We start from the raw sequence: 114,778 nt of genomic DNA on the forward strand, positions 1-114,778 counted from the left end.
CCGCCGGGGTATACCGATGCGTCACAGCCGCTGCCGGTGCTGTATTTCTATCACGGTTTTGGCGATACCGGCCGCTCGGCGCTGGATCAGGGGCGCATTCCGCAAATCATGGATAACCTGCTGGCAGAGAAAAAAATCGTACCGATGCTGGTTGTCATTCCTGATACGGAAACCGACGCTAAAGGGGTCGTTCCGGAAGATTACGTCACCAAAGATCGCCGCAAAGAATTCTATCCGCGCAACGCAGCGGCGGCAGATAAAGAGCTCACCGGGGACATTATTCCGCTGATTTCAAAAAACTTCCGCGTGCGCGATGACGCGGCAGGGCGGGCGTTAGCCGGACTTTCGCAGGGCGGTTATCAGACGCTGGTCAGCGGCATGACACATCTTGATCAGTTCGGCTGGCTGGCAACATTCAGCGGGGTCAGCACGACGACCGTACCCAATGCAGATGTCGAAAAGCGTTTCGCCGAACCCGATAAAATCAACGCGCAGCTGAAAAACTTCACGGTCGTTGTCGGGGAAAAAGACGTGGTGACGGGCAAAGATATTGCGGGACTGAAATCTGAGCTTGAGCAACGCAAGATTAAGTTCGATTACCACGAATATCCGAATCTCGGTCATGAAATGGACGTCTGGCGCCCGGCGTACGCGGAGTTTGTGCAGAAGATATTTAAATAAGTTATAGCTGGAATGTGAATTGGTTTTAGCTCCTCCCCCTGGCAGGGGAGGAAGCCAAAAACATTAAGCCGTTTTCTTCGCCTGCTGGCTGTGACGTTCCAGCAACGGTTTCAGGAAACGTGCGGTATGCGATTCTTTGCATTCCGCGACGGTTTCCGGTGTACCGGCAACCAGAATCTGACCGCCGCCTGCGCCGCCTTCCGGCCCGAGATCGACAATCCAGTCCGCGGTTTTAATCACGTCCAGATTGTGTTCAATCACCACGATGGTGTTGCCCTGATCGCGCAGCTGGTGCAGCACTTCCAGCAGTTGCTGAATATCAGCAAAGTGCAAGCCGGTGGTCGGTTCGTCGAGAATATACAACGTCTGACCGGTGCCGCGTTTGGACAGCTCACGCGCCAGTTTAACGCGCTGTGCTTCACCGCCGGACAGCGTGGTCGCTGACTGGCCGAGGCTGATATACGTCAGACCGACGTCGATTAACGTCTGCAATTTACGCGCAAGGGCAGGGACAGCGTCGAAGAAATCACGGGCTTCTTCAATCGTCATTTCCAGCACTTCGTGAATGCTCTTGCCTTTGTATTTAATTTCCAGCGTTTCGCGGTTATAGCGTTTGCCTTTGCACTGATCGCACGGCACATAAATATCCGGCAGGAAGTGCATTTCGACTTTGATCACGCCGTCGCCCTGACAGGCTTCACAGCGCCCGCCTTTGACGTTGAAACTGAAACGCCCCGGCGTATAGCCGCGTGAACGTGATTCCGGCACACCGGCAAACAGTTCGCGAACCGGCGTGAAAATGCCGGTGTACGTCGCCGGGTTAGAGCGCGGCGTACGGCCAATCGGGCTCTGGTCGATGTCGATCACTTTATCGAAATGCCCCAGACCTTCGATTTCGCGATACGGTGCCGCTTCGGCAATCGTCGCGCCGTTCAGTTCGCGCTGTGCCAGCGGGAACAGCGTGTCGTTGATGAGCGTCGATTTACCCGAGCCGGACACGCCGGTGATGCAGGTAAACAGGCCTACCGGCAGCGTCAGCGTCACGTCTTTCAGATTGTTGCCTTTCGCGCCGGAAAGCTTCAGCACTTTGGTGACATCAGCAGGCACACGTTGCGACGGTACTGAGATTTCACGTTTACCGCTCAGGAACTGGCCGGTCAGCGACTCTTCGTTTGCCATGATGTCTTCTGCGGTGCCTTCAGCCACCACTTCGCCGCCATGCACGCCAGCGCCCGGGCCGATATCGATAATATGGTCGGCGGCGCGAATGGCGTCTTCGTCGTGTTCTACCACGATGACCGTATTGCCAAGATCACGCAGGTGGATCAGTGTTTCCAGCAGACGTTCGTTGTCACGCTGATGCAGGCCGATGGACGGTTCGTCCAGCACGTACATCACGCCCACCAGACCGGCACCAATCTGGCTCGCCAGACGGATACGCTGGGCTTCACCACCGGACAGCGTTTCCGCAGAACGGGACAGCGAGAGGTAGTTCAGGCCGACGTTCACCAGGAATTTCAGGCGATCGCCGATTTCTTTCAGCACTTTCTCAGCGATTTTTGCGCGCTGGCCGCTGAGTTTCATATTGCGGAAGAAATCCATCGCATGGCCGATGCTGAAATCAGAGATTTCCGGCAGGGTGGTTTCTTCGACAAACACGTTACGCGCTTCTTCGCGCAGACGCGTGCCTTTGCAGGACGTACAAGGGCGGTTGCTGATGTATTTCGACAACTCTTCGCGCACGGCGCTGGATTCCGTTTCTTTATAACGGCGTTCCATGTTGTGCAGCACACCTTCGAACGGATGGCGACGGATTGATGTGTCACCGCGATCGTTAATGTATTTGAATTCAATCGTGGTTTTGCCGGAACCGTGCAGGATTGCATGGCGCACGTCGCTGCTCAGTTCGTTAAACGGCGCTTCCACATCGAAATCGTAATGCTCGCCCAGTGAGCGCAGCATCTGGAAATAATAGAAGTTACGCCGATCCCAGCCGCGGATTGCGCCACCGGCCAGGGAAAGTTCAGGGTTTTGCACCACGCGTTCCGGATCGAAGAACTGCTGCACGCCCAAACCATCACAGGTCGGGCAGGCACCGGCCGGGTTGTTGAACGAGAACATCCGTGGTTCAAGTTCGCGCATGCTGTAGCCACACACCGGACAGGCGAAGTTGGCAGAGAACAGCATTTCGTCGGCTTTCGGGTCATCCATATCGGCGACCACCGCCGTACCGCCGGACAATTCCAGCGCGGTTTCGAAGGATTCTGCGAGGCGCTGCGCCAGATCATCACGCACTTTAAAGCGGTCAACGACCACTTCGATGGTGTGTTTTTTCTGCAATTCCAGCTTCGGCGGATCCGACAAATCACACACTTCGCCGTCGATACGCGCACGGATATAGCCTTGTGATGCCAGATTTTCCAGCGTTTTGGTGTGCTCGCCTTTACGGTCTTTCACGATTGTCGCGAGCAGCATCAGGCGCTGGCCTTCCGGCTGTGCGAGCACGTTATCTACCATCTGGCTGACGGTCTGCGCGGACAGCGGAATATTGTGGTCCGGGCAGCGCGGCTCGCCCACACGGGCAAACAGCAGACGCAAATAGTCGTGGATTTCGGTGATCGTCCCGACGGTGGAACGCGGGTTATGCGATGTAGATTTTTGCTCAATCGAAATCGCCGGAGACAGACCTTCAATATGGTCGACGTCCGGTTTTTCCATTAAGGATAAAAATTGGCGTGCATAGGCAGACAGCGACTCGACGTAGCGGCGCTGGCCTTCGGCGTACAGCGTATCGAACGCCAGAGAGGACTTGCCTGAACCGGATAAGCCGGTGACAACAATCAGTTTGTCGCGCGGGATAATCAGGTTGATATTCTTGAGATTATGGGTGCGTGCGCCCCGAACTTCGATCTTATCCATTCATCATTCCCGGATTAACTTGATAGCTCACCGTGCCGGTGACCGTCGGAAAGTGTGGCATCGCGCCGGTCAGCGAATCAGGCACAGAGAAGAACGTAACGCGCAATTATGACACAAATCACAGCCCATGCCACCCCAAAACCTGAATGTATATCCAGTACTCCATGTAACAGTGGAGTGTTTACTGAACATTCTGGAAAGAATGCCACAACGTTTTACATCCGTGGTACGGAGTAATCGTTTTGTGGTTATAATGTCGCGAAGTGAGTCCCCTCACATCTAACACTGTGGTTTCAACCACGACATACATCATCAGGAGAATCCACATGGCCAGCAGAGGCGTAAACAAAGTTATTCTCGTCGGTAATCTCGGACAAGATCCAGAAATCCGCTATATGCCAAACGGCGGCGCCGTTGCCAACATGACGCTGGCAACCTCCGAAAGCTGGCGTGACAAAGCCACCGGCGAGCAGAAAGAGAAAACAGAATGGCACCGCGTTGTGCTGTTCGGCAAATTAGCCGAAGTTGCCGGTGAATACCTGAAAAAGGGTTCACAGGTTTATATCGAAGGTGCACTGCAAACCCGTAAATGGACCGATCAGGCTGGCGTAGAAAAATACACCACCGAAGTCGTTGTTAACGTGGGCGGCACCATGCAGATGCTCGGCGGCCGTACCGGCGGCGGCGCACCAGCAGGTGGCGGTCAGGCATCAGCAGGTGGCGGCCAGCAAGGCGGTTGGGGTCAGCCTCAGCAGCCACAAGGCGGCAACCAGTTCAGCGGCGGCCAGCAGGCTCGTCCGGCTGCGCAAAACAACGCGCCAGCACAGAACAACGAACCCCCAATGGATTTCGACGACGATATCCCGTTCTGATTTTGTGCCTTCGGGCGTCAAAATCTGAAACTAAAAAGCCCCTCGCGGGGCTTTTTGCTTTTCTGCGCCAGACATTCTCTGACTCTTACACTTTCTCTACCGCACCAAACACCAGTCTTCCCTGATGGAATGTCGCTTTTACGTCGGACACCCGCGCGACTGCTTCGGCTGAACAGCTGGCGTCGACCAGAATCATCTCAGCGTTGTCGTTGAGTGCGGGCCACTGGCGTTTCCCGCTGTCGTTGAGCGGCAGGACGTTGCCGGTGGCGATAGCGAGGGAGCGCGTCAGGCCAAATTCGTCGGAATTGCCGTAGAGCTGGGCGTACAGGCTGGCTTTTTCCAGCATGCTGCCGGTGCCGAACGGGGACCAGTGGTCGATCACGCTGTCGGTGCCGGTCATGACGAATACGCCGTTCTGACTGAGCTGCGGCAGCGGCATGTTCAGTTTGCCGAGCGGAATGGTGGAGGCCACGGTGAACTGCTGTTCGGACAGCCCGTTGATGACTTCATCCAGCTCCGCGCCCTGCATCATTGCCAGCGCAAAACCGTGGTTGAGCGTCACTTTGCCTTTGAGCCGCGGGTTTTTCTCCACGGTCTGAATCATGTATTTCACCGCAGCGACCCCGGCAGGCGTCGTTTCATGCAGATGAATATCCACGCCTTTATTCGTGTCGAGCGCGATCTGGAACATCGCGTCCAGCGACTTTTCCATTGCGCCGTCAACGTTGGTTGGATCCAGCCCGCCGACGTACTGCACGCCCATTTGCATCGCTTCACGCATCAGGCCGTCCACTTTCGAATGCAGCAAACCGTGTTGAGGAAATGCCACAATCTCACAGCTGAAATCCTGCTGATGTTTTTCCAGCGCGATTTTCAGGTGCTCGAGACTTTTCAGGCCGCTGACCGGGTCGATATTGCAGTGGCTGCGCGCCACGGTGGTGCCTTTGGAATGCAGCAACCCGATGATCGCTTCGGCGTGTTCGACCGACGTCGGCAGCAGTTTCGGGATCAGCACCTGCTCGCGGGCAATCATATCCATGATGGTTTTGCCTTTACGCGGGCGCGGCGCTTCCCATTTGCCGCCGTAAAAGGTTTTGTCGAGGTGGATGTGCATGTCGCGCGTGGCGGGCAGAAGCAACAGCCCTTTAGCGTCAAAGGCCGGTAACGTGCTGGCCGGGGCGTCTTTTGCAGGCTGGATCGCCACAATTTTGCCGTTATTGATATCGAGATTGTACAGGCCGGTTTGCGTACCAGTCACCATGTCGCCTTCGCGCTCGAAACCTTCTTCCAACCGGACATTCCGCAGCTGGTAGTGCGTGGCCGAAATCGTTGTCGCCTGACGGGGATCGTCACAGGTTTCAATGTTCTGACCGGCGCGGACGGTAGAAGCCGAGGTCATGCCGGAGGCCAGCAGGGCACCGGTGGCCGTGACTTTTGCACTGTTTGAGAGAAAGTTTCTGCGGCTTTGTTGCTGAGGGTTTTGCACGTCGAATTCCTTATTCATGATACTCAGAGGATGCTGCTTTTCTCTTCACCCTAAAAGATCTCTCCGGTTCCGGCTGCGATTTTTCCCACTGCCTGTCAGTGGGAAACGCAATGCTCAGCTGAGCTGGCAAAACACGCGCAATTTTCCCGCCAGCGCGATTTGCGCCGCCGTGGCGTCCGGGCGGTAAAACAACGCCAGCTCGACGTTATCCACGGTGGGTAAGCCGCTATCTGCGCCGAGAATACGGTGTTCCGGCGTGACACAGCTGGCGGGCAGAAGCGTGATGCCCAGTCCGGCGGCGCTTGCGGCGACCAGCGCGGCGAGGCTGGCACTGCTGTAACTGATCCGCCAGCTGCGCCCGATGGCGTCCAGCGCCTGGCACAATTCTTCACGATACAAACCGTTGAGCGGGAACAGCACCAGCGGCACCGGGTCGCGCTCAAAAGCCGGAAACCCGGCGCTGTCGAGCCACAGCATCGGCTCGGGACGCGACGCATTGGCTTTCTCGCCGGTCAGCTGTTTCACCAGAATAATATCCAGCATGTCCTGCTGCCACGCGCGGCGCAGTTCATGGCTCAGGCCGCTGGTCACATCCAGCCGGATATGCGGATGTTCACGGCAAAACTGCGCCAGCAAAGACGTGGTGGCGGCGGCAAAATCTTCCGGCACGCCGAGACGCACAATGCCGTCCGGCCACTGATCGCTCAGCGCGTCGTGCGCCTCGCCGTTGAGCGCGATAATTCGCCGCGCATAGCCGAGCAGCCGCTCGCCTTCTTCGGTGAGCTGAACCTGATGCGACGTGCGCTCGAGCAAGGGTTTCCCCAGCGCTTCTTCGAGACGCCTGACCTGCTGGCTGACCGTCGATTGCGAAAGATAAACGCGGTCGGCGGCGCGGGTAAAGCTGCCGGTTTCGCAGACGGCCACAAAACTGAGCAGCTGTTGCGGGCTGAACATGGGATAGCGATTCATTTCATCACTACTTCTGGTTGTGGTATTTGAAATCCGAATAGCCAGAAGAGTATCAACCTTCGCGCTCACGCACCAGACTGGCTTGTTGCGCTCCGTTTGCGCTAAAAGAGTGCCTTGTTTTAGCGCATTCCAGCCTGGCTTCGGCGGGTATTTATTTGCCTTAAGATTGTATACAAGGCTTATTGCGCAAATCCGCTTTCTGGTACAGAAATTGCTTTTTCCTTTTGAGACCTCAAGGAGAAAAATATGAAAGCGATCGTGATTGGTGGCGGTATTGGCGGGGCATGTGCGGCGATTGCGCTCAAGCGTTTTGGCATCGAAACGGCGGTATACGAGGCGGTGAAAGAGATCAAACCGGTGGGTGCGGCGATTTCTATCTGGCCGAACGGCGTGAAATGTCTGAATTATCTCGGGATGAAAGAACCGTTGCGCAAGCTGGGTGGGCAGATGCGTTTTATGGCCTACAAAGATTATCAGCAGGGCCAGACGATGACGCGCTTCTCGATGGATCCGCTGATTCAGAGCGTCGGTGAGCAGCCGTATCCGGTGGCGCGCGCGGAACTTCAGTCGATGCTGCTCGACACCTATGGCCGCGACGAGGTGCAGTTTGGCAAACGCGTTACGCACGTAGAGGAATCCGCAGACAGCGTCACCGCCTGGTTTGACGATGGGTCATCAGCAACAGGCGATGTGCTGATTGCCGCCGATGGCACGCATTCTGTGATCCGTCAGCATGTTCTGGGCTACGCCACCGAGCGCCGTTATGCCGGTTACGTTAACTGGAACGGGCTGGTGGAAATCGATGAAAGTATCGCGCCTGCCGATCAGTGGACGACATTCGTCGGTGAAGGTAAGCGTGTTTCGCTGATGCCGGTAAGCGACAACCGTTTCTACTTTTTCTTTGACGTTCCGCTGCCCAAAGGCCTGCAGGAAGATCGCGCCACGGTGCGCGACGATTTACAGCGCTACTTTGCCGGCTGGGCAGAACCGGTGCAGAAACTGATTAGCCTGATTAATCCTGACACCACCAACCGGATTGAAATCCACGATATCGAACCGTTTATGCAACTGGTGAAAGGGCGGATTGCGCTGCTGGGTGACTCCGGCCACAGCACGACGCCGGATATCGGGCAGGGCGGCTGCGCGGCAATGGAAGACGCCGTGGTGCTGGCCAATGTGTTGCAAACCAATTCGTTAGGGATTGAAGATGCGCTGCTGCGTTATCAGGAAAAACGCGCGTATCGCGTGAAGGATCTGGTACTGAAAGCGCGTAAACGCTGCGATGTTACTCACGGAAAAGAAATGGCCGTGACCGAGCAATGGTACGAAGATTTAAAAACCGAAACTGGTGAACGCATTCTTTCCGGCATGTGCGAAACCATTCTGGGTGGCCCGCTGGAATGACCTAACGCCGGGCGTCGTTGTTCGTTTTTTCAGAAACAGACTTTTACATATCCTTAAAGTTTCCTGTGGTTTTGCCGAAAATAGCATCAGAAGGATCAGGGTATCCACTGGCGCTATGGCGCAAAACAAGGGAACTATCAGGATGACAATCATTTCTGCGACAGGCAATCAGTCAGCCACTACGCTGCTGGCCGCCACCAAAACCACGGCAACGGTGACCGCTGTCGCCAGCCAGCAAGCGGCGGCGACGCAATCGACTTCCGTGACGATCGGGCAGGCGACCAGCAGCACGCCGGTTTACGCCATCACCAAACCGGCGCTGGTGTGGGAAAATGCATCTGCCGATCTTATCTCGTCGAAGCTGGCGGGAAATTTCAGTTCTGCGGGCAATGCGGCGCGTTTTGCCGGGCTGGGTGCGGCGCTGCTGGAGCGCTTTACCACGGAGGCAGGCAGTTATTCGCAATCTGTCTTAAAGCAGACGGCGGGTCAGGCTTCCTCCGTCAACATTGCGCAATCGCAACTTCATACCAAAGCGGATAACCAGATCACCCTGAGCGTGAAAACGGCCAGCGGTGCGCGGGTGGATATCACGCTGGGCAGCGATGCCGACGGTCTGGGCGTGCAGGTGAACGTCACCAAAGGCACGCTCAGCGACGCCGATCGCACGGCGCTGGCCGGTCTGGCCGACGGTTTTCAGAAAGCCATCGACGGGCTGACCGCGCAACCGCCAAAGCTTGATCTGAGCGGATTAACAAAATTCGATACCTCAGTGCTGTCTTCCGTTGATTTGCATGCCACGCTGGGCACCAAAAACAACGTTCAGACGCTGGATTTCCACGCCGACGCCAGCACGCGTTCGGTGAAATCTACCGGCGAGCTGGGCACGGTGGATATCAGCGTCGACATGAGCAAACGCGCACTTCTCGGTACCGACTCACAGCAGAAACAGGCGCTGAATCAGTATCTGAAACAGTTCAGCAGTGCGGGAACGCGGGGCAATGCCGACTCTTCGCTGATGGACATGTTCAAAGACGCATTTACTGCGCTTAACAGCAATTACGGCGCGTCGGCGACAACGTACAAAAGCAGCGGACCAGAACCGGTTCACTTCTCGCTGACTAAAACCGACAAAAACATGATGTCCGGGCTGGCCGATTTCACGGCATCAGTGACGCAGACGCCAACGGATAAAACCAATCCGATGCGCCCTGACGAAGTGGATACTTTTTCTTATCAGGTTTCGCAGGCCAGCACGATCACCGGCGACAGCACGCAGAACCGCAATATTACGCAAAAGCAGCAGTCGCATCTGGTCGCGAGCTTCCACCAGTCATTAACACCGGGGCTTCAGCTGAATCTGACCAGTGACCGGGATTCGCAGAATTATCTTTACTATCAGATTGATGATAAAGCCGAAAGCACGACGTCGGTGCAGTACCACAAAGGGGCGCTGGTGAGTGCGTCTGTGGATCAGTCGGCCAGCACCTCAACGCATATTCAGAAGTATGTGAAAGGCTGGCTGGAATCAGACACGACGACGCCGGTGGAAACGTCAAAAACCACTGATTTGCTCGGCAAGCTGCAATCCGCGTGGCAAAACGATGCGCCGCGCATGTCGTTCCGGGATTATCTGGCGCATCAGTCGCTGCCGGATCTCAGCGGTCTGGTGTTGCTGGAATCGGACCCGGTGCAGCTGAAAAACACGTCGGCCTGAATCTGAGTCCCTCAAAGTAACAGCCTCGCAGGAGGCTGTTACTCTTTCTGCTTACATCTCAAATTTCGTTCCCTGCACGGTGATTTCTGCAAATTGCAGATGGTGCATGAACTCGCGCAAAATCAGCAATGTGGCCGCGAAATCATTGCCGTCCGGCAGCCCTTCAAAGTGCGCAGGACGCCCGTTAATCACCAGTGCCAGCCGGTCAAACGTCCGTTCGACGGCGTCGAGCGACAGCGTCATCACCTCGTTTTCTGCCACACCGGCAATGCGTGCCAGCGCGCGGATATCGTTGTCGGTGCTGAACAGCGCCGCGCCTGCGGGAATGTCGTGCCGGATACGAATAATTTCATCTTCCACCACCATAATGGCGGTTTCCATTTCGTCCGGCGTGGGCGGCGTGTGGCGGAAATAGCCCACAGACGTCAGCTGTGAGCCCAGCGTCAGCGGCAAAATCTTGTCTTCAGCTGCGGAATTTCTGACGACAATTTGCGTCTCTTCGTGGCCGATATGCAGTAATACAGCGGGTGTGGTCATCGGTTTCTCCCAATCGATAGATTTCTAACATACTCCCGGCCAGCAGGATCAGGCAATCCTCAGGCAGTATTGGTCTATCTTCCTTTCGCCCGCCGGTCTTAGCATGAAGACTCACAAACCGGAGGCATTCATGAAACAGATTAATCAAATCTATATTAACGGCGAGTTCGTCACCCCGCACGGCACCGAAGTGATGGACCTGATCAATCCGGTGACTGAACAGGTCGCGGCGCAGGTTCGTCTTGCCGATGAAACCGATACCCGCCAGGCGATCGCTTCAGCAAAAGCTGCTTACGTTTCTTTCTCACGGACCAGCAAAGCGCAGCGCATTCAGTATTTACAACAACTGCATGACGCAGTACTGGCGCGGGCAGACGCGCTGGAAGCAGTGATGAGCGCCGAATATGGCGGCTCGCTGGCGATGGTGCGCGGCACCGTAGCGCGGGCGTCCGGCGCATTTTTGCAGGCGATAAAGCTGCTCAGCGAGTATGAATTTGTCCGCCACATTGGCAGGGCGAAAGTGGTGATGGAACCGCTGGGCGTCGTCGGGCTGATCACGCCGTGGAACGCCAGCTACGGTTTCATCTGCAACAAAATGGCGACCGCGCTGGCAGCGGGCAGCACGGTGGTGATCAAGCCCAGCGAGCTGAGCGCGGGCCAGACGCAGTTGCTGACAGAGTGCCTGCACGCTGCAGGTTTACCGGCGGGCGTGTTTAACATTGTCACCGGACGCGGCGACGTGGTCGGGGCAGAAATTACCCGTCACCCTGATATCGCGAAAATCTCTTTTACCGGGTCGACGGCGGTGGGCAAAGCGATTGCCCGCGGCGCGGTAGATACCCTGAAACGCGTGACGCTGGAGCTCGGCGGCAAGTCGCCTAACATTCTTCTGCCAGATGTTAATCTCGAAAAAGCTATTCCGCTGGCGCTGGCGGTTGGCACGATGAATAACGGCCAGGCATGCATCGCCGGCACCCGTTTGCTGGTGCCGGAGGAACGGCTGGAAGAAGTGAAAGCGCATCTGGTGCGCGCGGTGGCGAACGTCAAAGTGGGCAACCCGCAGCAGACGGATACGCAAATCGGCCCGCTGGTGACGGCAAAACAGTACGACCGCGTGCAGAATTATATCCGTCTGGGCATTGAAGAAGGCGCGGAACTGCTGTACGGCGGCGAAGGGCGTCCGGAAGGTTTAAACAGCGGTTATTTCGTCAAACCGACGGTATTTGTGAACGTCACGCCCGATATGACTATCGCCCGCGAAGAGATTTTCGGGCCGGTGATTTCAGTGCTGACCTACCGCACTGTCGAAGAGGCGGTGCAGATGGCGAACGATACGGTGTACGGCTTGCAGGCGTATGTCAGCGGGGAAAATCGTCAGCAGGCGCGGGAAGTCGCGGCGCAGATTGTGGCTGGACGGGTATTCGTCAACGGCATGTATGACGCGCCTGATGCGCCGTTTGGCGGTTTCAAACAATCCGGTTTAGGGCGCGAATTTGGCACTTACGGGCTGGAAGCGTATCTTGAGCCGAAGACCCTGATCGACGATGAGTGAAGAGACTATGAACCCCCTGATGTCCCTGAGCGCGCGCGTTTTGCGCGCCTTTTCAGCCCTGCCGCCGGATGAAAATTCCTGTCCGACGGCGCTGCCGTGGCTGTCGTTTATCCGTTTCACGCATCCGACGGCGCTCAATAAAGGCATGCTTTCTCCGTCGATGTGCCTGATTTTACAGGGCCAGAAAAAGGTGCTGATCGGCGCGGAAGTGGTGGAATACGGCGCGGGCAGTTATCTGCTTTCGGCGATTGATATGCCGGTTTCCGGGCAGGTGACGCAGGCGACGGAAGAGACGCCGTATCTGGGGATCCGTATCGATTTGGATCTGAAAGAAATGGCCGATCTGATGATCGACATGCAGCTCGATCCGCTCCCGGCTGCGCGATCCGGCGGCGTCACGTACGTGGCAAAATCCGATGACTGTCTGGCAGATGCCTTTTTGCGGCTGGTTGTTATGCTGGATATTCCGCAGGATTTACAGGCGCTCGGGCAACTGGTGAAAAAAGAGATTTTCTACAGGCTGATCACCGCACCGGAAGGCGGCCATTTTTATCAGCATTTGCTGTCGTATTATCAGGGGAAAGGCGTGAGCGAGGCGATTGTGTGGATCAAAGCCAATTTCGCGCACCCGCTGCGGATGGATGAACTGGCAAAAATTGTCGGCATGAGCGTTTCGAATCTGCATCACCGTTTCAAGGCGCTGACGGTCATGAGCCCGCTGCAATACCAGAAACAGATCCGTTTACTGGAAGCGCGCCGTCTGCTGCTGAGCGGCAATATCGACGCGGCGACCGCGGCATTTCGTGTGGGCTACGAAAGCCCGTCGCAGTTTAACCGGGAATACCGCCGCTCGTTTGGCGCGCCGCCGTTGCAGGATATCGGCCAGCTCAGACAGCAGGGTGTAACGCTGTAGTGTGCGGCGGGCTGCGCCGCGCAAACTCCTTCACCATCCAGTCAATAAACACCCGCACGCGGGGCGAAAGCTGACGGTTACGCGGATAAAGCAGCGCTACAGGCAACGCGCCGACCGGGAAATCCGCCAGAATTTGCACCAGCGTGCCCTGCGCCAGATCGTCGGTTAACCCGTAATGCGGCACCTGCATAATGCCCATTCCGCGCCGCGCCGCTTCTTTCATGCTTTCCGCACCGTTGACCGACAAACTGGTTGGCAACATCACTTCCCGCGCTTTCCCGTTCTGATGAAAAATCAGCGGCAACAGGCCGCCGGTCGCGCTTGAGCGGTAACCAATCATCCGGTGATTAGCGAGATCGTCCGGCGTTTCCGGTATACCAAAACGCGCAAGATACGCCGGGCTGGCGCAGGTGATTTCCGACAGCGTTCCCAGCGGACGCGTCACCATATCGCTGTCTTTCAGTTCGCCCGCGCGGATCACGCAGTCGATACCTTCACGAACCAGATCGACGAAGCGGTCGCCTTCGCTCAGATAAAATTCGATCTCAGGATATTGCGCCAGAAAATCCGGCAGGCCGGGCAAAAGAAAATGCCGGGCCAGCGAACCGTGGACGTCCACCCGCAACAACCCTTTGGGCTGCGCACCGGCGAAATCCATCTCGGCATCTTCCACGTCGGCCAGAATGCGCAGACAGCGCTGATAATACGCCTCGCCGTCCAGCGTCGGGCTGACATGGCGGGTGGTGCGTTGCAACAACCGAGCCTTCAGCCGCACTTCGAGCTGCTTAATGGCGTCGGTCACCGTCGAGCGTTTCAGGTTCAGATCCTGCGCAGCCTGCGTAAAACTGCGCAGCTCTACCACGCGGGTAAACAACCGCATACTGTCGAGCTTATCCATGATGATTGTTCGCCTTTTCCGGATAGTGATAACGAATATCAGGTAATTATCCGGCACCGTCAATCGGCTACTCTTTCTTCATCGACAGCAGATCCTATTCACTTAACAAGGAAACACCTCATGACGACATCCAGACAGAAAGTCGCGCTGGTCACCGGCGCATCACGCGGTATTGGCGCAGCCATCGCAGAACGCCTGGCACGCGACGGGTTTACCGTGATAGTGAACTATTCCCGCGGCGCGGCAGAAGCCGACGCGGTGGTGAGTAAAATTGAACAGGCAGGTGGAAAGGCCATCACCGCGCAGGCCGATGTCAGTGATGGCACCGCGGTCAGCCGTATGTTTGCCAGCGCACAGCAAGCCTTTGGTGGTGTGGATGTGCTGGTGAATAACGCCGGGATCATGACGCTTTCCGCTGTCGCCGACACCGATGATGCGGCGTTCGACCGCCTGATCGACATCAACCTGAAAGGCACGTTTAACACCCTGCGTGAAGCGGCGAAACATTTGCACGACGGGGGGCGGATCATCAACTTCTCATCAACTGTCGTCGGGCTGTATCAGCCGAAGTACGGCGTGTATGCCGCGACCAAAGCGGCTGTCGAGGCGCTGAGCCGTGTGCTGACCAAAGAAATGCGTGGCCGTCAGATCACCGTCAACACCGTCGCACCCGGCCCGACGGCAACGGATTTATTCCTCAGCGGAAAATCGGATCAACTGGTGGAAACCATCGCTAAAACGTCACCGCTTGAGCGCCTCGGTCAGCCGGAAGATATCGCCTCCGTCGTTGCATTCCTCGCCGGTCCCGATGGCGCCTGGGTCAACGGCCAGACGCTGAAGGCCAATGGCGGGATTATTTAATCTGATGAGTTCACGCGTACTGCGCTTCGCCGTTGCCGAAGGACCAGTTTTCTTTCGGCACTTCGACCAGACTGATGAATACGTCTTCGAGGCGTAGTCCGGCTTTTTCGTGCAGACCGTACGCTACGGCGTGATAGAACGCCTTTTTCATCTCTGTCGTGCGGCCTGCGTTCAGGGTTATCTGGATAACGATGCAGTTCGGGCTGCGCTGTATATCCAGATAGTCCGGTGAAATCATCATTTCTGCCGGAGAGTGTTCGGAGATAACAATAAACTTGTCGTTTTCCGGCACACTGAGTGTGTTGCGCATGGCGTCGTACACCACATCGCCAACGGTTTTGCGGTAGGTTTCGGGTTTTCCTTCAACCATATCAATACGTACAAAAGGCATTTTATTCTCCTCATTATTTTCTGTAGGGCGCGCATCTCTCAGGATGCGGCCTTTCAGGTATGCAACACGAGGAGCCGGTCTGTCGAGCGATTTTTTGTACGCACCGGTAACCTGTTTTACGCCGTAGCCGCTTTGCGCCTGAACATCTCCAGCCAGGCCGGACGGCAGAACATCACCAGATTCCCCAGCAGAATAAGCGCCAGTCCGACAATGGCATTGATATGCCACTGATAGCCTTCGTAGAAGGTGGAAACGGTCAGCGCCACCAGCGGGAACAGCAGCGTGCTGTAAGCCGCCTGACTCGCGCCGATGCGTCCGACCAGCGTGAAATACATGCCAAAAGCCAGCACCGAGCCAAATACCGAAAGATAAACCAGCGAACCGAGGTATTGCGGCCTCAGGTCGATGGCGAAGGACGCGCCCTGAACCAGACTCAGTGCGCCCATCACCGCGGTGCCGTAAAACATCGCGTAAGTATTAGTGGAAAGGACATCCAGACCGTGGCGCTGATGGCGCGAGCTGATCATATTACCCAGTGAGAATCCGTAGGTACCGAGCAGGCTGAGGCCGATGCCTTTGAGTAATTCCGGTGCGATATGAGTCGCGCTCAGGTCGTGCCAGAACAGGGTCACAATGCCCGCCAGCCCGAGGAGGGAGGCGGGAATGACCGCCGGTGCCAGTTTCTGGCGAAAAAACAGCATGCCGTTGAAGGCGTTAAACAGCACGGCCATCGAAAATATTACCGATTCCAGCCCGCTGGTGATGTACGCGGCGGCGTGGTAGAAGCAGTAAAAGTTGAAGCAAAAAACACAGCACCCCTGCACCATGCAAAACAGATGATCTTTCAGCGCCAGACGGCGCAAACGGCGGGCGGCCAGCAGCGCCACCAGCATAATCACGGCAGAAAGCAGGAAGCGGTAAAAAATCGAAACTGTCACCGGTACAGCGCCCTGTTGCAGATAAATGGCAAACCAGGTAGTGCCCCAGATAATAATCACAGAGATATACAAAAACACATTCATGGACTTCTCTCACGCAAAGTATTGATTGAACGAGATTCTGCCGGAATATGGCGCGACGGGATTTCAGCGGCTTGCGGTGAGTTGCATATTCTTGCGCATTTTTTGCGGTTCAGTGGCAGCAAAATCTGGCTCAACCTGTGTCTGAAAACGTAAACTGGATCTCCTCTTTCCTCCACTCGGTGCTCATCATGGCGAAGGTTTATCAGGCTTTCGAAACGCTGCGTAAGCATAAAGCGGTTCTGCACGACAGTGTGGCGCTGGGCTCCGGCATTCAGCTGGCGGCCTGGTCGAACAAAAACGACATCGTGACGCAGGAAAGCCCGGACCATCACACGCTGAGTCTTTACGTCGCCGACGGTTATGAGTGTTATCACAAAACCCGCGGCGGCTGGCGTAACGGCGGCGGGCCAGATCGTTTTTGCCTGATGCCAAAACACAGCATGTCGAGCTGGGATGTGCGCGACGATTTGTCGTTTGTGCATCTGTATTGTTCTGACGATCATCTGCGGCATCTGGTGGAGCAAACGTGGGATCGCAGCCCGGCGTCGATTCAGGTGGAAGAGCGCACGTTTGAGGAGGATCCGCAGATTACGCTGCTGTATCGCCACTTTTTGCTCAGCAGCCAGTGGCAGGAAAACAGCAATCAGCTGATGCTGAGCAGTGCGGCAAATCTGCTGATGGCGCATCTGGTCAAAAATTACACCCATCTGCAATGGGCGCTGCCGGTAGTGCGCGGCGGGCTCGCGCCGTACATTCTCAACCGTGTAAAAGACTATATCCACGCGCACCTGGCGGAGCCGTTATTGCTGCCGGAACTGGCGCTGCTGGCGGAACTCAGCGAGTTTCATTTTGCCCGCATGTTTAAACTCAGCATGGGCATGGCACCGCACCAGTATGTGATGAATGCGCGGCTGATTCAGGCGGAAAATCTGTTAAAGAACAGTACACTGGACATCACTTCCATTGCGCTGGAATGCGGATTCAGCTCCGCCAGCCATTTCAGTAACCGCTTTAAATCGGTGCGCGGCTTGACGCCTTCGGCGCTGCGCAGCGGCATTATTGTCTGATTTCCTTTTCCGGCTAAAAACCCCTCTTTCCGACCGAACAATTCCAATGCTAAGTTAATGGTCATCGGAATAAATCAGAAAAACTCAAAGGAAAATTATGCTGACTCAGGCGCCTGTTCTTGAAACCGAACGTTTGATTTTGCGCGGGCATCGCGTGGAAGATTTCGACGATATCGCCGCACAGTGGGCCGATCCGGCCGTTGTGAAATATATCGGCGGCACGCCGTCCACCCGCGAGGCCAGCTGGAGCCGTTTGCTGCGTTATCCCGGCCACTGGCAGATGCTCGGTTTTGGCTACTGGATTGTGTTTGAAAAGCACAACGGTGCGGAAGGGGCGTTTGTCGGGGAAATTGGTCTGGCGGAGTATCAGCGCGATATCTCGCCTTCGCTGAACGGCATGGCGGAAATGGGCTGGGTGGTTTCGCCAAAATTTCACGGCAAAGGCTATGCTTCTGAGGCCGCACAGGCGGTGCTGAACTGGGCAGAAGCCAGCCTTGATCGCCAGCTGTGCTGCATTATCGAGCCGGAACATCACGCGTCAATCCGGCTGGCGGAGAAGTGCGGTTTTGTCGCGCAAACAGACACGACGTATCACGGTACAAAAACGCGGATTTTTATCCGCCGCTAATCGTTTCCACATTGAGGGGAATTCATGCTGAAAATTCTGGGTAAATCGCCGTCAATCAACGTGCGTAAAGTCTTGTGGACCTGCTTTGAGCTGGGACTGGAGTTCGAACAGGAGCAGTTTGGTTCGGGGTTTCAGTCCACGCAGACACCGGAATTTAAGGCGCTGAACCCGAATGCGATGGTGCCGGTGGTGCTCGACGGTGAGTTTGTGTTGTGGGAATCCAACGTGATTTGCCGTTATCTGGCCGCGCGGGAAGGGCGCGAGGATTTGCTGTCTTCCGACCCGAAACGCCGTGCTCTCACGGAACAGTGGATGGACTGGCAGGCGGGTGAGCTGAATAATTCGTGGCGTTATGCGTTTCCGGCGCTGGCGCGCAACAGCCCGCAGCATCAGGATCCGGCACTGATTGATGCCGGTGTCAGCGAATGGAACCGCCACATGCAAATGCTCGAAGAACAATTGCAGCGCAGCGGTGATTACGTGCTGGGAGATAATTTTACGCTGGCAGATATTCCGCTCGGGCTGGCGGTAAACCGCTGGTCGATGACGCCGATGTCGCGCCCGGCTTTGCCTGCGGTGGCCGCCTATTATGACCGGTTAAACCAGCGTGAAGGTTTCCGGCTTTATGGAAGAAACGGCCTGGTCTGAGCCGCTCACACCACGAAAAATACGACGCCGCAATGTCCTTCGCGGCGTCGTTGTATTCTAAACCGTTCCCTTTATCTTTCGGGCAGAGATAAAAGATAAAGGGCCGTTTGATGACTCAAACAGACGCATCGGTTTATTTAAAATCAACCCTCATCAGTTCAGATATTGTCTGACCGCGGGTGGAAGAAACACATTTATCAATATAACTTTTGAAGGCGGCGGGTTTAGGAATACCCATATTCAGCAAGCGCGAATTATCAAACTTCACATTTAATTGCGCAAAGCCGCCGTAAAGTTTAATTGCACGCAAAATTATCTTGTCATTACACGGCCCGAGCACGTCTTTAAACTGTTTACGGATACCGGTAAATTCCTGATAACTGATCTGCTGATATTCACTGATAATACGCGATGTATTATTGGCTTTTGCCACTGACGTATCTATTTCATGGAATGGCGTACACATTTCTTCACCGGAAGAAATATGATAGAAACTGTGGTTCAGTTCAGCCGCAAGGCACAATTTCACCAGCACCATGGCGCAATAATCAACCGGAACAACATCTACCTGATCGTCGAGCGTACAGGTAAATTTCTTCAGTTTAATCGCCATCATGAAGACCCAGAAAATGCTGCTCGACGGCTGGCAGCCATACTGTGTGTGACCCACAATGATTGACGGACGGGCGACCACAAACGGCAGGTTCGGGCATTCGGTACGAACCAGGTTTTCGATGGCGCGCTTGGAAGCGGTGTACTGCACCAGATCTTCGTTGTGTTCGTTGTCCGGCATGCCTTCATAGAAGACGCTGTCTTTGTCCGGCATGGATGCCATCGCGGTGCCGACGTGGACAAACCGTTGCAGGCCTTTGACCTGCGCCATGCGTTTGGCGAAAATCAGTGAACCTTCAACGTTGACACGCCACATCGCCGGATTATTACCAAATGACGCAATCGCGGCGCAGTTAATAACATGTGTGACATGATCTAAACGCGGATCCTGAATAAAGTTCTCCGGTTCAGAAAGGTCGCCGGTTAATATTGATTGCTCATTAATCGCGGCAAGTTGTTCATCCGACAATTCAAACTTTCTCAAATTGTCGATAATTCTGGCGAGTCCCGTCGCACTCTCGTCAGCCCTGACTAAAAGTAATAATTGGTTTTTAGAACTTAATTGTTGACGAAGAATATATTCAACAACCGCTCCGCCCACGAAACCTGTAGCGCCGGTAATTAAAATGGTGTTCATAACGATGACCTGCAACGGGAAATTAACGGCACAGTATCACCCCTATTCTAAACGGAACGTATACCAGATTTTGCCGCAAGTAAACGCAACCTCAACAGCACGAAAAGCTTAAAATATTAAAAAAGTTCCGTTGTCATGAAAATTAAATAATCGGGCATCATTACTTACAATGGGAAATAATTATCAGGTGTGAACAAAATAATTAAGTCAAATTAACGCGGGGTGTTTATGCGCTATCGGCGGGCGCCGGAGGGCATTTTCATCGCAGAATGAGAAGAACCTGTGCGCAGAAAGTATCCACTCCTGCGTCACTACGTTAAACTGTAGCCTTGAGTATAGTGAGAAAGAAGGATTAAGAAAGGATGACGCGAACGGCGTGTCTGGTGTGTAATGCAGGGAATATTGCGCAGGTCATTCCCTCATGCGCTGAAATAAGGTACAAGGCTGCATGAAAATCCCAAATAGAATCCAACCTCTGGTGGATGACGGCCTGATCGACGATGTGGTCCGTCGTTTGAAAAGTGGCAAAGAAGCCGACGTGTACACCGTTTTATGCGGTGAAGAGATTCGTTGTGCCAAAGTTTATAAAGAAGCCACCCAGCGTAGTTTCAAGCAGGCCGTGCAGTATCAGGAAGGCCGAAAAGTCCGGAACACCCGCAACGCGCGTGCGATGCAAAAAGGGTCAAAATTCGGGCGCAAGCAGCAGGAAGAATCCTGGCAAACGGCAGAAGTGGATGCGCTGTTCCGTCTGGCAAACGCCGGGGTACGCGTGCCGCAGCCTTACATTTGTCTTGATGGCGTGTTGCTAATGGAGCTGATCACTGACGCTGACGGCGTGGTTGCGCCGCGTCTGAGTGACGTTATCCTGACCGAAGAAGAAGCCGTGGCGGATTTCGAAACCATGATCCGCAATATCGTGCGCATGCTGTGCGCGGGTATCGTTCACGGGGATTTGTCAGAATTTAACGTGCTGATGGATGCCGACGGGCCGGTGATTATCGACCTGCCGCAGGCCGTGGACGCCGCCGCGAACAATCATGCCGAATCGATGTTTGAGCGCGATGTGAATAACATGACTGAATATTATGGTCAGTTCGCGCCGCAGCTGCTGGAAACGCGTTATGCGAAAGAAATCTGGGCGTTATATGAAGACGGCAAACTGACGCCGGAAACGCCTCTGACCGGTCAGTTCGCCGAAGATACGCATAAAGCGGATGTGGATTCCCTGCTCGATGAAATCATCGCCGCTGAAGATGAGTACTATGATCGTCAGCGCGCAATGAAAGAACGGGATTTATAATGCCCTTCATACTTCGAGCTGCAGATGCGTTGGCTGCACTCCGTAACCCGAATCACTTACTTGTTTAAGCTCATCGGGATTACATCGTTGGCCGCCTTCCTGCAACTCGAATTATTTGGGTATTTTTGATTATTCCTGCATCACCGAATGTTTTCCGCAAAAACCGGCATTCTGCAAAATGTGCTGGCCGGTTTCTGAAAGAATAAATTCTGCCAGCGGTTTGCCCTTTTCTGTACACGTCGCGAGTGCATAGCGCGCCCGCACGTTATAATCGGCCGGTACGTTGAACACTTCCAGCGCATCATTTTCCCGCAACAGCGTGGCATAACTGGTATAGCCGATAAACACATCGGCTTGTCCGCTGCAAATCAGCCATTCTGCCGCCAGTTTGCCTTCCGCAACTTTGGCCGATTTCGCGCCACCGACCAGCCGCAGCGCTTTATTACGCAAAGCCTCGCCCGCGCCCGGATGACGCCGCTCAATCAGCTCAAACATCTGCCAGGTGTAATCGCCGGAAGGATCGCTTTGCGGCGTGGAGGTCGCCAGACGAAAACGCGAGTCGAGCAACACATTCAGCCAGTTCAGTTTTTCCAGCTCCGGCCCTTTGCGCGCCGTCACGCACAGGCTGTTTCCGCAGAAAACGTCCACTTCCAGCGCCTTGCCATGTTGCTGCAACGCCAGCGGATGCGCGGTGTTGGCCGAGGCGAATAAATCGACTTTTTCGCCCTGTTCAATTCTTTCGCGCAGCAGCCCGGCGGGGCCGAATTCGGTCACCACTTTGCCGCCGGTTTTATCCTGAAAAGCCTCACACAGCGGTGCCCATGCGCGGCGCAGGCTACCTGCGGCCAGCACTTTGATCGAGTTTGTCATCAGAACTCCTTGTCACATTACCCCAAAAAAGTACGGCACCGGGATGAGGTTATTTCCCCGCGTGCGTCGCTTCTGCGGCAGGTTTGAAATCTGTCCGGTAGAAGCGCTGATAATAGGCGTCAGCCTGTTTTTGCATATCGATGTCGGCGAATTTTTGCGGATACAGTTTTTTCGCCATCCACAATTCACCAATCGCCAGCGCTTCAGGCATCGGGTAGCCCCAGGCTTTGGCGTATTCCGGCATCAGATAAACGCGGTGATTTTTGACCGCATCAATGCTCTGCCATTTCGGATCATGGTTGATCTGACCGACGACTTCCGGATACCTGTCCTGCACGAAGATCACCTGCGGATTCCAGGCGATCACCTGCTCAAGTGAAACCTGTTTGTAGCCTTTCACGGTCGCGGCGGCCACGTTGAGCGCGCCGGCATGGGACATCATCAGCCCGGTATATTTGCCGGAACCGTAGGTGGTCAGGTCAGGATTGGCCATATAAGTGCGAATGCGCTGGTCAGCCGGAACGTTTTTCAGGCGCGTGCTGGTTAACTGGCGCTGAGCAAAAGTATAGTCGATCAATGACTGCGCCTGTTTCTGGCGGTTGACCACTTCCCCGATCAGCTGGATCCCTTTCTTCAAACCTTCGGTATACTCCTGATCTTCATCCGGTAGCACCGGATTCATCTTATGTTCCTCACCTTTCGGATCATCACGTAAAGAAACGACGACGACTGCGATGCCGGTCTGGCTGATCTGGTCGATCATTTCCTGCGGCGCATAGTTGGTGACGAATACCACCTGCGGATGCAGGGCAACCACGCTTTCCAGATTCACGCTGGTTAAATCGCCCACCACCGGCGTTTTTGCCAGAGATGGCGCGAGACGCACATAACCACTGCCCAGCTGCTGTTGCCAGTTGTTGAGCACGCCGACGATATCTTTGGTCGCATCAAGCTGAACCAGAAGATTGAGCGTCTGGTGTTGCAGCACAACCACGCGGTCAACCTGATCGGGAAGGGTTACCTGACGCCCGAGCTGATCGGTGATCTGGCGTGAGGCCAGAGCGGATTGTGGCGAGAAGCTCAGGACAAGGCCGAGCAGCAAAGCGGATGGCAGTAATTTGGATGAAAATGCGCGCACGAAGGAATTCCTCTGTTTTCGTTGTGCAGAGGATTATATAGCGTTAATAAAGGACTGAATATGACCACAGACAAAGCCGCTTTCAGAAACGGCTTTATCTGTTTTATGGCGCTATTTACGTCCTTCGAGCAGCATACGCACCGCCAGTCCGCCCAGCACCGCGCCCATAAACCAGCGCTGAAGCACCATCCACAACGGGCGACCGGCCAGAAACAGGGCAATATATCCCGCTGAGAGTGCGATCAGGGCATTGAAGGTAAAGCTGACGATGATTTGCGTGATGCCCAGCACCAGAGATTGTGTGAGGACGTGGCCTTGCTCTGGAACGATAAATTGCGGCAATAAGGTCAGGTACAACACCGCGGCTTTCGGATTCAGTAAATTGGTCACCAGCCCCATGGTAAACAGCTTTCTGTTGCTGTCGCGCGGCAAATCTTTGACCTGAAACGGCGAGCGCCCGCCGGGTTTCACTGCCTGCCACGCCATATACAGCAAATACGCCGCACCGCCGATCCGCAGGGCGTCATAGGCAAACGGCACCGCCATGAGCAGCGCGGTAATGCCGAGTGCCGCAAACAGCATATAAAACAGAAAACCCAGCACCACGCCGCCAAGGGAAATCAGCCCGGCTTTCGGGCCCTGACACAGCGAGCGCGAAATCAGGTAAATCATGTTCGGGCCGGGCGTTAACACCAGGCCAACACAAATCAGTAAGAAGGGGATCCAATGGGCGGCGTCTGGCATGGTTTTCTCCGGCATCACGCTGAAAAGTTAAGCACACAGATATAGAAGGTTTTACGCTGTTTTGGCAAGCGGCAGGTTGTCATTTTTTATTCATCAATTCCGGTGCATTCTATGACCGTGTATTTTTTCTTCAGACTGAAAAATCAGGATTTATGATGACTCACACTACGATGTCCGCAAAACTGGCGTTAGCCAGCCAGATTACGGCTCAGGCGGCAGAACTGGCGCTGGGTTTTTTCAACCGCCGGGACAGTATCGAAGTCAGCAGTAAACGAACGCAGGATTTTGTTTCAGAAGCCGACGTGGCGGTAGAGCAGTTTATCCGCGCGCAGCTGGCGCAGCATTTTCCGCAGGACGCGATTATCGGCGAAGAGCTGGGCGGCGTGCTGACTGATGCGTCCTGCTGGGTGATTGATCCAATCGACGGTACGTCGAATTTCCTGCGCGGTTCGCCGCTGTGGGGCGTTTCGCTCGGGCTGGTCGAACGGAAAAAACCGGTGATCGGCGTGGTTGCGTTGCCGGTGCTGAACGAACTTTTTGCCGCAGGATCCGGACAGGGCATTTTCCATAACGGCAAACCTTTCCGCCGTGACGACCGTTTTGGCGATGTCCAGATCGTGTCGCTGGGCGACAGTTCGGATGACAAACTGGATGAGGCGTCATCGTTTTATCAGGGGCTGCGCGCGGCAGAATGGTCGGTGCATTGTTACCGCTGCACCACCGTCGGCATGGTGTTTGCCGCCAAAGGAATTATCGACGGGCATCTGCAACGCCGCACCACGCTGTGGGACATCGCCGGCGGCGCGGTGATATGTCAGGAAGCCGGGCTGGAAACTAGGGTGAATTTCACTCAGTTGCCGGACGGCACCGATAATTACCGCCACATGTCCGTGGCCGCCGGAACGGCAAACCTGCTGTCCGTGGTTCAGCCGTTATGGCCGGATTTCTCCCCGAAATAACCTTCTGGCGTTATTCTCCGCATAAATGAGCGTAACGCCAAAAATGCCTGCCACATCAAGTTTTCAGCCCCTGCGGGTAACACGAAAAATTCGTCCGGTAACCCGCGAATTACATTTTGAAAGTCAGTGTTTAACAAACTGAAATATAGTTTCATTTATCCTAAAGTTATCCCTTCGCTTGCCGTTATCAGAGTTTCAAGTCACTGAATTAACGAAGTGTCCGAATGAAAAAAATAACCAATCTCTCTGTCCTGACGCGTTTACTGGGTGCGTTCGCTCTCGTACTGGGTCTGATGCTGATCCTCGCGGCGATGTCCGCCTGGCTGCTCAACAGCAGCAATCAGCAAATTGAAAGTTACCGCGCCTACCGGCTTCCCGGCGTTCAGTATCCGCTGGTAATGCGCGGCACGCTGGCCGAACTGCGCCTGCAACAGGTGCAGTACATTGCCTCACCGCAAGGTGCGCCGCGCGACGGCCACCGGAGTGAAATCATGCAGGCCGTGGCGACGTTTAAAGAAGCCGAAAACGCCTATCAGAAGCTGGACAGCGGCGGCAGTAAATCTGCGCTGTTTACGCAAATCATGAATAACTTTGCGCAGTTCTCGCTGGCGAACGACGCCGTCATTGCTGCCGTTGAGCGCAACGATATTGCGCAGGCGACGCAAATCAGCGGCGATAACTCACGTAAATACCGCACGCAGCTGATGGCTGATCTGGCGACGCTGGTCAGCGACGAGCTGGCGAACAGCGAAAAGGCCGCCGCGCAGGCCCGCAACAGTTATCACAATGCCAGCATGATGTTCCTGGCGCTGGTGGGATTTGCTTTCCTGGTTTCGCTGGCGATGGCGTTACTGCTGGCGCGTAATCTGGTGAAACAACTGGGCGGCGAACCGGCGTATGCGGCGTCGATCATGCGTGAAATCGCCGCCGGAAATCTGGCGGCGAAAATTGAGTTGAAACCGGGCGATACCGGCAGCCTGCTGGCCTCGCTGGAAGGCATGAATCAGCAGCTCAATAAAACCATTAATCAGATTATGGAAGGCAGCGAATCCATCAGTCACGCGGCGAGTGAAATCGAGCAGGGCAATACTGATTTGTCGCAGCGCACGGAAGAACAGGCGGCGTCGCTGGTGCAGACCAGTTCAAACATGCAAAACCTGACGACGACCGTCAGCCAGAACGCCGAAAATGCCCGCGAAGCCAGCGCGCTGGCGCATGAAACCTCGAAAACGGCTTCTCAGGGCGGCGCGATTGTGACCGGCATGCAGGCGCATATGCGCGATGTTTCCGGCAGTTCCCGCGAGATTATCAACATTATCAGCGTGATTGAGGGCATCGCGTTTCAGACCAACTTGCTGGCGCTGAATGCTGCCGTTGAAGCCGCCCGTGCCGGAACGCAGGGGAAAGGGTTTGCCGTGGTCGCCAGCGAAGTGCGCGTGCTGGCGCAAAAAAGCGGGCAGGCGGCGAAAGAAATAAAAGACCTGATCCAGGGGACGGTCAGCAAAATCGCCGAGGGGTCGCAGCAGGCAGATCGCGCGAGTAAAGCGATGCAGGAAATTGTCAGCTCGGTGAATAAAGTTGCCGGTATCGTCAGTGAAATTTCGACCGCGAGTTCGGAGCAGCACACCGGCATTCATGAAGTGGGAATTGCGGTCGACCAAATGGATCAGGTCACGCAGCAGAATGCGGCGCTGGTTGAACAGGCCGCTGCCGCCGCGCAATCCCTGACGGAACAGAGCATCGAGTTGCGCAATGCCGTGCGTTATTTCCGCACGGCGGCGCTTCAGGGCTGAACGTCAGGGCAGAACACCATCAGACTTTATCGATGATGTTCAGCCGGGGTTCCCAGTCAGAATCGGGATGCTGGGCAATCTGTTGTGGTGTCATCGGACGCCCCAGCAGATAGCCCTGCAACGTGTCACAACCCAGTTGCGTCAGGAAATCCTGCTGCTGGGTGGTTTCCACGCCTTCGGCCACGACCTTAAGATTCAGCGTCTGGCCCAGCGCAATAATCGCCGAAACAATGCTGGCATCTTCACTTCCGGCAATCAGATCGTTAATAAACGCGCCGTCGATTTTCAGCTCGCTGGCGGGAAGACGTTTGAGATACAGCAAGCTGGAATAGCCGGTACCGAAATCATCAATCGACGCTTTGACGCCGTACTTCGTCAGGCGTTCGAGGATTTCTACGCTGACATCCGGGTTGCGCATCGCCGTCGTTTCGGTGACTTCCAGCGTCAGCATTTCCGGCGGGATCTGATGACGCTCAACGGTATCAATCACCATTTCCACCAGATTGGCCTGCTCAAACTGCAAAGTGGAGAGGTTTACGGCAACGGTCCAGTGGGTGTGTCCGGCAAGATGCCATTCACGCAGCTGGCGGCACGCTTCGTTAAGCACCCATTCGCCAATCGGAATGATCAGACCGGTTTTTTCCGCCAGTGGCAGGAAAACATCCGGGCTCAGCGTGGTGCCGTTGCGTTCCCAGCGCAGCAGTGCTTCAAACCCGCAAACCGGCCCGTAAGGCGCAATAAATTTCGGCTGATAATGTAAGCGCAGTTCGTGGTGTTCAATCGCCAGACGCAAATCATTGAGCATCTGTAACTGATTTTGCGCATTAGCGTTCATCGACGGCTGGAAGAAACTATGCCCGTTACGGCCTGAATTCTTGGTGTGGTACATCGCCGCATCGGCATTGAGCATCAGCTCGCGCTCGTTTTCGCCGTCGCCCGGATACACCGCAATACCGACACTGGCCGACACCAGCAATTCATAGCGGGAAACGTAAAACGGACGCGCAATCAGATGCACCAGCCGGTCGGCCAGCTGAGAAGCGTCACCCGGTTCGGTGATTTCCACCAGCAGGATAAATTCATCGCCACCCAGACGCGCCAGCGTATCCGTCGCGCGCAGCTGAGATTGCAGGCGTTCCGTCACCGAGATCAGCAACTGGTCGCCGATATGGTGGCCGAACGCGTCATTGACCGCTTTAAAACCGTCGAGATCGAGAAAAAGCACGGCAAACTGAGATTCACCGCGTGATGCTTTCTGAAATGCCTGGCTGAGACGGTCTTCCAGCAGCAAACGGTTTGGCAGCCGCGTGAGATTGTCGTGCAGCGCCAGCTGCGTCAGTTCGCGGTTTGCCTGTGCCAGCGACGACGCCAGAATGGAGGTGCGCGCCTGCATACGGCCGTCGAGAATCGAAATAATAAGCGTGATCGCCAGAATCGCCAGCGTTACCACGATCACCAGCAGCGCCAGCCAGTTGTTATCTACGCCACTGAACGCTGCCATACTGTGGCTGTCCATCGGAAATTGCGCCGCCGCCATGCCGATGTAATGCATGCCGACAATCGCCGTGCCCATGATCACCGCCGCGCTGATGCGCAACAGCCGGACATTCGGGGATTGCTGACGAAGATGAAACGCCATCCACAGCGCCGCGCCCGAGGCGACAATCGCCACAACCACGGACAGCGCAACCCACCAGTAATCGTAAACAATGGGTGGCATCATCAGCATCGCGGCCATCCCGGTGTAATGCATGGCGGAAATTCCGCCGCCCATCAGCAATGCCCCGGCCAGTAAACGCCCGGTCGGTAAATTCGGCAGGCAAACCAGCCACAGCGCAAAGACGGAAGAGATAATGGCGATGACCATGGAAAGCAGCGTAATAACCGGGTCGTAACCCATTGGCATGGCCGAATTAAAGGCCAGCATGCCGATAAAATGCATGGACCAGATACCGATGCCCATCGCAATGGCGCCCCCGCTCAACCAGAGACGGGAAGCCTTTCCCTCTGTCGTGGCAACCCGGCCCGCCATATCAAGCGCGGTATAAGAGGCAAGCATTGCAACAATGAACGAAAACATTACAAGCACATTGTTGTAATTACTGGAAAACATGTAAGGCTCCACACAGGCAGGGGGTCTATTTTAGATTCGGCGATAATGGCATTAAGATTTATTAAAGGCGAATGAAGTTACGATAATTTTTTTCGTGTAATTAAGATTAATCCGTAAGTGATTTTAATCAAATAAAAATAATTTCCGGCTTAATCTGCGGCTAATAAACCCGATAAACATCATGGTTTTTAAATGAATATGTTCCGGCTATTCAGGCCTTGTCTATAGTTAACAAATAATTAAATGAAACAGAGCGGAAGGTATTTATGATCACAGTGCATCATTTGGATAATTCACGTTCGCAGCGAATCTTATGGATGCTTGAGGAATTGAGTGTCCCGTATGAAATTCAGCATTATCAACGGGATAAAAAGTCGATGCTGGCGCCTGCTGCGCTGAAAAAAGTGCATCCTCTGGGCAAGTCACCGGTGCTGGAAGACAACGGGCTGATCCTTGCGGAGTCCGGCGCCATCATTGAATACTTGCAGGAAGTTTATGATGAAGGCAGCACGCTTAAACCGTCGGCCTTCGCTGAACGTCAGCAATACCGCTACTGGATGCATTATGCGGAAGGTTCCCTGATGCCGTTGCTGGTGATGAAACTGATTTTCAGCCGCTTAGGCAAACCGCCGATGCCGTGGCTTATCCGTCCGCTGGCGGGCGCAATCGGACAGGGTGTGCAGAAAAATTATCTGGATAAACAAATTTATACCCATATGGATTATCTGGAGAAACATCTCGCCACCCATCCTTATTTCGCCGGGTATCAGTTCAGCGCGGCGGATATTCAGATGAGTTTCCCGATAGAAGCTATAAATGCCCGCGCCGGACTCGGACAATACCCACACTTAAATGCATGGTTATCGAATGTGACCGCGCGTCCGGCTTATCAGAAGGCGCTGGAAAACGGCGGACCTTTCACGATATTGCGTTAAGTCCGGGGTATTTTGTTGCGCTCGTGCGTGCCGTGATTGTCGTCATGAGCGCAATATCATCAGCCCGTGAAATCATCCTGTTCTTGTCCGTTTTGCTTTTGCCGTTCATCGCGGAAAAAAATTGATGCGCAACCGATACCGCACAGCAAATCGCCAGCCGGCTGAATTTACATCACAACCGCGTTTTTATTGACCGAACAACGGTAAATTGTCGTCGATCGTAGTTGAAATGTGGGGTTTAAAGGCCGGATAATCGTTTGCTTAATTTTTCAGACCCGCCATACGCGATGTGAGTTAAACGTTTGCCTTGTAGATCTGACGCTGATTTCGGCGGTTTCAGGCTACGGGTAAGGAAGCGAACGTGCAGAAACGATTTCATAATGACCACGCCGGCTAATCAGTAAAGACATTCAGAGGATTTTCCATGTCGAGTCAACACCCTCAGACGGGCAGCGCTGTTGCGCCAAAAGGCCCGTTTGATGCATTTTTCAAAATCAGTGCGCGTGGCAGCAACGTCCGTCAGGAAGTGATCGCCGGTTTAACGACGTTTCTGGCGATGGTTTATTCGGTGATTGTAGTGCCGTCCATGCTGGGTAAAGCCGGATTTTCGCCGAGCGCGGTGTTTGTCGCGACCTGTCTGGTTGCCGGTTTTGGCTCGCTGCTGATGGGCTTGTGGGCGAATCTGCCGCTGGCGATTGGCTGTGCGATTTCACTGACGGCGTTCACGGCATTCAGCCTGGTGCTCGGCCAGCACATCAGTGTGCCCGTGGCGTTAGGCGCAGTATTCCTGATGGGCGTGCTGTTCACGATTATCTCGGTCACCGGGATCCGGTCGTGGATTTTGCGCAACCTGCCGACCGGCGTTGCGCATGGCACCGGCATCGGTATCGGCCTGTTCCTGTTGTTAATCGCTGCCAACGGCGTCGGCCTGGTGGTGAAAAACCCGCTGGACGGTTTACCGGTCGCGTTGGGCGCATTTACCTCTTTCCCGGTGGTGATGACCTTGCTCGGCCTGGCGGTGATTTTCGGCCTTGAGAAACTGCGCGTTCCCGGCGGCATTCTGCTGGTGATCATCGCGATTTCCGTGATTGGTTTGATTTTCGATCCTGCGGTGAAATATCAGGGCCTGTTCGCGATGCCTTCCCTGGCGGGCGCAGACGGCAAATCGGTCATTTTCGATCTCGATATCATGGGCGCGCTGAAAGCGGCCGTGCTGCCAAGCGTTCTGGCGCTGGTCATGACGGCGGTCTTTGATGCGACCGGCACCATCCGCGCCGTTGCCGGGCAGGCAAACCTGCTCGACGAAAACGGCCAGATCATCAGCGGCGGCAAAGCTCTGACGGCGGACTCCGTAAGCAGCATCTTTGCCTCTCTTGTCGGCGCATCACCGGCAGCGGTCTACATTGAATCGGCAGCGGGTACAGCGGCAGGCGGCAAAACCGGCCTGACCGCCACCGTCGTCGGAGTTCTTTTTCTGCTGATGTTGTTCCTGTCACCGTTATCTTATCTGGTTCCGGCTTACGCGACCGCGCCAGCGCTGATGTACGTCGGCCTGCTGATGCTCAGCAACGTGACCAAACTGGATTTCAACGACTTCGTTGATGCGATGTCCGGCCTGTTGTGCGCGGTATTCATCGTGCTGACCTGTAACATCGTCACCGGCATCATGCTGGGCTTCAGCGCGCTGGTGATTGGCCGTATCTTCTCCGGAGAATGGCGCAAGCTGAACGTCGGAACGGTGGTTATCGCTGTGGCGCTCGTGGTGTTTTATGCGGGCGGATGGGCGATCTGAATGCCAGGCCGGGCATTCGGGACGGCCATTTCTGACGGTGAAAGTTTCGGTTTTTCATGTGCGGTTATCACATGGCCTTTCGCGCTGAAACCGAGCAGAGAGGAAAGTGCTTTTCCTCTCTGCACTCTCCTCGCTTTTTTACTTCGCGCTGTCGCTCGATGGCTATGTTTCAGCAACCGCTGCGACAGGCTGGAAATCTTGCCGCTGCGCGGTTCCCTCTCTCGGTCCTGAAGCCCTGGGTCTTCAGGCCGCTCCGTTCGGCAAGATTTCTGAATCGCCCGCACAATCTTAAATTCAAAACCGATCTGCTTTTCAGAGAGTGAAATGGCGTGATTAAAAATTTTGCTGAACGGAGCGGCTTCGAGACCTGTGGCTCGAAGACCGAGAGAAGGAACCGCGCAGAGGCAATATTTTGCGCCACACACTAATGTACCGAGACATGTCCATCGACCCAGCGATAGCGCGCAGTTTAAAAACGCAGGATTCCAAAGGGTTTCGTTTAAAAGCCTTTGTGCCAGTTTGGGCGGCGAGCCCAAGGTTTTGACCTTGTCATAAACGTCAGTGCGTCGTAACCGCACGCATCGATTTAAAACATGTCCTCTTTTGATCTACTATTCCCTCTGTATGTGTCAGACCCCGTCTGATTGAAATCATAAAAACAAGAGTCTAAGGAAAGCATGGAAATCTTCTTTACCATTCTGATTTTGATTCTGGTGGTGTCGCTCTCCGGTGTCGTCACCAGAATGTTGCCGTTTCAGGTTCCTCTTCCATTAATGCAGATTGCTGTCGGTGCTTTGCTGGCCTGGCCGAATTTTGGTCTGCATGTGGATTTCGATCCGGAACTATTTCTCGTCCTCTTCATCCCGCCGTTGCTGTTCGCCGATGGCTGGAAAACTCCGACCCGTGAATTCCTCCACCACGGGCGCGAAATTCTCGGGCTGGCACTGGTGCTGGTGTTGCTCACCGTCGTCGGTATCGGTTATCTGATTTATATGATGGTGCCGGATATTCCACTGGTTGCGGCGTTTGCGCTGGCGGCGGTGCTGTCTCCGACCGATGCCGTGGCATTGGGCGGAATTGTGGGCAAGGGCCGCATTCCGAAGTCGATCATGGGCGTGCTGGAAGGTGAAGCGCTGATGAATGACGCGTCCGGCCTGGTGTCCCTCAAATTTGCGATTGCCGTGGCGATGGGCACCATGATTTTCACCGTCGGCGGCGCGACCGTTGAGTTCCTCAAAGTCGCCATCGGCGGCCTGATGGCGGGTGTCGCGGTGACGTGGCTGTACAGTAAATCGCTGCGCATCATGAGCCGCTGGAGCGGCGATGACCCGGCGACACAAATCGTTTTCCTGTTGCTGCTGCCGTTCGCGTCTTATCTGATTGCTGAACACATCGGCGTGTCGGGCATTCTGGCCGCCGTGGCTGCCGGTATGACCATCAGCCAGTCGGGCATTATCCGTAACGCGCCGCTGGCTATGCGCCTGCGCGCGAACAGTGTCTGGGCGATGCTGGAATTCGTATTCAACGGCATGGTGTTCATCATGCTGGGCCTGCAATTGCCGGGCATTCTGGAGAACTCGATTGATCAGGCCACGCATGACCCGTCAATCGTCACCTGGCACCTGTTTGCGGACGTCGGGATTATCTATTTTGCGCTGCTGATCCTGCGTTTTGTCTGGCTGTGGGTGATGAAGAATTTCAGCAACCGTTTCCTGAAAAAGAAACCGCTGCTGTTTGGCAGCTACAGCACGCGTGAGTTGTGGGTGGCGTCGTTTGCCGGTGTTCGCGGGGCGATTACGCTGGCCGGTGTGCTGTCAATCCCGTTATTCCTCGCGGACGGTTCGGCCTTCCCGTCGCGTTATCAGCTGGTGTTCCTGGCGACGGGCGTCATTTTGTTCTCCCTGATTGCCGGTGTGATTGCTTTGCCGTTCCTGCTCAAAGGCGTGGTCGTGGCCGACGGAACGACCTATCGTGAAGAAGAGCGCATGGCGAAATCCATCGCGGCAGAAGTGGCGATCGAAAGCCTGCATAAGATGGAAGAACGTCTGGCGGCGGATACCGAAGAAAACATTGATGAACAGACGCTGAAGGAAATCAGTTCCCGCGTGATAGGCACACTGCGACGGCGGACGGCGAATCGCGATGATATGGAAACCGCGCTGAAGCTCGAAAACTTAGAGCGTCGCTTCCGTCTTACCGCACTGCGGGCCGAACGCGGTGAGCTTTATCATCTGCGCGCAACCCAGAAAATCAGCAATGAAACGCTGCAAAAACTGCTGCACGACCTCGATTTGCTGGAAGCGTTGCTGGTCGAAAAAGAAGTCTGAAACAACGGTTTTCCGGCGTTAATCTGCCATAAAAGGCTTCCCGCGAACGTTGCGGGAAGCCTTTTTTAATAGAGATTATGCGGGGCGTAAGTGCCGTGGTGAGACGTTCTGAACACCGTGCGCTGCGGGCGTTCTGCCTCAGCGCGTAAACACGCCAGAAACTCCGTCGCCCACCAGTGGCAATCATAGCGATTTACCTTGTTCAGCAACTGGCTGTGCCGGCGCTTTCTTTCATGCAAAGGCATGGTGAGTGCGGAATGGAGGGCTTCGCTGGTCTCGTGAGCATCGTACGGATTGATCATTAACGCTTCCGTCAGCATCTCCGCCGCGCCGGTAAATTCCGACAGCAGCAAAACCCCCGGATCCTCCTTATTCTGCGCAAGAATAAACTCTTTTGCCCCCAGGCTCATGCCCTCAGAAAGCGGCGTAAACATCGCCACCCGCGCTTTGTTATAGAGCGCAAAAATCATCGCCCTCGAGCACTGGTTATTGTGGATGTAGTTGACCGGATACCACGATAAATCGCCATATTGCCCGTTAATTTCTCCGCATAGCCGCTCCAGACGCGAACTCATGTCGCCCGTTGACGCCGGATATTCGCCGGAAGGATCTGAAATCTGGAGCAAACTGACATCGCGAAGGTATTGCGGATAGAGCGCCAGAAACTTTTTCATGGCGTTCAGGCGGCAATCTACGCCGCTTATTTCATTTACGATGTCGTTGCTGATAATGATCTGCCGGTGATAATGACGAACATTCTGTATCTCCTGCTGATTTTGAAATTCGGTATTCTTATCGATACCGCACGGCAAAACGCAGACTTTAATAATCCGGCCATTCACTTTGATCGCGTCTTTCGAAATTTGTCCGGCGCGGTAATGACGTAATGCATAGGAAATAAAGTTATTAATATCGCCGGACGACTGAAATCCAATGCAGTCATAATGCAGCAATGACTGAAATAGCCAGTCGTGTTCCGGCACAGACCGCAATACATCTCCCGGCGGAAAGGGCTGATGCAAGAAGAAACCGATCTTATTCCGGTGGCTGTCTTCCTGGAGCATTTTAGCGACAGGGAGTAAGTGATAATCATGAACCCATATCACATCATCGTGCGTTATAAAGGGAGAAACCCTGTTTTTAACATCATTATTATAGTTTTTCCAGGTGATGAAATATTCTCTTTTATAGGCCGTTAGATCAGGTCTGTTATGGAAGACGGGCCACAGCACGTTGTGTATATAACCCTGATAAAAATTATCATATTCGTTAGGGGATAAATCCCATGACACTTTTCCGACGCCTTCACTTTTTATCTGACGATAAGGTTCTTTTCTTTTACGCGCAGAGACATTCCCGTTCCATCCAAACCACAGAGCAGCATGCTGTCGGGATATTTCAGAAAGGGTATGAAATAACATGTCATCCGAACTGCCGGTATAGGGTTCACAGCGATTAGATAAAATGATCAACCGGGACATAATCACCTCAGCGAAATAAATAACAGAGCGGTAGGGGCTTCATTAATTAGTCAATTGTTTAATAAAAAAAGGGTTTAATAAGAAAATACGCTTTCCTCCGGAGTGACGATACTTTCGAACCACGTCAGTTCAGAGAGTTTGGTTTGGATCCACTGTTGGGAAAATGCCTCGCCCAGCGCCGCGGTTAAATACGGACATTGCCGGAATTCATCAAGGGCGTGCTGCTGGAATAAAGGCAAAACGGGCGAGCAGGCCGTCAGATCGGCAACCGGGTCGTCCTCTATTTTTTCCAGCCCGTAAAGCATGCCCGTCAGTAGGGTGGCCATCGCCAGATAAGGGTTGGCATCCGACCCCGCCAGACGGTATTCAATGCGGCGATGCGCTTCGCCTGAACAGGGAATGCGTAATGCCGCAGAGCGCTGATTAAAGCCCCAGGAACTGAACAGCGGCTCATTGAGGTTTTTCCTCAGCCGTCTGAATGAATTGACGTTGGGAGCCAGAATCGCCATAGACGCGGGCATCAGGTTAAGCATGCCGGCGAGACACAGACGCATCATTTCATTCAGGTTTTTGTCGCCGGAGGCAAAAACATTATTGCCCTGTTCGTCGTTCAGGCTGATATGAAAATGCAGGCCGCTGCCCGACATCAGCGAATACGGTTTAGCCATAAAATTGGCGTTGAATCCAAACCTTTGGGCGACGGTGCTGGTTAAGCGGCGAAGCGCCAGCACGTTCTCGCAAATGTCGACGACCTGCCCGGAGTGTTGCAGGTTTAATTCAAACTGACCGGCTTCTGCCTCACATACAATGCCCGATAAAGGCAGGTTTTGCCGCGTCGCCATCGTCTCAAGTTCTTCAATAAACGCAGTATGTTCTGACGGAACCGCCAAATGAAAACACCCGGAATTCTGAATGTTACGGTTCTGGGCGTCTTCGAGATAAAACTCAATTTCGGGTGCAATCACCGGGTATAAACCATGCTCATGGAATTTACTCAGCACGTTTTCCAGGATAACGCGCGGCTCAAGCGAATAGGGATTTCCCTGATCGTTTTTCATCGTCAGTAATATTTGTGCATTTTCAGCCGGATGATGGCCGCACGGTCGCAGAGTACCTGCGACAGGAAAACATATTCTGTCCGGCTCATTCACAGCCAGATCATCATTCAGCGTACTCTGCACTTTGCCTTCTTTATCCATTGAGTAAACTGACTGAGGAAAATACGCGCCTTTTCCAGTGAAAGCAGCGCGGTGATATTCATCCTTTTCCCCCTGAACGAACCGTTGATATCATTAAGATAAATATCAATATGTTTCGTGTTCGGGTTGTTTGATAAATAACGTTCTGCTTCCTGACGGAAAATACTATTATTTCCCGACGTCGTATTTTCAAGCGTCAGCTGGCTTTCATTGGCCACTGATTTTGAAATTACCGGAGAGCTGAATAAAGCAGATGAGTGTTTTAATAATGAAGGCTTGAATGTCGGATTCATATTTTTCTTTCACGCATACCTTTCGGCGATAAATTGAGATTAATTTATGCGCAGAAAAAAGGATATATCGGCAACATAAAGATTAAAGTTGCCGCCGTAAAAAAAGTATAAATACCGCGTTCAGGGCTGCGGCCAGTAATCCCGGCACAGCGCAATCCACGCCTGTGCGCTGTGGGAAAGATAACTTCCCTGATGCCAGATGAGCCCCAGTTGCCACGGCATCAGCGGTTCAAGCGGCAGCCACAGCAACGTGTTTTTATCCAGCCGCTGACAGACAGGTTCCGGTAAAATCGCCACGCCCATGCCGGTTTGTACCATGGCGGCTAAAAAATCCCACTGGCCGCTGCGGGCGGCAATTTTGGGCGTAAAACCGTGTGCGGAAAAGGCGTCCATCAGCTGGCGGTATAGTGCGAAATCTTCGTTGTAAATCAGGATGCTTTCTTCTGCCAGTTCGCTGAGAGCGATGCGCGTCCGGTTCAGCCAGTGCGGCGTGCGCGGAACCACCACGCACAGCGGATGGCTGAAAAGTAGCAATGAAGCGATCGAAGGCACCGCGTCGGCGGGCAGTGCGGTCAGCGCCAGATCCAGCTCACCGGAGATGACCGCCTGCTGAACGGTCAGCCCGCCAAATTCGGAAATGATCAGCTCGATACCCGGATATTGCTGGCGGAAACTGCCGATCAGCGGCGCGATTTGAGTACCCACCATCGGCGGGATCCCCAGCCGCAAATGGCCGAGCTTAAGCGTATTAATGTCTTCCAGTTCGGCTTCGAGCTGGCGGAATTCTTCCAGGATATTCAGCCCGCGCTGGTAGAGCGCCTGTCCGCTGTCGGTGAGCCGCAAGCGCCGTCCTTCGCGGATGATCAGCGTGCATTCCAGCTCTTCTTCCAGATGGCGCAGCATCTTGCTGATGGTCGGCTGCGTGACGAATAATTTTTCCGCCGCGCGTGTGAAGCTCTGCTGGCGTACCACTTCGACAAAATAGCGTAATGTGCGAACGTCCATTCACTGACTTCCCCGCTGAGATCGGTAAGTAACGAAGTATTCCAGATTGGAATTATTTTTATGATTTTAATTCATTTCTTTACCGGTTTCCTGCGAGCGTATACTGAATCTTGTCCCTTTTTTGTCCTCTGAGGTCGTTCCCATGTTGCTGGCGTTGCGCACGAAAGCGCCGTCCCTGCTGACCCGCTGTCAGATCCCCGTTCAGGTGGTGCTGTATGCGGTGTTATTTGTTATCGCCGATCGTCTTGTCACTTTCCTGCATCTGCCTTTACCGGCCAATATCGTCGGTATGCTGATGCTTTTGCTGCTGATTATGTTCCGCGTTCTGCCGGTAAAATGGGTGAAAGCCGGTTCCCGCTGGTTACTGGCCGAAATGCTGCTGTTTTTCGTTCCGGCGGTGGTGGCCGTAGTGAATTACGCCCAGTTGCTGATGATCGAAGGCTGGAAAATCTTTCTGGTGATTGGTGTCAGTACGATTCTGACACTCGGCGCGACGGCGCTAGTTGTCGATAAAATGTACCGGCTGGAGCAGCGTCTGGCGGCGAGGAAGGCATCGCGTGACTGATCTTCTTATTAGCATTTTATGTTTCGTGATCACGCTCGGGCTGTATTACGCCAACAAAAAACTCTACCGCCAGCGCCGCACGTTGTTGCTGATGCCGCTGGTGTTTACGCCCATCGTGCTGGTGATGTTACTGGTTGTGACGCACACGTCGTATCAGGATTACATCGGCGAAACGCACTGGTTGCTGTGGCTGCTTGGCCCGTCGACTATCGCGTTTGCTGTGCCGGTCTATGAAAATATGGCAGTCATCCGCCGTCACTGGTTATCGCTAAGTGCGGGCGTGCTGACGGCCATTGTGGTGGCCGTCAGCAGTTCGGTCTGGCTGGCGAAAATACTGACGTTGCCGGAAGAAGTGCAGCGCAGCCTGGCGGTGCGGTCCATCACCACGCCGTTTGCGCTGGCGGCGGCGAAGCAAATGGGCGGGCAGCCGGATCTGGTGGCGCTGTTTGTGGTGATCACCGGCGTATTCGGTATGGCGGTCGGCGACATGTTATTCCTGCGGCTTTCGGTGAAAAGCGGTCTGGCGAAAGGCGCCGGGTTGGGTGCGGCGTCGCACGGCGCGGGGACGGCGCGCGCTTATGAATTAGGAGCCGAAGAAGGCGTGGTGGCGAGTCTGGTGATGATGCTGGCGGGGGTTGTGACGGTGGTGACGGCTCCGGTGATCGGGGTAGTGATGTGGTGATGATCTTTTGAAAAAGATCTGAAACTTTAAATTCAAATTCAAATTCAAATTCAAATTCAAGGTCGTGGGCGTCGGCCCACACCGACCAGAGACCCGGTAACGCGCGGGCCTCTGGACTCCGCGCTTTTTTAACTGCGCGCTTCGCTCGCTGGCCATGTTTCAGGTACCGCAGCGACAGCCGCAAAATCCCGCCGCTGCGCGGTGCCCTCCGTTCGGGTTACAACCCGCGCAAAAAGACGCGCGGTTTTCCACCTCTCCTCCGGCGATATTTTGGAACCGGCCTCAACGTTAACTTCACAACCTCACTGATTTTGAATCTAAGAACGTGCGGGCGTTTCAGAAAGCTTGCTGAATGAGAGGTTGCAGACCTGAGGCTGCCATCCCCAAATGAAGGAACCGCGCAGCGGCAAGATTTCCAGCCTGTCACTGTGGTGGCTGAAACATAGCCAGCGAGCAATAGCGCGTGTTGAAAAAGCGAGGGGAAATCCAAAAGGGGAAAAGCACTTTCCCCTTTTGGGCGGTTTCGGCGGCAGCCGCTAAGCGAACAGCGCTATCGAGAAACCGAAACCTTCACCATTCCGTTCAGATGCCAGTCAAGCTGCGGCCTCAGCTTAATGAATAACCTGCGATAAGAACTCCCTCGTCCTCGCTGACTTAGGATTGGCAAAGAATTCCAGCGGCGGCGCTTCTTCCACAATCTCTCCGCGATCCATAAAAATCACACGGTCGGCCACTGTTCTGGCAAAGCCCATTTCATGCGTAACGCACAACATGGTCATGCCTTCTTCGGCCAGCGTGATCATGGTGTCGAGCACCTCTTTCACCATTTCCGGATCGAGCGCAGACGTTGGCTCATCAAACAGCATGATTTTCGGTTTCATGCACAGCGAACGGGCGATCGCCACGCGCTGCTGTTGTCCGCCGGAAAGCTGGCCGGGGAATTTATTGGCATGTTCGGCAATACGTACACGTTTGAGATAATGCATCGCCAGTTCTTCGGCTTCTTTCTTCGGCATCTTGCGCACCCAGCAAGGGGCCAGTGTGCAGTTTTGCAGAACGGTCAGATGCGGGAACAGGTTGAAGTGCTGGAAGACCATGCCGACTTCGGTACGCACGCGTTCGATATTGCGCAAATCGTCATTCAGTTCGGTGCCGTCGACCACAATGCGCCCCTGCTGATGCTCTTCCAGATGGTTGATGCAACGAATGGTCGTTGATTTACCGGAGCCGGAAGGACCGCACAGGACAATACGTTCACGCGGTTTGACGCTCAGATTAATGTCTTTTAATACGTGGAACTGTCCGTACCACTTATTCACGTTTTCCAGCGTGATCATCATATTTTGTTTTTCAGTGACGTGATGGTCGCTCATGGTTTACCTCAGTGTGCGGAACGTCCGGTGTGAAAGCGTCTTTCCAGATGCTGGCTATAACGCGACATGCTAAAACAGAAAATCCAATAGACGGCGGCGGCGAAGACGTAGCCTTCGGTCGACATGCCGAGCCATTCAGGATCGACGGTGGCTTGCTGAACGCTGCTGAACAGGTCGAACAGGCCGATGATGATCACCAGACTGGTGTCTTTAAACAGCGCGATGATGGTGTTGACCAGACCCGGTATCACCATTTTCAGCGCCTGCGGCAGAATGACTAAACCCTGCGTTTTCCAGTAACCCAGTGCCAGTGATTCGGCGGCTTCGGTCTGGCCTTTCGGCAGCGCCTGCAAACCGCCGCGCACCACTTCCGCGACATATGCCGACTGGAACAGCACCACACCCACCAGTGCGCGCACCAGTTTGTCGATATTGGTTCCTTCGGTCATAAACAGCGGCAGCATCACCGAGGACATGAAGAGCACGGTAATCAGCGGCACGCCGCGCCAGAATTCGATGAAAATCACCGACAGAATGCGCACGATCGGCAGACGGGAACGGCGGGCCAGCGCCAGCATAATTCCCAGCGGTAAAGCTCCGGCGATGCCCACGGCAGCGATGATCAGTGTCAGTGTCAGGCCGCCCCACTGGCGGGTTTCGACGCGGCTCAGGCCAAAGAATCCGCCATAAAGCATGAACCAGGTGAAAATCGGGAACAACACCATCCAGCAGGCGATATAACGTCCCCGGCGTGGTGTGGCTTTAAAGAAGATTGGCGCAAGGGTCAGCAGACCGACAATCAGCGTGACGTTGATGCGCCAGCGTTGATCAAACGGATACAGCCCGTACATGAATTGCCCGAAACGTGCGTGGATAAATACCCAGCAGGCTCCGGCTTTGGTGCAGTCCGTTCTTGCGGTCCCGACCCAGTTGGCCTGGAAAATCACCCAGTTCAGCAGCGGAGGGATCACCAGCCACATCAGCCATAAACAAAACAGCGTCAGCAGGCTGTTAAACCAGCTGGAGAACAGGTTTTTACGCGCCCAGAGCACGGCGGTTCCCAGTGGCGTACCGGGCTTCACGGCTCTGACTCCGGGAGGAAGAGTTGTCATCGTCATGGGTTTCCCTTAACGCTCGACCAGCGCAATACGCCGGTTGTAAATATTCATCAGGAACGAAATCACCAGACTGATGATCAGGTAAACCGACATCGTGATGGCAATGGTTTCAATCGCCTGACCGGTCTGATTGAGCACCGTACCGGCGAATAACGACACCATATCCGGATAGCCAATTGCGGCCGCCAGAGAGGAGTTTTTCACGATATTCAGATACTGGCTGGTCAGCGGCGGGATGATCACCCGCATCGCCTGCGGCAAAATCACCTGGCGCAGCGTGACCGGATTCGGCAGGCCGAGCGAACGGGCGGCTTCATGCTGACCGTGCGAAACAGACTGAATGCCGGAGCGGATTACTTCGGCGATAAACGTTGAGGTATAGACCGATAACGCCAGCGTTAACGCCGCCAGTTCCGGAATAAGCACCATGCCGCCACGGAAGTTAAAACCGCGCAGTGCAGGAATATCCCAGTGCAGGGCTGGCCCGAAAATCAGGTGCGCCAGCGCCGGAAAGACAACCAGCATGACAATCGCCCACGGCCAGATATGCCAGACGCGTCCGGTGTGGATCTGGCGGAAATGGTTGTAACGTTGCAGCGCGACGATGCCGAAAATGGCCAGCAGCAGGGCGATAAAGCCCGCCAGGCTGCCGGGTGCCAGTTCCGGTGACGGCAAATACAGGCCGCGGTTGCTGACGAACGCCAGATCAAATGCGTTCAGGCTCTGACGCGGGCCAGGCAGATTACGCAGTACGGCGAAATACCAGAAGAAGATTTGCAGCAGCGGGGGAATATTACGGAAAGTCTCGATGTAGACCGTCGACACTTTACGGATCAGCCAGTTATCGGAAAGACGTCCTAACCCGATAATGAACCCGAGAATCGAAGCAAAAACGATACACAGTGCGGAAACCAGCAGGGTATTCAGCAGACCGATAACAAAAACGCGGGCGTAAGTGTCGCCTTCCTGGTAGTCGATAAGATGCTGAACAATGCCGAAACCGGCACCTTTTTCAAGAAAGGCAAATCCCGAGGTGATCCCTCGTGTAGTCAGATTGGTAATGGTGTTGTGGAGCAGGTAACCCAGACAGGCTACCAGCAACACCACCGCGAAAATTTGGTAAATCCAGGCACGTACCGCTGGGTTGGTCAGCGAGAACGAGACTTTTCCGGTTGGGCGTTGCGACATTTTAACCTCGACCTGCAGGTAAAACAGGGGAAGTGATGCACCGGGGAACGACCGGTGCATCAGCTTCCTTAAACACTTTTCAACTTCTTGTAGAAAGGATATTTAGCGGACAGGTGGTGCGTACTGGATGCCGCCTTTATTCCACAATGCGTTCTGACCACGCTTGATTTTCAGCTCGCTGCCCTGACCGACGTTACGCTCGAAGCTTTCGCCGTAGTTGCCGACCTGTTTAACGATTTTCACTACCCAGTCATTAGGCACTTTCAGGTCAGCGCCATAAGTGCCGGTTTTGCCCAGCAGGTTGCTCATGTCAGGCGTGGTTGGATTGGCAGCCAGCTGATCGACGTTGGCAGAGGTGACGCCCATTTCTTCGGCGTTGAGCATCGCGAACAGAGACCAGCGCACGATAGCCAGCCAGTCTTCGTCGCCACGACGAACAACCGGCCCCAGAGGTTCTTTAGAAATGACTTCTGGCAGAACGATGAAGTCATCCGGTTTGCCCAGTTTGATACGCAGTGCGTACAGCTGGGACTGGTCGGAAGCCAGGGTATCGCAACGGCCGGAGTCCAGCGCTTTGGCGCTTTCATCTGAACGGTCGAAGGTGACCGGAGTGTAGGTCATTTTGTTGGCTTTGAAGTAATCGGCTACGTTCAGTTCAGTATCCGTACCGGCTTGCAGGCAGACGGTTGCGCCATCCAACTCTTTCGCGCTTTTCAGACCGGCTTTCTGGTGTGTCAGGAAGCCGATACCGTCGTAATAGTTTACGCCGGCGAAAATCATGCCCATGCCCGCGTCGCGGGAAGAGGTCCAGGTGGTATTACGGGACAGGATGTCCACTTCGCCAGACTGCAGGGCGGTGAAACGCTCTTTTGCGGTCAGCGGGGTGTATTTCACTTTCTCAGAATCACCAAACACGGCAGCAGCCACCGCGCGACAGACGTCAACGTCGATACCGGTGAATTTGCCTTTGGAGTCAGCGTAGGAGAAACCTGGCAGGCCATCGCTGATACCGCATTGAACAAATCCTTTCTTTTTAACAGCATCCAGAGTGGTACCTGCGTGGGCCTGACCAGCCAGTGTCACGAAGCTTGCTGCGGCAATCAGCGTTGAGAGCAATATTTTTTTCATAAAGCGTCCTGTGAGACAAAACTGAGAATTATTATTGTGTGAGTGCCGGAGCACCCTGTCTGTTTATGGGGCAATGCCCTCTGCACCTGTCTTTGCAAAGGGAGTGCCAACATGGAAAACGCCCGATCAATCAAGTCACGCACTGGAATTGCACAGTAACATTGACGGGCGTTATAAAATTTATTGCCCTGTTTGAGTGCGCGGTCAATGTGACTGCTTTAAAAGGGGGCGGATTATTTCAATATTGGAGTGCAGATCGCGGTCTTTGAAGGTAAGGGAAATGCGGTGACATATTTGGTAAAAAAATGAGGCAAAACGGTGAGTAAATCCCTCAGACCGGATGGCCTGAGAGACATTTAGAAAAGGAATGACTCAGAGCAGGGACTTTATCAGTGCAGCTACCAGTGGCGGAAGCTGACCTTTTAGTGCGGCGCGCTCCGGCTGAAACAAGGTCGCGACAAAAAATGGATGACCGGGTAATTCGATAGCGCGAACTTCGCCGGTAGCATCGTGACCGACCATTTTCAGTGGCTGTGCGTCCAGCGCGGCCTGAAACTCAGTATTGATGCCATAGCGGCAATGGTAGCCTTCTTCCACTTCCAGCTTGCCGTAAGCGCGCGCCGGAATACTGCCCGGCACAAAGGTAATTTCGCTTTTGACTTCCACCATTTCACATGACAGCGCGCTGATGACCAGACGGCCTTCGGTGTCGGTTTCGCCGTGTCCGGCATCCTGCCAGTCCATCACATTTCGCGCGTATTCAATGATGGCGTGCTGGAATCCTCCACAGGTTCCCAGAAACGGTTTGCGATTTTCCCGGGCAAAACGGATGGCACTCAGCGCACCTTCGGTTGAGCGGTACGGGCTGCCGGGCACACACCAGAAGGCATCGTAATTCTTGAGAATTTCAGGGGTGATTGTGTCGGTTGCGATCCAGTCGGCGTGGATTTCAATGCTGAAATTTTGTGCTGCGAGGTCGATGGCAAGGGGAATGGCTTGGTGGGCAGTGATCGCGGAGTGGTAGTCTCCGACCAGCGCCAGACGTACAGAGTTTTTCATCACTTCTCTCCAGGGCAGGTAAAAAGAGAGGTTACAGAAATGTCATTACATTGTCGTTTGAAAAATTCTCATCAGGCATTTTGCCGGTACGAAAGGCATTAAAAAACCCACGCGAGGTGGGTTCGCCGGGCGCGGTTTTACATCTTCATTCGGCCTGCGTTTTACTGCCTTTAATCAGTTTACGCGCGGCGGCAATCTGCTCATTGTCCGGTGCTTTCGGTTTGGCTTTATTGAGCGCTGTGCTGAGGCCTGAACGGCCCCACAGATCGAAGCTGTCGTCATCTTTGAGGTGATCAAAGATGGAAGGTGTCGCATCGGGTTTTTTAGCCATAAGAAGAGGTATCTCGCGTTGAAGGTTTCTCAAAGAAAAAGCCCGATGCGGGGGCACCGGGCCTGATATCTTATTGCGTTTGCGGCTATCGATAAAGCGAAGGTGTTCCCGCCGGTCGCGTTTTGAAGCGGCGGTGCAGCCAGAGATACTGATCGGGCGCACGCATGATTTCTTTTTCAATGACGCGGTTCATGTAAGCCGCGGCGGCCATTTCGTCGTCAATCGGGTAATCTTCTAACTGTGGCTGAATCACCAGTTCGTAACCTTTACCGCCGGCTTTACGCACCAGAACCACGGTCACCAGCGCAGGTTTTGCCAGACGTGCCAGCATGAAAGTCCCGCTGGTCGTTGCGGCCTGATCAACGGCAAACAACGGTGCGAAGACGCTGCCGCGCGGGCCATAATCCTGATCCGGTGCAAACCAGACGGCTTCGCCCTTTTTCAGCGCGTGAACCATACCGCGTAAATCTTTGCGATCGAGCATGGCTTTGTTGGAGCGCATACGCCCCCATGTCTGCACGAATTCCATCGCTTTATTGTTGTGCGGGCGGTACATCGCCATCATCGGCTGACATAACCCCATCGCACGGCCACCCAGTTCCAGTGACATAAAATGTACGCCGATAACCAGCACGCCTTGATTGTTTTCCTGCGCTTTTTTCAGGTTATGCAGGCCGCTGACGTCAAACCAGCGTTTAACGCGGGCGTCAGACCAGAACCAGGCCATGCCGGTTTCCAGCAAGCCCATGCCGAGAGATTCAAAGTTACTAATGATCCGGGCTTCAACCTGATCGGCAGGCAAATCCGGGAAACACAGTTGCAGGTTGCGGCGGGTGATCGACACGCGGCGTTTGAGAAAGCGCATAGACGTGCGGCCAAGCCAGATGCCCAGACGGTAAAGTACCGGATAGGGAAGCTGAACCAGCAGGAACAGGACACCGAGCCCAAACCAGGTGAGCCAGTAGCGCGGATGTAAGAACGATGCACGAAAGCGAGGAGAAGTCATAAAAGCCTAATCATCTGCATAAAAAAACTGGGGGTAACGCGTAACGAGATAGCTCAGCCGCGGTACGGATTGTCTGGTAAATATTGGGACAACTGACGATCAAAAATGTTTTGAGAAAGACACAAGTTGACGCAATTTTTACTGTCTACAGACACTGTTAAAAGGCGGGATCGCGAAGCTGAAGGGCTATCCGTAGGCGTTGAGCGGGGCGAATACGACTCTTGATGTGAGTATAACATGGCGGACTCTCTAACCAGAGAGGGGAGTTGTCCTATAAACCCCCTCTTTACCGTTTTTTTACGTCCATTATTGGATGTTTCAATGAAAACCCAGTGGAAAGAAGGGGCTGGGTTTTTGGAAAGGTGAATCACATTTACAGAAACTCAGCGTGCCTCGTTAGCGAAACACGCTGAGAGAGAAAATCAGCGGTATAACGGGTTACTCATCACGGAATAACGGCCACTGCCGAACAGCGCAATAACGACGGCTGCCATGAAGTAATACACGATATCTTCAATCGCCCAGGCGCCGACCGGTGACAGCGCAAAAGTATGGTGGATGCCGACCATCAGCCACGCAACAACCATGGTGGCTGCGGCTGACAGCGCGGCAAGACGGGTGAAAATCCCTAACATCATCATGATCGGGGCAATCACTTCACCGATGATCACGCCATACGCCACGAACGCCGGAATGCCGTAGCCCGCCAGCATGCCCTGAATGCCCCCGAGCCCGTCATGTAGCTTATGCCAGCCATGAAAAATCAGCAGGCCGTAGGTGATCCTCAGCAGTAAAATGGCCAGATCAGGTTTGTTCAGCGCTGTGGTAAAACGGATATAAAGTTGCTTCATCATTGTCACTCCCAGAGACGTTTTCTTGTCTCTATAAAGTAATTCCTAATCGCGAAACGAGTGGAGAATTATTCTCATTTGGGTTGATCTGGGTTAAGTTTTGTTCAGTTAATTCGCAGGCATAAAACGGCATCAGAACGAGCGGGGATTTTGCGGGGCTGGCGCACTGGGGAGGGACTAAGACTTCCGGTTATTAAGAAGCATTTTTAGACTTTCGACTTATTTATTTTTGGAATGCATATCAGAAATACGGCAGGACTATTAAATAAAACGATCGACAGGATTTAAACTATTTATTGTCATTGCAATTAATATCGATGTCTAATGCCGGGTCCCATAATTATTGTTTTTTTTGATTATTATTTTATATGAATTGGTGTTTAAAACGGAATGAAATAAATAACATGTAAAGGATTATTCAATGAATAATGATGTTTTGCCTATGATAACGAGCTCAATTCATATCATCAGCGTGGTCTATTTTGCTCTTTCAATTCCTTCTCTGTATCTGATGGCGCATAAGAAAGTTGACTCTCGAGCGTGTCAGATAGCTATTGGAATTTTCAGCGGGTTGATTGCGAACTACATCTACAAGAACACGCTCCTTAGCAGCGATGCCCTGCTGGGCCTGACGCTATGCCCTATTGTTCTCGTGTCGCTGATTTTTGGTCCGTATGCATTGTTCTTCGGCGGGTTAGTCCATCTGTTAAGGGTTGTGAATAATTCACCGCACTATACGTTATTTTTACTCTCATTTATTGCGCTGTCATTCATTTCAGAAATATGGAGGGGCAGGAAATATACAAAGTTTTTGTTGGTTATTGCGGTCTCGGACGTATTTTCAATTCTTCTGAATTGGCAGTTTTTGCACGAAAGAGAGATACTTAATTCTTCAATAATTCGGGCGCTTTTCAGTATTTTTTTCTTATCTTTGTTATATGTTTTTTTCGCGAAAATTATTCAAATATTTCTGAATATAAAGGTACTGGAGAAACGTGCGCAAACCGATCAACTGACCGGCCTGCCAAACCGTTTCGGCATTATCGATCATATTAATCATATGAAAATTGGCAGGGAGCGGTTTTATCTTTCCTTAATAGATGTCGATTTCTTTAAAACCGTTAACGATACCTACGGACACCTCACGGGCGATAAGATTTTGGTGGAGATCGCAACGCTGATTGGCGATAACATTCGCGGAAGCGATTACCTCGGACGTTTCGGCGGCGAAGAATTCATGCTGATCATAGATGCCCCGGACATAAAAACCGCGGAAAGCACGCTGGAAAGGCTGCTCAGTACCGTGCGCAGTAACGAATTCATCAACTTTGAGGGCGATAGAACTTTCCGCCTAACTATCTCCGCGGGTGTGGCATTGTGCGAAAAAACCTGTATGCCGGACACGGTGATAAACAGTGCTGATGCGGCGTTATATAAAGCCAAAGAGGGCGGTCGTAACCGGGTTGAGTTCGGCGTTTCCTGCGGTCCGGTGAATCTTTGAGGTAACAAAAAGGCGCTAATCCAGTTAAGGAAAAGCGCCTTTTTTCAATAGGTTGACTGATTAGTATCAGTTCATGCCGTATTTTTTCAATTTCTTACGCAGCGTACCGCGGTTGATACCCATCATCAGGGCCGCACGAGTCTGGTTGCCACGGGTGTACTGCATCACCATGTCCAACAGTGGCTGTTCAACTTCAGCCAATACCAACTCATACAGGTCATTCACGTCCTGACCATTCAATTGAGCGAAATAGCCCTTAAGTGCTTGTTTTACCGAGTCACGCAGAGGTTTTTGAGTCACCTGGTCTTGTGAGTTTACGGTAGAAACGGTCAGTACGTCAGAATTCACGCGTTGTTCGAACATAGTTCTGTCAGCTCTTTTTTGTTACGCAAGATTTTCGAAATATGCTTCCAACGCCTCCAGCTGTTCGCTGGCATCCTCTATGGCGTTGAAGGAGCGCCGAAACTGGTCATTCGGGGCATGCTCCTGGAGATACCAGGAAACGTGCTTACGGGCGATACGGAATCCCTTGCCTTGACCATAAAAGTCGTGCAATTCCCGTACGTGCCCTATTAACAAGCGCTGAACCTCACCCATAGGCGGTGGAGGTAACAGCTCCCCTGTGTCCAGATAATGCTGGATTTCCCGGAAGATCCAGGGTCTCCCCTGAGCGGCACGTCCTATCATCAGAGCATCAGCTCCGGTGTAGTCGAGCACCGCCCTGGCTTTATGCGGGTCAGTTATGTCGCCATTCGCGATAATCGGAATGGAAACACTCTGCTTAACTGTCCGAATACTGTCGTACTCTGCCTCTCCATTGAAGAGACAGGCACGGGTTCGGCCATGAATAGTCAGGGCCTGAATTCCACAGTCTTCAGCCAATTGGGCAATTTGTACACAGTTACGGTGTTCCGGTGCCCAACCAGTACGAATTTTCAACGTGACTGGCACATCTACCGAATTCACGACGGTAGTGAGGATTTGTTTAACCAAATCCGGATACTGCAATAATGCAGAACCTGCCAGTTTGCGGTTCACTTTCTTGGCCGGGCAGCCCATATTGATATCAATGATTTGCGCACCGCTTTCCACGTTAATTCGTGCAGCCGCCGCCATATCTTCGGGGTCACAGCCGGCAATTTGCACGGCACGGATCCCGGGTTCATCGTTATGTACCATGCGCAAACGTGACTTATCCGTCCGCCATACCTCCGGATTGGAGGAGAGCATTTCAGATACTGCCATTCCAGCCCCCATCGCATGACATAAGGCACGAAATGGTCGGTCAGTGATACCGGCCATTGGGGCCGCAATCAGGCAATTTGTGAGCTGGATGTGTCCGATGCGCATGAACTAGGAATGACCATACTGATGTCCGCAAGGGCGCGTATATTACGCATTTTCGTTGCGATATGAAAGGCCAAACTTTGAGCAATTGGATAAGAAAATACCTTGCCAATGGTGAAATTCAGCGCAACTAGATTTTTTATCTTGGTTTTACATTGGGTTATGTGACAACGGTCAAATTGTGCGCTTGTGCAAATTCCTGACATCTCTCTGAAACATCCTGTTATATCAGTTGAATCTAAGGGTAGATTTGTCGTTTTAAGCAGCAACTACCACAAAATTCTGTGATGCAGATCGTCTTTTGGTCAGAAAGTGACTTATTTTACGTTCGGATGATTTCTTGTTTTCAGAAAGGTTTCAGGGCGACAAAGGCCGGTTCTGTGGCCCTGATGTTCTGAGGTTTTATTCCGCGACAATCACGCGACCGTGAAGGCTTTGTACGGGGCGGTTATTTGCATGATGAAGAACATGCTGAAATTTCTCTAACTGCTGCTCAGAGAGCGTCAGAGGCTGTTTAATGACCAGCCAGCGAACACCTTCTGTACAAGGTGGCGTAGTCAGCGATCCGCTAAAACGGTAATGCGCCAGATTTTTCGGCAGTAAGCCGGACAGCGCGACGTTGCTTTTCAGAGTTACCGTTTCACCCATTTTTTCCGGCATCTGTTGCCAGATTTTTCCCAGTTCAGGATTGGCGGCACCGGTTTCAAACATCACGGCCACTACGGCAATCTCGCCGTCTGCATCCATGTGTACAAAATGCGCTTCCATCGGGAAGGATTTGCCATTGATGGTGTTTTCGCTCGGCGCATGGAAATGGAATTGCTGAAGCACGAACTTCTCGCCATCGAGGGTAATAAAATCACCTTCCCGGACATTCACCTGCACGCTGTGGCCGTTATTGACTACGTTCACCGGCGGTAAGGTGTAGCTGAGTTCCAGCGGGTGCGGATGCACTTTCATGGCGTCTTTGATATCGACGGGGGACTGCATTTTACCCTGTTCGCAAAGATGAAAATCCGGGCTGAGTTTTGACCAGTTTTGCGGGGCTTCGTCGCCATTGTAAGACCAGTGCGGGGTTCCACTGGCGTAAGCCGAAAATGTCAAAGCGGTCAGCACAACTGACAGTAATGCACGTTTCATGAAATATCCCTTTCATAACATTGAGTAAAAAAAACCGTGCTGATTTTAAGGGTTTTAGCCGGAAGGGAACAGAGTGACAGGAGGGCAGGGAGGATTTTCGGATAAAACTAACCCTTTCTGCAAAACAGAAAGGGTTGTACGGAACAAATCAGGCTTTTTTAACGCCTGTAATACGGCACCATTCTTCTTTCTCAGCAACCGCATCCAGTTCGAACCTATCACGGTAAGCGTCAGCGACGCTTGGCGCCTGGCTGGCCAGAATGCCTGATAATCCCAGATGGCCACCAGCAACCGGCAGCACGCTGATAAGCGGGGCAAGCTCGCGCAGCGGGCCTGCCAGAATGTTTGCGACCACGACGTCGGCTGACAGGTTTTCTGGCTGGTCTTTTGGCAGGTACAGAGACAGACGCTCTGAAACGCCATTACGTTCTGCGTTATCACGGCTGGCTTGGATCGCCTGCGGATCGATGTCGATCCCGACGACGTGTTTAGCGCCTAATTTCAGCGCGGCGATCGCCAGAATGCCGGAACCGCAACCGAAGTCGATCACGGTTTTATCGGTCAGATCCAGACTGTCGAGCCATTGCAGGCACATGGCGGTAGTCGGGTGCGAGCCGGTACCAAATGCCAGACCCGGATCGAGCATGACGTTCACTGCATCCGGATCCGGCACATCGCGCCAGCTCGGGCAAATCCACAGACGCTCGCCAAAACGCATCGGATGGAAGTTGTCCATCCATTCGCGTTCCCAGTCTTTGTCTTCCAGCTGTTCGATTTTATGCACGAAACCTTTGCCCAGCAGCGGTTCGTTTTCCAGCATAGCGACCACTTCTTCCATGTCGGTTTCGGCGTCGTACAGGCCAATTGCGTCGGTATCGCCCCACAGCAGGGTTTCGCCCGGCAGCGGCTCAAATACCGGATTATCGTGTGTATCCTGGAAGGTGACGGACACTGCGCCACTTTCGATAAGTGCGTCACTCAGCGTTTCCGCGTTTTCACCGGTAGTATTAATTTTCAGTTGGATCCAAGGCATAGCCATTCTCTTCTTAGCAATCTGTAAAAATCAGTACCGCCCGCTCAGGACGGCTTCAGTGCGGTTTCGCGCGCCGGGGAGCCAAATCTGTTGCCGATATAAAACGCCAGCAGACTTAGCGAAAGCGACGGCACAATCGGATGCAGACCGGCGATGTGCAGGTCGATACTGGCGAGCAGGGTATAACAAACCGCGCCAACAATCATTGAGCTCAGCGCACCCGTCGCGTTCGCGCGTTCCCAATATAAACCGAGTACGAGCGGCCACAGGAAGACGGCTTCCAGCCCGCCGAAAGCCAGCAAATTCAGCCAGATAATCATTTCAGGCGGGCGCCAGGCGGCCAGCAGAACCAGTAAACCCAGCACAAACGTCGCCCAGCTCGAGAAGCGTTTTAGCTTGCGCTCGTTCGCCAGCTGGTCCGGTTTGATGCCAAGGTATAAGTCTTTAACGATAGTCGCAGATGACTGTAAAAGCTGTGCGTTGATGGTCGACATAATCGCAGCCATCGGTGCGGCAAGGAAAATACCGGCAGCGTAAGGCGGAAGCACCGTAATCATCAGCGTCGGGATCACCTGATCCGGAATCTTCAGATCCGGCAATACTGCGCGCCCGAGTGCACCGGCAAGATGCATACCGAGCATCAGGACCGCGACGACAATCGTACCGAGCACAATCCCGCGATGTACTGCTTTACTGTCTTTGTAGGAAATACAGCGGACGGCGGTATGCGGCAGGCCGATAACGCCAAAACACACCAGTATCCAGAACGATGCCATAAACGGCAGTGAAAGAACGTCATCTCCGCCGTGAACGGAAACAAGTTTCGGGTCAATCTGTTGCAGTTTATCGATGGCAGTATGCAGGCCACCGGCGGCGTGGATCACGGCAAACAGCAGCAAAATGGTGCCCAGCAACATCACCAGCCCTTGCATGGCATCGTTGAGCACGCTGGCGCGGAAGCCGCCAAATGCGGTGTACAACGCGATGCTGATACCAAAAATTAGCAGACCGGTGTCGTAGGGAATTCCGGCGGCGGTTTCCAGCAGGCGGGCGCCGCCGATGAACTGCACGGTCATCGCACCCAGAAACGCCACCAGCAAGCTCAGGCTCGCCAGCCAGACCAGCAAACGGCTCTGGTAGCGCGCAAACAGCATGTCATTGAGCGTAACCGCATTGTAGCGGCGCGCCAGAATCGCGAATTTTTTACCCAGAACGCCCAGCGACAGCCACACGGCTGGCAACTGGATCATCGCCAGTAATACCCATCCGAGGCCAAATTTATAAGCTGCACCGGGGCCGCCGATAAAAGAACTGGCGCTGATATAGGTGGCGGTCAGGGTCATGGCCAGCACAAAGCCACCCATCGAGCGGTTACCGAGGAAATATTCGGTCAGAAAATTGCCCTGCTGGCGGCGGGTATAGGCATATACCGACAGGCCGAAAACCAGCAGCAAATAGGCGATCAACGGCAATAAAACTTCAGTTTGCATCTTGATCCTCCAGCGGAATATCGCGGTAAATCACGCGAACCATCAGCCAGCTTAAAAGAATGAAGACCAGAGGCACCAGCAGACAGGCCATCTCGAACCAGTGCGGCAACCCTGTAATACCCTGTTTATCATCAGGAATATAGGCGGCGAAACACCACGCCAGCAGATAGGCAATCGTCAGCCCAAAGGCCCAGCGGGCTTCGCGGTTAGCTTGCAGAAAACGCTTATCAGTGATCATTTTCCTGTCCCCCCAAAACGTAAAAAAGGCCGGAATATCCGGCCTTGATAAGAGAGTACGCAACGGTACGGTCTTTTATTTTTCCTGCAAACCGAGTTTCTTTTCCAGATAGTGGATATTGGTTCCACCGTGCTGGAAGTTCTCGTCGTCCATGATACGCATTTGCAGTTCAATGTTGGTTTTGATGCCGTCGATGATCAGCTCAGCCAGCGCATTTTTCATGCGGGCAATGGCCACTTCACGGGTTTCGCCGTAAGTGATCAGTTTACCAATCATGGAATCGTAGTACGGAGGCACAGTGTAGCCTGCGTAAATGTGCGATTCCCAACGAACACCGAAGCCGCCTGGTGCATGGAAGCGAGTGATTTTGCCCGGGCTCGGCAGGAAGGTGTTTGGATCTTCCGCGTTAATACGGCATTCCACCGCGTGGCCTTTGACATGCACATCGCTTTGTTTGATTGACAGTGGCTGGCCGGACGCAATGCGCAGCTGCTCTTTAATCAAATCCACACCGGTGATCATCTCGGTAACCGGATGCTCAACCTGAATACGGGTGTTCATTTCGATGAAGAAGAACTCACCGTTTTCGTACAGGAACTCGAAAGTACCCGCACCGCGGTAGCCGATATCCACACAAGCTTTGGAACAACGTTCGCCGATGAAACGACGCAGTTCTTCCGTAATGCCTGGTGCTGGCGCTTCTTCCACCACTTTCTGGTGACGGCGCTGCATGGAGCAGTCACGTTCAGCCAGATAAACGGCGTTGCCCTGACCATCTGCCAGTACCTGAATTTCCACGTGACGTGGGTTTTCCAGGTATTTTTCCATGTAAACCATGTCGTTGTTGAAAGCCGCTTTGGCTTCCGCACGGGTCATGTTGATGGACTGCTCAAGGTCTTTGTCGCTGCGCACAACACGCATACCACGACCACCGCCGCCGCCAGAGGCTTTGATGATGACCGGATAGCCGATGCGTTTTGCGAAGCCACGGTTTAAATCCATGTCGTCGCCCAGCGGGCCGTCAGAGCCTGGTACGCAAGGTACGCCGGCTGCTTTCATCGCGTGGATCGCAGAAACTTTGTCACCCATCAGGCGGATAGTTTCAGCTTTCGGGCCGATGAAGATAAAACCAGAACGTTCAACCTGCTCTGCGAAATCCGCATTTTCGGACAGGAAACCGTAGCCAGGGTGGATAGCCACCGCGCCAGTGATTTCCGCCGCCGCGATGATGGCAGGGATGTTCAGATAGCTTTTTACTGAAGGTGCAGGGCCGATACAGACGGTTTCATCTGCCAGCAGCACGTGTTTCAGGTCGCGGTCAGCGGTGGAGTGCACAGCAACGGTTTTGATGCCCATTTCTTTACAGGCACGCAAAATACGCAGGGCAATCTCGCCGCGGTTCGCGATAACAATTTTATCTACCATGGTACGCCTCGTTATTCGATGACGACCAGCGGCTCGTCGAACTCAACCGGTTGGCCGCTTTCTACCAGGATTGCTTTAACAACACCGGATTTGTCTGCTTCGATTTGGTTCATCATTTTCATCGCTTCAACGATACACAGGGTATCGCCCGCGGTGACTTTCTGACCCACTTCGATGAAGGCTTTCGCGTCAGGGCTTGGCGTGCGGTAGAACGTACCCACCATTGGAGAACGAACGATGTGACCACTGATTGCAGCTGGAGCCGCTTCTACAGGCGCAGCAGCTGGCGCAACCGCAGCAGCCAGACCTGGCTGTGGTTGTGCAGGCATTGCGTAAGCCTGTTGCATCATAGGATAAGCCTGCACAGGTGCAGCACGGCTGATACGAACTGACTCTTCACCTTCAGAAATTTCCAGTTCAGAAATACCTGATTCTTCAACCAGTTCGATCAGTTTTTTAATTTTACGAATATCCATGGGTGTGATTCCGTACTCTTTTTGCGTAGAAATTAGTGGGTTTTTGACAAGCGGTTAACCGCTGCCTGTAATGCAAAGTGGTAGCCATCTGCGCCAAGTCCGCAAATAACGCCCACTGCGATGTCGGAAAGATAGGAATGATGCCGGAACGCTTCACGGGCATGTACATTCGACAGATGGATCTCGATAAACGGAATCGACACCCCCAGTAATGCATCGCGCAGCGCCACGCTGGTATGGGTAAAGGCCGCGGGATTGATCAATATAAAATCGACATTACCGCGTGCCTGATGAATGCGTTCAATCAGGACATGTTCTGCGTTCGATTGCAGATGGCTCAGTGCGACCTCAGCGGCAGCAGCCTGAACTTCCAAACCTTTAACAATATCGTTGAGCGTGGTGTGTCCGTACGTTTCGGGCTCACGGGTGCCTAACAAATTCAGGTTAGGACCGTTAAGTAGCAAAATGTCAAACTTATGCGCCATTGTGAGCCTATCTCCGGCAATTAGACAAAGATTGTAGAAAATACCCTGATGTCACCGATTTGTCACCTATTTCGCGGCAAATCGACCCGACTCTTCGGCATGAGGTCGGGCATTATAATGATATCGTGGCAATTCGCAGCTAAATACTGGTCTTATCAGCGAAGATAATCAACCCTCGTCCTGAGAATGAGGGGGGGATTACCCGAATTATGAGGGGCTGAACACAGAAAAATTCCGGCACTTATCGCAGCCACTGGCGGAATTTTTTATAGCGAAATGCCAGCAAGATGATGGCAAGTGTTGCGTAAATGATCGGTTGTGGCGACAACACTTTCACCGACCAAAGGTAGTGGATCGGCGCAAGAATTGCGATCAGGTAAATAAAGTTATGCAACTTTTGCCAGGATGCGCCCATTTTACGCTGCGCCCACAGTGTTGAGGTGCAGGCCAGTGCCAGCAGCAATATCCAGCAAATAATTCCCAGCGTGAGGTACGGGCGCGAAATCAGTTCGCTACCGAGCAGACGGATATTGCTGATGCCCAGTTCCAGGAACGAATAGCTGAGAAGGTGCAGCGTTCCCCACGCAAAACACCACAAACCCAGTAAACGGCGGGTGCGGATAAGCAGCGGCTGTTTGCCGTAGCGCGCCAGGGGCGTGATCAGCAACGTCACCAGTAAAAATTTCAGAGTCATCCTACCGGTAAAATGCTGAATATCTTTCGCGGGATCGGCGCTGAACCAGCCCTGATCGACGGAAAGCACGAGCCAGAAAAACGGCAAAATGGCAGCAAGCCAGATGATGACTTTCAGCCAGGTGATATTTGCAGGGCGTAAACGACGCATAATAAAGTGGCCTTCCTTAATAGAACTTGCGCAAATCCATACCGTGATACAACGAGGCGACCTGTTCGGCATAACCGTTGAAGAGCAGCGTCGGCTGGCGCTGAACGTCGAGCAATCCGCCTGAACCGATAAACCGTTCCGTGGCCTGCGACCAGCGCGGATGATCAACATGCGGATTCACGTTGGCGTAAAAACCGTATTCATTGTTCGCAATCTGGTTCCAGGTCGTCGGGGGTTCGTCGTGGGTGAATTTGATGCTCACGATCGACTTAATCCCCTTGAAGCCGTATTTCCACGGCACCGTCAGGCGAATGGGCGCACCGTTTTGCGGCGGTAATGCTTTGCCGTAAACGCCGACGGTCAGCATGGTCAGCGGATGCATCGCTTCATCTACACGTAATCCTTCGACATAGGGATAATCCAGCCCGCCGCCGATAAACCGGTCTTTCTGTCCCGGCATATGCGCCGGATCATAAAGGGTGGTGAACGCGACATAGCGCGCATTGCTGGTCGGTTCGGCCAGTTTGAGCAGGGAGCTCAGCGGGAACCCGATCCACGGCACGACCATTGACCAGGCCTCCACGCAGCGCATGCGGTAGATTCGCTCCTCCAGCGGGAAGCGCTTCATGATGTCGTCCATATCGAGTGTGAGCGGTTTAGCCACTTCACCGTCGATTTTTATTGTCCAGGGTGACGTCACCAGTTGCCCGGCATTAGCGGCCGGATCGGCTTTATCCAGCCCGAATTCGTAGAAGTTGTTGTAGCCTTCCACTTTATCTTCCGGGGTAAGTGTGAGTGAATTCTGATAGGCGGCGGGTTTGGTGAAATCCAGTGGTTTTCCCGCGGGCGCGGCCGGGCGGTCATGGCCTTTGAACCAGGAAAGAATATCTGCCTGCGCACTGGCCGGGATCGCCAGTGCGGCAGCGCTGATCCCCAGCGCCTGCAAAACTTTACGACGATCCTGAAAGATATCCTCGGGGGTGACATCAGCTTCCGTCAGCTTGCGAAATTTGGACATTGCCGTCTCCGGTATTCATCTTATTAATGTTTTTATCGTTATGTAGACAGCATGGCGTGAAACACAGGGTTTTGCGAGACAGGCAAATAAAATAGCGATTTTTAATCCCCCGTTTTGGCGCATTTCTCCTGACACCATAAGAATTCTAAATTGATTAACTTTTGAGTTGCTATGCTATGAATGTATGTAAATGCAACTTTCCCGGGTACAAAATGGTCAGATATTGTCGAATATCAGACCCTGCGCCCGCCAATGCCCGTAACATTCCTTCATGCCTGTTTGGTAAATTTCTCCTGCCGGCGGGTTTTTCTGTTTTATAGTAGCGGCGTTTTTTTCGTAGCAGGCTCAGAGAATACGGGCGCTGTTTCCACCTCACCGTAGCGAGTAAGGCACAGGGATGCGATTTACTACCAGACTATCGGCACTGATTTCGATGTTAGTTGCGCTGGCAATGTTGTTAATGTTGCTTGGCGTGACGTTTAGTTTTATCTACCTCAACAAGCAAAGTACCGAACAGCATTTACAGGCGCTGGCGACCACTTATGATCAGTCGTTACTGACTCATACTCCGGCGGAAGCCGAGCGCTGGCTGCCGCAGGCGATGCGCATGCTTGACGTCACCGATATCGAGGTAAAGCTCGATAACTCCACGGTCTATGAATATCACGAGCGCCCGGATTTGCACCGTTCGTGGGACAGCGTTATGCCAGAATATGACACGGTAGTTATCCCCCTGATGCAAAACCACGCAATGTCGCTGCGTGTTTCTTATATTGATCCCGTCAGCAGCTATATCCGCTCCATGCGTTCAACGCTCGCAATCAGCCTGGCTATCGTGGTCATGCTTGCGATGTTAATGCTGAGTTTCCGCTGGTTACGTAATGAAACCGAAGGTGTGGAAAAACTGGAAGACCGCGCCGTCAGGATTTTGCGCGGTGAACGGGAAGGGCTGGCTGGCACTGTCGGGGAATGGCCGCATTCTGCCAGCAGCGCTATCGATCTCCTGTTAACCGATCTTAATGAAGCGCGCGAACAGCGCAGCCGCGTCGATACGCTGATCCGCGCGTACGCCCAGCGGGATGCGCAAACCGGGCTCAGCAACCGGCTGTTTTTCGACAATCAGCTGGCGACGCAGCTCGAAGAAGCGGGCGCGCATGGCGTACTGATGCTGCTGCGGCTGCCCGATTTTGACATGATGCGCGAAATCCACGGGCAGACGGTGGTTGAAGAATTACGGTCGGCGATGGTGAACCTGTTATCGACTTTCGTGATGCGTCATGTCGATGCGCTGCTGGCGCGCTACTTCCACAGCGATTTTGCTGTGCTCCTTCCGCACCGTACGCTGAAAGATGCCGAAGTGATGGCCGCGCAGTTAATTAACGCGCTGGGCGTGCTGCCGACGTCTTCTCTGATCGACCGGGACGCCCTGATGCACATCGGGATCACCGCGTACCGTTTCGGCCAGACGCCGGATCAGGCTATGGATATGGCCGAACAGGCAACGCGCCACGCGGCCTTCCAGGGCAGCAACAGCTGGTTTATCTACGATAAAAACGTGCCGGAAAAAGGGCGTGGCAGCGTCCGCTGGCGCACCTTGCTGGAAAACACTCTGGCGCGCGGCGGTCCGCGTTTGTACCAGAAACCGGCGTTTGGCAGAGACGGAAAACTCGATCACCGCGAGATTCAGCGGCGCGTCTTTGATGGCGAACAGGAACTGCTGGCGGCCGAGTTTATTCCTCTTGTCGTGCAATTCGGGCTGTCTCAGAGCTTTGATCGGGTGATGTTAAGTCAGATTATTCCGTTACTTAACCGCTGGCCGGACGAAACGTTAGCATTTCACCTGACGGTTGATTCATTATTGCAGCGCTCATTTGTTCGCTGGCTGCGCGATACGCTGCTTCAGTGTGAAAGAAAAAAACGAAACCGAATTTTGATTGAACTTGCTGAGGCAGATCTCTGTCAACATACCGACCGGCTGCGCCCTGCGATCCGTTTATTGCAAGGTTTGGGCTGTCGGCTGGCGGTTTCACAGGCCGGTCTGACGGTAGTCAGCACGTCGTATCTGAAAACTTTTCCGGTGGAAAGGGTTAAGCTTCACCCCGGACTGGTGCGTGATATTGATAAAAGGGTGGAGAATCAGCTCTTTGTTCAAAGTCTGCTCAGCGCATGTGAAGGGACTCAGGCGCTGGTTTTTGCAGCCGGCATAAGGACAAAAGAAGAGTGGAACACCTTGCAGAAAAGCGGTATCCACGGCGGCCAGGGGGATTTTTTTGCCGGACCACAGCCTGTTGAACCGGTCGGTAAAAAATATTCACACAACCGCGATGTTTAAGTGACCGTTATTGGTTTATTTAACGTAGAATGAGCCAGCTTTTAACCGACACCCTTACCTGGCATCCGGTGCACGCTTTATGGCCGCAGGTGGACGGAATATGTGGGTGAAAGTGTAAGAATTTATGTGCGGTGTTGCTACTTCGCCTGGGTGCCTGCCCGAGGTAAACCGAGCCTGCGATACAGAATTATTTCGCAGTGCCATCAGCCTCAAAAAGTAACAACCAGTGAATGGCGACATCGCGGACAATTTTCACGGAAGCAGGACGTTTTTGCGCCTTGTCGCTGCTTCGCGTGGTTGGTAAAGTAGGCGGATTTTATTTTCCGCCCCCAGCTTGCAGGATTATCCTTTCGTTATGTTTAAGAAATTTCGTGGCATGTTTTCCAACGACTTGTCCATCGACCTGGGTACCGCCAATACCCTTATCTATGTAAAAGGACAAGGCATCGTGCTGAATGAGCCATCTGTTGTGGCTATTCGTCAGGATCGTGCTGGTTCACCTAAAAGCGTTGCTGCTGTAGGTCACGACGCAAAACAGATGCTGGGTCGTACCCCTGGCAATATCGCGGCTATTCGTCCGATGAAAGATGGCGTTATCGCTGACTTCTTCGTGACTGAAAAAATGCTGCAACACTTCATCAAGCAAGTTCATAGCAACAGCTTCATGCGCCCAAGCCCTCGCGTGCTGGTGTGTGTGCCTGTCGGCGCAACTCAGGTTGAACGCCGCGCTATCCGTGAATCTGCACAAGGTGCAGGCGCGCGTGAAGTGTTCCTGATTGAAGAACCGATGGCTGCGGCAATCGGTGCAGGTCTGCCAGTTTCAGAAGCTACCGGTTCTATGGTTGTGGATATCGGTGGTGGTACAACGGAAGTTGCCGTGATTTCCCTGAACGGCGTCGTGTACTCTTCTTCTGTCCGTATCGGCGGCGACCGCTTCGATGAAGCCATCATCAATTACGTTCGTCGTAATTATGGTTCACTGATCGGCGAAGCCACGGCAGAACGCATCAAGCACAGCATCGGTTCTGCGTATCCGGGCGATGAAGTGCATGAAATTGAAGTGCGTGGCCGTAACCTGGCTGAAGGTGTTCCTCGTGGTTTCACGCTGAACTCCAATGAAATCCTGGAAGCGTTGCAAGAGCCGCTGACCGGTATTGTTAGCGCTGTGATGGTTGCACTGGAACAGTGCCCGCCAGAACTGGCTTCCGATATTTCTGAGCGCGGCATGGTGCTGACCGGCGGTGGCGCATTACTGCGTAACCTCGATCGCCTTCTGATGGAAGAAACCGGTATTCCGGTGGTTGTCGCAGAAGATCCACTGACTTGCGTAGCGCGCGGCGGTGGTAAAGCACTGGAAATGATCGACATGCACGGCGGCGACTTATTCAGCGAAGAGTAATCTCAGCGAAGACTTGTTTTTTTTGACAAGACCCGTTGCAAGCAGAAATAGTCTGCCCGGGAAGGTGGTTGTCCGTCAGGTAAAACCTGCAACGTGAAGTGTGCAGTGTTCAATGTGGATCCGCGCAAACACTGTCTGAGCTTAATTGTTCAGGCGGTGTTTTTGGCTATCCCATGAGATTGCCGCCTTTTCTGTCAGATGAAACACCGACTTCGACTGGCTGAAACCTTCTGTTGCCGAGGAACTCGCATATTTTATGAAGCCAATTTTTAGCAGGGGGCCTTCCCTGCAACTGCGACTTTTTTTGGCTATTCTTACGGCCATTGTCCTGATTGTTGCCGACAGTAAGATAGGTACGTTTGTTAAAATCCGCACCTATATGGATACTGCCGTAAGTCCCTTCTATTTCCTATCTAACGCCCCGCGTGAATTTTTAGATCAGGTTTCCTCGACTTTTGCGACACGTGGCCAGCTTGAATTGGAAAACCGCGCACTGCGTCAGGAATTGCTGTTGAAAAACAGCGATCTGATGTTGCTTGGTCAGTACAAACAAGAAAACGCCCGTTTGCGTGAATTGCTGGGTTCACCACTGCGTCAGGACGAGCACAAGATGGTGACGCAGGTACTTTCCACCAGTAATGATCCTTACAGCGATCAGGTTGTCATCGATAAAGGCAGCAACAACGGCGTTTACATCGGGCAGCCGGTGATCAGCGATAAAGGTGTAGTCGGCCAGGTTGTGGCCGTTGCCGCCCTGACCAGCCGCGTATTGCTGATCTGTGATGCGTCGCATGCATTACCGATTCAGGTGTTGCGTAACGATATCCGCGTGATTGCGGCGGGTAGCGGTTGTGCTGACGATTTGCAACTCGAGCATCTTCCAAGCAATACCGATATTCGTGTCGGCGATGTGCTGGTGACTTCCGGGTTGGGCGGGCGTTTCCCTGAAGGTTATCCTGTGGGCGTGGTGTCTTCTGTCAAAGTGGATAACCAGCGCGCGTACACCGTGATTCAGGCTCGTCCTACAGCCGGTCTGCAACGTCTGCGCTATCTTCTGTTGTTGTGGGGTTCTGACCGGAATGGCGAACATCCGCTTGCGCCGGACGAAGTGCATCGTGTTGCCAATGAGCGTCTGATGCAAATGATGCCACAGGTTCTGCCGCCGCCGGGTGATATGGGGCCTCCGGCACCTGTTCCCGCTCCTGCCACAGGCACGGTGAAGGCGCCTGTCAGCGCTCCGCCTGCACAGGGAGCCACACAATGAACAGTTACCGGAGCCACGGACGTTGGATTATTTGGCTATCCTTCCTGATAGCCATGTTGCTGCAAGTGATGCCGTGGCCTGAGCAGATTTACATGTTCAGGCCCTCATGGCTGATGCTGATCCTGATTTATTGGGTGATGGCCTTGCCGCACCGCGTCAATGTGGGTACCGGTTTTGTTGTCGGCTTCATCATGGACTTGATCCTCGGTTCAACGCTGGGGATCAGGGCGCTGGCATTTGCGATTACCGCTTATCTGGTCGCCTTTAAATTCCAGTTATTCCGTAATCTGGCACTCTGGCAGCAGGCGCTGATTGTCATGGTGCTTTCACTGGCCGTGGACGTCATGGTGTTCTGGGGGGAATTCCTGGTCGTTAACGTTTCGTTCCGGCCGGAAGTTTTCTGGAGCAGTGTGGTTGACGGTATTCTGTGGCCATGGCTGTTCCTGCTGATGCGAAAAATTCGTCGTCAGTTTGCCGTGCAATGAGGATGTTATGACTGCACTTTATCTGGCCTCCGGCTCTCCGCGTCGCCGTGAATTACTGACTTTGCTGGAACTGCCTTTCGAGCGTCTGTCGACAGATGTGGCAGAAGAACGTCAGCCCGGAGAAGCGCCGCAGGACTATGTTTTACGCCTGGCGAAAGACAAGGCGCAGGCCGGTGTGGCGGTGGCATCAGAAGATTTGCCGGTACTGGGCGCAGATACGATTGTGGTACTTGACGGTAAAGTGTTGGAAAAGCCACGTGACGAAGCGCAAGCCGCTGTTATGCTTAAGGCATTGTCCGGAAAACAGCATCAGGTGATGACCGCCATCGCCTTTGCGGATCGTCGGGATTGCCTCTGTACGCTGGTTGTGACCGATGTCACCTTCCGTTCACTATCCTCCGACGACATTGCACATTATATTCTGAGCGGTGAGCCCATGGATAAAGCGGGCGCTTATGGTATTCAGGGAAAGGGCGGTTGTTTCGTCCGTGAAATTCGCGGCAGTTACTATGCAGTTGTGGGTCTTCCTCTGGTGGAAACTCAGGAACTGCTAAATGAATTTTCTGCCTTACGCGAGCTTAGGAGTAAACATGACAGCTGAATTACTGGTCAATGTCACCCCGTCTGAAACCCGCGTGGCCTACATTGACGGTGGCATTCTGCAGGAAATCCATATTGAGCGTGAGACCAAACGCGGGATTGCCGGCAACATTTATAAAGGACGTATCAGCCGTGTATTGCCTGGGATGCAGGCAGCATTTGTAGATATCGGCCTTGAAAAAGCAGCGTTTTTGCACGCTTCAGACATCATGCCTCACACCGAATGTGTGGCGCGCGATGAGCAGAAAAATTTCCATGTGCGCGATATCGCAGAGCTGGTGCATCAGGGCCAGGATCTGATGGTTCAGGTGGTGAAAGATCCGCTGGGTACCAAAGGCGCGCGCCTGACGACCGACATTACTTTGCCATCCCGTTATCTGGTATTTATGCCGGGAGCGTCTCACGTTGGTGTCTCCCAGCGCATCGAAAGCGAAGCAGAACGTGACCGCCTCAAACGCATCGTTTCAGAATATTGTGACGAACACGGCGGCTATATTATTCGTACCGCGGCCGAAGGCGTGGGTGAAGAAGAGCTTAAGCAGGATGCTGCGTATTTAAAACGCCTGTGGACCAAAGTCATGGAACGCAAGCGTCGTAACAAAACCAAGTGCAAGCTGTATGGCGAACTGGCGCTGGCGCACCGCGTGCTGCGTGATTTTGCCGGCGAAGCGCTGGACAGGATCCGCGTTGACTCCCGTCTGACCTATGAATTACTGGTGGAATTCACCAGCGAATACATGCCGGAAATGACCAGCAAGCTGGAGCATTACAGCGGCAAACAGCCAATTTTCGATCTGTTTGATGTGGAAAATGAAATCCAGCGTGCGCTCGAGCGCAAGGTTGAGCTGAAATCGGGTGGCTATCTGATCATCGATCAGACCGAAGCCATGACCACCGTGGACATCAACACCGGTGCGTTTGTCGGCCATCGTAATCTGGAAGACACCATCTTCAACACCAACACCGAAGCAACACAGGCTATCGCCCGGCAGCTCCGGTTACGTAATCTCGGTGGCATTATCATCATCGACTTCATTGATATGTCGAATGAAGATCACCGGCGTCGTGTGTTGCACAGCCTCGAGCAGGCATTATCCAAAGACCGCGTCAAAACCGGTATCCACGGTTTCTCCGCGCTCGGTCTGGTGGAAATGACCCGCAAACGTACCCGTGAAAGCGTGGAGCACGTATTGTGCAGCGATTGCCCGACCTGTCACGCGCGTGGCACGGTGAAAACGGTCGAAACAGTGTGCTATGAAATTCTGCGTGAAATCGTGCGCGTGCATCACGCCTACGATTCTGACCGTTTCCTGGTTTACGCTTCTGCGGCCGTGGGGGAGGCGCTGAAAGGCGAAGAATCACATGCGCTGGCCGAAGTGGAAATCTTCGTCGGTAAACAGGTCAAAGTGCAGATTGAACCGCTCTACAGTCAGGAGCAGTTTGACGTGGTGATGATGTGATTTGATGGCCGCAAGCCAGCAACATCGAGAAGTTAAAGGTTTCCATTGCCGTCTGTACGGGTGAAAACCCGTATGGAATGGGAAACAAGGAGAGAAGTTTGAGGCGACTGCCCGGTATTTTATTAACGACCAGCGCAACCCTTGTCGTGATAGTGGCTTTGGTGATCAGTGGCTTGCGTCTGGCATTGCCTCAGCTCACCCGCTTTCAGACACAACTGGTCAGCAAAGTAGAATCCGCTACGGGCGTGCCGATCGAGTTGTCGCAAATCAGCGCCAGCTGGCAAACTTTTGGCCCTGTCATGGAAATCCGTGGTCTGCATGTGACCCTGCCGGATTCTGACTGGCAGGTTCAGCGCATCACGATGGCGCTCGACGTCTGGCAATCCCTTCTCCATTTCCGCTGGCAGTTCCGCGATCTCACTTTCTATAATTTGCAGCTGGATCTCAACAGCACGCTGGGCGGCGATACCAATAAAGGGAATGGCATTCAGCCAAATCGCATCAGCGACATCTTTCTCAGGCAGGTCGATCATTTCGATTTGCGTAACAGCCGTATTTCTTTTCTGACGCCTTCCGGCCCGCGCGCTGAATTCGATATTCCGCAACTGACCTGGCTGAACACGCACAACCGTCACCGGGCCGAAGGGCAGCTGAGTTTATCCAGCTTCAACGGGCAGCACGGCATTGTCCAGGTGCGTATGGATCTCAACGATACCGACGGTCTGCTCAATAACGGCAAAATCTATTTGCAGGCCGACGATATTGATATGAAGCCGTGGTTCAGCCGCTGGCTGCGCAGCAATACCGGTTTAGAAAACGCCAATTTCAGCCTTGCGGCCTGGCTGACGGTGCGTAACGGCGATATTTACGCGGGCGATGCGCTGTTGAAAAACGGCTCGGCGACCTGGAAAACGGGCGCGGATGAACACCGTCTGGATGTTGATAACCTGGCCCTGCACGGCAGCCGTCAGGGTGATGGCTGGCAGGTTGGTACACAACAGCTGAACCTGAAAACTGACGGCATAGAGTGGCCGAAAGGGCGTCTCGAAGCGCTGTACCTGCCTGAAAATAATGATTTCCTCGGGCCCACGCAGGGCGAAGAATTACGTATCCGCGGTACAAATCTGCAACTCGAACGTTTAGGGCCGATTATTCCGACTTTTTCCTTCCTGACACCGTCGCTGCTGGAGCGCTGGCAGGATCTGAAACCGGCAGGGAATGTCGATCGCCTCGCGCTGGATATCCCGCTTAAACAGCCGGATCAGACCCGTTTTGATGCCAGCTGGAATGATGTCAGCTGGCAGCGCTGGGAACTTCTGCCCGGTATTAACCACTTTAAAGGCAGCGTGAAAGGCAGCATGTCGGGCGGGCAACTGACCGTTAATTTACAGGACAGCCTTCTGCCATATGGTGAAATGTTCCGCGCGCCGCTGGACGTGAGTGTGGCAACCGGTACGTTCAACTGGACCAGCGGCAAAGACGGCTGGGCGCTGTCGGGCAAAGACGTGGATGTCAAAGCCAACGCGCTGTGGGCGAAAGGTGATTTCAGCTACAAGCAACCCGCTGAAGGTGAGCCGTGGCTGAACATTCTGGCCGGTATCCGCCTGTATGATGCGGGCCAGGCCTGGCGCTATTTCCCTGAACCGCTGATGGGCAAACATCTGGTGGATTATCTGAGTGGCGCGATTCAGGCCGGGCAGGTGGATAACGCGACTCTGACCTTTAACGGCAATCCGCATCATTTCCCGTTTAAAAAGAACGAAGGGCAGTTTCAGGTTTGGGTTCCGCTGCGCCATTCGACCTTCCAGTTCCAGCCGGAATGGCCTGCGCTGACCGATCTGGATATCGACCTCGACTTCCTGAATGACGGCCTGTTTATGAAAGCCGCGCACACCAAACTGGGCAATGTCGATGGCAACAACGTCGTGGCAAATATTCCGGATTATCTGAAAGAAAAACTTTTCATCGATTCCGACCTGCGCGGGCAGGGTAAAGATATCGGCGATTACTTCATGGATACGCCACTTCACGACACGCTGGGTTCTGCATTGCAGGAGCTCCAGATTGGTGGCGAAGTAAATGGTCGCTTACATCTGGACATTCCGCTGGACGGGGAACTGGTGCGCGCATCCGGTGGCGTAACGCTTAACGATAACAGCCTGTTTATCAAACCGCTGGACAGCAAAATCAGCCATCTCAGCGGCCAGTTCAGCTACGACAACGGCAATCTTCAAAGCAATCAGTTAACCGGTAACTGGTTCGGGCAACCGATCAACGTGATGTTCAGCACGCAGGAACTGCCGGACGATTTCAAAGTGCAGGTTGGTCTGGATGCTAACTGGCAGCTGTCAAAAATTCCAGGCATGCCTGCCGCGGCGGCCAGCAAAATTTCCGGCGGTACGCCGTGGAAAGGCAACGTCAATATCACCCTTCCGCATAAAGGTACGCCGACGTATACCGTAGACGTGAATGCTGACCTGAAAGATGTAAGCAGTCACTTACCTGATCCGCTGAACAAAAAGCCGGGTCATTCGATGCCGCTGGTGGTGAACGTCAAAGGCGATTTGCACAGCTTTAATCTGGAAGGTGTGCTGGCGGGTAAAAACCATTTCAACAGCCGCTGGTTGCTGGGCAAACAGCTGAAACTGGACCGCGCCTCGTGGCAGGAAAACACCAAAAAAACGCCGCCATTGCCGGATGACAGCAGCCTGACGCTGCATCTGCCACCGCTGGATGGTGAAAACTGGCTTGGCCTGTTGTCGCCGGACAAAGCGACGCAAAGCGCCAGTACTAAACTGTCCGGATTCAGCTTCCCGCACCAGATTATCCTGACCACACCGACGCTGACGCTGGGCGGGCAGGTCTGGAATGACCTGAAGATTCAGTCGGTTCAGAGCCATCAGGGCATGGAAGTGACTGCCAAAGGTAAAGAAATCGACGGCACGCTGAACATGAATGACAACGGTCCGTGGCTGGTGAATCTGCATTATCTGTATTTCAACCCGCAGTGGACCGTGGACGACGTGGCCAGCAGCGGCCAGCCTGGCGGGAACCCGTTTGCCTCGAGTAAGATTTCTTTCGCGAACTGGCCTGCATTGCAGCTCCGGTGTGAAGCGTGCTGGTTCCTCGGGCAGAACTTCCGCAAGGTGAATGCTGACCTGACGCCGCAGGGCAAATTGCTGATGCTGCGTAACGGCCTGATTGATACCGGTGTGGCAAAACTGGATGTGCAGGGCGACTGGAAGCAGGACGAACAGGGTGAAAATACCGGCCTGAAAGGGAAACTGTCGGGCAAAAATATCGAACAGGCGATGTCCTTCTTTGGCGTGACTACGCCACTTAAAGATGCGCCGTTTAATGTGAACTTCGATCTCCACTGGAAATCGGTGCCGTGGAAGCCGGATATCAGCACGCTGAACGGCACGCTGAAAAACGAGCTGGGCAAAGGCGAAATTGCTGATATTGGTGGCGGTCGCGCCGGACAGTTGCTTCGTCTGGTGAGCTTCGACGCGCTGCTGCGTAAGTTGCGTCTGGATTTCAGCGACACCTTTGGTCAGGGATTCTATTTTGATTCCATCAAATCCACCGCGTGGATTAAAGATGGCACGCTGCACACCGATGACCTGCTGGTTGACGGGCTGGCAGCGGATATCGCCATTACCGGTAAAGTGAATTTCGTAAACCAGCAGCTCGATTTAGAAGCGGTGATTGCGCCGGAAATTTCAGCCACCGTGGGCGTGGCGACGGCATTCGTGATTAACCCGGTGGTCGGCGTGGCTGTTTTTGCGGCCAGTAAAGTGCTGGCACCGCTGTGGAATAAAATCTCGCTGATCCGCTACCAGATTAGCGGGACGATTGCTGAACCGCATATCAATGAAATTTTGCGTAAACCTGCTGTCCCGCCAAAAGAGGCCACCGCGCAGTAACGTTTCCGAGACGGCGCAGGAAAGCTCGTTCGGGCTGTGTTAGGCTGTTAATAACGTTGTAACAATGGATTGTCCGGCAGGCTGACTGATTACCGCAGAGCCAGCACTGCCGGATTTTCGTCTAAAAGAGAGTGAATCTATGAGTCTGGCCTTAGTCAGTGAGCAGTTACTAACTGCCAATAATCTGAGTCATCAGGATCTGTTTTCCGTTTTGGGCCAGTTGTCAGAACGTCGCCTTGATTATGCCGATCTCTTTTTCCAGTCCAGTTTCCACGAAGCCTGGGTTATTGAAGACAGTATCATCAAAGACGGTTCTTACAATATCGACCAGGGCGTCGGTGTCCGTGCGGTCAGCGGTGAAAAAACCGGTTTTGCTTATGCCGATCAGATCACACTGAACGCGCTCAATCAAAGCGCGACGGCGGCGCGAAGCATCGTCCGCGAGCAGGGCAATGGCAAAGCGCATACGCTGGGCGAAATTGCTTACAAATCCCTTTATACGCCACTGGATCCGCTGCAAAGCCTGCCGCGTGAAGCGAAAATTGAGCTTCTGCACCGTGTCGATAAAATTGCCCGCGCTGCCGATAAACGCGTTCAGGAAGTCAGCGCCAGCATTACCGGCGTCTACGAAACCGTACTGGTCGCCGCAACCGATGGCACGCTGGCGGCGGATATCCGTCCGCTGGTGCGCTTGTCTGTCAGCGTGCTGGTCGAGCAGGATGGTCGTCGCGAGCGTGGCTCAAGCGGCGGCGGTGGCCGCGTCGGTTATGATTATTTCCTCGAAACCGTCAATGGTGAAGTGCGCGCAGAAGCCTTCGCCCGTGACGCCGTGCGTATGGCGTTGCTGAACCTGACCGCCGTTGCGGCACCTGCGGGCGGCATGCCTGTGGTACTCGGCGCGGGCTGGCCGGGCGTGCTGTTGCACGAAGCGGTCGGGCATGGCCTCGAAGGCGATTTCAACCGTCGCGGAACGTCAGTCTTCAGTGGCCAGATGGGTAAACTCGTGGCTTCTGAGCTGTGCACGGTTGTTGATGACGGCACAATGCCAGGCCTGCGCGGCTCGCTGGCGATTGACGATGAAGGCGTGCCGGGGCAATACAACGTGCTTATCGAAAACGGCGTGCTGAAAGGCTACATGCAGGACAAACTGAACGCGCGTCTGATGGGCGTTGCGCCAACCGGTAATGGCCGTCGCGAATCCTATGCGCACCTGCCAATGCCGCGTATGACCAATACCTACATGCTGGCCGGGAAATCAACGCCGGAAGATATTATCAGCAGCGTGGAATACGGCTTGTATGCACCGAATTTCGGCGGCGGTCAGGTCGACATTACCTCCGGCAAATTCGTGTTCTCCACCTCTGAAGCCTATCTGATTGAAAAAGGCCGCATCACCAAACCGGTGAAAGGCGCCACGCTGATTGGCTCCGGGATCGAAGCGATGCAGCAGATTTCCATGGTGGGTAACGATCTGGCCATCGATAAAGGCGTGGGCGTGTGCGGTAAAGAAGGTCAGAGCCTTCCGGTCGGCGTCGGTCAGCCAACCCTGAAGCTGGATAATCTGACGGTGGGCGGTACGGCGTAACCTCAGGTTTTTCAGCGATTAGCCTCCCTTTGCGGGAGGCTATTTATTTCCTGCCTAATTCCACTGCGTCACTTTCTTACCCTGCCGGTAACCCTGATACACCTTACTCACCCGTTTGAAATAATCCGTCAGATAATCAATGCAGACCTGCACTTTCAGCGGGAGTTTGTCTTTTTCCGTGTACAGCGCGTACACCGGGCGCGGATCGGACTGGTAGCTTCTGAATAAAATTTCTACTTCGCCGGCATTAATTTCCTCAATCACCCACATCAGCGGGACATACGCAATGCCAACACCCGCTTTCAGCCAGCGGATCATGGTCTGTGAATCGTTGGTGACGAAACGCCCTTGTGGCGTGATGCGCGTCGAAATGCCTTCCGGTGCGATCAGCTCAAATTCACTGTCGGGACGCACGCTGTATTCCAGCCACGAGAAATTCACCATATCGGCAGGTTTTTCCGGCGTACCGTGCTGCGCCAGATAGCTGCGTGCCGCACACACCACCATCGGCATGGACCCTAATCGGGTGCAAAACAGGCTGGAATCTTGCAACGCACCGACACGGATGACGACATCCAGCCCGTCGGCGATTAAATCGGGCGCGGGAATGCCGGTGACCAGATTCACCGTCAGGCCGGGATATTCGCCGAGCATTTCGGCGGTCATGGCAGCAAGAACATTTTGTGCCATTGTCGATGAGCTGCCGATGCGCAAAGTGCCGGTCGGCGTGTTATTGAAGGCATACAACTGTTCATGCACTTCACGCACGTCATGCAGCATTTTCCGGCATCCCTGATAGTAAAGCTTCCCGGCTTCTGTCAGGCCGATACTGCGGGTGCTGCGGTTTAGTAATTTGATTTGTAAGTCATTTTCCAGCTTTGAAATGGTCTGGCTGATGGCGGAAACGCTCATGTCGAGGCGTCGTGCGGCGGCGGTAAAAGAACCGCTTTCCACGACCTGAGCGAATATCGACATGCGTTTTAATCGATCCATTGTTAACTCTGGCTTAAAAGTGATTTAGATCACAGAACGTTGATTACTTGATAATAAGCACGCTAATATACTCGTCCGGGCGATAAAACTCAGGTTTCTGATTTCCTGAATCAATGCTTACCTTCGCACACTTCCCTGGCAACCCCACAGTTTCATTGAGCACTTCCCAGTGAATTATTTATCTCCGGGGACGCGTGGCATTGCCTAAAATAATGAATAATGCGTGCGCGGGACGAGCAGATCTGCCCGCCGTCACTGCTGCTGGTAATAATGTAAGGAATTTTTGATGAGTTTGCTTCCGGTAATGGTGATTTTCGGATTGTCGTTTCCACCGGTATTTTTTGAAATACTGCTGGCGCTGGTGGTGTTTTTCCTGCTCCGGCGGATATTACAACCGACTGGTATTTATGACTTTGTCTGGCATCCGGCTTTGTTTAACACAGCATTATATTGCTGTCTTTTTTACCTGATTTCCCGCTTGTTCGTCTGAGGCCGTTGTGAAAAATTTCTCTATAAAAATAATACGTTATGCAATTACGCTGATTCTTGTCGTTCTGGCTGTCATCGCAATCTTCAGAGCCTGGGCGTTCTATACGGAATCTCCGTGGACCCGTGATGCCAAATTTACCGCTGACGTTGTGTCGATTGCGCCGGATGTGACCGGTTTAATCACTGACGTGCCGGTGATTGATAATCAGCTGGTGACCAAAGGTCAGGTGCTGTTCAAAATTGACCAGCCGCGTTATCAGCAGGCGCTGGACGAAGCCAGTGCTGACGTCGCTTATTATCAGGCGCTGGCCGCCGAGAAAAAACGCGAAGCCGGACGCCGTGTGAAACTGGGCGTTCAGGCAATGTCGCAGGAAGAAATTGATCAGGCGAACAACGTACTGCAAACCGCGCAGCATCAGCTGGCGAAAGCGCAGGCCGCGCGCGATCTGGCGGTACTGGATTTAGAGCGTACCGTGGTTGTCGCACCGGCTGATGGCTGGGTCACCAACCTCACGGTTCATCCCGGCAACTACATTAACCGGGGATCGACCGCTGTCGCGCTGGTGAAGAAAAACTCTTTCTATATTCTCGCTTATCTGGAAGAAACCAAACTGCCGGGCCTGAAGAAAGGCGATCGTGCGGAAATCACCCCGCTGGGCAGTAACCGCATCATGCACGGTACCGTCGACAGCGTCGCTGCTGCGGTCACCAACAGCTCATCTTCGGCGGCGACCAATGGTCTGGCGACTATCGACAGCAACCTGGAATGGGTGCGCCTGGCGCAGCGCGTGCCGGTGAAAATCGTGCTCGACGATAAAGACCAGCAGCATCCGTACCCGGCGGGGACGACGGCCACCGTCGTAATCACCGGCAGTCATGATCGTAAACGAGATGAAGGTTCTCCGTTCCTTCGTCTCCTGCATCGCCTGAGAGAGTTTGGATAAGGCCGGAAAGATGAATAGCGTACTTATCCCGCGCATACGTTTTGCCTGCAAGCTGACGTTCGCGATCCTCGGCGCTCTGGTTCTCGGATTTTATCTGCAACTCGAGACCCCGCGCTGGTCGGCCATGACCGCCGCCATTGTGACCTCCGGCCCTGCGCTGGTGGCGGGCGGCGAACCTTTTGCCGGTGCTATTCGTCACCGTGGTTTCCTGCGCGTTATCGGGACGTTTATCGGCTGTATCGCGGCGCTGGTGATTGTTATCGCCACCGCCCGCGCGCCGGTCGTGATGCTGCTTTTATGCTGTATATGGGCGGGCATCTGCACCTGGTGGTCTTCACTGGTGCGCATTGAAAACTCCTATGCGCTGGGGCTGGCGGGTTATACCGCGCTGATTATCGTGGTGACTTCCGCCAGCGCACCGTTACAGACACCGCAGTTTGCCGTTGAGCGTTGCAGCGAAATCGTGATCGGTATTTGCTGCGCCATCGTGGCTGATCTGCTGTTTTCTCCGCGTTCCATCAAAAAAGATATCGACCGCGCCGTCAGTCAGCTGATGTTGGATCAGTTTGCGCTGATGCGGATTTGCGTGAATGTCGGCTCCAAAGAAGATATCGACAAATCCTGGAATAATCTGGTCAAAAGCACCACAGCGCTAAACGGTATGCGCGGCAGCCTGATGATGGAATCATCGCGCTGGCAGCGTTGCAATCAGCGTCTGAAGGCGCTGCACAGCACCTCGCTGAGCATGATTACCCAGGCCTGTGAAACCTACCTGATTATGCAGGACACGCCGGAAAGGCTTTCTCCCGAGCTGAAAGCGTTATTTGCTGAACCGGCAGAAACCGTTGCGGATGTTCACCGTCGCCTGAAACAGCTGCGCCAGATTATTACCGGCATGCACAGCGATAACGTACTGGTGACGCTCAGCGCCTGGGCCGGGGCAGGGACCCGTGCGCTGTTGCTGATGAAAGGTGTTCAGACCAACAGCAGCATCAGCAGCATTGAAAGCGGCGTGCTGGAAGGCGAAGTGGTAGTGCGTCCGGTGTCAGCAGAACGGCATCATGCGCTGATCAACGGCCTGCGTACCTTTACTGCGACGGCGATTGGCTGCCTGATGTGGTTGTGGACCGGCTGGACGTCGGCCAGCGGCTGCGTGATTATTATCGCCGTGGTGACCTCGCTGGCGATGCGCACGCCGAACCCGAAAGGCATGGCGATGGATTTTATCGTCGGTATGTTACTGGCGATCCCGGTTGGCTCGATGATGTTTATGCTGATCATGCCTTCGACGCAGCAAAGTCTGTTCCTGCTGTGTCTGATGCTGGGGATTTTCACCTTCTTTATCGGTATCGAAGTCACCAAGCGTCGTCTCGGAATGCTCGGTCTGCTGGCGGGCACCATCAATATTCTGGTGCTCAGTAACCCGATGAAATTCAACGTAACGTCGTTTCTCGATAACGCGCTGGGGCAGGCGATCGGGACAGTCATTGCGATGGCTGTGTTGCTGATTATTCGCGATAAGTCCCGCGATAAAACGGGGCGCACATTGCTGAACCGCTTTATGAGCAGTGCAGTATCGGCGCTGACCACCAAGGCGTACCGTCGTCGTGAAAACCACCTTCCGGCGCTTTATCATCAGCTCAATCAGCTGCTGGTCATGTTCCCAAATGACATCGGTAAATACCGCCTGGCGCTGATGCTGATTATCGCTCACCAGCGCATGAAACTCGCCGAAGTGCCGGTGAATGATGAGCTGTCAGCGTTCCATAAGAAAATCCGCAACACGGCAGATCACGTGGTTTCTGCGTCGGGCGAAGGCAAGCGGACTTACTACTACCAGCGTCTGCTCAAGGAGCTGGCTGAGTATCAGCAGAAGCTGGTCGATTACGATGCACCACTGAAAGTGACTGAGCCAGTGCGGCGCCTGACCGAAATGCTACATCGTTATCAGCATTCATTTGTGGCGTAATAGTCTGTAAAAACATAAGGCCGGTGTTTAACTACACCGGCCTTTTTTATTGTCGTGCTCCGCGCATTATTTCATGAACGCTTCGCGGTCGGCGGCAGTAATCTGACGTATTACCCGACAGGGAACGCCAGTGGCCACCACACCGGCGGGAATGGACTTTGTCACCACGCTGCCCGCGCCAATCACGCTGTTACGGCCAATAGTCACGCCCGGATTTACCATCACTCCGGTGCCCAGCCAGACGTTATCTTCGATGACAATCGGCAGGGAGAATTGCTGTCCGGTGGCGCGGATTTCAGGGTCGATCGGGTGACCGGCTGTCGCCAGCGTCACGTTTGGCGCGAACATCACGTTATCGCCAATCGTCACCGTGGCGTCATCCACCACCGTGAGATTGAAGTTGGCGTAGAAGTTCTTGCCGATATGAATATGCGTGCCGTACGCGACGCGCAGCGGCGGCTCGATCCAGCCGTTTTCGCCGATGCTGCCCATCATGTCTTTCAGCAACCGCTGGCGTTTGTCTTCTTCAGACGGGCGGGTCAGATTGTAATCGTACACCCGCTCTTTTCCGGCGCGGCGCTCTTCAGGCAGTCCTTCGCCCATGTCGGTATAAAGCTCGCCAATGTTCATTTTTTCGCGTGTCGGCATACTTTCGTCCTTTTAAAATGAGTCAGATTGCAGACAGTTTACGGAGTGCTACACGGGCTGTGAACGTATGACATTCAACTTTGCGAGCTGTGTCTCTCAGTGCTGTCTGACAGACGCTTTCTTCTCAGCCGCTATACTTAACGCAATCCCGTGCGTTAAACAGCACAAATCAGGAGGATCCCTAATGTCTGCCCATTCTCAAAAACTGTCCGCGCATCCTTTATTCAAGACCGGCTATTTTGTCGGCGGCGAATGGCATGAAGCCAAAAACACCTTCGATGTCCTGAATCCGGCGAGCGGCGATGTGGTGGCTAAAGTGGCCAAGGCCGGTAAAGCCGAGACCGAAGCCGCCGTCAAAGCCGCCAGCGACGCTTTCCCCGCATGGCGGAAAACGACCGCAAAAGCCCGTTCGGAGATTTTGCACCGCTGGTATGAACTGATGCTGGAAAACAAACAGTTTCTCGGCGAACTGATGGTGGCTGAACAAGGCAAACCGCTGAAAGAGGCGCTGGGCGAAGTCGATTACGCCGCCAGCTATCTGCAATGGTTCAGCGAAGAAGCCAAACGCGCCAACGGTGAAATCATTCCGCCGGCCAAATCCGGTTCCCGGATCCTTGCCACGCGCGAACCGGTAGGCGTTGTCGCGGCCATCACGCCCTGGAACTTCCCGCTGGCAATGCTGACCCGCAAACTCGGTCCGGCGCTGGCCGCAGGCTGTACCGGCCTTATCAAACCGGCGAATAATACGCCACTTTCCGCTTTTGCGTTGTTGCAGCTGGCGAAAGACGCGGGCGTGCCGGATGGCGTCATCAACGGCGTGGCGGGCGATACGCAGGCTATCAGCGACGTGATTATGGCCAGCGATAAAGTAAGAAAAGTGTCCTTTACCGGTTCTACTGAAGTCGGGAAAACGCTGGTTCGCAACAGCGCCGACACCATGAAAAAAGTGTCGATGGAGCTGGGGGGTAACGCGCCGTATATCGTGTTCGACGACGCTGATATTGAGGCCGCCGTGAAAGGGGCCATCACCTGCAAATTCCGTAACACCGGACAGGTCTGCGTGTGTATCAACCGCATCTACGTTCAGGACGGCGTTTACGAAGCGTTCACCTCGCGCCTGGTCGAAGAAGTGCGCAAGCTGAAAGTCGGTAACGGCATGGATGAAGGCGTGATAGTCGGCCCGCTGATTGACATCAAAGGGCTGGAGAAAGTGGAGGAACATGTTAAAGACGCGCTGGAGAAGGGCGCGAAACTGATGGAAGGCGGGCAGCGACATAAGCTGGGCGGTAACTTCTTCCAGCCGACGGTGATTATCAATGCAACCGACGACATGAAAGTCGCGCGCGAAGAAACCTTTGGTCCGCTGGCAGCCTGTTTCCGTTTCAAAACGGAAGAGGAAGTGATTAAGCGCGCCAACGATACGCCGTTCGGACTGGCCGCGTATTTCTACAGTCAGAATCTGCAACGTATTTTCCGCGTTGCCGATGCAATTGAAAGCGGCATGATCGGCATTAACGAATGTGCGATTTCCAATGAGGCCGCGCCGTTTGGCGGGGTAAAAGAGTCCGGTCTGGGGCGCGAGGGCTCCGTGCTGGGGCTGGAAGAGTATTTGCAGGTGAAAACATTACATTTGGGAAATCTATAAGTCCGCTTTCCCGAAACTCTGTTTTGAGAAACAATATTCAGCAACCGACGGTTTTTCGCATTATAAAAGTGACGTCAATGAAGGCATTCAACGGGCTGCGTTCGCGCACTTTTTCTCGCAATCTGATCATGGCCATCGCCGTCATTCTCGGGCTGGCCGGTGTTGCCGGACACGTTGTCGCAAAATCGACATACAATCAGGGCACAATCGTTGCGGGTACTGATGAACAATCCGTGGTGAATTATTTGCGCCAGAATCACAGATTGCCTGATAACTACATCACCAAGAAAAAGGCACGCGAAGCGGGCTGGGATGCGCGTTCCGGCAACCTGTGCGATGTATTGCCAGGAAAAGCCATCGGCGGCGACCGGTTCTCAAACCGGGAAGGGCGTTTACCGGCGGCTAACAAACGCGTATGGCGTGAGGCAGATATCAACTATCGCTGCGGACGCCGCGGTGCTGACCGCGTGCTGTTTGCCAGCGACGGACTGATTTATGTCAGCCGTAACCATTATCAGAATTTTGTTCGGGTGGAGTAATGTCGATGAAAAAAGTGAGCTTCGATTTTAATCACATCCCGGATTTACCCGCATTCTACGGCGAGTTTGCCCGTCAGTTTGAACTGACCGACGAATTCGGCGCGAATCTGGACGCACTTTGGGATGAGGTGACCGGCGGAATAGCGCTGCCGGTTGAAATTGATTTCTTAAATCTGAACGCCAGCCGCAAACGGCGATTTGGTGCGCTGATTCTGCTGTTTGAAGAGGCGGAAGAAGAGCTGGAAGGCGAGTTGCGGCTGAACCTGCTGGAGAAACCTGCCGCGAAAGCGAAAGGCTAAAAAGAAAAAACCCGCCATTTCGGTGACTCAAAAGGCGGGTTTTTATTTTAGTCCTGGCCTTCAGCCAGTTCGCGCAGATACTGGAAAATCTGGCGGTAAGATTTCGGCGGCTTGTTCGTCGCTTTCTCTTTTTGCGCGTTGCGGATCAGCGCGCGAAGTTGCTGACGGTCAGCTTCCGGATAGAGAACTAAAACGGAAGGAATGACATCGTCGCCTTCTTCGACCAGACGGTCACGCAGCATTTCCAGTTTATGGAACAGCGAAACCTGCTGGTTGTGGCGGTTTTTCAGTTTATCCAGCGCGGTCTGGATCGGCTCAACGTCACGGGAACGCAGCATTTTACCGATCAGCTGCATCTGGCGGCGACGGCCTTCTTTCTTGATCTTTTGCGCAAGGTTGATGGCGGCGCGGAGATCTTCATCCAGCGGCAATTTGTCGAGCGAGTTATTACCCAGATCAACCATTTCTGCACCGAGATCTTTCAGCGCCTCGGCGTCACGTTTGATTTCACTTTTACTGACCCAGATGATCTCATCATCTTCTTCGTTCGCGTTGTTATCCGGAACGTCGTCGTGCCAGTCGTCAATTTTCTTTGTCATGGGCGCTTCCTCTTAACGAGGTAATCCTGTCAGTTTGATTGTGCTTTATTGCTTCGGCCGCATTATGCCACAGTCCTCTATATTCTGTTGCAACTTCGGTTTAACACTCTCGGACTGAAAGCGAAATTATGGCGAGTCTCTGTTAGACTCAAAGGTAATCGTCTTCATAATTCAGTGTAGAACAATCCCTTTTATCTCATAAGCGATGGCATGCCGATGAACGTAGTCAATCAAGTTGCGCAGCAGCGTAAAACCCTGGAACAGGCCGTCTCACAGGCACTGGAGCTGGCGAAAGCAGGCTCAGATGCCGCAGAAGTGGCGGTCAGCAAAACCACCGGTATCGGCGTCAGCACCCGTTTTGGCGAAGTCGAGAACGTGGAATTCAACAGCGACGGCGCACTGGGCATCACCGTTTATTATCAGAACCGTAAAGGCAGCGCGTCTTCCACCGATTTAAGCCCTGACGCGATTTCCCGCACCGTGCAGGCTGCGCTGGATATTGCCCGTTATACGTCACCGGATCCGTTCGCGGGTGTGGCGGATAAAGAAATGCTGGCCTTCGATGCGCCGGATCTGGATTTATTCCATCCGGAAGAATTGGATCCGGATCGCAGTATCGAACTGGCCGCCCGTGCTGAACAAGCCGCATTGCAGGCGGATAAACGAATCACTAACACTGAAGGCGGCAGTTTCAACAGCCACTACGGCATCCGGGTTTTCGGCAACAGCCACGGTATGTTGCAGAGCTATTGTTCGACGCGTCACTCCATTTCTGCTTCGGTTATTGCTGAACACGAAGGTGACATGGAACGCGATTACGCCTATTCCATCGCCCGTAAAATGAGCGACCTGAAAGACCCTGAATGGGTCGGTGCAGAGTGCGCACGCCGCACGTTATCGCGTCTGGCACCGCGTAAATTACCGACCATGCAGGCACCGGTTCTGTTCGCTTCCGAAGTGGCGACCGGTTTGTTCGGTCATCTGGTCGGGGCGATCAGCGGCGGCAGCATTTACCGTAAATCGTCATTCCTGCTCGACAGCCTCGGCAAGCAAATTCTGCCGGAATGGCTGACCATTGAAGAACATCCGCATCTGCTGCAAGGTCTGGCTTCGACGCCGTTCGACAGCGAAGGTGTGCGCACCGAACGCCGTGATATCGTTAAAGACGGCGTGCTGCAAAACTGGCTGATGACCTGTTATTCCGCGCGTAAACTCGGTCTGCAAACCACCGGCCATGCGGGCGGTATTCACAACTGGCGCATCGCGGGTCAGGGCGATGATTTCGCGGGTATGCTGCGTAAACTCGACAAAGGTCTGGTTGTTACCGAACTGATGGGCCAGGGCGTCAGCGGCGTGACCGGTGACTATTCCCGCGGTGCGGCAGGTTTCTGGGTAGAGAATGGCGAGATCCAGTATCCGGTGAGCGAAATCACCATCGCCGGTAACCTGAAAGATATGTGGCGCAATATGGTCGCCATCGGCAGCGATATCGAAACCCGCAGTAACATTCAGTGCGGCTCCGTGCTGTTGCCTGCGATGAAAATCGCCGGCGAATAATCCTGACTTAAAAGCAGCGATCGCCCGATCGCTGCTTCCTCCTTTACTACCTTTCTTTACAAAAAATTCATCCCGTTTTCCTCTCTCTCAGCCTATTTTTATAAAGCCTTACAAGCAATGTCGTTTTAACTAACAAATAAATAACAATAGAGAGAAAAGAATATGCGCAAACAACTGATGGCGTTGGCGGTAATCGCCCTGTTAGGAAGCAGTACGGCGGTTCTGGCCGCAGATTTAGAAACGGACATGGACACGATTGCGGATAACTACAGCAAAGTGCTGAAGACCAATGATCAGGCAGAACTTACGACCAGCCTGGCGAACATGAAAGCGGCAGCGGAAGACGCGAAAAAAGCCACACCGCCGAAGCTGAAAGGCAAAGCGCCGGACAGTCCGGAGATTCAGGATTACCACAAAGGGCTGGATACGCTGATTGGGCAGATTGATTCGGCATCAGCTTTGGCGAAAGCCGGCAAAGTAGATGAAGCGAAGAAAGAAGCCGAAGGGTTTAAGGCCACAAGGAATGAGAACCACAAGAAGTTTAAGTAAGCAGATGGCCGCTGCTTAGGCGGCTTTTCATGCTGATAGCAGCGTAAGTTTCGGTTTCTCAATAACGGTTATCACACGGCCTCTCGCACCGAAACCGCCCAAGAGAGGGAAAGCACTTCCCTCTCTTGGGCGGTTTCGGCGCTGCGCGTTAAGCGATCACTGCAGGTGAGAAACCGAAATTTTCTCATCCTTAAGTAAAGCCGCCATTGCAGCGGCTTCTGCAAAAAAATCTTAACTTCTCAGTTCCCCGGCCGCCTCCGGCTGATACAACAACTCCAGCACGGTAATGTGGCTTTCTTCGCCATTGGGCATTTCCCACGTAATGCTGCCGCCGACGCGCAGGCCTAAAAGGGCAGCGCCGAGCGGGGCCATCACCGACAGTTGCTCATTGCTGTCTTTCAACGCTGCCGGATAGACCAGTGTACGGATGTGCTCTTCGCCTTCTTTACCTTCCGTAAAGCGAACCTTGCTGTTCATCGTAACTACGTCGGCAGGAATTTCCCCGGGCGGCAAAATCTCTGCGCGATCCAACTCTTCATTCAGGGCATCGGCGACCGGGCTGCTGGCAAATGCCGGTTGCGCCAGCAATGTGTCCAGGCGTTCTGCGTCAAGTTCATTGATGATCAGTGTCGGTTTACTCATAACATTCTCCATGGTTCCTTTTGCATCACCCGCTTCATGCGAGTGGGGTGCCGGTCGGCAAAAAATAACACCCCCGCGGGTAAGCGCGGGGGTGTCAGTGTTCTGCATGTGTTCTTTGATACTAGGCATTCTTATCGGTAAAAGAAAGCGTTGTAAGGGAATTAATCCGCATTGCGAAAAATCCGATTACCAGTGAAATACGCTGCTACAGACGGTAATACTCAGTGATATGACGACTTAACTTTTCGTTTTGCGAATTAGATCTGCTCAGCTCACCGTATTTCCACTTCGAACTGGAAAAAGACCCACTACACAGGAAATCTCTCCAGGGTTAGGGTAAAGACAGACGAAATAAACGACTGAAAATAGAAAGTCAGGCAAGGAGAGAGGTAACCGCGAGTGAATAACGGAACCGCATCTGTGAAGGGTAACGGGCAGACAGAATTGGAAGATGCTCCTGCAATAACAGAGAAAGTATTAAAAGATATTCAGGCAATGCAAAGTGCGAAGAATATCTACACCACAGATGTTCAGTTACAGATGTTAACGTCACACGTTAAAGCCATGGTATTACGCTCAATCACCGGCGAACCATTGCCTGAAGTCGAAAAAGATTTATTTGACGAAATTTCTGATGAGTCCATGAAAATGGCAGAAGAAGTTGTCAGCTGGTTCGGAAATTTACCGATTGAGGAAGCGTATTTGCTCTCGGTGCATTTTGAAGTCGCAAGAGACAACGAACCGAAATAATCCTGATTTTTGATTTAACGAATTAACCAAACTGGAGAAGTAAATTATGGGACAAGTATTAGTTGTGATTGGCGACCGTTTAGGTAAAGGCCAGAAAGTGGCAGCAGGCGTGGAAGCGGCTGGCGGAAGAGCCATTGTTGTCCCAGGCATGGCAGCCGATATGAAACTCGGCGACGTGATGAAAACAGAAGGCGCGACCTTTGGTATTTCGTTCTGCGGCAGCGGCGGCGCCGGTGCGATTACCGCACAAAACAAATACGGATATAAAGCCAAGTACGGGATGCGTTCAGTGGATGAAGGTGTGACGGCAATTAACGAAGGCTGTCTGGTATTAGGGTTCGGATTTATGGATAAAGAAGAACTGGGTCAGCGCCTGGTTGAAGCTTATAACAAGAAGTATGGTCAGGCGTAATGAAGCAACAATTAAGCACGACAGTTCGGGTTGAAGGAAAAGGTGAAAATAAGGCTGCCGCCTTTTCTTCCGCACTGAGTCAGGTTCAGAGAACGGTTCTCAAATCTTCTGCCAATAATGTCTTGCTGCGTATTGAACCGCAGGACGTCAAGGTAATAAAGGCAGAAGAGTCAGTGAAAAGAGAAAAGTTTCTGTTCTTTTTTCTGGCCAGGGAAAGAAAGAGTTATTACGTGGCGTTAGACATTACCGTCAACCTGACTGTTATTAATACGGAACAGGTAGTTTTTGTCACGAAATAAAAACGTTAGCTATAAATGACAAGGATATACTGATGTTTTTAATTATTTTATTTAAGTCGCTTATTATCGGCGGACTGGTTGGCGTGGGGGTAGGTGCAGGTGCTGCACGTATGTTCCACGCGCCTACCGTACAAGGGATGGGGGCTTTTCGTACTCTTGGGGAATTAAATTCCTGTGAAGGCGATCCGGCTTCGCATTTCTCATTTGGTCTGGGCTTCTTCTTTAACGCCTGGGCTTCTTCCGTTGCGGCGGGTTCTTTCACACAGGACGTCGACCACCGCATCATCCCTCACTGGGCGACCGCTGCTCTGATGTTCAAAAACCGCAATGTGGCTGAAACCATGCACGACCCGCGCAAGATGGCGATTGCGGGCGGCATCATCGGCATGATTGTGGTGGCATTCCTGAATACCACCGCCTCCGCGGTACCTGCGGCTTTACAGGTGACGGCGATTAAAGTGCTGGTGCCTGCGGCCAACCTGCTGGTGAACACCGTCATGCCCGTAATTTTCTGGCTGGCGGCGATTGATGCAGGGCGTCGTTCCGGTTTCTGGGCCACCATCTTCGGCGGTCTGGCGCAGATGATCATGGGTAACGCCGTGCCGGGTCTGGTGCTGGGTATTCTGATCGGGAAAGGCGTTGAAGAAAGCGGCTGGAACCGCGTCACCAAAGTGATGATGGCGGCGATTATCGCGCTGTTCGCACTCAGCGGCTTCTTCCGCGGTTTCGACGTCAAACTGTTGCAGTCTTTCATGCTGGATGTTCCCGCGTGGCTGAACGGCATTCACAACTCACTCAGCGGCAAGTAAGAGGAACATGACAATGGAAGAACAAGCCAAACGTGGTTTCTGGTACGCCGAGTGGTCGTTCCCGATTTTTGTCGGACTGCTGTCGTCAGGCGTTTTCGCCGGGACACACATGTATTACCTGTATGGCATTGGTGCTTTTAACGAAGTGGCGTTTGTGTCGATGCTGCGTTCAGGCATGGATACCGGTGTGTACGGCGCGGTTGCGGCCTTCGGTGCCAGTTTCCTGTTTGCCCGCATTATCGAAGGTTCGCTGGTCGGTATTCTGGATATCGGCGGCGCGATCCAGACCGGTATTGGTCTGGGCGTTCCGGCACTGTTGCTGGGCGCGGGGATTATCTTCCCGGTAGCGAACTTTGCCGCTTCGCTGGTGACCGGCCTGATCCTCGGTTTAGCCGTGGGTTACATCATTATTCTGGCGCGTAAATTCACCATCAATCAGAGCAATTCCACCTACGGTGCGGATGTAATGATGGGTGCGGGTAACGCCTCCGGCCGCTTCCTCGGACCGTTGATTATCCTCTCCGCGATGGCCGCGTCGATTCCAATCGGCCTGGGTTCACTGCTTGGCGCGCTGGGCTTCTACCTGTGGCAGAAACCTATCACCGGCGGTGCCATTCTCGGTGCGATGGTGCTGGGCGCTATCTTCCCGGTATCACTGTAAGTACTTCAATAAGAAAGCAGTAATCAGGCGTCAGGATTTCTCTGGCGCCTGAGATTATGGAGAACGTCGTATGTATGACTTAATCATCCGACAGGCAAAAAGCACAGACGGCAGCCTGACTGATATTGCAATTCAGGGCGGCAAATTCGCCGCCATCGGCACGCTGGCACCCGACGCCACAGCCCGCCAGACACTCGACCTTCAGGGCAAAGTTTACGCCAGCGCAGGCTGGATTGACTCCCACGTTCACTGTTACCCGAAATCACCCATTTATCATGACGATGCCGATTTGATTGGCATCGCCTGTGGTGTCACCACGGTGGCGGATGCCGGCAGCACCGGCGCGAATGATGTTGATGATTTCTATCAGATTACCCGTGCAGCGAAAACCAACGTCTACGCGTTCCTGAATATCGCGCGCACCGGCATCGTCACGCAGAACGAACTGGCGGATATGACGCAGATCGACAAAGTCGGCGTGCGTGACGCCATCGCGCGAAACCCCGGTTTTATTATCGGCATTAAAGCGCGCATGAGCAGCAGCGTGGTCGGCCAGAACGGTATTAAACCGCTGGTGCGCGCCAAAGAGATTCAGCAGGAAAACAACGATCTGCCGCTGATGGTGCATATCGGTAATAACCCGCCGAACCTCGATGAAATCGCCGATTTGCTGACATCAGGCGACATCATCACGCACTGCTATAACGGCAAGCCAAACCGCATCCTCTCGCCAGAAGGTGTACTGCGCGATTCCATTAAGCGCGCGCTGAGCCGCGGCGTGCGGCTGGATGTCGGTCACGGGACCGCAAGTTTCAGTTTTGAAGTGGCGGAACGGGCGATTAAGCAGGGCATTTTGCCCCACACCATCAGCTCCGATATTTACTGCCGCAACCGCATGAACGGGCCGGTGCATAGCCTGGCGACCGTCATGTCGAAGTTCTTTAGCGTAGGCATGACACTGACGCAAGTGATTGATTGCGTCACTTCACACGCCGCCGATGCTTTACGCCTGCCTGCCAAAGGCCGTCTCGAAGTGGGCGCTGACGCCGACCTGACTCTGTTCGAGCAGCGTTTTGCGCCGCAGGTATTTGTCGATTCCGAAGGTCAGTCCGCGAAGGGCGAAAGTTTGCTGGTACCTCTGGCCGCCGTGGTCGCGGGTGTCACTCTGTTAACCGAAGAAGGGAAATCTGCTCATGTCTTCTGAACAATCTTTGTATGAAAAATATCAGCTGAAACAGGTGATTAACGCGTCCGGTCGCATGACGGCGCTCGGTGTTTCCACGCCGCGTGAAGAAGTTGCGGCGGTGGTGAATACCGGTCTGAATCATTATTTCGAGATGAAGGATCTGGTGAACAAAACCGGTGCTTATATCGCCAAACTGCTGAACGTGGAAAACGCGGTGGTGGTGTCCTGTGCGTCTGCCGGGATTGCGCAGTCGGTCGCGGCGGTGATTGTGAAAGATAACGCCTGGCTGCTGGAAAACCTGCATGCCGCACCGCTGGAAGTCCCTCACGACATCGTGCTGCCAAAAGGCCACAACGTGAATTTCGGTGCGCCGGTGGGCACGATGGTGACAATGGGCGGCGGCAAAGTCGTGGAAGCCGGTTACGCCAACGAATGTTCTGCGGCCCAGCTTGCGGCCTGCATTACGCCACGCACTGCCGCGATTCTGTACATCAAATCACATCACAGCGTGCAGAAAAGCATTCTTTCGGTGGCGGAAGCCGCTGCCGTTGCCCGTGAGCATAACCTGCCGCTGATCGTTGATGCTGCCGCAGAAGAAGACCTGACCTGTTATTACGAAATGGGCGCAGATCTGGTGATTTACAGCGGCGCAAAAGCCATCGAGGGCCCGACCAGCGGTCTGGTGCTCGGCAAAAAACAGTACGTCGAATGGGTGAAACTGCAATCGGGCGGGATTGGCCGTGCGATGAAAGTCGGCAAAGAAGGCATTCTCGGCCTGACGCAGGCCATCGAAAGCTACATCACGCAACCCAAAACCACCGGGCAGGAAATGGTCGACAAGATGACGCCATTTATCGCCAGCCTGAATGAAATTAACGGCGTCACCGGACGCGTGGTCTGGGACAGCGCGGGGCGCGATATCGCCCGTACCGAAATCACTTTCGATGAAACGGTACTGGGCTGGAAAACCAAAGCCATTGTGGATGCGATGAAAACCGGCGATATCGCGATTTATTTCCGTGGCTACCGCGCTAACGAAGGCAAGATTGAAGTTGATGTGCGCAGCGTAACGCCGCCGCAACTCGCCATCGTCGCCGACCGTTTCAAACAACTTTTCAGTGGAGAGAAAGCATGAAACTGACCCCGAATTTCTACCGTGACCGCGTGTGCCTGAATGTGCTGGCTGGCTCGAAAGACAATGCCCGTGAAATCTATGAGGCGGCAGAAGGTCATGTTCTGGTCGGTGTGCTTTCCAAAAATTATCCGGACGTTACGAGTGCGGTAACGGACATGAAAGAGTACGCGGCGCTTATCGAAAACGCTTTGTCCGTTGGCTTAGGTGCGGGCGATCCGCGCCAGTCGCTGATGGTCAGCCAGATTTCACAACACGTTCAGCCGCAGCATGTGAATCAGGTCTTCACCGGTGTCGGCACCAGCCGTGCGCTGCTTGGTCAAAACGACAGCGTGGTCAACGGCCTGATTTCGCCGACCGGCAAAGTCGGTTTCGTCAAAATTAACACCGGCCCGCTAAGCTCCGCGGCCAGTGACGCCATTGTGCCGGTGGAAACCGCCATTGCGCTGCTCAAAGACATGGGCGGCAGCTCGGTGAAATATTTCCCGATGGGCGGCCTGAAAACTCGTGAAGAATTCGCTGCCGTGGCGCGTGCCTGTGCAGAACAGGATTTCTGGCTGGAGCCAACCGGCGGTATCGATCTGGAAAACTTCGAGCCAATCATGGAAATCGCACTGGCCGCGGGCGTGACCAAAATCATCCCGCATATCTACAGCTCAATCATCGACAGCGCGTCGGGCAATACCCGTCCTGAAGATGTGAAAACCCTGCTGGCCAGCGTCAAAAAACTGGTGGGCTGAAGGTTCTGACCTTTCCTGCGCGGTAAGCCGTCTGCGCGGTTAAACACTCAGCGTCCTTCATCCACTGAACGGGCGCTGAGCCTCTCGTTTGTCTGACAACCCAGGTTTGAGGAAATGTATGAGAAACTGGTTTCTGATTTCAGGTTTAACCTCCGCGATGCTGGCAGTCTGCGCCGCGCCGCTTTATGCAGCAGAAAAAACAATGACGTCGACGACTCCGCATTATGCTTACGTCGGCACCTACAACCCGAACGGGGAAGGTGTCTACCGCTTTAAGTTCGATCCTAAAACCGGCGCGCTGAGCGATAAAACGCTCGCCAGCCAGTTGCCAAATCAGGCGCAGATGGTGCTCAGCCATGACGGTAAAACGCTGTTTATCGGCAGCGAAATTGATCATTACAATGGTGGCAAACATGGTTCAGTGGCGGCCTATCGCATTGCGCCTGAAGATGGCAGCCTGACGCTGATTAATCAGGTGGATTCGCAGGGCGCAGGGCCGGTGTATCTTTCGCTGACGCCAAAAGGTGATCATCTGCTGGTGGCGAACTACATCAGCGGCGTGGTTGCCGTCTTCCCGGTGGACATCAGCGGGAAGCTGAGTGAAGCCAGTAACAGCCAGCAGGATTCCGGTCCGGCAGGCGCAGGCAAACCGGCCGCGGCGGCGGAAGGCAGTTTTGCCATCAGCGACCACAACGGGCCACACGCGCACATGATTGCCACAGATCCTTCCGGCAAATTCGTGTTCTCTACCGATCTGGGGCTGGACCGGATTTATCAGTGGAAGCTCAACGGTGAAACCGGCGTACTGGAAGCCAACGATCCGCCGTTTATCAAAGCCTCTTCTGAAGGTGCCGGACCCCGCCATTTCGTGTTTCATCCTAACGGCAAAGTCGTTTTCCTGATCAACGAAGAGGCTTCGACGCTGACCAGCTATCGTTTTGACGCCGTAAAAGGCACGCTCAGCGAGCTGCACAGCTTGTCCACGCTGCCGGCCGGTTTCAAAGGCACGAACTTCGCCGCGGGCATTGTGCTGAGCAAAGACGGCAAACATCTGTACGTTGCCAATCGTCTGCACAACAGCATCGCGCAAATCAACGTGACCGGTGAAGGCGCGATGACCTGGAGTGATGAAACCTGGACGCGCGGTGACTATCCAAGAACGCTGACGTTGTCACCGGACGGTAAATATATTTACGCAATGAATCAACGAAGCGATAACATCACCAGATTCAAGGTATCTGGCGAAAACGGCAAGCTGTCATTTGTGGATGACTATGTGGCTGTGGGCAGCCCGTCACAGATGGTGATTGCGCCTTAAGCGGTGCCGCAACAGAAACAAACTCCGTTCACGACGTGTTTTGTTCGTGAACGGAGCCTCGTTGAAACGAACTGGAAGAACAATGGTGAGATTTCCCAATCAACGTCTGGCGCAGTTATTTGATGCGCTGCAAACCGAAACCCTTCCTCAGGATGAACTGGCAAAACGTCTGTCTGTTTCGACGCGCACGGTGCGTGCCGATATTACTGCGCTGAACGAAATCATCGCCGATTTTGGTGCGACGTTTGTCCACAGCCGGGGCAGCGGATATCAGTTGCGCATCGATGATGCGGCGCTGTTTTCGTCGTTACAGCAATCAACACAACGTAAACCGAATCCGACGCCGCGCACCGCCGCTGAGCGGGTGAAGACGTTGCTGATCCGCTTTTTGACCTCAGCTTTTTCATTAAAGCTGGAAGATCTGGCCGATGAATGGTTTGTCAGCCGGGGAACCCTGCAAAATGATATGGCTGAGGTGAGGGAGCATCTGGCGCGCTATCACCTGAATATCGAAACCAAGCCGCGCTACGGCATGAAATTGTTCGGTGCTGAACTGGCGATCCGCGCCTGTCTGACCGATTTGCTGTTCCAGCTGGATGCCGAAGAGCAGGCGAATCCGCTACTGAAAGCAGAAAGTCTGGAGCCGGAAGCGCTGGTTCCGCTGACGCGTTTTATGCATCAGTTGCTGACGCAGTCTTCCATTCAGCTGACGGATGAAGGCGAACAGTATCTGATCCTCTATTGCGCCGTGGCGATCAAACGCATTACCGGCGGTTATCCGCTGACAGATTTTGATGCCGAAGACGGTGATCCGGCGGTGAAGCAGGTTTCTGTGCGGCTGGCGGCGGAGCTGAAAAATCTGGTCGGTAAGGAAATTCCCGCTTCGGAAGAGGCGTATCTGCGGGTGAATATTGCCGCGCGCCGCGTCCAGCAGATTTTACCGACGGACATTAACGCCGACGACGATGAGTCGCTGGTCGATTACATTCTTTCGTATATCAACTCGCACTATAACTATGATTTGCAGGGAGATAAGCAGCTGCGAGCGGATCTGCTGACGCACATCAAAACCATGATTACGCGGGTGAAATACCAGATTAATATCCCCAATCCGCTGCTGAGCAATATCAAACAGCATTATCCGATGGCGTATGACGTCACGCTGGCGGCCGTTTCCAGCTGGGGTAAATACACGCCTTACACGCTGAGTGAGAATGAAATCGGCTTTCTGGTGCTGCATATTGGCGTCGGGCTGGAGCGGCATTACAACATTGGCTACCAGCGCCATCCGCAGGTGATGCTGGTGTGCGACACCGGCAATTCAACCATCCGTATGATCCAGGCGCAGATTAACCGTAAGTATCCTCAACTGGTGATGAAGCAGGTGGTTTCGCTGCGTGATTACGAGCAGCTGGAGCACATCGACGAAGATTTTATTATCTCCAACGCCCGTATCACCGAGAAGAATAAGCCGGTGGTGGTGCTGTCGCCGTTCCCGACCGAATACCAGATGGAGCAGCTCGGCAAACTGGTACTCGTCGACCGCACGCGCCCGTATATGCTGGAAAAATTCTTCGACGAAAAGCACTTCATGATCGTCAATGAGCCGATGACACAGGCGGAGCTTTTTCGCCATGTTTGTTCGCAGCTTGAAGAAGAAGGGGTTGTCGATCAGGCGTTTTACCCGTCGGTGGTGGAGCGCGAGGAGATTGTCTCGACCATGCTGGGCGAAGGCATTGCACTGCCGCATTCGCTGGGATTGCTCGCGAAGAAAACCGTGGTGATCACTTTGCTTTCGCCGCAGGGCATTGCCTGGGGCGAAGGAGAAACGGCGCACGTGATTTTCCTGCTGGCGATCAGCAAGGCGGATTACGAGGAAGCAATGGCGATTTACGATTTGTTCGTGACGTTTGTGCGGGAACGCTCGATGAGCCGTTTGCTGAGCAGTGAGAATTTTGAAAGCTTCAAGGCGATTGCTATCGACTGTTTAAGCCGCATTTAATACGGCTTAAACAGTTCGTTAACCCTCAGTCTTCGTCAAAACCTGAATTAATCAGATTTACGACGGCGCTGAGAGCCTGTTCTTCATCGGGGCCGGTGGCTTCGATTTCGATTTTCTGGCCTTTCGGGGAATCCAGCATCAGCAGTGCGATCACGCTGCTGGCTTCCGCCTCGATGCCTGTGCCGTTGCGCAGCATCACTTCTGACTCAAAACTCTGTACCAGTTCAAATAACTTCATCGCCGGACGGGCGTGCATCCCTAACCGGTTTTTGATTTCTACCGTTTGTTTAACCGTCATGATTTGCGTTTTTCCAGCGTGCGATGGCGGGACTGGACGTTCTTCCCGCGGGAACGGAAATAGTCAGCCAGCTGTTCTGCGATATACACCGAACGGTGCTTACCGCCGGTACAGCCAATGGCGACGGTCAGATAACTGCGGTTGTTGGTTTCCAGCGCGGGCAGCCATTGTTCAAGATAGCTGCGCGTCTGATAGATAAAATTATGTACTTCGGTATGACGGTCGAGGAACGCAGCGACCGGTTTGTCGAGGCCGGTCATTGGACGCAGTTTCGGATCCCAGTGCGGGTTCGGCAGGAAACGCACGTCGAAAACGTAATCCGCATCAATCGGAATACCGTGTTTAAAACCAAAGGATTCAAAGACCATGGTCAGTTCACGTTCGCGTTTGCCCAGCAGGCGCGTACGCAGCATTTCTGCCAGTTCGTGAACGGACATCTCGGAGGTGTCGATGATCAGATCCGCGGAAGAGCGCAAAGGCTCCAGCAAATCGGCTTCTTCATCGATTGCACTTTCAAGGGACAGGTTTTTGCTGGAGAGCGGGTGCAGACGACGGGTGTCGCTGTAACGGCGGATCAGGGTATTACGGTCAGCGTCGAGGAACAGCAGCTGTGGCGAGAAGCTTTCCGGCAGCTGTGACATCGCATGCTCATAAACTTCCGGTGTTTCTGGCATGTTGCGAACGTCAATGCTGACGGCCGCAGACGTATTGCGTTCAACAAGTGTCTGGGCGAGCTGCGGCAACAACACCACCGGCAGGTTATCCACACAGTAAAAACCCATGTCTTCCAATGCCCTTAGGGCAACCGACTTCCCGGAACCGGAACGGCCGCTGACAATCATCAGCACCATGGTGTCACTCCCCTGGCATTCAGTGTTCAGAATTCATTTTCCCGGCGCGCAACCGGGAATCAGTAATTTATTCGTTTTCAGTCATTATCTGGAACAGTTCTTCGTCACTTTGCGCTCCGCGCAGACGACGACACACCCCTTTATCCGCCAGTTTTTTGGCGACTAAAGACAAGGTATGTAAATGGGTTTTACATTGATCTGCCGGAACCAGCAAGGCAAAAAGCAAATCCACAGGCTGATTATCGATAGCGTCAAAAGCGATCGGCTGCTCAAGCTGAATGAACACCCCGACGGCACGTAAAGTGTCTTCTTCCAGCTTTCCGTGCGGAATAGCGATCCCGGCACCGATCCCGGTGCTGCCCATGCGTTCACGGGTCAAAATGGCGTCAAAAATCACCTGCGGTGATAAATTTAGCTGTTTGGCCGCCAGCTCACTGATGATTTCCAGTGCGCGTTTTTTGCTGGCGCAATGAACGCCGCTTTTGGTGCATTCGGCATTAAGCACCGACGTTAATTGCATTGCAGTATCGTTAATCATGTCATCTTCACTTTGGCGCTGTTTCACCCTTAAAGCTATATCGGCTCGTTTCCCGAAGGTCACAAGCCGATGCCCGAAGGTTTGTAGCACAGGGTTGGCTACATGAATGTCAGTGCTGTTTCAGTTTGTCTTTGTGCTTGTTCAGCTGACGAGCCAGTTTATCAACCAGGCCGTCAATTGCCGCGTACATATCCTGATGCTCCGAGGTGGCATGCAACTCGCCTCCGTTCACATGCAAAGTGGCTTCCGCTACTTTCTGCACCTTTTCAACGCTCAACACCACATACACCTGATTTATCCGGTCGAAATACTGTTCAAGCTTGGCCAGCTTCGACGTGATGAATTCTCTCAGGGGATCCGTGATCTCAATGTGATGTCCGGTAATGTTGAGCTGCATAATGTCTTCCTTCTCTGTTGAGGTCAAACTAACTGTTTACGTTGGTTTGAGGGCGGGATGGACAAAGACTCTCGGTATTTGGCGACGGTTCGTCGTGCCACCATAATTCCCTGATCGGAAAGGAGGGTGGCTAACTTACTGTCACTGAGCGGTTTTACAGGATTCTCCGCTGCGATTAATTTCTTCACCAGCGCCCGGATCGCGGTTGACGATGCCTCGCCGCCGCTGTCTGTACTGACATGGCTGGAAAAGAAATACTTCAGTTCGAAAATTCCACGCGGGCTGTGCAGAAACTTCTGCGTCGTCACGCGTGAAATCGTCGATTCGTGCATTTCTACGGCGCTGGCGATATCGGCCAGCACCATAGGCTTCATAAATTCTTCACCCAGTTCAAAGAACGCCTGCTGCTGCTCAACGATACAGCGCGTGACTTTCAACAGCGTGTCATTACGGCTTTCCAGGCTTTTGATTAACCACTTGGCTTCCTGCAGGTTGCTGCGGATAAATTGCCCGTCGCTGTCGCTGCGCGCGGAATTGCCCATCGCGGCGTACTGCTGGTTAATCTTAAGACGCGGAATGCTGTCGGAATTCAGTTCTACCGTCCAGACACCTGACACTTTTCGCACCAGCACATCGGGGATCACGTACTCGGATTCACCGGTGTTGATCGATTGTCCCGGACGCGGATCAAGAGACTGAATCAGAAGCATCGCTCCTTTCAGTGTATCTTCTTTTAGCCGGGTTGAACGCATAAGTGCGCGGAAATCATGGTTCGCCAGCAAATCCAGATGTTCGCTGATAATCAGGCGCGCTTCGGTGATGAAAGGCGTATCTGTTGCGTATTGTGAAAGCTGGATCAGCAGGCAATCACGCAGGTCACGCGCCGCCACACCAACCGGATCAAAACGCTGCACACGTTTTAAAACGGCTTCCACTTCGTCCATGCTGACGTTGTCGTCACCGATACTTTCGAGGATGTCGTCAAGGGAAACGGTCAGATAACCGGTATCGTCTACCGCGTCGACAATGGACGTGGCAATCGCGGCATCGGTGTCGGAAAACGGCGTCAGCTCCACCTGCCACATCAGGTAATCCTGAAGCGTCTGCGTGGTTTCACCCTGATAAATTGGCAGCTCGTCGTCACTGTAATCGTTGCCGGTGCCGGAAGGCGTGCCCGCGGTATAAATCTCGTCCCAGGTGGCGTCCAGCGGCAACTCTTCGGGCATGTCTTTCTGCTCGAGCGCTTCGCGGGTATCTAACGCTTCGTTGTCGGTGGCTTCTACCGAATCGATTTCATCATGAAGGTCGGTTTGTTCCAGCAGAGGGTTGCTCTCCAGCGCGAGTTGGATCTCCTGTTGGAGCTCAAGCGTGGACAGTTGCAACAGGCGGATGGCCTGTTGTAACTGAGGAGTCATTGCCAGTTGTTGGCTGAGTCTGAGTTGCAAACCTTGCTTCATATCTTGGTTTTATTTCCGTTGATTACAAACTGAGTAACTTCTGTCAGAGACCTCCCGTCAGACTTTACGTCGAAACGGGCACGGTTCCGGCGGCACAGATCACAGACGGAATTCTTCACCAAGATAAACGCGTTTAACCTGTTCATCAGCAAGAATGTCGGCTGGCGTGCCGTGGGCGATCAATTTCCCCTGACTGACGATATAGGCACGCTCACAAACGTCGAGAGTTTCGCGAACGTTGTGGTCAGTGATCAGTACGCCGAGGCCGCTGTCACGCAAATGCTCAATGATTTTTTTGATGTCGATGACGGAAATCGGGTCAACGCCGGCGAAAGGTTCGTCCAGCAGGATAAACTTGGGATTCGCTGCCAGTGCGCGGGCAATCTCAACACGGCGACGTTCACCACCGGACAAGGACTGACCGAGGTTATCGCGCAAATGAGAAATATGGAACTCTTCCATCAGTTCATTAGCGCGATCGTTACGCTGTTCTTTGTTCAGATCATCGCGGATCTGCAGTACGGCCATCAGGTTATCAAACACGCTGAGACGACGGAAGATGGAGGCTTCCTGCGGAAGATAGCCAATGCCGCGACGGGCGCGGGTATGCAATGGCAAAAGGCTGATGTCTTCATCGTCAACGATGATACGGCCCGCATCACGTTGCACAATCCCGACGACCATGTAGAAGGTGGTGGTTTTACCCGCACCGTTTGGCCCCAGCAATCCGACGATTTCGCCGGAGTTCACCATCAGGCTGACATCTTCTACAACCTTGCGGCCTTTGTAGGCTTTTGCCAGATTCTCTGCGATTAATTTTGCCATAAAATATCAGTTACTCTTTTTGGTCGGCTGGCCGCCCGCGGCAGGCGTTTTTTGTTGCAGCTGCGAAGGAACCAGAACGGTCGTCACGCGGTTGCCTTTATCACTGAAGGCTTCCATTTGCTGTTTCTGCACCAGATAGGTAATACGGTCGCCTTTCACGTTGCTGTCGAGCTGTTCGAGGTATGCGTTACCGGTCAGGGTCACGAGATCGTTTTCCACTTCATAGCGGACTTTCTGCGCATGGCCTTTTACCGGCTTGCCGTTGTCCTGCATCTGGTAAAACGTCACCGGATTGCCGTAACCTTCCACCACTTCTTTGCCGGATACGCCCTGAGGACGGATCACGACAACTTTATCGGCTTTCACCTGAATAGTGCCCTGATTGACTACGACGTTACCGGTGAAGGTGGCCGTGTTGGTGTTCACATCCAGCGCCTGATTGGCGGAATCAATGGTGATCGGTTTCGTTGTGTCATCTTTTAAGGCGAAGGCCGGAATGCTCACGGCTAACAACGAGCTGACGATCAGGAGATCACGGATTTTATTTTTTGCTTTGAATTTCATAAGAGGTCGTTACCTTTTCGATCAGCTGTGCTGTCTTATCACGCAGATTACCGCGCATTTTCATGCCGTTAGATGTAAAACCTGTGCCATAAAGCGTTACTTCATCGTCTGAGGCAACGTCCTGTGTCGTCAGGTTAACCCGGGCATTATCCGTTTTGATTCTTTGAAGCTGTGATGTCTCAGGCGTCAGGCTATCAGCCTGCACATGCCCGTAAAGATAAAGCATCTTATCCTGAGTCAACTTGGCTTTATCAGAACGCAGCACCCAGGTTGGTGTTTTATTCTTGTCAAACATGGTCGCGACCGGGTTGGTAAACCATGTCACCTGATCGGCGGCGTAGTATTTTACCTGGTCCGAAACCAGTTTATAGGTCAGGCTACCCGTTGGGTCATAGACCATCGTGACCGTGTGGGATGTCTGGTAAGTGGGATCCTGATCGTTAACGGCCTGCGGTGCGTCATCGCTGCTATCAGACAATGACCAGCCCACCAGAACCAGAACGATGGCCGTCAGAACAAGGATAATCCAAAGTTTTGTTTTACTCATATCGACAGCCCTTTGGCGTCCTCCAGCTTACCCTGCGCCAGCAGAATCAAATCACACAATTCGCGTACGGCGCCACGCCCGCCAGCGATGCGGGTAACGTAATCGGCCTTCGGCAACAGGATCGGATGTGCATCCTGAACCGCCACGGAAAGACCGACTTCGGCCATGACCGGCCAGTCAATCAGATCATCCCCGATATAAGCCACTTCTTCGGCCCGCAGGGACAGTGTATCTAACAGTTCGCGGAAGGCCAAAAGCTTATCCGATTGCCCCTGATACAAGTGGCGGATACCGAGGGTTTTAGCGCGATCTTCCAGTAATTTTGCATTGCGGCCTGTAATAATCGCGACCTCAATGTCAGATGTCAGCAGGCAACGGATACCGTAACCGTCGCGAACGTTAAAACTTTTTAGCTCTTCGCCCTGATTTCCCATGTAGATCAGGCCGTCGGACATGACGCCGTCCACATCGCAAATCAGCAGGCGAACGGCTTTGGCGCGTTCCAGCACGTGGGCGCTGACCGGACCGTAGCAGGTCTCCACCAAGGCTGCGCTATTACTCATTCGGGCTATTCCTCAATTAAACTACGCCAGCGCGCAGCATATCGTGCATATGTAACACACCTAACAACTGGTCACCATCAGCAACCATTACGCAGGTAATGTGTTTTTCCTGCATCAGATTCAGTGCGTCAACTGCCAGAAGCGAAGGGCGAACACGGATCCCGCCGGTCGTCATCACCTCGGCAATCGCCGCATTATTAATGTTCACGCCCATATCAAAGATGCGGCGTAAATCACCATCGGTAAAGATCCCTTCGATTTTCATCAAATCGTTGCAGATGACCGTCATGCCCAGATTTTTGCGAGTGATTTCCAGAAGGGCATCGCGCAAAGACGCATCACGGCTGACGTGCGGGATTTCATCGCCGGTGTGCATGATATCGCTGACGCGCAACAAGAGCTTGCGACCCAGTGCTCCGCCGGGGTGAGACAGGGCGAAATCTTCAGGGGTGAATCCGCGGGCTTCAAGCAGGGCCACTGCCAGCGCATCGCCCATAACCAATACCGCCGTGGTGCTGCTGGTCGGTGCCAGACCCAGCGGGCACGCTTCTTTCGGCACACGGACGCAAAGATGCACATCGGCGGCTTTGCCCATCGTGCTTTCCGGATTGGACGTCATGCAGATAAGCGTAATGCTCAGCCGTTTCAGCACCGGGATCAGCCCCAGAATTTCATGCGCTTCGCCGGAGTTGGAAATCAGGATAACGATGTCCTGCTTTGATACCATGCCCAGATCGCCGTGACTGGCTTCACCCGGGTGGACAAAAAATGCCGGAGTCCCGGTACTGGCAAATGTGGCGGCCATCTTGCGGCCAATATGACCCGATTTGCCCATACCCATCACGACGACTTTTCCGGTGCAACCGAAGATTTTTTCGCACGCACGGGTAAAATCACCGTTAATGTATTGATCTAACTGCTCAAGTCCTTCACGTTCTGTTTTCAGCACATCACGCCCGACGGCCTGGAAATCAAAGTCGGAGGCGAAGGTAAAGTTAGCCATAGTCAATTCCTGACAGAGTTCAGAAGGCGATGCTGTCCGGTAACAGGAACAGCACCGCCATATAGGCGATAAATCCGCACAGCAATAATGCTCCGGCCAGATGCCCGATCCGGTGTTTGCGCATCAGGCACAAACCGGAAAGCACCACGCTGACCGCCAGCATCACCCAGTAGTCGCGGTGAAACGCATCCGGGTTGAACGAACCCGGTGCCACCAGTGCGGGTAATCCCAGCACCAGGCAGGTGTTAAAAATATTGGCGCCGATGATATTGCCCAGCGCGATATCATCTTCACCTTTAATCGCACCGGCGATAAACGTTGCCAGTTCCGGCAGGCTGGTGCCGATAGCGATGACCGTCAGACCAATCACCAGTTCGCTCACGCCTAAATATCGTGCAATCACTGTACTGTTGTCGACAATCATGCCTGACGCCAGTGGCATGATAATAAAGCCCAATGCCAGCCACAGAAATGCCACAGTGTTGCTGCTGTCTTGCGGAAGTTCAGACATTTGCTCGTACGTCAGCGTGTCTAGCCCTTCTTTTTCAGCCGCCCGGGCGATTTTAATCACCAGCATCATAAACGCGGCGGCACTGGCCAGCAGTAAAACGCCATCGAGCCGGCTGAGTTCGCCGTCACTGAGCAGAAAACCGCACAGCGCTGTGACCAGTAACAATAGAGGGAGTTCGCGGCGTAATATATCAGAACGAACGGAAAGTGGATGAATCAGGGCGGCACCGCCCAAAATCAGAAGAATATTAATGATATTCGAACCAATTGCGTTTCCAACGGCCAAATCCATTTGATCGTTGATGGCGGCGGTGGTGGAAACCACGAGCTCAGGCAGTGATATGCCCACGCCGACGACGGTCATGCCAATCACCAGTGGCGGCATGCCAAGCGAGCGTGCCAGCACAGCGGCTCCGTACACCAGACGATCGGCGGCGTAAACAAGCAGTAACAGGCCGACAATCATCAGTACGATAGCGAGAAGCATGAAACATCCTTTATTGGGTATAATGCGAGGTTCGTCGCCTTGAAAGGCAGGCGATTCCTTCGTCAACATGAGCTAAGGCGACATTTTGTCTGAAAACGCGGCCAGCAGGTTCCTGTATGTTAGACGATGAAGGCTTTTAATTTAAAATGGTAATTCGTTGATTTTGACCGTCTGTGACGGAAAAGTAAATCGATGGCAACTTTGGTAACGAAAGCGGGGTAAGTTTTTGTAAAAATACCAAAGTTATACGACACCCCGTGAGGGTCAGACGTATTCTTAGCGAAAGCATTCCGAAGGGATAAACTGAATGAGTCAAAGCGAATCGAATCTGGTTGAGATCAAAGGCATGAGTTTCGTGCGCGGCGATCGTCCCATTTTCGAAGAGATAAACATGACCGTGCCGAAAGGCAAAGTCACCGCCATTATGGGGCCTTCGGGGATCGGTAAAACGACGCTCCTGCGTCTTATCGGCGGCCAGCTTACGCCGGATAAAGGTGAAATCTGGTTTGACGGAGACAACATTCCTGCGCTGTCACGCCGAAAGCTTTACGAATCACGCAAAAAAATGAGCATGCTGTTTCAGTCCGGTGCATTGTTTACCGACCTCAATGTGTTCGAAAATGTCGCGTTCCCGTTACGTGAGCACAGTAAATTACCGGAAGAACTGCTGCGCAGTACCGTGACCATGAAGCTCGAAGCCGTCGGGCTGCGCGGTGCCGGTGAACTGATGCCTGCGGAATTATCCGGCGGCATGGCGCGTCGTGTCGCGCTGGCGCGTGCCATTGCGCTTGACCCTGAACTCATCATGTTTGATGAGCCTTTCGTGGGGCAGGATCCGATCACGATGGGCGTGCTGGTCAAACTGATCGACGAGCTGAACCATGCGCTGGGCGTGACCTGTATTGTGGTTTCCCATGACGTACCTGAAGTGCTGAGCATTGCGGATTACGCGTATATTGTTGCAGCACAACATGTTATTGCTGAAGGAACGCCCGAGGAGCTGCAAAATAATCCTGATCCGCGGGTTCGTCAGTTCCTTGATGGTATTGCCGACGGACCGGTGCCTTTCCGTTTCCCTGCCGGTGATTACAAAACCGAGCTGCTCGGATGATGGAGTACCCATGTTAATTAAGGCATTAGCCTCAGTCGGGCGCAGCGGGATAAACACCTGTGCGTCCTTTGGCCGTGCCGGTTTAATGCTCTTCCGGGCATTAGTCGGTAAGCCGCAATTTGCCAAGCAATGGCCGCTGCTGATAAAGCAACTCTACAGCGTTGGCGTGCTTTCTCTGTTAATCATTCTGGTTTCCGGGTTGTTCATCGGCATGGTTCTGGGGTTGCAGGGATATCTTATTTTGACCACGTACAGCGCCGAAGCCAGTCTGGGCATGATGGTGGCGTTGTCGTTATTGCGTGAGCTTGGTCCGGTCGTGACCGCGCTGCTGTTTGCCGGGCGTGCGGGTTCTGCGTTAACCGCTGAACTGGGTCTGATGAAAGCCACTGAGCAAATCTCCAGTCTGGAAATGATGGCGATTGATCCGCTGCGCCGCGTTGTGGCACCGCGCTTCTGGGCCGGTCTGATTTCCATGCCCCTGCTGACGGCGATTTTCGTTGCCGTCGGGATTTGGGGCGGTTCACTGGTTGGCGTGGACTGGAAGGGGATCGACAGCGGTTTCTTCTGGTCTGCGATGCAAACTGCCGTAGACTGGCGGACAGATTTGCTTAACTGCCTGATTAAAAGCCTTGTTTTCGCTATCACCGTGACCTGGATTGCGTTGTTCAATGGCTATGATGCGATCCCGACATCCGAAGGGATCAGCCGGGCAACGACACGTACTGTGGTGCATTCGTCACTGGCGGTGCTGGGATTGGATTTTGTGCTGACAGCACTGATGTTTGGAAATTAAACCATGCAAACGAAAAAGAGTGAGATTTGGGTTGGCGCATTTTTAATCATCGCGTTGATTGCGGTGGTCTTTTTGTGCCTGAAAGTGGCTGACATCCGTTCTATCGGTTCGGATCCGACTTACCGTATTTCTGCGGACTTCGACAATATCGGTGGCCTGAAAAGCGGCTCGCCGGTGAAAGTTGGCGGTGTGGTGATCGGTCGCGTCAGCAGCATTACGCTGGATAAAAATTATTCTCCGCGAGTGGAAATGGATATCGACCAGAAATACAACCAGATCCCAAGCACCAGTACGCTGGCTATCCGTACCTCGGGTTTACTGGGTGAACAATTCCTGGCGCTGAACATTGGATTTGAAGACCCGGAGATGGGAACGACTATCCTTAAAAACGGTGGCGTCATTCAGGACACGAAATCCGCACTGGTTCTCGAAGACCTGATTGGCCAGTTCCTTTATAAAAGCGGCGACGGCAAGGCTGACCCTGATGCAGCGGCTGCTCCGGCAGCAACTGAAGGGAATGCCGCACCTGCACCTGACGCTAATACGGCGCCACAGCCGGCTGCCCATTAAGAATTGCTATCACGGATTCTCCATAAAAGAGGAAAATAAGTATGTTTAAACGTTTAGTGATCGCTGCACTGCTGGTGGTTATGGCTCCGCTGGCCAATGCCGCTGTGGATAAAACCAATCCTTACAGCGTGATGAATGAAGCGGCGAATAAAACCTTCACCCGCCTGAAAACCGAACAGCCTAAAATCAAGCAGGATCCTAACTACCTGCGCCAGATCGTTCGTGATGAACTGCTGCCGTACGTGCAGATTAAATATGCCGGTGCGCTGGTATTAGGCCGCTATTACCAACAGGCAACGCCTGCACAACGTGACGCATACTTTGCGGCGTTCTCTGAATATTTGCAGCAGGCCTATGGTCAGGCACTGGCGATGTACAACGGCCAGAGCTACACCGTGCAGCCTGAACAGTCTTATGCGGACAAAGATATCATCGCTATCCGCGTCACCATCACCGATCCTAATGGCCGTCCGCCAGTACGTCTGGATTTCCAGTGGCGTAAAAACAGCCGCACCGGCGAATGGCAGGCATATGACATGATTGCAGAAGGCGTGAGCATGATTTCGACCAAGCAGAACGAGTGGGCGGACATCCTGCGTCAGAAAGGCATCGATGGCCTGACTGCCCGTCTGAAACAAGCCGCTGCTCAGCCGATCACACTGGATAAGCAATAATGAGTGAAGCTCTGCGCTGGGAATCGCAGCCGCCGCGACTGACCTTGCAGGGTGAGTTGGATCGCGAAACGCTGGTGGCTTTTTGGGATGCGCGTAAAAAACTGATGTCCGGCGTGACCACTCTGGACGTGTCCGGGCTTGAACGCGTGGATTCTTCGGGCCTGGCGCTGTTAGTGCATCTGCGCGAAGAAGCCAGCCAGCAGGGGAGTGCGCTGACCATCGCAGGCATTACCGACCGGCTGCATACACTGATTGCGTTATATAATCTTCAGGACATTATCCCGACTGACTCACTGGCAAATAAGTGAACAGTTACGGGAGGTTAGGCGGCGTGATGTAAATCGTTGCCTTAATGTCCACAAAGCCCCTGTGCGAAACTCTTCCTCAGGGGCTTTTTCGTGGTTTAAGATTTGGTCCGATCCCTATAAGATATCGGGCTGTTATGATTCTTCAGAAGAATAGATCCCTATGGAAACGAGTGAAATTAAAGAAGTGCTGATGAACGCGTTGGCACTGGATGAAGCCCACATTACTGGCGATGGCAGTCATTTTCAGGCCATTGTCGTTGGTGCGATGTTTGATGGCATGAGCCGCGTGAAAAAACAGCAGACCGTTTACGCCCCGCTGATGGAATACATCGCCGACAATCGAATTCATGCGTTGTCTATTAAGGCTTATACCCCGGAAGAATGGGCGCGTGACCGTAAACTGAGCGGTTTATAAGACTGCCGGAGCGCCGGCAGCTTCCTCGTATTTAATCAGAGTTGAAATTTAAGAGAGCAGTCATAATGGATAAATTTCGTGTACAGGGTGGGACTCGTCTGAGTGGCGAAGTTACTATCTCTGGTGCAAAAAATGCCGCACTTCCTATTTTGTTTGCCGCACTGCTTGCTGAGGAACCTGTTGAACTCCAGAACGTTCCTCACCTGAAAGACATCGATACCACTATCAAATTACTGAACCAGTTAGGCACCAAAATCGAACGCAACGGTTCTGTGTTCGTGGATGCCAGCGCGGTCAATGAGTTTTGTGCGCCGTATGATCTGGTGAAAACCATGCGTGCCTCCATCTGGGCTCTCGGTCCTTTGGTGGCGCGTTTTGGTCGTGGTGAAGTTTCCCTGCCGGGCGGCTGTGCGATCGGCGCGCGTCCTGTTGACCTGCACATTACCGGCCTGGAACAGCTCGGTGCGACTATTGTGCTGGAAGAAGGTTATGTAAAAGCATCCGTTGATGGCCGTCTGAAAGGCGCGCATATCGTGATGGACAAAGTCAGCGTGGGCGCCACCGTGACCATCATGAGCGCAGCGACCTTGGCGGAAGGCACGACCATTATCGAAAACGCCGCGCGTGAGCCGGAAATTGTCGATACCGCTAATTTCCTTAACACGCTGGGTGCAAAAATCACCGGTGCGGGTACCGATAAGATCACCATCGAAGGCGTCGCACGTCTGGGTGGCGGTGTTTACCGTGTTGTTCCTGACCGTATCGAAACCGGGACTTTCCTGGTTGCAGCGGCTATTTCCGGTGGCAAAATTACCTGCCGTGAAGCCCGTCCTGACACGCTGGATGCTGTACTCGCAAAATTGCGTGAAGCCGGTGCCGATATCGAAGTGGGCGAAGACTGGATCAGTCTCGACATGCATGGCAAACGCGCTAAAGCAGTCAACTTCCGCACTGCGCCGCATCCGGGCTTCCCGACTGATATGCAGGCACAATTCAGCCTGCTGAATCTGGTGGCGGAAGGTACCGGTGTGATTACAGAAACTATCTTCGAAAACCGCTTCATGCACATCCCTGAGCTTATCCGTATGGGCGCTCATGCTGAAATCGAAGGCAGCACCCTGATTTGCCACGGCGTTGAGAAACTGTCTGGCGCGCAGGTAATGGCGACGGATTTACGCGCGTCTGCCAGCCTGGTTCTGGCCGGTTGCATCGCAGAAGGCGTGACTGTCGTTGACCGTATTTATCACATCGATCGTGGCTACGAGCGCATCGAAGATAAACTGCGTCAACTCGGCGCTAAAATTGAGCGTTTCAAAGGCGAGTAAACTTTACGCCGCGCGCATTAAAAAAGCCGGAAGGGGAAACCTTTCCGGCTTTTTCTTTATTTGTTCAGAAGTTACGGCAATCAGTGTTCAGGATATTCCTGCACGGTAACCTGCAACGTAAGCTTCTGCCCGTTACGCATAATCTCAACCGGAATCACCGTACCAGGGCGGACTTCGGCTACCTGGTCCATGGTTTCGATGGCGGAAATCGCAGGCTTATTATTCACGTTAACAATTACATCGCTGACCTGCATTCCCGCATTCGCCGCCGGGCCGTTAGCGGTTACTTCGTTAACCACAATTCCCTGAATATGATCCAGCCCGTTGTTCGGCCCGTGCAGTGGCGAAACTTCACGCCCGCTGATGCCAATATACCCGCGAATGACGCGACCATCGCGGATGAGTTTGCCCATCACCTTGGTCGCCAGTGCAGTCGGGATGGCAAAGCCAATGCCTTCCGGGGTCGCGCCATCGTTGCTCTGGTCAAAGGACAGGGTATTGATCCCCATCAGCTCGCCCAGTGAGTTGACCAGCGCACCGCCGGAGTTGCCCTGGTTGATCGAAGCATCGGTTTGCAGGAAATTCTGACGGCCGGAAGGGCTGAGGCCAATACGGCCGGTGGCACTGATAATGCCCTGCGTCACGGTCTGGCCGAGGTTGTAAGGGTTCCCGATTGCCATGACCACATCGCCAACGTGCGGCGTTCTGCGCGGGTTAATCGGAATTACCGGCAAGTTGCCGGCGTTGATTTTGAGAACGGCCAGATCGGTCAGGCTGTCTGAACCCACCAGCAGGGCTTCAAAAACGCGGCCATCCTGCAGAGCAACTATAATCTGGTCGGCATTATTCACCACATGTTTGTTGGTGAGGATATAACCGTTGTCATTCATGATCACGCCGGAACCCAGCGTGCGGATCGCCAGCTCGTTTTGCGAACTGTTGCCCATATTACGGTTATAAACATTCACAACCGCAGGCGCTGCATGACGGACACCGCCGTTAAAGCTGACAGGCTGTTCGCTGTCCTGATTGAAATTACGGTTAAATATCGGTTCTGAGATGTTTTTACGCAACATAGGAACCGCCGCCAGCAAAATGCCAGCGACAATCAGGCCGATAACAGCAGATCTCAATAGCTTAACAAACATGGATATATGGGGTGCGAGAGGAAAAGTGACTGAAGGATAGCATGAGTTAATCGGACGCAGCAGCATCTGCATCCGATTTTCAACGCATTACGGCATGAATAAATAGATATTTTGACCTTTACGCAAAATACTCAGCGCGATCAGGTCGGGTTTGCTTTCGAGGATTTTGCGGAATGCCGCCAGATTCTCGAGAGGCTCACGGTTTACGCCGATAATGACATCGTCTTTCTCAAGGCCGATCTGATCCGCTGGCGTGCCTTTTTTCACGTCATCGACATGAACGCCTTTGGTGTTCTTATCGGCCGGGTCACTCAACGTGACGCCCTGAAGTGCCGGATTGAGTTTCTCAATGCTGACTTCCACCGCCGGGCTTTTATCCAGCGTGACGCTGACGGTCATTGGTTTGCCGTCGCGCAATAAACCGATTTGCATAGTGACGCCTGGCCCCGCGGTCCCGACTTTCGCCCGCAATTCAGCGAAACTGCTCAGGGTTTTGCCTTGCAGCGTCACCAGAACGTCACCGGATTTAATGCCCGCTTTCGCCGCAGCCGAATCAGGCAGAACTTCGTTGACGAAAGCCCCGCGCTGGCTGTCCAGCTTAAATGCCTGAGCCAGTTCTGGTGTCATTTCGCTGCCACGAATCCCCAGCAGACCGCGCTTCACTTCGCCGAATTCGATCAACTGATGACTGAGATTTTTGGCCATGTTAACCGGAATGGCAAAACCGATGCCGACGCTGCCGCCCTGCGAGGAAATAATGGCGGTGTTAATACCAATCAGTTCACCTTTCAGGTCAAGCAATGCGCCGCCGGAGTTACCGCGGTTAATCGAAGCATCTGTCTGGATAAAGTTTTCCAGCCCTTCAAGATTCAGGCCGCTGCGACCCAGCGCCGAAACAATGCCGGATGTGACGGTCTGGCCGAGGCCAAACGGGTTACCCACGGCAATCGCAAAATCGCCGACGCGAAGGTTATCGGAATCGGCCATCGTAATTTGGGTCAGATTTTTGGCATCAATCAGCTGGATCACGGCAATATCCGACTGATCGTCTTTGCCGATAAGTTTGGCTTTGTATTCGCGACCGTCGTTAAGCTGAACGCTGATTTTATCGGCGTTATTCACCACATGGTTGTTGGTAAGCACGTAGCCTTTTGCCGCATCAATAATGACGCCAGAACCCAGCCCTTCGAAAGGCTGCGGCCCGGTATTCGGCTCAGGATCTTGCTGACCGAAGAAGAATTTATATTCCGGAGGAACGTCCGCACTCGGCGGCTGCGTGCCGGAAACCTGAACGCCAACCACAGCGGGCAGCACTTTTTCAAGCACCGGAGCCAGGCTGGGCAGGGGCTGTCCCTGAACTTCCGTAGGTAAAGCAGCACTCGCCATAGGCGCAGAAGCGAAAGTTAATCCAAGGCTAACAGCTAACACACTGAGCAAAAATGACTTTTTCTTCATCACGATAACTCTCTCGCTTTCTGTAATGGACGTCAGTTAGGAACAATAAAACAGTGATTCACAGCACGGGAAGGATCAGGTCAGAAGAACGGCACATGCATGAAACATGCGCCGTTATAAGCACCGGTGCCGTGGATCGCACCGGTTAATGACGTCTGTTATTTACGAACCGGACGCTCGCCGCGCAGCAGACCTGATGCGCCGTCAGAATAATCGCGTGGCATCTGAACCGGAACCTGATCGTTATCGGCTTCAGACCCTGTCAGACGGTAGTTGAACGGATTATCCTGCTCAGGCATATCCGGCAGAAGGTTGTTAGAACTTTTTGCCATATGCTGATAAAGCTGACGGTAATCAGTCGCCATGTTATCAAGCAACTCGGCGCTGCGGGCAAAGTGGCCCACCAGTTCCTGACGATACTCATCGAGTTCTGCCTTGCTTTTCTCCAGCTCGTTTTTCATGACTTGTTGATCACGTAATTTACGATTACCAAAGCGCATCGCCACCGCACCAATCGCGATACCGACCACTAATCCAATGAGTGCATACTCCCAGGTCATAATGACTCCTATTTTGACTTCGTTGTCCCGCAGGGCTTTTTCACGTAACTTTTATGACTTAACTTTTTTTGACAATGGTTTTAACGTAATTGTCACACGAATTCGTCATGCAATAGCTCCACTATAACCGTTAACCTTGTCAGAGTGGAATCCTGCCGGGAAAATCACTGCCACCTGTCGTTTTTTTCATACACAGACAGCAGGGAAATGCGGCGAACCCACGGCAAAAAAGCAGCTAAACAACGTGAAAAACGTAAATTTTTTTTCTCAGGGACGTTAACTACGATGCAACCCAAATCACCCCTTACCCTTTATCAGAGTGCAGTTGATGCCGGTGAGTTCCAGCCGGATGCCGTTCAGAAGCAGGCCGTAGCGCAGCTGGATGTTATTTATCAGGCGCTTTCCGCTCTGCCAGCGTCGGCGCCTGCTACGGCAGCACGCGGTGGCTTGCTGGGGCGTTTGTTCGGCAAAGCGCCGGTAAAAACAGCCCAACGCCCGGTTCAGGGCCTTTATATGTGGGGCGGTGTCGGGCGCGGTAAAACCTGGCTGATGGATTTGTTTTTCCACAGTCTGCCCGGCGAACGCAAACTGCGCCTGCACTTCCACCGCTTTATGCTGCGTGTGCATGAAGAACTGACGCAGCTTCAGGGGCAGGAAGATCCGCTGGAAGTGATCGCGGATAAATTCAAAGCCGAAACTGATGTCCTGTGTTTCGATGAGTTTTTTGTCTCGGATATTACCGACGCGATGCTGCTGGCGACGCTGTTGCAGGCCTTATTTGCACGCGGTATCACGCTGATTGCGACGTCTAACATTCCGCCTGATCAGCTGTACCGAAACGGGTTGCAGCGCGCGCGTTTCCTGCCCGCCATCGATCTGATTAAAGAATACTGTGACGTGCTGAATGTGGATGCTGGCATTGATTATCGTCTACGCACATTAACGCAGGCGAATTTGTGGCTGTCTCCGGCGGGCCCGGAAGCGACGGTGGCGATGCAAAGCATGCTGGGGAAACTGACCGGCAACCACAACGGAGATTCTGGTGCTGAACCGGTCATGCTGGAAGTGAATCACCGGCCGTTGCAGGCGCTCGCGGCGGTAGACGGCGTTTTGGCGGTAGAATTTCATACCTTGTGTGAAGAGGCGCGCAGCCAGCTTGACTATATTGCGCTGTCGAAAATCTATCACAGCGTATTGCTGCATAACGTTCCGGTGATGGCTGCTGACAGCGAGAATGCGGCGCGGCGTTTTCTGGCGCTGGTTGATGAGTTCTATGAACGTCATGTGAAACTGGTGATTTCAGCGGCGGTGCCGATGTTTGAGATTTATCAGGGCGAACGGCTGAAGTTTGAATACCAGCGCTGTTTGTCACGCCTTCAGGAGATGCAAAGCGAGGAATATCTCAAACGTCCGCATCTGCCCTGATTATGGATTGGTTATTATTTGCCCGATTTGTGATATAAAAGCGTCTGCCGGTTATGCAAAGTGAACCCTCCGGGCGACGTGAGGGAAATCTTTCTTTTTGTCGAAAAAGGGTTCGATCTTTGCAGAGGACTTCTCTATAATCTTGCGACCCCACGTTACTACAAAGTTTTTTTCCCGAAACTTTATAAGTGCCAGCATTGGCTATTCGAAGGGGTAGGTTTGCTGGACGATGGTCGTGTGAACCTCAAATACTTATTTTATAAACAAGTAAGCGTTCGGGTGTTCGCCAACGTGTAACTTTAATTGGGTAAGCTTTTAATGAAAACTTTTACAGCTAAACCGGAAACCGTACAACGTGACTGGTTCGTAGTTGACGCTACCGGCAAGACCTTAGGTCGCCTGGCCACTGAACTGGCCCGCCGTCTGCGTGGCAAACATAAAGCGGAATACACTCCGCACGTTGATACTGGTGATTACATCATCGTTCTGAACGCAGAAAAAGTTGCTGTAACCGGCAACAAGCGTAACGACAAGATTTATTACCATCACACCGGCCACATCGGTGGTATCAAGCAAGCGACCTTTGAAGAGATGATCGCTCGCCGTCCTGAACGCGTGATCGAGCTCGCGGTTAAAGGCATGTTGCCAAAGGGCCCGTTGGGTCGTGCAATGTACCGTAAAATGAAAGTTTACGCGGGTAACGAGCACACTCATGCGGCGCAACAACCGCAAGTTCTTGACATTTAATTCGGGATTATAGGCAATGGCTGAAAATCAATACTACGGCACTGGTCGCCGCAAAAGCTCCGCCGCTCGTGTTTTCATCAAACCGGGTAGTGGTAACATCGTAATTAACCAGCGTAGCCTGGAACAGTACTTTGGTCGTGAAACTGCCCGCATGGTAGTTCGTCAACCACTGGAACTGGTCGACATGGTTGAGAAATTCGACCTGTACATCACCGTTAAAGGTGGTGGTATCTCCGGTCAAGCTGGTGCTATCCGTCACGGTATCACCCGTGCACTGATGGAATATGACGAAAATCTGCGTGGCGAACTGCGTAAAGCAGGCTTCGTAACTCGCGATGCTCGTCAGGTTGAACGTAAGAAAGTCGGTCTGCGTAAAGCACGTCGTCGTCCTCAGTTCTCCAAACGTTAATTTTCTGCTGCTTATGCAGCTCAGTGCTTCGGCACGAAAATCAGCGTCAAAAACCCGGTGTTTCACCGGGTTTTTTTATGCCCACTATTCCGATTTTTCGGAAGAAAAGATCTCCTGACACACAATTCACCATGAAATCGTCTCAGCGTCCCCCACAGCGTGCGTAAAATCTGGTAAACTATCACACACTTTTGTGCCTGTTCGCCGAGCAGTTGACGTTGCCGCGCTTCCTGGCTGGGTTCGCCTTGCCAATGGTTGTCTATGAAACTACGGGACAAAAACTGCAGGCTGGCGATAACTCGCTGTAATATTCTAGATAAACTTGGAGGTTTTCATGGCTGTCGCTGCCAACAAACGTTCGGTAATGACGCTGTTTTCCGGCCCGACCGACATTTTTAGCCATCAAGTACGTATCGTACTGGCGGAAAAAGGTGTCAGTGTCGAGATCGAGCAGGTTGAGATGGATCACCTGCCGCAGGATCTTATTGACCTCAACCCTTATCGCACCGTGCCAACGCTGGTCGATCGTGAGCTGACGCTGTTCGAATCCCGCATCATCATGGAATATCTTGATGAGCGTTTCCCGCATCCACCACTGATGCCGGTTTATCCGGTTGCCCGTGGCGAGAGCCGTCTGATGATGCACCGTATCGAAAACGACTGGTATTCTCTGATGCGTCAAATCGAGCAAGGTTCTGCGACCGAAGCGGATGCTGCGCGTAAACAACTTCGCGAAGAGTTGCTGGCGATTGCGCCAATCTTCTCCTACATGCCTTACTTCAAAAGCGAAGAGTTCAGCCTGGTCGATTGCTACCTGGCTCCGCTGCTGTGGCGTTTGCCAGAACTGGGCATCGAGCTGTCAGGTGCCGGTTCTAAAGAGCTGAAAGGTTATATGACTCGCGTCTTTGAGCGTGATGCATTCCTGGCTTCCCTGACTGAACCCGAGCGCGAAATGCGTTTGCATACCCGAGGTTAAGGTATGGAGATGACCGACATGTCTCCGCGTCGCCCTTATCTGTTGCGGGCTTTTTATGACTGGTTGCTCGACAACCAGTTAACCCCGCATCTGGTGGTTGACGTGACGATGCCTGGCGTGATGGTGCCGATGGAGTTTGCGCGTGACGGACAAATTGTTCTGAACGTTGCGCCGCGCGCTGTCGGCAATCTCGAACTGGGCAACGACGATGTACGCTTCAATGCACGTTTTGGTGGCGTACCGCGTAACGTTTTTGTACCGATCGCCGCCGTTCTGGCAATTTATGCCCGTGAGAACGGAGCCGGTACCATGTTCGAGCCTGAACCTGCTTATGAAGCCGAAGGCGCCTTTGCTGGCGATCTGAGTGTGGAAGAGCCGACAGAGCCGACCATGTCAGTCATTGACGGCGATTTGCCAGATGTGGCTGAAGAAGATCCGGATGATGAGCCGCCGGCTCCGCCACGCGGTGGTCGCCCGGCACTACGCGTTGTGAAATAACACCGCGCTTCTGATGTCGTCCAGCCAAAACCCTGCGTTGTTACGCGGGGTTTTTTATTGCCTGAATTCGGCGATGGGTATCACCGTATCCCATAAAAAAGGCCGCTTTCGCGGCCTTCGTGAAGGGCAAAATGAAATTACACTTCGAGGTAGTTCATGATGCCTTCTGCGGCCTTGCGGCCTTCAGCAATCGCCGTTACCACCAGATCAGAACCGCGAACGGCATCACCACCGGCGAAGATTTTCGGGTTGCTGGTCTGGAAAGCGTTGTCGCTACCTTCCGGAGCCACAATGCGTCCGGATGAATCGAGTTCTACGTCGTGCGACGCCAGCCATTCCATTTTGTGAGGGCGGAAACCAAACGCCATCACCACGGCATCGGCTTCCATCACATGCTCTGAACCGGCCACGATTTCCGCACGGCGGCGGCCAGCAGCATCTGGCGCACCGAGTTCAGTACGAGCCATCCGCACACCACACACACGGCCAGAATCGTTCAGTTCAATGCTCAGCGGTTGCAGGTTGAATTTGAAATCAACGCCTTCTTCGCGCGCATTCTTCACTTCGCGACGTGAACCCGGCATGTTCTCTTCATCACGACGGTACGCACAAGTGACGTGCGTTGCGCCCTGACGGATTGAAGTACGCACACAGTCCATCGCGGTGTCACCACCGCCCAGCACCACGACGCGTTTCTTATCCATCGTGATGTAAGGCTCTTCCTGACTGTCGTCGTAGCCCATCAGCTGTTTGGTGTTAGCGATGAGGAAAGGCAGGGCGTCGTAAACACCCGGTGCATCTTCATTCTGCAGGCCACCGCGCATGGACTGATAAGTCCCAACGCCGAGGAAGACAGAATCATATTCTGCCAGCAAAGCTTCCATCGTGATGTCCTTGCCGACTTCCGTATTGAGCTGGAACTCAATACCCATCTCGGTGAAGATTTCACGACGCTTGGTCATCACTGATTTTTCCAGCTTGAAGGCTGGAATACCGAATGTCAGCAAACCGCCGATTTCCGGATGACGATCGTAAACCACCGCTTTCACGCCGTTACGGGTCAGCACATCAGCACAGGCCAGACCTGCCGGACCTGCACCGATAATCGCCACACGTTTGCCGGTTGGCTGCACGTGAGACATATCCGGACGCCAGCCCATTTCGATCGCTTTATCGTTGATGTAGCGCTCGATGTTACCAATGGTCACCGCACCGAATTCATCATTCAGGGTGCAGGAACCTTCGCACAGTCGGTCCTGCGGGCAGACACGCCCGCAAACTTCCGGCAGGCTGTTGGTCTGGTGCGCGAGGTCGGCGGCTTCCATGATGCGACCTTCGTTTGCCAGCTTCAGCCAGTTCGGAATGTAGTTATGTACCGGACATTTCCATTCACAGTAAGGGTTACCACAAGACAGGCAGCGGTCTGCCTGCGATGCGGCCTGAGTTGCTGAGAACGGCTCGTAAATTTCCACAAACTCAATTTTACGGATCTTCAGCGCTTTTTTCGGCGGATCAACACGCTGTAAGTCGACAAATTGATAAACGTTTTGACTCATCTTAACCTCTTACTGCGCTTGTACCCGCAGCTCAGCTGCGGAACGACTACGGTGACCCAACAATGCTTTGACATCACTGGACTTCGGTTTTACCAGGGCAAATTTAGGCGCCCATTCCGGCCAGTTCGCCAAAATCTCTTCACCACGGGTCGATGCGGTCAACTGTACGTGTTCGATGATCAAACCGCGCAGATGCTCTTCATGGATAGCCAGATCGGCCACTTCCAGGACTTCAACCAGTTCCGGGTTAACGCGTTTGCGGAATTCGCCGTCTTCATCAAGAACGTAAGCGAAGCCACCGGTCATGCCAGCCCCGAAGTTGACGCCGGTACGGCCCAGCACACATACAATGCCGCCGGTCATATATTCACAACCGTTATCGCCAATGCCTTCGACTACGGTGATAGCACCGGAGTTGCGCACGGCGAAACGCTCGCCTGCACGGCCAGCCGCGAACATCTTGCCGCCGGTTGCGCCGTAAAGGCAGGTGTTACCGATGATGCTGGCTTCATGGCTGCGGAACGCTGAACCGATTGGTGGACGAATAGCAATACGGCCACCGGCCATGCCTTTGCCCACGTAGTCGTTCGCGTCGCCGGTCAGCATTAAATCGACGCCGCCCGCGTTCCAGACGCCGAAGCTCTGACCTGCGGTGCCGTTGAAGTTAATACGCACCGGATCTGCCGCCATACCCTGATCGCCATGCTTTTCAGCAATCGCACCGGACAATGTGGCACCAACTGAACGGTCAGTGTTGCGGATATCGAAGTAGAACGCTTTGCTCTGCTTAGAATCGATATGTGGCGCAGCCTGTTCCAGAATGTCTTTGTTCAGCTGGCCTTTGTCGAACGCCGGGTTGCCTTCGGTGCAGTACACCGCTTTGCCTTCGTGCGGCGTCGCTGTTGCCAGCATCGCGGACAGATCCAGATTGTTTTGTTTTGCTGTGAAGCCATCGAGTTCGGTGAGCAGATCGGTACGACCAATCAGATCCACCAACTGGCTGACACCCAGTTCGGCCATGATTTCACGGGTTTCCTGCGTGATGAACCTGAAGTAGTTCGTCACACGCTCTGGCAGGCCGTGATAATGGTTACGACGCAGTTTGTCATCCTGAGTTGCCACACCCGTTGCGCAGTTATTCAGGTGGCAAATACGTAGGTATTTACAACCCAGCGCCACCATCGGGCCGGTACCGAAACCGAAGCTTTCAGCGCCAAGGATTGCCGCTTTGATGATGTCCAGACCGGTTTTCAGGCCGCCATCCACTTGTAAACGAATCTTGTGACGCAGGCCGTTAGCCACTAACGCCTGTTGTGTTTCCACCAGACCCAGTTCCCACGGACAGCCCGCGTATTTGACCGAAGACAGCGGGCTTGCGCCGGTGCCGCCGTCGTAACCTGCGATGGTGATCAGGTCTGCATATGCTTTTGCCACGCCGACCGCGATGGTGCCCACGCCCGGTTCTGAAACCAGTTTT

111 protein-coding genes and 1 pseudogene (2 of these 112 only partly in view) are annotated in these 114,778 nt (G+C 53.5%); 57 read left to right on the forward strand and 55 right to left on the reverse strand.

All coding sequences use genetic code 11. The features are described 5' to 3' along the window. Positions 1-681: the 3' portion of an alpha/beta hydrolase-fold protein gene (locus M2403_RS18375; protein WP_152327471.1), read on the forward strand. 501 nt of this gene lie to the left of the window's left edge; 681 of the gene's 1,182 nt are visible here — the last part of the coding sequence; its start codon lies off the left edge, out of view; the stop codon is at positions 679-681. A gap of 63 nt (positions 682-744) precedes the next feature. Here M2403_RS18375 and uvrA read toward each other — a convergent pair whose 3' ends face one another. Beyond that, on the reverse strand, positions 745-3,600 hold the full coding sequence (gene uvrA, locus M2403_RS18380; RefSeq protein ID WP_259230447.1) for an excinuclease ABC subunit UvrA: 2,856 nt from the start codon (positions 3,598-3,600) through the stop codon (positions 745-747). Positions 3,601-3,926: 326 nt separating this feature from the next. Between uvrA and M2403_RS18385 the strand changes: the two genes are divergently transcribed. Then, positions 3,927-4,472, forward strand: a complete 546-nt coding sequence (locus M2403_RS18385; protein ID WP_152327412.1) for a single-stranded DNA-binding protein — start codon at positions 3,927-3,929, stop codon at positions 4,470-4,472. Positions 4,473-4,557: 85 nt separating this feature from the next. On the opposite strand, the gene M2403_RS18390 is transcribed toward M2403_RS18385, so the two are convergent. Beyond that, entirely contained in the window at positions 4,558-5,976 is a 1,419-nt protein-coding gene (locus M2403_RS18390; protein WP_405047840.1) for an amidohydrolase family protein, read from the reverse strand. 96 nt (positions 5,977-6,072) lie between these two features. Further along, positions 6,073-6,927, reverse strand: coding sequence for a LysR family transcriptional regulator (locus M2403_RS18395; RefSeq protein WP_259230450.1), 855 nt, complete (start codon positions 6,925-6,927; stop codon positions 6,073-6,075). A gap of 246 nt (positions 6,928-7,173) precedes the next feature. Between M2403_RS18395 and hpxO the strand changes: the two genes are divergently transcribed. Both hpxO and M2403_RS18405 read left to right on the forward strand, forming a co-directional pair. Further along, the gene (gene hpxO / locus M2403_RS18400; RefSeq protein ID WP_152327409.1) at positions 7,174-8,331 is read left to right on the forward strand and encodes an FAD-dependent urate hydroxylase HpxO; all 1,158 of its coding nucleotides are present in this window, start codon (positions 7,174-7,176) and stop codon (positions 8,329-8,331) included. Positions 8,332-8,473: 142 nt separating this feature from the next. Next, positions 8,474-10,045, forward strand: a complete 1,572-nt coding sequence (locus M2403_RS18405; RefSeq protein WP_259230454.1) for a hypothetical protein — start codon at positions 8,474-8,476, stop codon at positions 10,043-10,045. 51 nt (positions 10,046-10,096) lie between these two features. On the opposite strand, the gene M2403_RS18410 is transcribed toward M2403_RS18405, so the two are convergent. Then, positions 10,097-10,582 (reverse strand): hypothetical protein, encoded by a 486-nt coding sequence (locus tag M2403_RS18410; RefSeq protein WP_165061269.1) that lies wholly within the window; start codon positions 10,580-10,582, stop codon positions 10,097-10,099. Between the two features lie 130 nt (positions 10,583-10,712). Here M2403_RS18410 and M2403_RS18415 point away from each other — a divergent pair, with 130 nt between their 5' ends. Beyond that, positions 10,713-12,134 carry an aldehyde dehydrogenase family protein gene (locus M2403_RS18415; RefSeq protein ID WP_259230456.1) on the forward strand — a complete coding sequence of 474 codons (1,422 nt, stop codon included), beginning with the start codon at positions 10,713-10,715 and terminating at the stop codon, positions 12,132-12,134. Further along, complete coding sequence (locus M2403_RS18420; RefSeq protein ID WP_208950197.1) at positions 12,127-13,047, forward strand: AraC family transcriptional regulator; 921 nt, start codon at positions 12,127-12,129, stop codon at positions 13,045-13,047. Before M2403_RS18415 ends, M2403_RS18420 begins: the two co-directional genes overlap by 8 nt. On the opposite strand, the gene M2403_RS18425 is transcribed toward M2403_RS18420, so the two are convergent. Beyond that, positions 13,022-13,945, reverse strand: a complete 924-nt coding sequence (locus M2403_RS18425) for a LysR family transcriptional regulator (protein ID WP_165061278.1) — start codon at positions 13,943-13,945, stop codon at positions 13,022-13,024. The two genes, M2403_RS18420 and M2403_RS18425, sit on opposite strands and share 26 nt — an antisense overlap. A 120-nt stretch (positions 13,946-14,065) precedes the next feature. Here M2403_RS18425 and M2403_RS18430 point away from each other — a divergent pair, with 120 nt between their 5' ends. Next, complete coding sequence (locus tag M2403_RS18430; protein ID WP_259230457.1) at positions 14,066-14,806, forward strand: SDR family oxidoreductase; 741 nt, start codon at positions 14,066-14,068, stop codon at positions 14,804-14,806. A gap of 10 nt (positions 14,807-14,816) precedes the next feature. Here M2403_RS18430 and M2403_RS18435 read toward each other — a convergent pair whose 3' ends face one another. Continuing rightward, positions 14,817-15,197, reverse strand: coding sequence for a tautomerase family protein (locus tag M2403_RS18435; RefSeq protein WP_152327402.1), 381 nt, complete (start codon positions 15,195-15,197; stop codon positions 14,817-14,819). Positions 15,198-15,313: 116 nt separating this feature from the next. Continuing rightward, positions 15,314-16,219 carry a DMT family transporter gene (locus M2403_RS18440; protein ID WP_152327401.1) on the reverse strand — a complete coding sequence of 302 codons (906 nt, stop codon included), beginning with the start codon at positions 16,217-16,219 and terminating at the stop codon, positions 15,314-15,316. A gap of 188 nt (positions 16,220-16,407) precedes the next feature. On the opposite strand from M2403_RS18440, the gene M2403_RS18445 reads away from it, so the two are divergent. The 3 genes from M2403_RS18445 (at position 16,408) to M2403_RS18455 (ending at position 18,562) form a co-directional block, all read left to right on the forward strand. After that, a complete protein-coding gene (locus M2403_RS18445) occupies positions 16,408-17,286 on the forward strand; it encodes an AraC family transcriptional regulator (RefSeq protein WP_152327470.1) in 879 nt (292 codons plus the stop codon). 97 nt (positions 17,287-17,383) lie between these two features. Beyond that, positions 17,384-17,914: a GNAT family N-acetyltransferase gene (locus tag M2403_RS18450; protein WP_259230459.1), complete on the forward strand. Its 531-nt coding sequence runs from the start codon at positions 17,384-17,386 to the stop codon at positions 17,912-17,914. Positions 17,915-17,938: 24 nt separating this feature from the next. Then, complete coding sequence (locus M2403_RS18455; protein ID WP_165061287.1) at positions 17,939-18,562, forward strand: glutathione S-transferase family protein; 624 nt, start codon at positions 17,939-17,941, stop codon at positions 18,560-18,562. A 133-nt stretch (positions 18,563-18,695) separates the two neighbouring features. Here M2403_RS18455 and M2403_RS18460 read toward each other — a convergent pair whose 3' ends face one another. Further along, positions 18,696-19,811, reverse strand: a complete 1,116-nt coding sequence (locus M2403_RS18460) for an SDR family oxidoreductase (RefSeq protein WP_259230461.1) — start codon at positions 19,809-19,811, stop codon at positions 18,696-18,698. Positions 19,812-20,259: 448 nt separating this feature from the next. On the opposite strand from M2403_RS18460, the gene M2403_RS18465 reads away from it, so the two are divergent. Then, positions 20,260-21,111 carry a PA4780 family RIO1-like protein kinase gene (locus tag M2403_RS18465; RefSeq protein WP_152327397.1) on the forward strand — a complete coding sequence of 284 codons (852 nt, stop codon included), beginning with the start codon at positions 20,260-20,262 and terminating at the stop codon, positions 21,109-21,111. 129 nt (positions 21,112-21,240) lie between these two features. Here M2403_RS18465 and modA read toward each other — a convergent pair whose 3' ends face one another. The 3 genes from modA to M2403_RS18480 all read right to left on the reverse strand — a co-directional run bounded on the left by modA (position 21,241) and on the right by M2403_RS18480 (position 23,863). Beyond that, the gene (gene modA, locus M2403_RS18470) at positions 21,241-21,981 is read right to left on the reverse strand and encodes a molybdate ABC transporter substrate-binding protein (RefSeq protein WP_259230462.1); all 741 of its coding nucleotides are present in this window, start codon (positions 21,979-21,981) and stop codon (positions 21,241-21,243) included. A gap of 49 nt (positions 21,982-22,030) precedes the next feature. Then, complete coding sequence (locus tag M2403_RS18475) at positions 22,031-23,119, reverse strand: ABC transporter substrate-binding protein (protein WP_259230463.1); 1,089 nt, start codon at positions 23,117-23,119, stop codon at positions 22,031-22,033. Positions 23,120-23,230: 111 nt separating this feature from the next. After that, positions 23,231-23,863 (reverse strand): LysE family translocator, encoded by a 633-nt coding sequence (locus M2403_RS18480; RefSeq protein ID WP_152327394.1) that lies wholly within the window; start codon positions 23,861-23,863, stop codon positions 23,231-23,233. Positions 23,864-24,015: 152 nt separating this feature from the next. On the opposite strand from M2403_RS18480, the gene M2403_RS18485 reads away from it, so the two are divergent. Together M2403_RS18485 and M2403_RS18490 are read left to right on the forward strand one after the other, a co-directional pair. Further along, entirely contained in the window at positions 24,016-24,822 is an 807-nt protein-coding gene (locus tag M2403_RS18485; RefSeq protein ID WP_254303175.1) for an inositol monophosphatase family protein, read from the forward strand. Positions 24,823-25,046: 224 nt separating this feature from the next. Beyond that, a complete protein-coding gene (locus M2403_RS18490; RefSeq protein ID WP_208950193.1) occupies positions 25,047-26,615 on the forward strand; it encodes a methyl-accepting chemotaxis protein in 1,569 nt (522 codons plus the stop codon). Positions 26,616-26,634: 19 nt separating this feature from the next. Here M2403_RS18490 and M2403_RS18495 read toward each other — a convergent pair whose 3' ends face one another. Further along, positions 26,635-28,728 (reverse strand): bifunctional diguanylate cyclase/phosphodiesterase, encoded by a 2,094-nt coding sequence (locus M2403_RS18495; protein ID WP_217154228.1) that lies wholly within the window; start codon positions 28,726-28,728, stop codon positions 26,635-26,637. 266 nt (positions 28,729-28,994) lie between these two features. Between M2403_RS18495 and M2403_RS18500 the strand changes: the two genes are divergently transcribed. Further along, positions 28,995-29,663 carry a glutathione S-transferase family protein gene (locus M2403_RS18500; protein ID WP_152327391.1) on the forward strand — a complete coding sequence of 223 codons (669 nt, stop codon included), beginning with the start codon at positions 28,995-28,997 and terminating at the stop codon, positions 29,661-29,663. Between the two features lie 424 nt (positions 29,664-30,087). Then, the gene (locus tag M2403_RS18505; RefSeq protein WP_165061302.1) at positions 30,088-31,455 is read left to right on the forward strand and encodes an NCS2 family permease; all 1,368 of its coding nucleotides are present in this window, start codon (positions 30,088-30,090) and stop codon (positions 31,453-31,455) included. Here the strand turns inward: M2403_RS18505 and M2403_RS18510 are convergent. Beyond that, positions 31,431-31,991 carry a hypothetical protein gene (locus M2403_RS18510; protein WP_259230467.1) on the reverse strand — a complete coding sequence of 187 codons (561 nt, stop codon included), beginning with the start codon at positions 31,989-31,991 and terminating at the stop codon, positions 31,431-31,433. The genes M2403_RS18505 and M2403_RS18510 overlap by 25 nt on opposite strands. Positions 31,992-32,132: 141 nt before the next feature. Between M2403_RS18510 and M2403_RS18515 the strand changes: the two genes are divergently transcribed. Then, positions 32,133-33,782 carry a Na+/H+ antiporter gene (locus tag M2403_RS18515; protein WP_152327388.1) on the forward strand — a complete coding sequence of 550 codons (1,650 nt, stop codon included), beginning with the start codon at positions 32,133-32,135 and terminating at the stop codon, positions 33,780-33,782. A 65-nt stretch (positions 33,783-33,847) separates the two neighbouring features. Here the strand turns inward: M2403_RS18515 and M2403_RS18520 are convergent, their stop codons facing one another. The 3 genes and pseudogenes from M2403_RS18520 to M2403_RS18530 form a co-directional block, all read right to left on the reverse strand. Next, complete coding sequence (locus M2403_RS18520; RefSeq protein ID WP_310503645.1) at positions 33,848-35,263, reverse strand: trehalose-6-phosphate synthase; 1,416 nt, start codon at positions 35,261-35,263, stop codon at positions 33,848-33,850. 74 nt (positions 35,264-35,337) lie between these two features. Further along, positions 35,338-36,755, reverse strand: a pseudogene (locus tag M2403_RS18525) (glutamine synthetase family protein). 120 nt (positions 36,756-36,875) lie between these two features. Beyond that, a complete protein-coding gene (locus M2403_RS18530) occupies positions 36,876-37,760 on the reverse strand; it encodes a LysR family transcriptional regulator (RefSeq protein ID WP_152327383.1) in 885 nt (294 codons plus the stop codon). 142 nt (positions 37,761-37,902) lie between these two features. Here M2403_RS18530 and M2403_RS18535 point away from each other — a divergent pair, with 142 nt between their 5' ends. Further along, a complete protein-coding gene (locus M2403_RS18535) occupies positions 37,903-38,325 on the forward strand; it encodes a CidA/LrgA family protein (protein ID WP_152327382.1) in 423 nt (140 codons plus the stop codon). Continuing rightward, positions 38,318-39,007 carry an LrgB family protein gene (locus M2403_RS18540; RefSeq protein WP_165061308.1) on the forward strand — a complete coding sequence of 230 codons (690 nt, stop codon included), beginning with the start codon at positions 38,318-38,320 and terminating at the stop codon, positions 39,005-39,007. The genes M2403_RS18535 and M2403_RS18540 overlap by 8 nt, the downstream gene beginning before the upstream one ends. Before the next feature lie 611 nt (positions 39,008-39,618). Here the strand turns inward: M2403_RS18540 and M2403_RS18545 are convergent. From M2403_RS18545 to M2403_RS18580, 8 genes are all read right to left on the reverse strand, one after another. Then, positions 39,619-40,380: an amino acid ABC transporter ATP-binding protein gene (locus M2403_RS18545; RefSeq protein WP_152327380.1), complete on the reverse strand. Its 762-nt coding sequence runs from the start codon at positions 40,378-40,380 to the stop codon at positions 39,619-39,621. Positions 40,381-40,388: 8 nt separating this feature from the next. Then, positions 40,389-41,498 carry an amino acid ABC transporter permease gene (locus M2403_RS18550; RefSeq protein WP_193333197.1) on the reverse strand — a complete coding sequence of 370 codons (1,110 nt, stop codon included), beginning with the start codon at positions 41,496-41,498 and terminating at the stop codon, positions 40,389-40,391. A gap of 9 nt (positions 41,499-41,507) precedes the next feature. Next, positions 41,508-42,686, reverse strand: coding sequence for an amino acid ABC transporter permease (locus M2403_RS18555; protein ID WP_152327379.1), 1,179 nt, complete (start codon positions 42,684-42,686; stop codon positions 41,508-41,510). A gap of 102 nt (positions 42,687-42,788) precedes the next feature. Continuing rightward, a complete protein-coding gene (locus tag M2403_RS18560) occupies positions 42,789-43,814 on the reverse strand; it encodes an amino acid ABC transporter substrate-binding protein (protein WP_152327378.1) in 1,026 nt (341 codons plus the stop codon). 372 nt (positions 43,815-44,186) lie between these two features. Then, positions 44,187-44,873: a CTP synthase gene (locus M2403_RS18565; RefSeq protein ID WP_217154233.1), complete on the reverse strand. Its 687-nt coding sequence runs from the start codon at positions 44,871-44,873 to the stop codon at positions 44,187-44,189. A gap of 145 nt (positions 44,874-45,018) precedes the next feature. Beyond that, the gene (locus tag M2403_RS18570) at positions 45,019-45,204 is read right to left on the reverse strand and encodes a hypothetical protein (RefSeq protein WP_195816284.1); all 186 of its coding nucleotides are present in this window, start codon (positions 45,202-45,204) and stop codon (positions 45,019-45,021) included. Between the two features lie 85 nt (positions 45,205-45,289). Next, the gene (gene lpxP / locus M2403_RS18575) at positions 45,290-46,210 is read right to left on the reverse strand and encodes a kdo(2)-lipid IV(A) palmitoleoyltransferase (RefSeq protein ID WP_152327375.1); all 921 of its coding nucleotides are present in this window, start codon (positions 46,208-46,210) and stop codon (positions 45,290-45,292) included. Positions 46,211-46,632: 422 nt separating this feature from the next. Further along, a complete protein-coding gene (locus M2403_RS18580) occupies positions 46,633-47,064 on the reverse strand; it encodes a DoxX family protein (protein ID WP_374101264.1) in 432 nt (143 codons plus the stop codon). Between the two features lie 418 nt (positions 47,065-47,482). Between M2403_RS18580 and M2403_RS18585 the strand changes: the two genes are divergently transcribed. Next, positions 47,483-48,562 carry a GGDEF domain-containing protein gene (locus tag M2403_RS18585; protein ID WP_259230469.1) on the forward strand — a complete coding sequence of 360 codons (1,080 nt, stop codon included), beginning with the start codon at positions 47,483-47,485 and terminating at the stop codon, positions 48,560-48,562. 66 nt (positions 48,563-48,628) lie between these two features. On the opposite strand, the gene fis is transcribed toward M2403_RS18585, so the two are convergent. The 11 genes from fis to msrP form a co-directional block, all read right to left on the reverse strand. Next, positions 48,629-48,925 carry a DNA-binding transcriptional regulator Fis gene (gene fis, locus M2403_RS18590; RefSeq protein ID WP_004097144.1) on the reverse strand — a complete coding sequence of 99 codons (297 nt, stop codon included), beginning with the start codon at positions 48,923-48,925 and terminating at the stop codon, positions 48,629-48,631. Between the two features lie 21 nt (positions 48,926-48,946). After that, a complete protein-coding gene (dusB, locus tag M2403_RS18595) occupies positions 48,947-49,912 on the reverse strand; it encodes a tRNA dihydrouridine synthase DusB (RefSeq protein WP_152327373.1) in 966 nt (321 codons plus the stop codon). A gap of 399 nt (positions 49,913-50,311) precedes the next feature. Next, the gene (locus M2403_RS18600) at positions 50,312-51,049 is read right to left on the reverse strand and encodes a carbonic anhydrase (protein WP_217154235.1); all 738 of its coding nucleotides are present in this window, start codon (positions 51,047-51,049) and stop codon (positions 50,312-50,314) included. A gap of 148 nt (positions 51,050-51,197) precedes the next feature. Beyond that, on the reverse strand, positions 51,198-52,082 hold the full coding sequence (gene prmA / locus M2403_RS18605) for a 50S ribosomal protein L11 methyltransferase (protein WP_259230473.1): 885 nt from the start codon (positions 52,080-52,082) through the stop codon (positions 51,198-51,200). A gap of 44 nt (positions 52,083-52,126) precedes the next feature. Beyond that, positions 52,127-53,572 (reverse strand): sodium/pantothenate symporter, encoded by a 1,446-nt coding sequence (gene panF, locus M2403_RS18610; RefSeq protein WP_152327368.1) that lies wholly within the window; start codon positions 53,570-53,572, stop codon positions 52,127-52,129. Next, positions 53,562-53,810 (reverse strand): YhdT family protein, encoded by a 249-nt coding sequence (locus M2403_RS18615; RefSeq protein ID WP_104924224.1) that lies wholly within the window; start codon positions 53,808-53,810, stop codon positions 53,562-53,564. The genes panF and M2403_RS18615 overlap by 11 nt, the downstream gene beginning before the upstream one ends. A 75-nt stretch (positions 53,811-53,885) precedes the next feature. Further along, positions 53,886-55,235, reverse strand: a complete 1,350-nt coding sequence (gene accC / locus M2403_RS18620; RefSeq protein WP_101074928.1) for an acetyl-CoA carboxylase biotin carboxylase subunit — start codon at positions 55,233-55,235, stop codon at positions 53,886-53,888. 11 nt (positions 55,236-55,246) lie between these two features. Further along, positions 55,247-55,711 (reverse strand): acetyl-CoA carboxylase biotin carboxyl carrier protein, encoded by a 465-nt coding sequence (accB, locus tag M2403_RS18625; RefSeq protein ID WP_104924226.1) that lies wholly within the window; start codon positions 55,709-55,711, stop codon positions 55,247-55,249. Positions 55,712-55,743: 32 nt separating this feature from the next. After that, positions 55,744-56,196: a type II 3-dehydroquinate dehydratase gene (aroQ, locus tag M2403_RS18630; RefSeq protein WP_152327367.1), complete on the reverse strand. Its 453-nt coding sequence runs from the start codon at positions 56,194-56,196 to the stop codon at positions 55,744-55,746. A 241-nt stretch (positions 56,197-56,437) separates the two neighbouring features. Next, on the reverse strand, positions 56,438-57,040 hold the full coding sequence (gene msrQ, locus M2403_RS18635) for a protein-methionine-sulfoxide reductase heme-binding subunit MsrQ (protein WP_165061321.1): 603 nt from the start codon (positions 57,038-57,040) through the stop codon (positions 56,438-56,440). Positions 57,041-57,056: 16 nt separating this feature from the next. After that, positions 57,057-58,058, reverse strand: a complete 1,002-nt coding sequence (gene msrP, locus M2403_RS18640; RefSeq protein ID WP_217154237.1) for a protein-methionine-sulfoxide reductase catalytic subunit MsrP — start codon at positions 58,056-58,058, stop codon at positions 57,057-57,059. Positions 58,059-58,455: 397 nt separating this feature from the next. Between msrP and csrD the strand changes: the two genes are divergently transcribed. The 8 genes from csrD to tldD all read left to right on the forward strand — a co-directional run bounded on the left by csrD (position 58,456) and on the right by tldD (position 71,109). Continuing rightward, positions 58,456-60,390, forward strand: coding sequence for an RNase E specificity factor CsrD (csrD, locus tag M2403_RS18645; protein ID WP_165061326.1), 1,935 nt, complete (start codon positions 58,456-58,458; stop codon positions 60,388-60,390). 355 nt (positions 60,391-60,745) lie between these two features. Further along, the gene (mreB, locus tag M2403_RS18650) at positions 60,746-61,789 is read left to right on the forward strand and encodes a rod shape-determining protein MreB (RefSeq protein ID WP_013577291.1); all 1,044 of its coding nucleotides are present in this window, start codon (positions 60,746-60,748) and stop codon (positions 61,787-61,789) included. Between the two features lie 256 nt (positions 61,790-62,045). After that, positions 62,046-63,053: a rod shape-determining protein MreC gene (gene mreC, locus M2403_RS18655; RefSeq protein ID WP_259230480.1), complete on the forward strand. Its 1,008-nt coding sequence runs from the start codon at positions 62,046-62,048 to the stop codon at positions 63,051-63,053. Beyond that, the gene (gene mreD, locus M2403_RS18660) at positions 63,050-63,538 is read left to right on the forward strand and encodes a rod shape-determining protein MreD (RefSeq protein WP_120508332.1); all 489 of its coding nucleotides are present in this window, start codon (positions 63,050-63,052) and stop codon (positions 63,536-63,538) included. The genes mreC and mreD overlap by 4 nt, the downstream gene beginning before the upstream one ends. 7 nt (positions 63,539-63,545) lie before the next feature. Then, positions 63,546-64,139: a nucleoside triphosphate pyrophosphatase gene (locus tag M2403_RS18665; RefSeq protein WP_152327361.1), complete on the forward strand. Its 594-nt coding sequence runs from the start codon at positions 63,546-63,548 to the stop codon at positions 64,137-64,139. Next, positions 64,129-65,598: a ribonuclease G gene (gene rng / locus M2403_RS18670; protein WP_013577287.1), complete on the forward strand. Its 1,470-nt coding sequence runs from the start codon at positions 64,129-64,131 to the stop codon at positions 65,596-65,598. Before M2403_RS18665 ends, rng begins: the two co-directional genes overlap by 11 nt. Positions 65,599-65,696: 98 nt before the next feature. Further along, the gene (yhdP, locus tag M2403_RS18675) at positions 65,697-69,524 is read left to right on the forward strand and encodes an AsmA2 domain-containing protein YhdP (protein WP_259230481.1); all 3,828 of its coding nucleotides are present in this window, start codon (positions 65,697-65,699) and stop codon (positions 69,522-69,524) included. A gap of 139 nt (positions 69,525-69,663) precedes the next feature. Continuing rightward, entirely contained in the window at positions 69,664-71,109 is a 1,446-nt protein-coding gene (tldD, locus tag M2403_RS18680; protein WP_165061332.1) for a metalloprotease TldD, read from the forward strand. A gap of 54 nt (positions 71,110-71,163) precedes the next feature. Here the strand turns inward: tldD and aaeR are convergent, their stop codons facing one another. Continuing rightward, positions 71,164-72,102 (reverse strand): HTH-type transcriptional activator AaeR, encoded by a 939-nt coding sequence (gene aaeR / locus M2403_RS18685; RefSeq protein WP_152327357.1) that lies wholly within the window; start codon positions 72,100-72,102, stop codon positions 71,164-71,166. A 286-nt stretch (positions 72,103-72,388) separates the two neighbouring features. On the opposite strand from aaeR, the gene aaeX reads away from it, so the two are divergent. The 3 genes from aaeX to aaeB are packed head-to-tail and all read left to right on the forward strand — an operon-like array spanning position 72,389 to position 75,504. Further along, positions 72,389-72,592: a p-hydroxybenzoic acid efflux pump operon protein AaeX gene (gene aaeX, locus M2403_RS18690; RefSeq protein WP_152327355.1), complete on the forward strand. Its 204-nt coding sequence runs from the start codon at positions 72,389-72,391 to the stop codon at positions 72,590-72,592. 7 nt (positions 72,593-72,599) lie between these two features. After that, a complete protein-coding gene (gene aaeA / locus M2403_RS18695; RefSeq protein WP_152327354.1) occupies positions 72,600-73,535 on the forward strand; it encodes a p-hydroxybenzoic acid efflux pump subunit AaeA in 936 nt (311 codons plus the stop codon). 10 nt (positions 73,536-73,545) lie between these two features. After that, entirely contained in the window at positions 73,546-75,504 is a 1,959-nt protein-coding gene (gene aaeB, locus M2403_RS18700) for a p-hydroxybenzoic acid efflux pump subunit AaeB (protein ID WP_165061334.1), read from the forward strand. Positions 75,505-75,570: 66 nt separating this feature from the next. Here aaeB and M2403_RS18705 read toward each other — a convergent pair whose 3' ends face one another. Next, a complete protein-coding gene (locus M2403_RS18705) occupies positions 75,571-76,152 on the reverse strand; it encodes a maltose acetyltransferase domain-containing protein (protein WP_259230485.1) in 582 nt (193 codons plus the stop codon). A 184-nt stretch (positions 76,153-76,336) separates the two neighbouring features. Here M2403_RS18705 and M2403_RS18710 point away from each other — a divergent pair, with 184 nt between their 5' ends. The 3 genes from M2403_RS18710 to M2403_RS18720 all read left to right on the forward strand — a co-directional run bounded on the left by M2403_RS18710 (position 76,337) and on the right by M2403_RS18720 (position 78,635). Further along, complete coding sequence (locus M2403_RS18710) at positions 76,337-77,797, forward strand: NAD-dependent succinate-semialdehyde dehydrogenase (protein ID WP_165061338.1); 1,461 nt, start codon at positions 76,337-76,339, stop codon at positions 77,795-77,797. Between the two features lie 77 nt (positions 77,798-77,874). Then, positions 77,875-78,336, forward strand: coding sequence for a ribonuclease domain-containing protein (locus tag M2403_RS18715; protein ID WP_152327350.1), 462 nt, complete (start codon positions 77,875-77,877; stop codon positions 78,334-78,336). A gap of 5 nt (positions 78,337-78,341) precedes the next feature. After that, a complete protein-coding gene (locus M2403_RS18720; protein WP_165061611.1) occupies positions 78,342-78,635 on the forward strand; it encodes a barstar family protein in 294 nt (97 codons plus the stop codon). 47 nt (positions 78,636-78,682) lie between these two features. Here M2403_RS18720 and yjgA read toward each other — a convergent pair whose 3' ends face one another. Beyond that, positions 78,683-79,234, reverse strand: a complete 552-nt coding sequence (gene yjgA, locus M2403_RS18725) for a ribosome biogenesis factor YjgA (protein ID WP_101074947.1) — start codon at positions 79,232-79,234, stop codon at positions 78,683-78,685. A gap of 216 nt (positions 79,235-79,450) precedes the next feature. Between yjgA and pmbA the strand changes: the two genes are divergently transcribed. Together pmbA and cybC are read left to right on the forward strand one after the other, a co-directional pair. After that, positions 79,451-80,791, forward strand: coding sequence for a metalloprotease PmbA (gene pmbA, locus M2403_RS18730; protein WP_015690526.1), 1,341 nt, complete (start codon positions 79,451-79,453; stop codon positions 80,789-80,791). A gap of 162 nt (positions 80,792-80,953) precedes the next feature. Then, positions 80,954-81,340, forward strand: a complete 387-nt coding sequence (cybC, locus tag M2403_RS18735; protein ID WP_152327349.1) for a cytochrome b562 — start codon at positions 80,954-80,956, stop codon at positions 81,338-81,340. 231 nt (positions 81,341-81,571) lie between these two features. On the opposite strand, the gene rnk is transcribed toward cybC, so the two are convergent. Next, positions 81,572-81,982, reverse strand: a complete 411-nt coding sequence (rnk, locus tag M2403_RS18740; RefSeq protein ID WP_152327348.1) for a nucleoside diphosphate kinase regulator — start codon at positions 81,980-81,982, stop codon at positions 81,572-81,574. A gap of 399 nt (positions 81,983-82,381) precedes the next feature. Here rnk and M2403_RS18745 point away from each other — a divergent pair, with 399 nt between their 5' ends. The 10 genes from M2403_RS18745 (at position 82,382) to M2403_RS18790 (ending at position 91,291) form a co-directional block, all read left to right on the forward strand. Then, positions 82,382-82,732: a PRD domain-containing protein gene (locus tag M2403_RS18745; RefSeq protein ID WP_152327347.1), complete on the forward strand. Its 351-nt coding sequence runs from the start codon at positions 82,382-82,384 to the stop codon at positions 82,730-82,732. A gap of 46 nt (positions 82,733-82,778) precedes the next feature. After that, entirely contained in the window at positions 82,779-83,144 is a 366-nt protein-coding gene (locus tag M2403_RS18750; protein WP_152327346.1) for an SFCGS family glycine-rich protein, read from the forward strand. Beyond that, entirely contained in the window at positions 83,144-83,443 is a 300-nt protein-coding gene (locus M2403_RS18755; protein WP_152327345.1) for a DUF4312 family protein, read from the forward strand. The genes M2403_RS18750 and M2403_RS18755 overlap by 1 nt, the downstream gene beginning before the upstream one ends. 32 nt (positions 83,444-83,475) lie before the next feature. Next, positions 83,476-84,252 carry a DUF4311 domain-containing protein gene (locus tag M2403_RS18760; protein ID WP_101074954.1) on the forward strand — a complete coding sequence of 259 codons (777 nt, stop codon included), beginning with the start codon at positions 83,476-83,478 and terminating at the stop codon, positions 84,250-84,252. Positions 84,253-84,265: 13 nt separating this feature from the next. Beyond that, a complete protein-coding gene (locus tag M2403_RS18765) occupies positions 84,266-84,913 on the forward strand; it encodes a DUF4310 family protein (RefSeq protein ID WP_101074955.1) in 648 nt (215 codons plus the stop codon). Positions 84,914-84,983: 70 nt separating this feature from the next. Next, positions 84,984-86,117, forward strand: coding sequence for an amidohydrolase/deacetylase family metallohydrolase (locus M2403_RS18770; protein ID WP_259230489.1), 1,134 nt, complete (start codon positions 84,984-84,986; stop codon positions 86,115-86,117). Then, positions 86,107-87,234: a DgaE family pyridoxal phosphate-dependent ammonia lyase gene (locus tag M2403_RS18775; RefSeq protein WP_208951007.1), complete on the forward strand. Its 1,128-nt coding sequence runs from the start codon at positions 86,107-86,109 to the stop codon at positions 87,232-87,234. Before M2403_RS18770 ends, M2403_RS18775 begins: the two co-directional genes overlap by 11 nt. Further along, positions 87,231-87,971, forward strand: coding sequence for a 2-dehydro-3-deoxy-phosphogluconate aldolase (locus tag M2403_RS18780; RefSeq protein ID WP_259230490.1), 741 nt, complete (start codon positions 87,231-87,233; stop codon positions 87,969-87,971). Before M2403_RS18775 ends, M2403_RS18780 begins: the two co-directional genes overlap by 4 nt. Positions 87,972-88,089: 118 nt before the next feature. Beyond that, entirely contained in the window at positions 88,090-89,289 is a 1,200-nt protein-coding gene (locus tag M2403_RS18785; protein WP_259230491.1) for a lactonase family protein, read from the forward strand. A gap of 82 nt (positions 89,290-89,371) precedes the next feature. After that, on the forward strand, positions 89,372-91,291 hold the full coding sequence (locus tag M2403_RS18790) for a transcription antiterminator (protein WP_193333196.1): 1,920 nt from the start codon (positions 89,372-89,374) through the stop codon (positions 91,289-91,291). Positions 91,292-91,316: 25 nt separating this feature from the next. Here M2403_RS18790 and npr read toward each other — a convergent pair whose 3' ends face one another. The 11 genes from npr to M2403_RS18845 form a co-directional block, all read right to left on the reverse strand. Continuing rightward, positions 91,317-91,589, reverse strand: a complete 273-nt coding sequence (gene npr / locus M2403_RS18795; RefSeq protein ID WP_112288366.1) for a PTS phosphocarrier protein NPr — start codon at positions 91,587-91,589, stop codon at positions 91,317-91,319. Further along, positions 91,586-92,440 (reverse strand): RNase adapter RapZ, encoded by an 855-nt coding sequence (gene rapZ / locus M2403_RS18800; protein WP_101074959.1) that lies wholly within the window; start codon positions 92,438-92,440, stop codon positions 91,586-91,588. The genes npr and rapZ overlap by 4 nt, the downstream gene beginning before the upstream one ends. Before the next feature lie 67 nt (positions 92,441-92,507). Further along, positions 92,508-92,978, reverse strand: coding sequence for a PTS IIA-like nitrogen regulatory protein PtsN (gene ptsN, locus M2403_RS18805; RefSeq protein ID WP_152327340.1), 471 nt, complete (start codon positions 92,976-92,978; stop codon positions 92,508-92,510). A 109-nt stretch (positions 92,979-93,087) separates the two neighbouring features. Then, a complete protein-coding gene (gene hpf / locus M2403_RS18810; RefSeq protein WP_013577259.1) occupies positions 93,088-93,375 on the reverse strand; it encodes a ribosome hibernation promoting factor in 288 nt (95 codons plus the stop codon). 23 nt (positions 93,376-93,398) lie between these two features. Then, positions 93,399-94,832: an RNA polymerase factor sigma-54 gene (gene rpoN, locus M2403_RS18815; RefSeq protein ID WP_195815541.1), complete on the reverse strand. Its 1,434-nt coding sequence runs from the start codon at positions 94,830-94,832 to the stop codon at positions 93,399-93,401. A 99-nt stretch (positions 94,833-94,931) separates the two neighbouring features. Next, entirely contained in the window at positions 94,932-95,657 is a 726-nt protein-coding gene (gene lptB, locus M2403_RS18820) for an LPS export ABC transporter ATP-binding protein (protein WP_112288368.1), read from the reverse strand. Positions 95,658-95,663: 6 nt separating this feature from the next. Beyond that, on the reverse strand, positions 95,664-96,221 hold the full coding sequence (lptA, locus tag M2403_RS18825) for a lipopolysaccharide ABC transporter substrate-binding protein LptA (RefSeq protein ID WP_152327338.1): 558 nt from the start codon (positions 96,219-96,221) through the stop codon (positions 95,664-95,666). Further along, entirely contained in the window at positions 96,199-96,768 is a 570-nt protein-coding gene (gene lptC / locus M2403_RS18830) for an LPS export ABC transporter periplasmic protein LptC (RefSeq protein WP_152327337.1), read from the reverse strand. The genes lptA and lptC overlap by 23 nt, the downstream gene beginning before the upstream one ends. After that, positions 96,765-97,331, reverse strand: coding sequence for a 3-deoxy-manno-octulosonate-8-phosphatase KdsC (gene kdsC, locus M2403_RS18835; protein WP_152327336.1), 567 nt, complete (start codon positions 97,329-97,331; stop codon positions 96,765-96,767). Before kdsC ends, lptC begins: the two co-directional genes overlap by 4 nt. Positions 97,332-97,347: 16 nt before the next feature. After that, positions 97,348-98,334 carry an arabinose-5-phosphate isomerase KdsD gene (gene kdsD / locus M2403_RS18840; RefSeq protein WP_152327335.1) on the reverse strand — a complete coding sequence of 329 codons (987 nt, stop codon included), beginning with the start codon at positions 98,332-98,334 and terminating at the stop codon, positions 97,348-97,350. A gap of 19 nt (positions 98,335-98,353) precedes the next feature. Beyond that, entirely contained in the window at positions 98,354-99,331 is a 978-nt protein-coding gene (locus tag M2403_RS18845) for a calcium/sodium antiporter (protein ID WP_152327334.1), read from the reverse strand. 307 nt (positions 99,332-99,638) lie between these two features. Between M2403_RS18845 and mlaF the strand changes: the two genes are divergently transcribed. From mlaF to murA, 7 genes are all read left to right on the forward strand, one after another. After that, complete coding sequence (gene mlaF / locus M2403_RS18850) at positions 99,639-100,442, forward strand: phospholipid ABC transporter ATP-binding protein MlaF (protein ID WP_152327333.1); 804 nt, start codon at positions 99,639-99,641, stop codon at positions 100,440-100,442. A 10-nt stretch (positions 100,443-100,452) separates the two neighbouring features. Continuing rightward, on the forward strand, positions 100,453-101,235 hold the full coding sequence (gene mlaE, locus M2403_RS18855; protein WP_152327332.1) for a lipid asymmetry maintenance ABC transporter permease subunit MlaE: 783 nt from the start codon (positions 100,453-100,455) through the stop codon (positions 101,233-101,235). Between the two features lie 3 nt (positions 101,236-101,238). Continuing rightward, entirely contained in the window at positions 101,239-101,805 is a 567-nt protein-coding gene (gene mlaD / locus M2403_RS18860) for an outer membrane lipid asymmetry maintenance protein MlaD (protein ID WP_152327331.1), read from the forward strand. Between the two features lie 41 nt (positions 101,806-101,846). Then, positions 101,847-102,479 (forward strand): phospholipid-binding protein MlaC, encoded by a 633-nt coding sequence (gene mlaC / locus M2403_RS18865; protein ID WP_152327330.1) that lies wholly within the window; start codon positions 101,847-101,849, stop codon positions 102,477-102,479. Beyond that, entirely contained in the window at positions 102,479-102,787 is a 309-nt protein-coding gene (mlaB, locus tag M2403_RS18870; protein ID WP_165061348.1) for a lipid asymmetry maintenance protein MlaB, read from the forward strand. Before mlaC ends, mlaB begins: the two co-directional genes overlap by 1 nt. Before the next feature lie 160 nt (positions 102,788-102,947). Then, entirely contained in the window at positions 102,948-103,202 is a 255-nt protein-coding gene (gene ibaG / locus M2403_RS18875; RefSeq protein ID WP_152327328.1) for a BolA family iron metabolism protein IbaG, read from the forward strand. A 65-nt stretch (positions 103,203-103,267) separates the two neighbouring features. Then, the gene (gene murA / locus M2403_RS18880) at positions 103,268-104,527 is read left to right on the forward strand and encodes a UDP-N-acetylglucosamine 1-carboxyvinyltransferase (RefSeq protein ID WP_152327327.1); all 1,260 of its coding nucleotides are present in this window, start codon (positions 103,268-103,270) and stop codon (positions 104,525-104,527) included. Between the two features lie 80 nt (positions 104,528-104,607). Here murA and degS read toward each other — a convergent pair whose 3' ends face one another. From degS to zapG, 3 genes are all read right to left on the reverse strand, one after another. After that, entirely contained in the window at positions 104,608-105,675 is a 1,068-nt protein-coding gene (gene degS, locus M2403_RS18885; RefSeq protein WP_152327326.1) for an outer membrane-stress sensor serine endopeptidase DegS, read from the reverse strand. 87 nt (positions 105,676-105,762) lie between these two features. Continuing rightward, positions 105,763-107,130, reverse strand: a complete 1,368-nt coding sequence (gene degQ, locus M2403_RS18890; protein ID WP_165061351.1) for a serine endoprotease DegQ — start codon at positions 107,128-107,130, stop codon at positions 105,763-105,765. Between the two features lie 158 nt (positions 107,131-107,288). After that, positions 107,289-107,690 (reverse strand): Z-ring associated protein ZapG, encoded by a 402-nt coding sequence (gene zapG / locus M2403_RS18895; RefSeq protein WP_013577242.1) that lies wholly within the window; start codon positions 107,688-107,690, stop codon positions 107,289-107,291. A 285-nt stretch (positions 107,691-107,975) separates the two neighbouring features. Here zapG and zapE point away from each other — a divergent pair, with 285 nt between their 5' ends. The 5 genes from zapE to sspB all read left to right on the forward strand — a co-directional run bounded on the left by zapE (position 107,976) and on the right by sspB (position 111,745). Then, positions 107,976-109,115, forward strand: a complete 1,140-nt coding sequence (gene zapE, locus M2403_RS18900; protein WP_165061357.1) for a cell division protein ZapE — start codon at positions 107,976-107,978, stop codon at positions 109,113-109,115. 318 nt (positions 109,116-109,433) lie between these two features. Next, positions 109,434-109,862 carry a 50S ribosomal protein L13 gene (gene rplM / locus M2403_RS18905; protein ID WP_013577239.1) on the forward strand — a complete coding sequence of 143 codons (429 nt, stop codon included), beginning with the start codon at positions 109,434-109,436 and terminating at the stop codon, positions 109,860-109,862. Between the two features lie 16 nt (positions 109,863-109,878). Beyond that, on the forward strand, positions 109,879-110,271 hold the full coding sequence (rpsI, locus tag M2403_RS18910) for a 30S ribosomal protein S9 (RefSeq protein ID WP_013577238.1): 393 nt from the start codon (positions 109,879-109,881) through the stop codon (positions 110,269-110,271). A gap of 334 nt (positions 110,272-110,605) precedes the next feature. Then, the gene (sspA, locus tag M2403_RS18915; protein ID WP_104924272.1) at positions 110,606-111,247 is read left to right on the forward strand and encodes a stringent starvation protein SspA; all 642 of its coding nucleotides are present in this window, start codon (positions 110,606-110,608) and stop codon (positions 111,245-111,247) included. 3 nt (positions 111,248-111,250) lie between these two features. After that, positions 111,251-111,745, forward strand: a complete 495-nt coding sequence (gene sspB / locus M2403_RS18920; protein WP_152327323.1) for a ClpXP protease specificity-enhancing factor — start codon at positions 111,251-111,253, stop codon at positions 111,743-111,745. A gap of 137 nt (positions 111,746-111,882) precedes the next feature. On the opposite strand, the gene M2403_RS18925 is transcribed toward sspB, so the two are convergent. Both M2403_RS18925 and gltB read right to left on the reverse strand, forming a co-directional pair. After that, entirely contained in the window at positions 111,883-113,301 is a 1,419-nt protein-coding gene (locus tag M2403_RS18925; protein WP_152327322.1) for a glutamate synthase small subunit, read from the reverse strand. A 9-nt stretch (positions 113,302-113,310) separates the two neighbouring features. Continuing rightward, positions 113,311-114,778, reverse strand: the 3' end of a protein-coding gene (gene gltB / locus M2403_RS18930; RefSeq protein ID WP_152327321.1) for a glutamate synthase large subunit. 2,990 nt of this gene lie beyond the right edge of the window; 1,468 of the gene's 4,458 nt are visible here — the last part of the coding sequence; the start codon falls outside the window, past its right edge; the stop codon is at positions 113,311-113,313.

Source organism: Rahnella sp. BIGb0603 (genome assembly GCF_024808755.1).
Lineage (GTDB): Bacteria > Pseudomonadota > Gammaproteobacteria > Enterobacterales > Enterobacteriaceae > Rahnella > Rahnella contaminans.

What these genes read in the sequence shown, in the direction of transcription:
- M2403_RS18450 (WP_259230459.1), top strand. Translation starts at nt 17,384, where the DNA reads ATGCTGACTCAGGCGCCTGTTCTTGAAACCGAACGTTTGATTTTGCGC.
- M2403_RS18560 (WP_152327378.1), bottom strand. Translation starts at nt 43,814, where the DNA reads ATGAAAAAAATATTGCTCTCAACGCTGATTGCCGCAGCAAGCTTCGTG.
- mlaB (WP_165061348.1), top strand. Translation starts at nt 102,479, where the DNA reads ATGAGTGAAGCTCTGCGCTGGGAATCGCAGCCGCCGCGACTGACCTTG.
- M2403_RS18455 (WP_165061287.1), top strand. Translation starts at nt 17,939, where the DNA reads ATGCTGAAAATTCTGGGTAAATCGCCGTCAATCAACGTGCGTAAAGTC.
- M2403_RS18520 (WP_310503645.1), bottom strand. Translation starts at nt 35,263, where the DNA reads ATGTCCCGGTTGATCATTTTATCTAATCGCTGTGAACCCTATACCGGC.
- M2403_RS18405 (WP_259230454.1), top strand. Translation starts at nt 8,474, where the DNA reads ATGACAATCATTTCTGCGACAGGCAATCAGTCAGCCACTACGCTGCTG.
- mlaF (WP_152327333.1), top strand. Translation starts at nt 99,639, where the DNA reads ATGAGTCAAAGCGAATCGAATCTGGTTGAGATCAAAGGCATGAGTTTC.
- lptC (WP_152327337.1), bottom strand. Translation starts at nt 96,768, where the DNA reads ATGAGTAAAACAAAACTTTGGATTATCCTTGTTCTGACGGCCATCGTT.
- M2403_RS18665 (WP_152327361.1), top strand. Translation starts at nt 63,546, where the DNA reads ATGACTGCACTTTATCTGGCCTCCGGCTCTCCGCGTCGCCGTGAATTA.
- rapZ (WP_101074959.1), bottom strand. Translation starts at nt 92,440, where the DNA reads ATGGTGCTGATGATTGTCAGCGGCCGTTCCGGTTCCGGGAAGTCGGTT.
- M2403_RS18580 (WP_374101264.1), bottom strand. Translation starts at nt 47,064, where the DNA reads ATGATGAAGCAACTTTATATCCGTTTTACCACAGCGCTGAACAAACCT.
- M2403_RS18550 (WP_193333197.1), bottom strand. Translation starts at nt 41,498, where the DNA reads ATGACGATGACAACTCTTCCTCCCGGAGTCAGAGCCGTGAAGCCCGGT.
- M2403_RS18755 (WP_152327345.1), top strand. Translation starts at nt 83,144, where the DNA reads ATGAAGCAACAATTAAGCACGACAGTTCGGGTTGAAGGAAAAGGTGAA.
- M2403_RS18430 (WP_259230457.1), top strand. Translation starts at nt 14,066, where the DNA reads ATGACGACATCCAGACAGAAAGTCGCGCTGGTCACCGGCGCATCACGC.
- rnk (WP_152327348.1), bottom strand. Translation starts at nt 81,982, where the DNA reads ATGAGTAAACCGACACTGATCATCAATGAACTTGACGCAGAACGCCTG.
- M2403_RS18445 (WP_152327470.1), top strand. Translation starts at nt 16,408, where the DNA reads ATGGCGAAGGTTTATCAGGCTTTCGAAACGCTGCGTAAGCATAAAGCG.
- M2403_RS18515 (WP_152327388.1), top strand. Translation starts at nt 32,133, where the DNA reads ATGGAAATCTTCTTTACCATTCTGATTTTGATTCTGGTGGTGTCGCTC.
- mreD (WP_120508332.1), top strand. Translation starts at nt 63,050, where the DNA reads ATGAACAGTTACCGGAGCCACGGACGTTGGATTATTTGGCTATCCTTC.
- M2403_RS18545 (WP_152327380.1), bottom strand. Translation starts at nt 40,380, where the DNA reads ATGAGCGACCATCACGTCACTGAAAAACAAAATATGATGATCACGCTG.
- hpxO (WP_152327409.1), top strand. Translation starts at nt 7,174, where the DNA reads ATGAAAGCGATCGTGATTGGTGGCGGTATTGGCGGGGCATGTGCGGCG.
- M2403_RS18750 (WP_152327346.1), top strand. Translation starts at nt 82,779, where the DNA reads ATGGGACAAGTATTAGTTGTGATTGGCGACCGTTTAGGTAAAGGCCAG.
- kdsD (WP_152327335.1), bottom strand. Translation starts at nt 98,334, where the DNA reads ATGGCTAACTTTACCTTCGCCTCCGACTTTGATTTCCAGGCCGTCGGG.
- M2403_RS18790 (WP_193333196.1), top strand. Translation starts at nt 89,372, where the DNA reads ATGGTGAGATTTCCCAATCAACGTCTGGCGCAGTTATTTGATGCGCTG.
- zapG (WP_013577242.1), bottom strand. Translation starts at nt 107,690, where the DNA reads ATGACCTGGGAGTATGCACTCATTGGATTAGTGGTCGGTATCGCGATT.
- rpoN (WP_195815541.1), bottom strand. Translation starts at nt 94,832, where the DNA reads ATGAAGCAAGGTTTGCAACTCAGACTCAGCCAACAACTGGCAATGACT.
- M2403_RS18615 (WP_104924224.1), bottom strand. Translation starts at nt 53,810, where the DNA reads ATGATCACTGATAAGCGTTTTCTGCAAGCTAACCGCGAAGCCCGCTGG.
- M2403_RS18785 (WP_259230491.1), top strand. Translation starts at nt 88,090, where the DNA reads ATGAGAAACTGGTTTCTGATTTCAGGTTTAACCTCCGCGATGCTGGCA.
- prmA (WP_259230473.1), bottom strand. Translation starts at nt 52,082, where the DNA reads ATGCCTTGGATCCAACTGAAAATTAATACTACCGGTGAAAACGCGGAA.
- M2403_RS18485 (WP_254303175.1), top strand. Translation starts at nt 24,016, where the DNA reads ATGATGACTCACACTACGATGTCCGCAAAACTGGCGTTAGCCAGCCAG.
- accC (WP_101074928.1), bottom strand. Translation starts at nt 55,235, where the DNA reads ATGGTAGATAAAATTGTTATCGCGAACCGCGGCGAGATTGCCCTGCGT.
- mreC (WP_259230480.1), top strand. Translation starts at nt 62,046, where the DNA reads ATGAAGCCAATTTTTAGCAGGGGGCCTTCCCTGCAACTGCGACTTTTT.
- hpf (WP_013577259.1), bottom strand. Translation starts at nt 93,375, where the DNA reads ATGCAGCTCAACATTACCGGACATCACATTGAGATCACGGATCCCCTG.
- ptsN (WP_152327340.1), bottom strand. Translation starts at nt 92,978, where the DNA reads ATGATTAACGATACTGCAATGCAATTAACGTCGGTGCTTAATGCCGAA.
- degQ (WP_165061351.1), bottom strand. Translation starts at nt 107,130, where the DNA reads ATGAAGAAAAAGTCATTTTTGCTCAGTGTGTTAGCTGTTAGCCTTGGA.
- accB (WP_104924226.1), bottom strand. Translation starts at nt 55,711, where the DNA reads ATGGATATTCGTAAAATTAAAAAACTGATCGAACTGGTTGAAGAATCA.
- mlaE (WP_152327332.1), top strand. Translation starts at nt 100,453, where the DNA reads ATGTTAATTAAGGCATTAGCCTCAGTCGGGCGCAGCGGGATAAACACC.
- zapE (WP_165061357.1), top strand. Translation starts at nt 107,976, where the DNA reads ATGCAACCCAAATCACCCCTTACCCTTTATCAGAGTGCAGTTGATGCC.
- kdsC (WP_152327336.1), bottom strand. Translation starts at nt 97,331, where the DNA reads ATGAGTAATAGCGCAGCCTTGGTGGAGACCTGCTACGGTCCGGTCAGC.
- M2403_RS18490 (WP_208950193.1), top strand. Translation starts at nt 25,047, where the DNA reads ATGAAAAAAATAACCAATCTCTCTGTCCTGACGCGTTTACTGGGTGCG.
- M2403_RS18565 (WP_217154233.1), bottom strand. Translation starts at nt 44,873, where the DNA reads ATGAAAAACTCTGTACGTCTGGCGCTGGTCGGAGACTACCACTCCGCG.
- ibaG (WP_152327328.1), top strand. Translation starts at nt 102,948, where the DNA reads ATGGAAACGAGTGAAATTAAAGAAGTGCTGATGAACGCGTTGGCACTG.
- M2403_RS18770 (WP_259230489.1), top strand. Translation starts at nt 84,984, where the DNA reads ATGTATGACTTAATCATCCGACAGGCAAAAAGCACAGACGGCAGCCTG.
- csrD (WP_165061326.1), top strand. Translation starts at nt 58,456, where the DNA reads ATGCGATTTACTACCAGACTATCGGCACTGATTTCGATGTTAGTTGCG.
- aaeB (WP_165061334.1), top strand. Translation starts at nt 73,546, where the DNA reads ATGAATAGCGTACTTATCCCGCGCATACGTTTTGCCTGCAAGCTGACG.
- aroQ (WP_152327367.1), bottom strand. Translation starts at nt 56,196, where the DNA reads ATGGCGCATAAGTTTGACATTTTGCTACTTAACGGTCCTAACCTGAAT.
- M2403_RS18505 (WP_165061302.1), top strand. Translation starts at nt 30,088, where the DNA reads ATGTCGAGTCAACACCCTCAGACGGGCAGCGCTGTTGCGCCAAAAGGC.
- M2403_RS18495 (WP_217154228.1), bottom strand. Translation starts at nt 28,728, where the DNA reads ATGTTTTCCAGTAATTACAACAATGTGCTTGTAATGTTTTCGTTCATT.
- M2403_RS18570 (WP_195816284.1), bottom strand. Translation starts at nt 45,204, where the DNA reads ATGGCTAAAAAACCCGATGCGACACCTTCCATCTTTGATCACCTCAAA.
- sspA (WP_104924272.1), top strand. Translation starts at nt 110,606, where the DNA reads ATGGCTGTCGCTGCCAACAAACGTTCGGTAATGACGCTGTTTTCCGGC.
- lptA (WP_152327338.1), bottom strand. Translation starts at nt 96,221, where the DNA reads ATGAAATTCAAAGCAAAAAATAAAATCCGTGATCTCCTGATCGTCAGC.
- M2403_RS18500 (WP_152327391.1), top strand. Translation starts at nt 28,995, where the DNA reads ATGATCACAGTGCATCATTTGGATAATTCACGTTCGCAGCGAATCTTA.
- lpxP (WP_152327375.1), bottom strand. Translation starts at nt 46,210, where the DNA reads ATGACTTCTCCTCGCTTTCGTGCATCGTTCTTACATCCGCGCTACTGG.
- M2403_RS18425 (WP_165061278.1), bottom strand. Translation starts at nt 13,945, where the DNA reads ATGGATAAGCTCGACAGTATGCGGTTGTTTACCCGCGTGGTAGAGCTG.
- msrQ (WP_165061321.1), bottom strand. Translation starts at nt 57,040, where the DNA reads ATGCGTCGTTTACGCCCTGCAAATATCACCTGGCTGAAAGTCATCATC.
- uvrA (WP_259230447.1), bottom strand. Translation starts at nt 3,600, where the DNA reads ATGGATAAGATCGAAGTTCGGGGCGCACGCACCCATAATCTCAAGAAT.
- mlaC (WP_152327330.1), top strand. Translation starts at nt 101,847, where the DNA reads ATGTTTAAACGTTTAGTGATCGCTGCACTGCTGGTGGTTATGGCTCCG.
- fis (WP_004097144.1), bottom strand. Translation starts at nt 48,925, where the DNA reads ATGTTCGAACAACGCGTGAATTCTGACGTACTGACCGTTTCTACCGTA.
- M2403_RS18440 (WP_152327401.1), bottom strand. Translation starts at nt 16,219, where the DNA reads ATGAATGTGTTTTTGTATATCTCTGTGATTATTATCTGGGGCACTACC.
- M2403_RS18760 (WP_101074954.1), top strand. Translation starts at nt 83,476, where the DNA reads ATGTTTTTAATTATTTTATTTAAGTCGCTTATTATCGGCGGACTGGTT.
- M2403_RS18780 (WP_259230490.1), top strand. Translation starts at nt 87,231, where the DNA reads ATGAAACTGACCCCGAATTTCTACCGTGACCGCGTGTGCCTGAATGTG.
- aaeR (WP_152327357.1), bottom strand. Translation starts at nt 72,102, where the DNA reads ATGGATCGATTAAAACGCATGTCGATATTCGCTCAGGTCGTGGAAAGC.
- M2403_RS18585 (WP_259230469.1), top strand. Translation starts at nt 47,483, where the DNA reads ATGAATAATGATGTTTTGCCTATGATAACGAGCTCAATTCATATCATC.
- M2403_RS18460 (WP_259230461.1), bottom strand. Translation starts at nt 19,811, where the DNA reads ATGAACACCATTTTAATTACCGGCGCTACAGGTTTCGTGGGCGGAGCG.
- aaeX (WP_152327355.1), top strand. Translation starts at nt 72,389, where the DNA reads ATGAGTTTGCTTCCGGTAATGGTGATTTTCGGATTGTCGTTTCCACCG.
- rng (WP_013577287.1), top strand. Translation starts at nt 64,129, where the DNA reads ATGACAGCTGAATTACTGGTCAATGTCACCCCGTCTGAAACCCGCGTG.
- tldD (WP_165061332.1), top strand. Translation starts at nt 69,664, where the DNA reads ATGAGTCTGGCCTTAGTCAGTGAGCAGTTACTAACTGCCAATAATCTG.
- npr (WP_112288366.1), bottom strand. Translation starts at nt 91,589, where the DNA reads ATGACGGTTAAACAAACGGTAGAAATCAAAAACCGGTTAGGGATGCAC.
- lptB (WP_112288368.1), bottom strand. Translation starts at nt 95,657, where the DNA reads ATGGCAAAATTAATCGCAGAGAATCTGGCAAAAGCCTACAAAGGCCGC.
- M2403_RS18600 (WP_217154235.1), bottom strand. Translation starts at nt 51,049, where the DNA reads ATGAAACGTGCATTACTGTCAGTTGTGCTGACCGCTTTGACATTTTCG.
- M2403_RS18480 (WP_152327394.1), bottom strand. Translation starts at nt 23,863, where the DNA reads ATGCCAGACGCCGCCCATTGGATCCCCTTCTTACTGATTTGTGTTGGC.
- M2403_RS18925 (WP_152327322.1), bottom strand. Translation starts at nt 113,301, where the DNA reads ATGAGTCAAAACGTTTATCAATTTGTCGACTTACAGCGTGTTGATCCG.
- M2403_RS18765 (WP_101074955.1), top strand. Translation starts at nt 84,266, where the DNA reads ATGGAAGAACAAGCCAAACGTGGTTTCTGGTACGCCGAGTGGTCGTTC.
- M2403_RS18420 (WP_208950197.1), top strand. Translation starts at nt 12,127, where the DNA reads ATGAGTGAAGAGACTATGAACCCCCTGATGTCCCTGAGCGCGCGCGTT.
- mreB (WP_013577291.1), top strand. Translation starts at nt 60,746, where the DNA reads ATGTTTAAGAAATTTCGTGGCATGTTTTCCAACGACTTGTCCATCGAC.
- M2403_RS18410 (WP_165061269.1), bottom strand. Translation starts at nt 10,582, where the DNA reads ATGACCACACCCGCTGTATTACTGCATATCGGCCACGAAGAGACGCAA.
- M2403_RS18395 (WP_259230450.1), bottom strand. Translation starts at nt 6,927, where the DNA reads ATGAATCGCTATCCCATGTTCAGCCCGCAACAGCTGCTCAGTTTTGTG.
- M2403_RS18710 (WP_165061338.1), top strand. Translation starts at nt 76,337, where the DNA reads ATGTCTGCCCATTCTCAAAAACTGTCCGCGCATCCTTTATTCAAGACC.
- M2403_RS18435 (WP_152327402.1), bottom strand. Translation starts at nt 15,197, where the DNA reads ATGCCTTTTGTACGTATTGATATGGTTGAAGGAAAACCCGAAACCTAC.
- mlaD (WP_152327331.1), top strand. Translation starts at nt 101,239, where the DNA reads ATGCAAACGAAAAAGAGTGAGATTTGGGTTGGCGCATTTTTAATCATC.
- M2403_RS18720 (WP_165061611.1), top strand. Translation starts at nt 78,342, where the DNA reads ATGAAAAAAGTGAGCTTCGATTTTAATCACATCCCGGATTTACCCGCA.
- degS (WP_152327326.1), bottom strand. Translation starts at nt 105,675, where the DNA reads ATGTTTGTTAAGCTATTGAGATCTGCTGTTATCGGCCTGATTGTCGCT.
- M2403_RS18530 (WP_152327383.1), bottom strand. Translation starts at nt 37,760, where the DNA reads ATGGACGTTCGCACATTACGCTATTTTGTCGAAGTGGTACGCCAGCAG.
- rpsI (WP_013577238.1), top strand. Translation starts at nt 109,879, where the DNA reads ATGGCTGAAAATCAATACTACGGCACTGGTCGCCGCAAAAGCTCCGCC.
- msrP (WP_217154237.1), bottom strand. Translation starts at nt 58,058, where the DNA reads ATGTCCAAATTTCGCAAGCTGACGGAAGCTGATGTCACCCCCGAGGAT.
- M2403_RS18390 (WP_405047840.1), bottom strand. Translation starts at nt 5,976, where the DNA reads ATGAATAAGGAATTCGACGTGCAAAACCCTCAGCAACAAAGCCGCAGA.
- sspB (WP_152327323.1), top strand. Translation starts at nt 111,251, where the DNA reads ATGGAGATGACCGACATGTCTCCGCGTCGCCCTTATCTGTTGCGGGCT.
- M2403_RS18385 (WP_152327412.1), top strand. Translation starts at nt 3,927, where the DNA reads ATGGCCAGCAGAGGCGTAAACAAAGTTATTCTCGTCGGTAATCTCGGA.
- M2403_RS18555 (WP_152327379.1), bottom strand. Translation starts at nt 42,686, where the DNA reads ATGTCGCAACGCCCAACCGGAAAAGTCTCGTTCTCGCTGACCAACCCA.
- cybC (WP_152327349.1), top strand. Translation starts at nt 80,954, where the DNA reads ATGCGCAAACAACTGATGGCGTTGGCGGTAATCGCCCTGTTAGGAAGC.
- yjgA (WP_101074947.1), bottom strand. Translation starts at nt 79,234, where the DNA reads ATGACAAAGAAAATTGACGACTGGCACGACGACGTTCCGGATAACAAC.
- M2403_RS18415 (WP_259230456.1), top strand. Translation starts at nt 10,713, where the DNA reads ATGAAACAGATTAATCAAATCTATATTAACGGCGAGTTCGTCACCCCG.
- M2403_RS18715 (WP_152327350.1), top strand. Translation starts at nt 77,875, where the DNA reads ATGAAGGCATTCAACGGGCTGCGTTCGCGCACTTTTTCTCGCAATCTG.
- M2403_RS18705 (WP_259230485.1), bottom strand. Translation starts at nt 76,152, where the DNA reads ATGCCGACACGCGAAAAAATGAACATTGGCGAGCTTTATACCGACATG.
- rplM (WP_013577239.1), top strand. Translation starts at nt 109,434, where the DNA reads ATGAAAACTTTTACAGCTAAACCGGAAACCGTACAACGTGACTGGTTC.
- modA (WP_259230462.1), bottom strand. Translation starts at nt 21,981, where the DNA reads ATGACAAACTCGATCAAAGTGCTGGCCGCAGGTAGCCTGCGCCGCGCA.
- M2403_RS18465 (WP_152327397.1), top strand. Translation starts at nt 20,260, where the DNA reads ATGAAAATCCCAAATAGAATCCAACCTCTGGTGGATGACGGCCTGATC.
- murA (WP_152327327.1), top strand. Translation starts at nt 103,268, where the DNA reads ATGGATAAATTTCGTGTACAGGGTGGGACTCGTCTGAGTGGCGAAGTT.
- panF (WP_152327368.1), bottom strand. Translation starts at nt 53,572, where the DNA reads ATGCAAACTGAAGTTTTATTGCCGTTGATCGCCTATTTGCTGCTGGTT.
- M2403_RS18535 (WP_152327382.1), top strand. Translation starts at nt 37,903, where the DNA reads ATGTTGCTGGCGTTGCGCACGAAAGCGCCGTCCCTGCTGACCCGCTGT.
- pmbA (WP_015690526.1), top strand. Translation starts at nt 79,451, where the DNA reads ATGAACGTAGTCAATCAAGTTGCGCAGCAGCGTAAAACCCTGGAACAG.
- M2403_RS18775 (WP_208951007.1), top strand. Translation starts at nt 86,107, where the DNA reads ATGTCTTCTGAACAATCTTTGTATGAAAAATATCAGCTGAAACAGGTG.
- dusB (WP_152327373.1), bottom strand. Translation starts at nt 49,912, where the DNA reads ATGCGCATCGGACACATCCAGCTCACAAATTGCCTGATTGCGGCCCCA.
- M2403_RS18845 (WP_152327334.1), bottom strand. Translation starts at nt 99,331, where the DNA reads ATGCTTCTCGCTATCGTACTGATGATTGTCGGCCTGTTACTGCTTGTT.